Below are 115018 nucleotides of genomic sequence, written 5' to 3'. Positions count from 1 at the left end.
AAAAACGTGCGCGTGATGATGTAGCCCGAAATGCAGAAGAACAGATCCACTCCCGCCCACAGCCCCAAGGACACACGCAGACGCTCCTGCAGGCTGCTCGGCCAAAACACCAGCACCTCGGCGTGCTGCGCAATGGTCATCAAGATCGCTACCGCGCGCAATAACTCCAGGTCGAGGTTTTTGCGGATGTGGTGCATTGACGTGATCATGCCAGCCCAACCAACCGGGCATGCGGCCTCAGCCGCCGGCCAGCGCCCGCAGGCGCGCGTCGCGCTCGTCGCGGGGCAGCTCGCCCAGCGTGCGCACCGCCGCGTAAAAGCGCGGCCAGTCGCCGTCCTCGCGCGCAAACAGCGCCTCGAAGGCGGGCACCCAGCCGTCGTAGGCGGCCTGCAGCGCAAAGGCGGCGTTGTTGGCCTGGACCACCCAGCGGTCGTAGCCGTCGAAGGGCGTGCCGGCCGCGGCCCAACGCGCCTTGAGCGCCTGGTAGCGCGCGCGAAAGCGCTGCATAGCTTCTGATTTCATAGCTAGCAGCGCTTGCTCCGTGCGGGCTGGATCGCTTTTTTGCTCATAAATCGCGCTCAGCTCGGCGCGCGTGGCGTGGGTGAGCTGGCGAAAGTCCCGCTGGCGCTGCTGCGCCAGCTCGTCGGCGCGCCGGGCCGCGGCGTCGGCGTGCCGCGCCAGCCAGCGCGCCGCGCCCAGGCTGGCCACGGCCGTGGCGTAGGACTCGTTGAAGGCGGTGTCGCCGGCCACGTACAGCCTCTGGTGCGCCAGCTCGTGGAACACGATGCGCGCCAGCGCCGCATCCGAATCGTGGATGACGGTGGACAGCAGCGGGTCGCCCCCCAGCCAGTTGAGCCAGCCCAGCGTGGAATACATGGGCACGCCGTACACCGTCACCTCCAGCCCGTCCTGCGCGCGCAGCTGCCGGCCCAGCGCCTGCGCCTCGGCCGGGTCGAAGTAGCCGCGATAGCCCACGCAGCCGACGAAGGCGAAGCACCAGCGCTTGAGCGTGAGCGAGTCCACCGGCGCGGCCGCCACGTTCCACACCACGGCCGGGCGGTGGATGTCGGCGTAGCGCCGGTAGCTGCCGTTGTCGGGCAGGTCCAGCGCGGTCACGGCGTAGTCGCGCAGCTGCTGCGCCAGGGCCAGCCGCGCCTTCAGGGGCGCGGGCGTGGCGGGGTCGCGCAGCCAGTCGTCGATGGGGCGCGCGGCCTGCATCAGCGCCAGCTGCCCGCCGATGGCCTGGGCGTAGTAGCCGGCGGTGCCGCAGCCGGCCAGCAGCGCAGCCGACAGCAGCAGCGGCAACAGGCGCCAGCGGGCAAGCCAGCGAACGAAAGCAGGAGCCGTCATGAGCAGCGCCATTGTCCACAAGCCGCCCTGGCGTGCAAAAGCCTTGGCGGGCCGCTAGACTGCCGCCATGAACCTCATCGAACCCATCCTGGCGCAGGCAGCAAGCATCACCCAACTGCGGCGCGACATCCATGCCCATCCTGAGCTGTGCTTCGAGGAAGTGCGCACGGCCGACCTGGTGGCGGCCAAGCTGGCCGAGTGGGGCCTACCGATCCACCGCGGCCTGGGCACCACCGGCGTGGTCGGCATCGTGCACGGGCGCGACGGCGGCAAGAGCGGCCGCGCCATCGGCCTGCGCGCCGACATGGACGCGCTGCCCATGACCGAGTTCAACACCTTCGCCCACGCCAGCACGCACAAGGGCAAGATGCACGCCTGCGGCCACGACGGCCACACCGCCATGCTGCTGGCCGCGGCGCAGCACCTGGCCCAGCACCGCGACTTCGACGGCACGGTGTACCTGATCTTCCAGCCGGCCGAGGAAGGCGGCGGCGGCGCGCGCGAGATGATCAAGGACGGGCTGTTCCAGCAGTTCCCGATGGAGGCGGTGTTCGGCATGCACAACTGGCCGGGCATGGCGGTCGGCCATTTCGCCGTCTCGCCCGGGCCGGTGATGGCGTCGAGCAACGAGTTCAAGATCACCATCACCGGCAAGGGCGGCCACGCCGCGCTGCCCTACATGGGCGTCGACCCGGTGCCGATCGCCTGCCAGATCGTGCAGGGCTTGCAGACCATCGTCTCGCGCAACAAGAAGCCGGTGGACGCGGCCGTGGTCTCGGTCACCATGATCCACGCCGGCGAGGCCACCAACGTCATCCCCGACGCCTGCGAGATCCAGGGCACGGTGCGCACCTTCACCTACGAGACGCTGGACCTGATCGAGCGGCGCATGCAGGAGGTGGCCGAGGGCGTGGCCGCGGCGTTCGGGGCGCGCTGCGCGTTCGAGTTCGTGCGCAACTACCCGCCCACGGTCAACACCGCCTACGAGGCCGACTTCTGCCGCCAGGTGATGGCCGGCATCGTCGGCACCGACCACGCGCTGGCGCAGGAGCCCACCATGGGCGCCGAGGATTTCGCCTACATGCTGCAGGCCAAGCCCGGCGCCTACTGCTTCATCGCCAACGGCGACGGCGCGCACCGCGGCCGCTACGAGGGCGGCGGCCACGACGCCGGGCCCTGCACGTTGCACAATCCGCACTACGACTTCAACGACGAGCTGATCCCGCTGGGCGCCACCTACTGGGTACGCCTGGCGCAGGCCTGGCTGGCCCACACCCCGCCCGCCGACCGCCCCATGCCGGGAGCAACCAAGTGATCCCCATCCCGGACGCCTTCTCGCCCAGCTACGCCAAGGCGCGGGTCAAGTTCCTCGAAGCGGCGGCCACCGCCGGCACGCGCATCGAGTCCTTCAACCACCCGCTGCCGGGCAAGGACGGCGAGCAGCTCGCGATGGACGTGGCGCTCGACGGCGAGGCCGGCAGCGAACGCCTGCTGATCGTCAGCAGCGCCTGCCACGGCGTGGAGGGCTACTGCGGCAGCGGCGTGCAGGTGTTCGCCCTGCACGACGCCGAGTGGCGCGCCAGGGCCCGCGCCGCCGGCGTGGCGGTGCTGTACGTCCACGCGCTCAACCCCTGGGGCTTCTCGCACGGGCGGCGCGTGACGCAGGAGAATGTGGACCTGAACCGCAACTTCCACGACTTCGGCCAACCCCTGCCCGACAACCCGGCCTACCGCCAGGTGCACCCCCTGCTGCTGCCCGAGACCTGGCCGCCCGACGAGGCCAACCGCCAGGCCGTGCAGGCCTTCATCGCCCGCCACGGCGTGGCCGCCTGGCAGGCCGCGATCTCCGGCGGGCAGCACGAGTTCGCCGACGGCCTGTTCTTCGGCGGGCGCGCGCCCACCTGGAGCAACCAGACCCTGCGCCGGGTGCTGGCGCAGCACGCCGCGCGCGCACGCCGCGTGGCCTGGATCGACCTGCACACCGGCCTGGGCCCCAGCGGCGTGGGCGAGCGCATCTGGGCCGGGCGCGACAGCGCCGCCGACGTGGCCCGCGCGCGCCGCTGGTGGGGCGAGCACATCACCTCGATCTACGACGGCTCGTCCACCAGCCCGCTGCTGACCGGCCTGATGTGGGAGGCGATCCACGACGCCGCGCCGCAGGCCGAGTACACCGGCATCGCGCTGGAGTACGGCACCGAGCCAATCACCGAGGTGCTGGACGCGCTGCGCGGCGACCACTGGCTGGCGCGGCACCCCGAGGCGCCGCCCCTGCTCGCCGCCGAGATCAAAGCCCGCATGCTGCGCGCCTTCTACACCGACACCGACCCATGGAAGGGGCAGATCGTCAGCCAGGCGCGGCAGGCGCTGTTTCAGGCTGCGGACGGGCTTCAATAGCCGCCGTGCAGCGCCTCGCGCTCCTGCGCGATCACCAGCAGGCCGTCGAAGATCAGGTTCTCGACCAGCTCGTAGGGCCGCATCATCGAAGGCATCATCTTCCAGCCCGCGCCGCCCGTCATCAGGCACAGCGGCTCGGCGCCGCAGCGCAGGAACAGGTGGCGGAACATGCGCTCGCAGGCGCCCGCGATGGCGTAGGTGCCGCCGCTGGTCAGGCCGTCGCTGGTGTTGGTCGGAAACTCCACCACCTCGCCCGTGGGCACGTGCAGCCCGGCCGTGCCCGACTCCAGCGCGCGCAGCATGATGCCGTGGCCCGGCAGGATCAGCCCGCCCAGAAAGCGCCCGCTGGCGTCGATGGCCTCCACCGTCACCGCCGTGCCCACCATCACCAGCAGGATCGGCCGCGCCGGCCCGCGCGCCAGCATGTGGTGGCGCGCGCCCACCATGGCCACCCAGCGGTCGGCGCCCAGCCGCGCCGGAAAGTCGTAGCCGTTGACCAGGCCCGCCTCGGCCTCCGAGGCCACCACCCAGCGCGGCTCCACGCTCCAGCGCTCCATCTGCTCCTGCACGCGGTACTTGACGGCCGGGCCGGCCACGATGCAGCCCAGCATGCGCGTGGGCTCGGGCAGGCTCGCCCAGGCCCCGTCGGCCAGGCCGTCGAGCTGCTCCAGGAACTCCACCCCATGCGCCAGCACGCGCGTGCCCACGGCCGGGCGCTCGTACAGCGTCCACTTCAGCCGCGTGTTACCGACGTCGATCGCCAAAAATGTCATGGGCACGCAATATAAGCGCTAAGTTTGCCCCCAAGCCAAGGGTTTGCACCGCCCCTGCAGGCGTTACAGTGGTTGTTTCCGTCCGCACCAACCGTAAGGAGAGTCACCATGGGATTGTTCAGTTTCATCAAGGAAGCCGGCGAGAAGCTGTTCGGCGCCAAGGAAGTCGAGCAGGCCGCGGCCAGCGGCGCGCCCAACGTGGCCGAGCTGAACCAGAAGGCCGCCGACGCCATCAAGGCCTACATCGAGCAGCAGAACCTGGGCGTGATCGGCCTGGACGTGGGTTTCGACGGTGCCAGCGGCAAGGTCACCCTGGCCGGCAGCGCGCCCAGCCAGGAAGCGGCCGAGAAGGCCGGCCTGGCCGCCGGCAACGTGGCCAGCGTGAGCGGGGTCGACAACAACCTGCAGTACCCCGCCGGCACCGCCTCGCAATACCACGACGTGGTGCGCGGCGACACGCTGTCGGCCATCGCCAAGAAGTACTACGGCGACGCCAACAAGTACCCCGTCATCTTCGAGGCCAACAAGCCCATGCTGACGCACCCCGACAAGATCTACCCGGGCCAGAAGCTGCGCATCCCGGCGCTCTGATCGTTGACTCGCCCACGGGCGAGCACGCCCCCCAGGACGGCGCCTTCGGGTGCCGTTTTGCATCCACCAGGCGCTTGGGTGCCGACGGCACGCCGGCGCCGCCTCATCCATGAGAAGCTCCCCCATGGCCTTGCTCTCCGTCTCGATGCCGTCCGCGCCCATCCACCGCCCGCGGCGGTGGGTCCTCATGGCCTGCGCCCTGTCCCTGGCCCTGGTGGCCTGCGGCGGCGATGGCGACCCGGCGCCTGCGCCGGCCCCGAGCCCGACGCCCGCACCGGCACCCTCGCCCGCGCCGGAGCCGGCACCCACGCCAGATCCAACGCCCGCGCCGACGCCCCATGCCGGGCAATGGCTGGACACCGTGCCGGGCATCGAAATCACCGCCTCGGCCATCGACGCGGCCCTGGCCGCCGGGCAGGCGAAGGTGCCCGCGATTCCGGCGCGCTACGCCGTCAGCACCTACCGCGTGCGCTATCTGACCGAAGACGCCGACGGCGCGCTGGTGCAGGCCTCCGGCCTGGTGGCGCTGCCCCGAAAAGGCGGTGGCGAGCCCAGCCCCGTCATCAGCTACCAGCACGCCACCACGTTCGAGAACGCCAATGCGCCTTCGCTCAAGCTGGAGCCGGGCGAGCCGCCCATCGTGCTGGCCTCGCAAGGCTACATCGTGGTGGCGGCGGACTATGTCGGCTTCGGCCAGAGCCAGGGCATGCCGCACCCCTACCTGCTGTCGCGCCCGACGGCACGCGCCGTGATCGACATGATCGGCGCCGCGCAGGCCTGGCGCGCGGCCAGCGGCGTGGCCGACAACGGCCAGCTCTACCTGGTCGGCTACTCCGAGGGCGGCTACGCCACCATGGCCGCCCAGCGCGAGATCGAGCGCACCGGCAGCCCCCTGCGCGCGCAGCTGCAGGCCAGCCTGCCCGCCGCGGGGCCGTACGACGTGCAGGCCACGCTGGACGGCCTGCTCGAACGGGTGCGCGACGAGTACCCGGCCGTGGCCTGGATGCTGCGGCCCGGCACCCTCAAGTACCTGGGCGGCAGCGTGCGCGCCGAGGTGCGCCGCGCGCTGCTGCGCCTGCTCGTGCCGGACGATGCCGACGTGCGCTACGACGCGCGCTTTCTCGACGCCTACCTGGCCGACGACCGCGACACGCTGATGCAGGAAAGCAGCGTGCACTGGGGCTGGACGCCCTCGGCGCCGGTGTACCTGTTTCACGGGCGCGAGGACCAGACCGTGCCGTTCGCCGCCTCGGTGTCGGCGCTGAACACCCTGCGCGCCACCGGCGGCGCGCCGGTCACGCTGCGCGAATGCAGCGGGGTCACGCCCACCGGGCACCTGCCCTGCGTGCCCGAGTACTTCACCTACGCCCTGCAGGTGATGGCCGCCACCGCGCGCGGCCTATAGTCCCGCCATGGCCTGCCCGCCGTCCGACGAAGCCCTCACCGCGCTGGACGCCAGCGCGCTGTCCGAGGCCATCCACGCCCGCCGCGTGTCCTGCCGCGAGGTGATGCAGGCGTATCTGGCGCGCATCCAGCGGCTCAACCCGGGCTGCAACGCCCTGGTGTCGCTGCGGCCGCCCGAAGAACTGCTGGCCGAGGCCGACGCCCGCGACGCCGAACTGGCGCAGGGCCAATCACGCGGCTGGCTGCACGGCGTGCCGCAGGCCATCAAGGACCTGGCCAACGCCGCCGGCCTGCCCACCACGCTGGGCTCGCCGCTGATGCGGCACTTCGTCGCCAAGGAAGACGGCCTGATGACGGCGCGCATGAAGCAGGCGGGCTGCATCGTCATCGGCAAGAGCAACGTGCCCGAATTCGGCCTGGGCTCGCACACCTTCAACACCGTCTTCGGCACCACGCTCAACGCCTTCGACCCCCGCAAGTCCGCCGGCGGCTCCAGCGGCGGCGCGGCCGTGGCGCTGGCGCTGCGCCTGCTGCCGGTGGCCGACGGCTCGGACTTCATGGGCAGCCTGCGCAACCCCGCGGCGTGGGCCAACGTGTTCGGCTTTCGCCCCAGCCAGGGCCGCGTGCCCATGTGGCCGGCGCAGGACGTGTGGATCAGCCAGCTGGGCACCGAAGGCCCCATGGGCCGCAGCGTGCGCGACGTGGCGCGGCTGCTGGCCACGCAGGCCGGATGGTCGCCGGATTCTCCTCTTTCGATAGCTGATGGCGCAAATCTGGCGGTGGCCGGAGCCATTTTTGACCCCAAGAACACTCGCATCGGCTGGCTGGCCGACCTGGACGGCCACCTGCCCATGGAGGGCGGCATCCTGGAGGGCTGCGCCACCGCCCTGCGCCGGCTGGAAGGCCTGGGCTGCGCCATCGAACCCGCGCGCCTGGGCATGGCGCCCGAGCGCGTGTGGGACGCCTGGCTCGTCTGGCGCCGCGTGCTGGTGGCCGCGCGCATCGCGCCCTTTTTGCTGAAGGACGGCAACCGCGCCCACATCAAGCCCGAGGCCCTGTGGGAGCACGAGCAGGCGCAAAATTGCAGCGCCGCGCAGTTCATGGCCGCCAGCGCCACGCGCACGCAGTTCCACCAGCAGATGCTGCGGCTGTTCGAGCGGCACGACGTCCTGGCCCTGCCCACAACCCAGGTCTGGCCCTTCGACGCCGCCGAGCGCTGGCCCCGCAGCATCGCCGGCCGCGCCATGGACACCTACCACCGCTGGATGGAGGTGGTGATCTACGCCACCTTCGCCGGCCTGCCGTGCATCAGCGTGCCCGCGGGCTTCAACGCCGAAGGCTTGCCCCTGGGCCTGCAACTGATCGGCCGGCCACACGACGACGCCGGCGTGCTGCGGCTGGCGGCGGCGTATGAGCAGGTGATTGACGACTGGCTGGCCGTCAAGCCATCGATGGACGGCCTGCTCAGTTCTGCCGCCACGGCAGCCCGGCCCGGCGCCAGCCGTTGAGGTGGCCGCGCTGGGCGTTGTCGTCCGGGTCCCCCTCGAAGCCACCCACGATGTTGTAGGCCACCAGGCCCAGCTCGGTCGCGCGGCGCGCGGCGGCAATCGACCGCACGCCGCTGCGGCACAGCATGGCCAGCGGCTGGCCGTGCTGGGCGGCGGCGCGCACCTGGGCGTCGAAGTCGGGGTTCGGCGCCATGCCGGGCCACTGCTTCCAGGCCACGGCCTGCGCGCCGGGCACGAAGCCCACCCATTCGCGCTCGGCGTCGGTGCGCACGTCCACCAGCACCGCGCGGCCGGCCTGCATCCAGGCCTGTGCCGTTTGCGGCGTGACGTCGCCGGCGTAGCCCTGCGCCGGCCGCACGCCGTCGTCGGCCAGCGGCGCGCCGCCTGCGTCCTGGCGCAGGCCCGAGTGCTGGTTGGCCGGCACCGCCTCGTCGATGCGCCGCGGGCGCGGCAGGTGCAGCTCGGCCATCAGCGCGATGAATTGCTCGCGCGTCTTGCCCGCCAGCCGCGGGTTGCCGGCCTTCTCGGCGCCGATGCTCGATTGCGTGCGCCCGTGGTAGTCGTGCGCCGGCCAGACGACGGTGGCGTCCGGCAGGGTGAACAGCCTTTGCGTGATGCTGTCGTACAGCTGGCCGGCGTCGCCCGACTGGAAATCCGCCCGCCCGCAGCCCTGGATCAGCAGCGTGTCGCCGCTGAACAGCTGCGCCGGCTCGGGCCGGGCGCGCGGCGCCCACACGAAGCACACGCTGCCGGCGGTGTGGCCCGGGGTGTGCAGCACGCGCAGGGTCTCGGCGCCGAAGCCGAGCGTGTCGCCGTCCTGCAGCTGCACGGCAGCCGTGCCCACGTGGCAGCCGGCCGGCGCGGCCATGCGCGCGCCGGTCAGCTCGGCCAGTCTGGCGGCGCTGGTGATGTGGTCGGCGTGGGCGTGGGTTTCCACCGTCCACTTCAGCGTCAGGCCGCGCTGCTGCAGCTCGGCCAGGTCGCGCTCGAGCTGCTCGTCGACCGGATCGATGATCAGCGCCTCGCGCGAGCCCTCGTCGAACAGCAGGTAGGTGTAGGTGCTGGAGGCAGGATCAAACCGTTGGATGGGAGTCATCGCGGCAGTTTAGGACTGAACGGCCGCCCACGCGACGTCTTGCCGAATCCCGGGTCACCGCCCATAATATGACGTTTACGTAAACGTCAATCACGCCCTGGCCCGGCCATCTCCGATGGACGGGCGCGCGCCGACCTGATTCAATCGACGCCATACCACCTTGGAGACCCGCGCATGACCGAACTGTCCGCCGACTACAAAGCCCTGGCCGAGTACCGCCCCAAGAACAAGGTGCGCTTCGTCACCGCCGCCTCGCTGTTCGACGGGCACGACGCGGCGATCAACATCATGCGCCGCATCATCCAGGGCATGGGCGCCGAGGTGATCCACCTGGGCCACAACCGTAGCGTGGACGAGATCGTCACCGCCGCGCTGCAGGAAGACGTGCAGGGCATCGCCGTCAGCAGCTACCAGGGCGGACACGTCGAGTACTTCAAGTACATGATCGACCTGCTGAAAAAGCGCGGCGGCGAGCAGATCCAGGTCTACGGTGGCGGCGGCGGCGTGATCGTCCCCAGCGAGATCCGCGAGCTGCAGGCCTGGGGCGTGGCGCGCATCTTCAGCCCCGAGGACGGCCAGCGCATGGGCCTGAAGGGCATGATCGGCGAGATGGTGATGCGCTGCGACAAGGACTTGTCGGGCCGGGCGCCGAAAAAGATCGACGCCATCCAGGGCCAGGGCGAGGCCGCCTGGCGCGCGCTGGCGCAGCTCATCACCGCGCTGGAAAACAGCCACGCCGATGCGGCCCTGCTCAAGGCCGTGCAGGCCGCCGCGGCCCAGAGCAAGGCGCCCGTGCTGGGCATCACCGGCACTGGCGGCGCCGGCAAGTCCAGCCTGACCGACGAGCTGATCCGCCGCCTGCGGCTGGACCAGGACGACGCGCTGCGCGTGGCGCTGATCTCCATCGACCCCAGCCGGCGCAAGTCGGGCGGCGCGCTGCTGGGCGACCGCATCCGCATGAACGCCATCGGCCCCTGGAGCAGCGGGCCACGGGTGTTCATGCGCAGCCTGGCCACGCGCGAGGCGGGCGGCGAGGTCACGCCCGCCCTGCCCGCCATCGTTGCCGCGTGCAAGGCGGCCGGGTTCGACCTGGTGATCGTCGAGACGCCCGGCATCGGCCAGGGCGACGCCGCCATCGTGCCGCTGGTCGACGTGCCCATGTACGTGATGACGCCCGAATACGGCGCCGCCAGCCAGCTCGAGAAGATCGACATGCTGGACTTCGCCGAGTTCGTGGCCATCAACAAATTCGACCGCAAGGGCGCCATGGACGCGCTGCGCGACGTGGCCAAGCAGATGCAGCGCAACCGCGAGGCCTTCGGCAAGAAGCCCGAGGACATGCCGGTGTTCGGCACCCAGGCCTCGCACTTCAACGACGACGGCGTGACGGCGCTGTACCAGGCGCTCAAGCCCCGGCTGGCCGCGCTGGGCCTGCCCGTGAAGGAAGGCCGCCTGGCGCCCGTGGCCACGCGCCACAGCACCAGCCAGACCCCCATCGTGCCGGGGCCGCGCGTGCGCTACCTGGCCGAGATCGGCGAGACCGTGCGCGGCTACAAGCGGCGCGCACGCGCGCAGGCCCGGCTGGCGCGCGAGGTGCAGCAGCTGCGCGAATCGGCGCGCATGCTGACCGAGGACGACCCCAAGAAAAGCGGCGCGCGCGACACGGTGCTCAAGCTGGCCGAGGCCCGCGCCGAGCGCCTGGATGCAGACGCGCGCAAGCTGCTGGCGCAGTGGCCCACCATGCAACAGGCCTACGCCGGCGACGAATACGTGGTGAAGATCCGCGACAAGGAAATCCGCACCGTGCTCACGCACACCTCGCTGTCGGGCACCACCATCCGCAAGGTGGTACTGCCCACCTTCGAGGACCACGGCGAGATTCTCAAGTGGCTGATGCTGGACAACGTGCCGGGCAGCTACCCCTACACCGCCGGCACCTTCGCCTTCAAGCGCGAGGGCGAGGACCCGACACGCATGTTCGCCGGCGAGGGCGATGCCTTCCGCACCAACCGCCGCTTCAAGCTGGTGAGCGAGGGCATGCCGGCCAAGCGCCTGTCCACCGCCTTCGACTCGGTCACGCTGTACGGCGCCAACCCCGACCCGCGTCCCGACATCTACGGCAAGGTGGGCAACTCGGGCGTGTCGATTGCCACGCTGGACGACATCAAGGTGCTGTACGACGGGTTCGACCTGTGCAGCCCCAGCACCTCGGTGTCGATGACCATCAACGGCCCGGCGCCCACCATCCTGGCGATGTTCATGAACGCCGCCATCGACCAGAACCTGGCCAAGTTCAAAGCCGACAACGGCCGCGAGCCAACCGACACGGAAGGCCAGAAGATCCGCGAATGGGTGCTGGCCAACGTGCGCGGCACGGTGCAGGCCGACATCCTGAAGGAAGACCAGGGGCAGAACACCTGCATCTTCTCGACCGAGTTCAGCCTGAAGGTGATGGGCGACATCGCCCAGTACTTCGTGCACCACAACGTGCGCAACTTCTACAGCGTGTCGATCAGCGGCTACCACATCGCCGAGGCGGGGGCCAACCCGATCAGCCAACTGGCCTTCACGCTGTCCAATGGCTTCACGCTGGTCGAGGCGTACCTGGCCCGCGGCATGCATATCGACGACTTCGCGCCCAACCTGAGCTTTTTCTTCAGCAACGGCATGGACCCCGAATACACCGTGATGGGCCGCGTGGCGCGCCGCATCTGGGCCGTGGCGATGAAGGAGAAATACGGCGCCAACGAGCGTTCGCAAAAGCTCAAGTACCACATCCAGACCAGCGGCCGCAGCCTGCACGCGCAGGAGATCGCCTTCAACGACATCCGCACCACGCTGCAGGCGCTGATCGCCATCTACGACAACTGCAACAGCCTGCACACCAACGCGTACGACGAGGCCATCACCACGCCGACCGAAGAATCGGTGCGCCGCGCGATGGCGATCCAGCTCATCATCAACCGCGAATGGGGCCTGGCCAAGAACGAAAACCCCAACCAGGGCGCCTTCGTCATCGAGGAGCTGACCGAGCTGGTCGAGGAAGCCGTGCTATCGGAATTCGAGCGCATCAGCGAGCGCGGCGGCGTGCTGGGCGCCATGGAGACGGGTTACCAGCGCAGCAGGATCCAGGAAGAAAGCCTGTACTACGAGATGCAGAAGAACTCGGGCGAATACCCGATCATCGGCGTCAACACCTTCCGCAACCCGCACGGCGAGCCCGTGCCCGAGCACATCGAGCTGGCGCGCTCGACCGAGGAAGAAAAACAAAGCCAGCTCACGCGCCTGGCCGACTTCCACCAGCGCCACCAAAACGAAGCGCCCGCCATGCTGGCGCGCCTGCAGCAGGCGGTGATCGATAACGCCAACGTGTTCGAGGTGTTGATGGACGCCGTGCGCGTGTGCTCGCTGGGGCAGATCACGGGCGCCCTGTTCGAGGTGGGCGGGCAGTACCGGCGCAGCATGTGAGGCTGCGCCGCTTGCACCAATACTTCAGGGCATGAGGACGGTCGCGCCCACCGTCTTGCGCGACTCCAGCGCGCGGTGTGCCTGGGCCGCATCGGCCAGCGCGAAGGTCTGCTGCGGCTCGCTGGTGATGCGGCCGGCCAGCACGTGGTCGAACAGCTCGCGTGCCATGTCCAGCATGTGCGCACGCGGCTGGATGTAGTGCATCATGGCCGGGCGCGTCATCCAGATCGAGCCCTTGACGGCCAGCAGCTGCGAGTCGACCACCACCGGGCCCGAGGACGTGCCGTTGCTCACCAGCGCGCCGCGCGGCTGCAGGCAGTCCAGCGAGGCCATCAGCGTGTCCTTGCCGACCGAGTCGTACACCACCGGCACGCCCTTGCCATTGGTGATTTCCTTGACGCGCTCGACGATGTTCTCGCGCGCGGTAACGATGGTGTGCGCGCAGCCGTTGGCCTTGGCGATGGCGGCCTTCTCGTCGGTGCTGACGACGCCGATCATGTTCACGCCCAGCGCGCGCGCCCACTGGCAGACGATCAGGCCCACGCCACCCGCGGCCGCGTGGTAGAGGATGGTTTCGCCGCCCTTGAGCGGATAGACCTGGCGCAGCAGGTACTGCGCCGTCATGCCCTTCATCATCAGCGTGGCGGCGGTGCGGTCGGCAATGCCGTCGGGCAGCGGGATCAGCACCTCAGCCGGCATCACGCGGGCCTGCGAATACGCACCCTGCGGGCCGATCAGGTAACCCACGCGGTCGCCCGGCTTCACATAGTCCACACCCGGCCCCACGGCCTCGACCACGCCCACCGCGTCGGAGCCCAGGCCGTTGGGCAGAGCCAGGGGGTAGCGCCCGGTGCGGAAGTACACGTCGATGAAGTTGAGCGCGATGTAGGTGTGGCGCACGCGAGCCTGCCCGGGGCTGGGCTCGCCCACCTCGACGTCCTCGAACTTCAGCACTTCGGGGCCGCCGGTTTCATAAAAGCGAATCGCCTTGGTCATGGGTTTTCCTTCTCGGTTGTCGTGGTGCGGACGGCCCTGCGGCCGTCCGGTCAGGAATGAGCGTGGCAAGGCCCGCTCGAAAATCGTTCGGCCCGGCCGCCTCCGGGATCAGGCCGCGGCCAGGGCTTGATGGTTCACCTGGCGCATGTCGGTTTCGTAGCTGGTCGAAGCCCGGATGAAGGCCAGCGCCGCCAGCAGCCCGAACGCCGGCATGATGGCCATGGCCATCTGCAGGCCCAGGGCATCGGACAGGACGCCGGAAATGAACGGCCCCGCCGCCAGGCCGAAGAGATTCTGGAACAGCGAGAGGACCGACGAGCCGGTGGAGCGCACGCCCGGATGGACCACGTCGATCACGATGGCCGACACCGGCCCGACCGTGCAGGTGACGATGAACCCGCCCAGCATCAGAACGCCCATCTGGCCCGCCATGGTCGAGGGGGCGCCGAACCACACGCCGGCGCCGAAGCCGAAGCCCAGGACGAGCATGGCCAGCAGGCACAGCACAGCCATGGTGAAAAGCTTGTTGCGCGGGTTGCGCTTGCCCGAGCGATCCACCACGGCCCCCCAGACCACCGAGCCGGCAGCCCCGAACAGGACGATCAGCGCGGCCTTGATCGCGGCCTGGTCGACGGGCAGCTCGTGGAACCGGTTGAGGTAGCTGGGCAGCCAGGACCACAGCGAGGACACCACGATCAGCTGCATCGCGCCGCCCACGCAGGTCCACAGCATGGTGCGCGAGCGCGCCAGGGCCTGGACGATGAAGCGCAGCACCCCGCCGGCCGACTGCATGGCCGCGCCATGCCGGGGCGTGAGCTCGACCGTGCGGTAGTCCCTGACCTTCAAGTACAGCAAGGCCAGCAGCAGGCCCGGAAAGCCGACCACGCCGAAGGCGGTCTTCCAGCCCCAGTGGGTCGCGATCACGCCGCCCAGGATGACCCCCAGCACCGAGCCCACCGAGGCCGTGGCGAAGAACCCGGCCAGCAGCGCGCCGCGCATGCGCGACGGAAAGTGGCTGGCGATCAGGGCCGCGCCCACCGAACCGTAGCCGGCCTCGCCGGAGCCCACGATGGCGCGCGCCGTCAGCAGCTGCCCGTAGTTGCGCGTGAACATGCACGAGACGCAGGCCGCGCTCCACACCAGCGCCATCCAGAAGATGCTCTTGACGCGGCTCATGCGGTCGGCGATCAGCGCCACCGGCAGGGCCCCGAGCGCGACGGTGACCGACACGATGGAGACCAGCGCGCCCAGCTGCTTGTCCGACAGGCCCCATTCGTCCTTGATGTGCGGAAACAGCGAGACGATGACCTGCCGGTCGACGTAGTCGAACAGCATCAGGGCCGCCGTCATGGCGAAGGCGAACCAGGCAGCCCTCGGGCCGTAGAGGTAGTCGTCGGGGGCGCCGGCCACGGCGCGGCCGCAATCCAATGCTTGCATGGATGTCTCCTGTTTTTTTGCGATCGATGGGCGCGCGGCGCGCGCTCAAACGGTTTGGGCTTGTGCCAACTGGGCAATGAACTGCTCGGCCCGCGGCCAAGGGCCGAACCCGGATGCCGGGTTGAGGTGTCCCACGCTGCCCAGGTCGATCAACCGGCTGCCCCAGGCCTGCGCCATGGACTCGACCCGATCGAACGTGGCCAGCGGGTCGTTGCGGCTGGCGGCGACGATGCTGGCAAACGGCAGCGGCGCGCGCGGCACCGGCAGCCAGCCACCGGCGCGCAGGGCGTCGATGGTGGGGTAGCCCTCGGGCATGGGCCGCTCGAAGTCGGGCGGCGCGGCCAGCAGCGCGCCGCGCACCGGGCAGCGCGTGCGCTGCGCCCAGTGCACCGTGGTGACGACGCCGGCGCTGTGCGCCACCACCACCAGCGGGCCGTCGGCCGCGCGCGCCTGCTGCTCCACGGCCGCCACGCGCTCGGCGCAGTCCAGGTTTTCGCGCCCCGCCGGCGCCACCACGCGAACGCGCGGCAGGCGGGCAGCCAGCAGGGTCTGCCAGTGCTGCGGCACGTCGTCGCGCAGCCCGGGGACGATCAGGACGGTGACGGCGGTGGTCATGAGGTCACGGGTTGAGCTTGATGTCGTAGCTCTTGACGATCTGCGCGTTGCGCTCGTACTCGAGCCGCGTGTCCTTGGCCAGCGCCGCGGGGCTGGCGCTCACCGCCGGGATGAAGTCGTGCGCCAGCAGTTTTTCGCGCACCGCCGGTGTCGACGCTGCCTTGGTCACCACCGCGTTGATCTTCTGGATCAGCGCGTCCGGCACCTTGGACGACGCGATGACGCCGACCCAGTTGGAAAAGTCGATGTCGGGGTAGCCCTGCTCGGCCAGGGTGGGCACATCCGGCAGCTGGGCCAGGCGGGTCTTGGCCGCCACCCCCAGCACCTTGATCTTGCCGGCCTTGATCTGCGGCAGCGACGTCGCCAGGCCGTCGAACATGATGGAGACTTGGTTGCCCATCAGGTTCTGCAGCGCCGGCGGGGAACCCGCGAACGGGATGTGCTGCAGGTCCAGCCCGGCCTGCTTGGCGAAGATCATGCAGGCGTAATGGGAGCTGGTGCCGGGCGAGTACGAGGCGCAGCTCTTGGCCTGGCCGGTGGCCGTCTTCAGGTAGGCGACCAGCTCCTTCACGTTGGCGGCCGGCACCCCCGGGGCGGCCACCAGCACCATGGAAGCGCGCGCCGCCATGGTGATCGGCTTGACGTCCTTGGCCGGGTCGAACCGGGTCTTGAGCACCAGCGGCACCTCGGTCAGCACGTTGCTGGCCGTGAACATGAGGGTCTGCCCATCGGGCGCGGCGCTGTTCAGCGCCTGCAGGCCGATCGTGCCGCCCGCGCCCGGCTTGTTGTCGACGATGACGGGCTGGCCGATCTCGGCCGCGATGGCCTCCGACAGGATGCGCGCGACCACGTCCTGGGTGCCGCCCGCAGGAGCGGGCACCACGAGGTGGACCGGCTTGGTGGTCCAGGCCTGGGCCGCCAGGGGGGCGGCGGCCAGCGCGGCGATCAACAGGCTTCTGCGGGAGACGCCGGCAAGAAAATCGATCATCAAGTTGTCCTTGGTTCCGGGCATGCTCACGCCGCCTTGCGCAAAAAGCCCTGGTTGCCGCCGTTGCGGTTGGGCGAAAAGCCGTTGGCCGCCAGCGTTTCTTCCACCGTGTCGTAGAACACGCCGATCTTGCAGATCTTGCGTGCTTCCTTGCCCGTGGCCACCTCGCGGCCGAACTCGCGCGAGATGCGCACCAGCTGCTCGATCTGCTGGACGGTGCTCATCTTCTGGGTGCGTGCCTGGTTCCAGATGTTGTCCTCGATGCCGCAGCGCACGTGCAGGCCCATGGCCATGCCCATCATGTTGATCGGCAGCACGTTGCGCATGCTGCTTTCCACGGTCAGCACCGAGTTGTCAGGGATGGCGCGCAGGAAGTTGCTCAGGTTGTAGACGTTGGGTGCGTCCATGCCGCCGCTGATGGCGACCCAGTTCATCACCAGCGGGCCCTTGTAGACGCCGCGGCGGATCAGGCGTTCGACCGTCTCGTAGCTGTTGAGGTTGTAGAACTGGAACGCGCTCTGGATGCCCCGGGCGCTCAGGCGGCGCACGTGCTCCTCGACGAAGCTGGGCGTGGAGGGCACGATCATCTCGCTGTAGGCGCGGCGGCCATCCGGCGTGGCCATGGAGGTGCCGGCGATGTCGGCCTCCTCCATGTGCTCGGTCACGTTCATCTGCGTGGTGTTCACGGTCACCGTCACCTGGTCGGGCGTGGGCTCCAGCTCGGCCAGCATGTGGCGCGTGTCGTCGGACAGCCACTTGGCCACCTGGCCGTCGGTCTCGGGCGCGAAGCTGATCGAGCCGCCGACCTGGATGATCATGTCGGGCACGGCCTTGCGCACGCCGGCGATCAGCTCGTTGAACTTGGACAGGCGCTTGCTGCCCTTGCCGTCGTCCTCGCGCACGTGCAGGTGCAGCACGGTGGCGCCGGCGTTGTAGCAGTCGACCGCCTTCTGGATCTGCGCCGGCATGGAGACCGCGATGTCCTCGGGGAAGTCCGAGGGAATCCACTCAGGCCCGTAGGGCGCGGCGGTGATGACGAGTTTGTCCTGGTTTTCAGGAAACAGGTGTCCGTCGAGGAAGTTCATGGTGGTTCTCCAGTTGCAGGCAAAAATCAAAAGTTGTGGCGCACGCCCAGCCCATAGTTGTGGGTGCTGTCCAGGTTCAGGTAGGCGGCGTAGATGAAGGTGCGCTTGGACAAGGCGTAGCGGCCTTCCAGCAGCGAATTGGTGTACTTCTTGGCGCCCCACTCGTTCTTGGTGTCGCGGGTCAGATCGAGCGTGACGATGAGCAGGTCGAACGTGCCCTGCCCACCCAGCGAAAACCCGTTGCGGATGTTCTGTCCATTGGCGGCGTGGCTGTAGGAGGTGGCCACGGCAAACTGCTGACCGATCTTGTAGCGGCCACCCAGCGCGGCACTGGTCTTGGCGCCAGCCACCTTGTTGGCCGAGAGCGACGCCACCAGCGGCCCGCTGGCGTAGGTGGCGGCCACGTCCCATTTGCTGCTTTCCACGCCGGCGATCACGTTGTCGGCTTTCATGACGTAGCCCATCTCGACCGTGAAGCCGCCCATGTTCGGCGTGCGGTAGCCGAACATGCTGCTTTGGCGCACGCTGTTGCCGCCCCAGTTGTAGGTGTTGCCCACCACCGAGTAATTGGCCACGCCCGTGAGCTGCCAGCCCGCCAGGGCCAGGAACGAGGGGTTGTACAGACGCCCCATCTGGAACGTACCCCACGACGCGCCCTGCAGCCACACCTTGGCCTGGCGCCCCCAGAAGCCGCCCCCGGCGCCCAGGTTGGCGCCGTCGTTGAGGTCCAGGTTGGATTCGAGGTTGAAGCCGGCCTTCATGCCGCCGCCCAGGTCCTCCCGGCCCGCCACGCCGATGTTGCTGGTGGAGTTGTTCATCAGGCTGCCCGAAATCATCTTGGTCTTGTTGATGACGTCGTTGGGTCCGATGGACATCGACTGGACTTTGCCGATGCCGGCATCGGCCGTGCCGTACAGGGTGACGGACGACTGGGCAAACGCGGCCGTCCCGGACAGGGCCATGGCGGCCGCGATCATCTTGCTGGGGTTCAAGGGCTTGTCTCCTGGATCGATGTTTTGTTCGAGCGCGGCGGCTCGCGTCAGACGGGCTTGGTGCCGATGATCCCGGCGCGCTCCATCTTGCGATGGCAGGGCGGGTAGTCCATGACGGCGTAGTGCTGCGTGGAGCGGTTGTCCCAGATCGCCACGCTGTTGGGCTCCCAGCGCCAGCGCACCTGGTACTCGGGGATGGCGGCCTGGCTGATGAGGTACTGCAGCAGGTCCGAGCCGCCGCGCGTGTAGTCCTGCCCCACCCGCACGTTGGCCGCGTTGTGGAAGTTGGTGAAGTGCGTGGTGAAGGCGTTGACGAACAGCACCTTCTCGCCCGTCTCCGGGTGCGTGCGCACCACCGGGTGCTCGGCGTCCGGAAACTGCGCCTTCAGCGCCAGGCGCTTTTCGATCGGCATGGCGGCGCCGAAGGTGCACTCGATGCCATGGCGCGCACGCAGCGGGGCGATCAGCGTCTTGATATGCTCCGGCAGCTTCTCGTAGGCCAACGCCATGTTGGCCCACATGGTGTCGCCGCCCACGGGCGGGCACTCGACGCAGCGCAGCACGGCGCCCATCTGCGGGATTTCGCGCCAGGTGGCGTCGGCGTGCCAGCTGTTCTCGTAGCGGTCGTTGGGCGAATCGGGCGACTTGTAGATGCGCACCAGGCCGGGGTTGTCGGGGTCGCTGCCGGCCACCGGGTGATCCTCCAGCTCGCCGAAGCGGCGAGCGAAGGCCACGTGCTCGGATCGGTCAAAATCCTGCCCGCGCAGAAACACCACCTTGTACTTGAGCAGGGCCGCCTTGATGTCGGCAAACAGCCCATTGTCGCGGGCCGCATCGGCCAGTTTGACGCCTATCAGCTCAGCGCCAATTGCGCAAGTTAATTCCTTGATCTGCATTGATTTGTCTCCTTTTGTTTTGTGCTAGTCAAAATTCTAGGGAGGGGTATGCACCGGCGCTTTGCAATGCACGCCATGCACTTTCCACTTCGTGCCAAAATGAATTTCGTGCACATCGTGGAGATCTCCCATGGAAGGCTTGGTGCGTGCGGCGGCGCTGACCGATTTCGCCGAGGTGTCCCGCTCGCTGGGCTATGACGCGGCTGCCGCGCTGCGCCGTGCCGGCCTGTCACCGCGCGTGCTCGATGAGCCGGAGATGCGCCTGCCGGCCGGCGTGGTGATGCAACTGCTGGAAACCGCCGCACGGGCGACGAACTGCGACACCTTCGGCCTGCGCATGGCGCAGTCGCGGCAGGTGTCCAACTTCGGCGCCATCAGCCTGCTGCTGACGCACCTGGGCACCCTGCGCGACGTGCTGACCACCACCATCGAGCACCTGCACCTGCTCAACAGCGCGCTGGCCCTGCAGGTGGAGGAAAACGGCCCGCTGGTGATCGTGCGCGAGGAGGTGATGTCGGCCAGCCTGGCGCGGCAGTCGGTGGAGCTGGCCATCGGCGTGATCTATCGTCTGTGCGCCACCCTGATGGGCAAGGGCTGGCATCCGCGCAGCGTCAACTTCAGCCACGGCGCGCCGGCCAGTGGCGCCCTGCACCGCCAGGTCTTTCAATGCCCGGTGATCTTCGACGCCGAGTTCAACGGCCTGGTGTGCCACGCGGCCGACCTGGACGTGCCCAACCCGGCGGCCGACCCGAACCTGGCGCGCTATGCCCGCGCCCTGCTGGAGAGCCTGCCGCAGTCCAGCCCGCACACCCTCAGCCACGACGTGCGCCGCACCATCTACCTGAGCCTGCCCTCGGGCGGCGCCACCTGCGCCTGGGTGGCGCAAAGCCTGGGGCGCAGCCTGCGCACGTTTCAGCGCGAGCTGGACCAGGAGGGCGTCAGCTTCAGCGAGCTGCTGGCCGAGGTGCGCACCAACCTGGCGCGCCGCTACATGGAAAGCCCGAAGTACGAGGTGGGCCAGGTGGCCGCCCTGCTGGGCTACAGCACGCACGGGGCGTTCACGCGCTGGTTCGCGCTGCAGTTCGGCCTGCCGCCGACCGAATGGCGCCGGCGGGCGATGGCGCTGGAGCCCAGCCAGGATGCCCGCACCGGAGCGGCCGTACCGGCGTAGCATCCAGGGCGATGCTGAATGAGCCCGCACTGGCCATGCCGCATGGGTCGCGGCGACAGGAGACATGAGCATGAACAACGACACCCCCCCCAACCCGTCGGCCCAGGCTTTTCGCGCCGCACGCGATCATCTGCTGACGCACCGCACCGGACAGGCGGCGCTGGGCGCCCACTTTCGCTGGCCCCGCTTGACCCAGTTCAACTGGGCGCTCGACCACTTCGAGCGCCTGGCGCGCGAGCAACCCGACGCGCCGGCGCTGTGGATCGTCAACGAGGGCGCGGGCGAGCAGAAGATCAGCTACGCGCAGATGGCGGCGCGCTCCAGCCAGGTGGCCAACTGGCTGCGCGGGCTGGGCGTGCGGCGCGGCGAGCGCATGCTGCTGATGCTGGGCAACGAGGTGGCGCTGTGGGAGACCATGCTGGCCGCCTTCAAGCTCGGGGCGGTGGTCATCCCGGCCTCGGCGCTGCTGACCCCGGCCGACCTGCGCGACCGCATCGAGCGCGGCCACGTGCGCCATGTGGTGGCCGGCGAGGCCCACGTGCCCAAGTTCGAGTCGGTGGCGGGCGACTACACCCGCATCGTCGTCGGCGCCGCGCAGCCGGGCTGGACGGCGTTCGACGACAGCCGCGCCGCCAGCGACGCCTTCACGCCCGACGGCCCCACGCAGGCCACCGACCCGCTGCTGCTGTACTTCACCTCGGGCACCACGTCCAAGCCCAAGCTGGTGCTGCACACGCACCAGAGCTACCCGGTGGGGCACCTGTCCACCATGTTCTGGATCGGCCTGAAGCCGGGCGACATCCACATGAACATCTCCTCGCCGGGCTGGGCCAAGCACGCCTGGAGCTGCTTCTTCGCGCCCTGGAACGCGGGCGCCTGCATCTTCATGCACAACGTGGCGCGCTTTGCCGCGCCGGCCCTGCTGGAGACCCTGGCGCGCTGCCGGGTCGACACGCTGTGCGCCCCGCCCACCGTGTGGCGCATGCTGATCCAGGAAGACCTGGGCGCCTGGCGCGGCAAGCTGGCCCTGCGCGAGGTGATCGGCGCCGGCGAGCCGCTCAACCCCGAGATCATCGAGCAGATCAAGGCCAGCTGGGGATTGAGCCTGCGCGACGGCTACGGCCAGACCGAAACCACCGCCATCGTCGGCAACGCGCCCGGCCTGCCGGTCAAGCCGGGTTCGATGGGCCTGCCCATGCCTGGCTACCGCATCGCGCTGCTCGACGCCGAGGGCCGCGAGGCCGATGAGGGCGAGGTCTGCCTCAAGCTGGACGACGAGCCCGGCAACGCCCCCGGCGGCCACCCCGGCACCGGCCGCCCGCTGGGCCTGATGGCCGGCTACGAGGACAGCCCCGAGCGCACCGCCGAGGTGATGCACGGCGGCTACTACCGCACCGGCGACGTGGCCCAGCGCGATGCCGAAGGCTACTACACCTTCGTGGGCCGCGCCGACGACGTGTTCAAGGCCAGCGACTACCGCATCAGCCCCTTCGAGCTGGAAAGCGCGCTGATCGAGCACGCGGCGGTGGTCGAGGTGGCCGTGGTGCCCAGCCCCGACCCGGTGCGCCTGGCGGTGCCCAAGGCCTTCATCATCCTCACGCAGGGCAGCAGCGCCGACGAAAAAACTGCGCGCGACATCCTGGCCTTTGCGCGCCAGGCGCTGGCGCCCTACAAGCGCGTGCGCCGCATCGAGTTCGTCACCGAGCTGCCCAAGACCATCTCGGGCAAGATCCGCCGCGTCGAGCTGCGCCAGACCGAGGCCGGCCGGCGCGAGCGCGGCGTCCGGGACGCGGGCGAGTACTTTGAAGAAGACTTTCCGGACCTCAAGGGCTGAACCCCGTCGGGTCTGGCGCCATCGCTGGCGATCCAGGCACCAGGCGCCACATTCCGTGACAAATCTCCGCTCGCCAGGGGACGCTCGCGGCTAGCATCGCACTTTTCAACGAGGAGAGAGCGATGGCAAAGCCCACCCCCAAGCTGCTGCTGGCCGGCCTGGCGCTGGCCGTGCTGGCCGCCTGCAGCACCCCCACGGCCACGGCACCACAAGCATCGGCACCGGCGCCAACGCCCGCCGCAGCTGCTCCGGCAGCCGCTGCGGCGCCCACCCCCGCGGCCCAGGCCGCGGCGGCCGCCTACGACTTCGACATGGACGTGTTCCACCCGGTGGTGGGGCACAAGGGCATGGTCGCCACCGAGCAGGAGCTGGCCTCCAAGATCGGCCTGGACGTGCTCAAGTCGGGTGGCAACGCGGTGGATGCGGCGGTGGCCATCGGCTTTGCGCTGGCCGTGGCCCTGCCCAACGCCGGCAACGTGGGCGGTGGCGGCTTCATGATGGTGTATGACGCCAAGACCCACAAGAGCGTGGCGGTCGACTTTCGCGAGATCGCCCCGGCGGCCGCCAGCCGTGACATGTACGTCGGCCCCGACGGCAAGGTCATCGACGGCAAGTCGCTCTACACCCACTACGCCGTGGGCGTGCCCGGCACCGTGGCCGGCATGACGCACGCGCTGCAGCACTGGGGCACCCAGCCGCTGGCCAAGCTGCTGGCGCCCAGCATCGCCCTGGCCGAAAAAGGCTACCCCGTGAGCGAAACCCTGGCCAAGGTGCTGAAGCAGGAAGCCAAGAACATGGGCCGGTGGCCCGCCACCAAGGCCATCTTCTGGAAGAACGGCGCGCCGCTGAAGGCCGGCGACACGCTGGTGCAGAAAGACCTGGGCCACTCGCTGCGCCTGATTGCCCGGCAGGGCGCCAAGGCCTTCTATGAAGGCGAGATCGCCCACAAGATCGCCGCCGACATGGCCAAGAACGGCAACGCTATGACGCTGGCCGACCTGAAGAACTACAAGGTCATCGAGCGCGAGCCGGTGCGCGGCACCTACCGCGGCTACGAAATCGTCACCATGCCGCCGCCCTCGTCCGGCGGCGCCCACCTGGTGCAGATCCTCAACATCATGGAGCGCTGGCCCATCAAGGACTGGGGCCTGAACAGCGCCGCCACCGTGCACCACATGGCCGAGGCCATGAAGCTGGCCTACGCCGACCGCGCCGAATACCTGGGCGACCCGGACTTCGTCAAGATCCCGCTCAAGGGCCTGACCAGCAAGAAATACGCCGCCGAGCTGGCCGCCAGGATCGACCCCGACAAGGCCCGCAGTGCCAAGGACATCCGCGCCGGCAAGCCGCAGCCGTATGAAAGCGACCAGACCACGCACTACTCCGTGGTGGACAAGGCCGGCAACATGGTGGCCGTCACCTACACGCTCAACACCAACTTCGGCAGCGGCATCGTCGCCGCCGGCACCGGCATCACGCTCAACAACGAGATGGACGACTTCTCGGCCAAGCCCGGCGTGCCCAACGCCTACGGCGTGATCGGCGGCGACGCCAACGCGGTGCAGGCCGGCAAGCGCCCGCTGTCGTCCATGACGCCCACCTTCGTGCTGAAGGACGGCAAGCCCTGGCTGGTCACCGGCAGCCCCGGCGGGCCGCGCATCATCACCACCGTGCTGGAGCAGATCGTGAACGGCATCGACTTCGGCATGAACCCGGCCGAGGCGGCGTCGCAGCTGCGCTTTCACCACCAGTGGACGCCCGACGAGCTGCGCGTCGAAAAAGGCTTCTCGCCCGACACGATCAAGCTGCTGAAGGACAAGGGCCAGAACGTCGTCATCAAGCCCAGCATGGGCCGCACCCAGACCATCCAGGTGCAGGGCAGCGAGCTGTGGGGCTACTCCGACCCGCGCAACCCGGACGGCAAGACGCTGGGGTACTGAGCCCCGCGCCAAGCCCTTCCAAGCCCGCCGCCCGGCGGGCTTTTTCATGCGCTGCCTGCAGGCCGCCGCCTGCCGTCGATCAAAGATCGGGCAAATCCGTGACATCCATAACCCCCGCTGGACAGAAATAGGACCTGTCATGCGGGTAGCCGCCCCTAGAATCAAAAAGCAACAAAATTTTCATCTATCGTACCGAGGAGATCGCGCCGTGAAGGCTCACCTTTCATCCATCCTGCCGCGCGCCCTGCAGCGCCTGGCGCGCCGCGCGGCGGCCTGCGCCACCTTGCTGGCCTTGGCGCTGGCGTGCAACCCGGCAGCGGCGCAAAACGTGCTCTTCCTGCATACCAATGAGCCGACACATCCCGACGCAGACCTCGACGCATATACGAATCTGAAGAACGAATTTACGGCAGCGGGCGCAACCATCACGGACGTGGGCGGTTTGCAGACCGCCGGCAGCATCAGCGCGGCAACGTTCACGGCACCCAGCGGTGGCGCATACGACCTGGTCATCATGGCCAGCGCCTATGTGCAAGTGGATGCGAGCAATTGGGGGCCCATCAACACCGCCATCTCCAACCGCAGCGCCAACGCCTTCATCATGTTCAACGATGGCTGCTGCGTGCCAGCCAACATCTCGAACATGGTGGCATCGGTGGCAGCAACCGGCGCATTCACGCCAACGGCAGGCAGCGTGTACAACGGTATGGTAGCAGCGGTGCTCAACAGCAATTCGCCCTACAGCAGCAGCTTCACCGGCCTCAACCCGTTCATCGGGGGGTACATTCAGTACTTCAACAATGTGCCGGCAAACAATGCGCTCTATCTCAGCCCCGGCTCTGTCCCTCCTGCAGCGGGCACCACACCGGTCAACAACGTGTACGGCTTGTTTATTCCCACCGCCCAGTCTTACAACGGCCAAGGGGCCTGCCTGTTTGCCACTGTCGACCTGTCACCATTTGTTTCAAGTCCCGCTCCGAGCCCCTATGACCCGTCGGCCTATGCCCGCAACCAACACAAAATTGGCCCCGCGTTCCTGAACGCCGTCAAAGCCGGCGGCGCCTGCGGCCTGCCCGCGGCCATCAGCAAGACCTTTGCGCCCGCCACGGTTGACGCTGGCGGCGCGTCGACACTGACCATCACCGTCGACAACATCAGCCTCCTCCCCGTGACTGGCCTGAACGTGACGGACAACCTGCCCACCCCCGTGGTGGTGGGCGCCGCTGCCAGCACCACCTGCACCGGCGGCACGCTCATGGCTGCGGTGGGCAGCAGCACCGTGTCGCTTACCGGCGCCACCCTGCCCGTGGGCGGCTGCACCATCACGGTGCCGGTGCAATGGCCCGCAGCCAGCGCTGCCCTGTGCACGGACGCGGGCACCACGGTCACCAACACCATCACCCCGGGCAGTGACTTCACCACCGGCCAGGGCCAGGTCAACACCCCGGCCACGGCCACGCTCAGCTGCCTGGGCGCACCAGAGCTGCACATTGGCAAATCGGCTCCCAGCCCGGGGTTGACGGTGGGGCAGATTTCCACCTACACCATCACGGTCAGCAACCAAGGCGCTGCGGCAGCACCGGGCGCCACGGTACAGGAGGCCTTGCCACCGGGCCTGACACTGGCATCGGCCACGGGCAGCAACTGGTCGTGCAGCGGCACAGCGCCAGTGGTGTGCAGCTACAGCGCAGTCCTGGAACCGGGCGCCTCGGCCGCCCCGCTGCTGGTGAAAGTGCTTACCCAGCCAGGCGCGCTCAACCAGGTGCTGGTCAACTACGCCTCGGTCGATCCGCTGGGCGGCAACACCCCACCAACGGCTGGCCCAGCCTGCGCGCCCAGCCATGCTTGCGCGCAATCGTCGTCCAACCCGGTGAACGCTCCCGTGCCCGTGCCTACGCTGTCGGAACTGGCGCTGGCCACGTTGGCCCTGCTGATGGCTTGGCTGGCCTGGGGACAACGCCACACAGGGACACGCCGCCGCCATTGATGTGGCTGGCTGAAACCTGGCCAACCCCAAGAACAAAACCCCCAGTGGCTGCGGCTGCTGGGGGTTTTGTTTGTGCATCTGCTGGAGAGTAGGGGCCTGCTGCAAGCGCAAAGGGGTTCTGTCGCCCGGGAAATCGGCCAAGCTCGTCGCCTGGCTCGCATCGTGGAGCGCACCGAAACCGTGTTTGACAACAAGGGCGCCGCGCGCCGCCTGAGTAAGCCCCCTACTCCTCCGGCCGCAGCCACAGCCAGATGCCCATGCCCAGCAGGAACAAAGGCACGAAGATGCGCACCCCCAGGGCCACCGAGTCGAACAGCTGCAGCACCCCGGCGCTGGCCGCCATGGTCGCGGTGGCCAGCCACTTGGCGCCGCGGCCGACGGCGCCGTGCTCGCGCCAGCGGGCCACCGGCGGGCCGAAGCGCGGGTGGCGCAGCAGCCAGGCCTCGAACGCCGGCCAGCCCTTGCCCGCCGCCCAGGCCGACAGCAGCAGGAACGGCACCGTGGGCAGCACCGGCAAAAACGCGCCGACGACACCCAGGGCAAAGGCCGCCACGGCCAGCAGCCGCCACAGCGCCATCACCACGCGCTGGCGGTGGCGTGGGCGTGGCGAAGCGGGGGTAGCGGTTTCAGGCATCGAATCGTTGGTTTGCCCGCATCAATCAAGCGCAAGAAGCTATCAAATCAGGATGGATCGGGTGTACCGCCATCATAGCCAGCCGGGCCGCCCGCGCCTTGACCCGTGTCATGAAAATGCCGCCATCCCCGTGGACAATGGGGCATGGAATCGAGCCCACCCTTCATCGCCCCCACGGCCTTTCACAACGCCGCCACCGCGCTGGCACGTGTGCAAGAAATTTATGACGCCGGCCTGGCGCACCTGCGCGCGCAGCTGCAGTCCTTCATGGCGCTGGCCGAGCCGCCTGCCGCCGCGCTGCCGCACGTGCGCGCCTGCTACCCCTTCGTGCGCCTGCGCACCACGCACAGCACGCACCCCGACACGCGGCTGGCCTATGGCTTCGTGGCGCACGCGGGACATTACGAAACCACGCTGACGCGGCCCGACCTGTTTGCCGACTACTACCGCGAGCAGTTCGGCCTGCTGCTGGCCAGCCACGACGCGCCGCTGGAAGTCGGCATCAGCAACCAGCCCATCCCCCTGCCCTTCAGCTTTGCCGACGGCGAGTACTTCGACGGCGGCCTGCAGCCCTGGCAGCGCGCCATGCTGGGCGAGGTGTTCGACCTGCCCGACCTGATGGCCATGGACGACCGCATCGCCAACGGCACCCACCTGCCGCGCACGGGCGAGCCGCTGCCGCTGGCGCTGTTCACCGCGCCGCGCGTAGACTATTCGCTGCAGCGCCTGCGCCACTACACCGGCACCTCGCCCGAGCACTTCCAGAACTTCGTGCTGTTCACCAACTACCAGTTCTACATCGACGAGTTCATTGCCCTGGGCGAGGCCGAAATGAAGAAGGCGGACAGCCCCTACAGCGCCTTCGTGCAGCCCGGCAACGTGCTGCACCGGCGCGCGGGCAGCCCCGCGCAGCCGGGCGACGACAGCGGCAGCGCGCCGCCCCGCCTGCCGCAGATGCCCGCCTACCACCTGATGCGCGAGGACCGCAGCGGCATCACCATGGTCAACATCGGCGTGGGCCCCAGCAACGCCAAGAACATCACCGACCACGTGGCCGTGCTGCGCCCGCACGCCTGGATCATGCTGGGCCACTGCGCCGGCCTGCGCAACCGCCAGCAGCTGGGCGACTACGTGCTGGCCCACGGCTACGTGCGCGAGGACCACGTGCTGGACGAGGAGCTGCCGCTGTGGATCCCGGTGCCGGCGCTGGCCGAGGTGCAGATCGCGCTGCAGGACGCCGTGGCCGAGATCACCCAGCTGCAGGGTGCCGAGCTGAAACGCGTGCTGCGCACCGGCACCGTGGCGACCACCGACAACCGCAACTGGGAACTGCTGGGCGCGGGCGCGCCGCAGCAGCGCTTTTCGCAGTCGCGCGCAGTGGCGCTGGACATGGAAAGCGCCACCATCGCCGCCAACGGTTTTCGCTTTCGGGTGCCCTACGGCACCCTGCTGTGCGTGAGCGACAAGCCGCTGCACGGCGAGATCAAGCTGCCCGGCATGGCCAACCACTTCTACCGCGAGCGCGTAGCCCAGCACCTGAAGATCGGCATCCGCGCGCTGGAGCGCCTGAGCGAAAACGGACTGGACCGCCTGCACAGCCGCAAGCTGCGCAGCTTTGCGGAGGTGGCGTTTCAGTAGAGCGAGTCAATACCGCGGCTGGTGGGCCCGGATTGCCGCCTTCGCCGCCTCATCCAGCGCAAAGCCCTGGCCATGCGCCGCCGCCAGCTCGGCGCAGCGCTGCTCAAAGGCCTCGACGCCCTGCCCGTAGATGAACTGCATGGCCCCGCCCGTCCAGGCTGGAAAGCCGATGCCGAAGATGCTGCCCACGTTGGCGTCGTGCACGTGGGTCAGCACGCCCTCGGCCAGGCAGCGCGCGGTCTCCACCGACTGGCGGTAGAGCAGGCGGTCCTGGATGTCCTTGACGTTCCAGGCCACGCCGGGCTTTTCAAACAGCTTCTTCAGCTCGGGCCACAGGTGCTTTTTGGCGCCCTGCGGATAGTCGTAGAAGCCGCCGCCCGCCGCGCGGCCGCTGCGCCCCAGCTCCTTGACCATGCGCTCGACCAGCCGCTCGCCGGGCGTGGTGTCGTAGGCCTTGCCCTCGGCCGCATGGTCGGCGCGGGTCTGCTCGATGACGTGCACCGACAGCGACAGGGCGGTCTCGTCCAGCACCGCCAGCGGGCCCACCGGCAGGCCAGCCTGCACGGCAGCGTTCTCGATCACGGCGGCGGGGATGCCCTCGCCCAGCATGGCCGCGCCCTCCATCACGTAGGTGCCGAAGGTGCGGCTGGTGTAGAAGCCCCGCGCGTCGTTGACGACGATGGGCAGCTTGCCCAGCGCCAGCACGTAGTCGAAGGCGCGCGCCACGGTTTCGTCGTCGGTCTGCGGGCCGCGGATGATCTCCACCAGCTTCATCTTGTCCACCGGACTGAAGAAGTGGATGCCGACGAACCGGGCCGGATGCTGGCTGGCCTGCGCCAGGCCGCCGATGGGCAGGGTGCTGGTGTTGCTGGCGAAAAAGCCCCCGGCGGCCAGCATGGGCTCGGCCTCCTGCGTGACCTTGGCCTTCAGCGCGCGCTGCTCGAACACCGCTTCGATAATGAGATCGCAACCCTTCAAATCGGCCGCGTCGGCCGTGGGCGTGATGCGGTTCAACAGCGCCTGCTGGTCCACCGGGCTCATGCGGCCCTGGTCCACGCGCTTTTGCGTCAGCCGGGCGCTGTAGGCCTTGCCCTGCTCGGCCTTCTCGACCGACACGTCCTTGAGCACCGTGGCGATACCGCTCCTCGCCTGCGCATACGCAATGCCCGCGCCCATCATGCCGGCGCCCAGGATGCCCACCTTGCCCGGCTTGAAGCGCGGCACGCCCTGCGGGCGCGACTGGCCGCTCTTGATGGCGTTGAGGTTGAAGAAGAAGGTGTTGATCATGTTGCGCGCCACCGGGCCGGCCATCAGGCTGGCCAGATACCGGCTTTCGATGCGCGTGGCGGTGTCGTAGTCCACCTGCGCGCCTTCGACCATGGCGGACAGCGCCGCCTCGGGCGCGGGGTAGCGGCCATGCGTCTTGGCGCTGAGCATGGCGGGCGCCACCACCAGGCCGCCGGCGATCCTGGGATTGGCCGGCGTGCCGCCCGGCATCTTGTAGGCCTTGTCGTCCCAGGGCTGCCGCGCGCTGGGGTTGGCGGCGATCCAGGCCAGCGCCCGCGCGCGCAGCTCACTCGCATCCGCCACCAACTCATGCACCAGGCCCAGCTCGTGCCCTTGGCGCGGGTTGAACAGCTTGCTTTCCATGATGAAAGGCTGCGCGCCCATCAGGCCCAGCAGGCGGGTCATCTTGGTGATGCCGGTGGCGCCGGGGATCAGGCCCAGCGTCAGCTCGGGCAGGCCGAACTGGGTCTTGGCGTCGTCGACGGCGATGCGGTGGTGCGCGCTGAGCGCCACCTCCCAACCGCCGCCCAGGGCGCTGCCGTTCAGGCACGCCACCACCGGAATGCCCAGCGTCTCCAGCGTGCGGAAGGCGCGCTTGAGGCGTTCGATCTCGGCAAACAGCGCGGGCGCATCGGCGTCGGTCAGGCGCATCACGCTCTTGAGGTCGGCGCCGGCAAAGAAGGTCTTCTTGCTTGACGCCAGGATCACGCCCTTGAGCTGGTCCTTGTTCTGCGCGATCTGCTCCACGGCGGCGACGATGTCGGCCTGCCAGGCGGCGCACATGGTGTTGACGGGCGAATTCGGCTCGTCGAAGGTGAGGGTGGCAATGCCGTCCACGGTTTCGATGCGCAGGGTTTGCATGGATGATCCTGAATTGATAGCTGCTTGCGCTTGATTGATACGGGCTAGAGGCCTATTTGTCTTAAATTCGTTCGACAATGGTGGCAATGCCCATGCCCCCGCCCACGCACAGCGTGGCCAGGCCGTAGCGCAGGCCACGGCGGTGCAGTTCGTCGATCAGCGTGCCCAGGATCATCGCGCCCGTGGCGCCCAGCGGGTGGCCCATGGCGATGGCGCCGCCGTTGACGTTGAGCTTTTCGTGCGGCACCTTCAAGTCCTTCATGAACTTCATGGGCACGGCGGCAAAGGCCTCGTTGACCTCGAACAGGTCGATCTGGTCGATCGTGAGGCCCGCCTTGGCCAGCGCCTTTTGCGTGGCGGGCATGGGGCCGGTCAGCATGATGGTCGGGTCAGCCCCCGACAGCGCGGTGGCGACGATGCGCGCGCGGGGTTTGAGCCCATGCGCCTTGGCCGCGGCCTCGCTGCCGATCAGCACAGCTGCCGCGCCGTCGACGATGCCCGAGGAGTTGCCCGCGTGGTGCACGTGGTCGATGCGCTCGACCTGCGGGTAGCGCTGCTGCGCCACCGCGTCGAAGCCCATGGCGCCCAGCTGCTCAAACGAGGGTTTCAGGCCGGCCAGCGCCTCCACCGTGGTGCGCGGCTTGATGAACTCGTCCTCATCCAGGATGGTCTGGCCCAGAAAGTCCTGCACCGGCACCACCGAGCCCTTGAAGTGGCCCGCCGCGCGCGCGGCGGCGGCGCGCTGCTGCGAGGTGACGGCAAAGGCGTCCACATCGGCGCGGCCGAAGCCCTCCAGCGTGGCGATCAGGTCGGCGCCGATGCCCTGCGGCACGAAACCCGTCGCCAGGCTGGTGGCCGGATCCTGCGCCCAGGCGCCGCCGTCGCTGCCGATGGGCACGCGGCTCATGCTCTCCACGCCGCCGGCGACCACCAGGTCCTCCCAGCCCGAGCGCACCTTCTGCGCCGCCAGGTTGACCGCCTCCAGCCCCGAGGCGCAAAAGCGGTTGACCTGCATGCCCGCGCAGCGCCAGTCCCAGCCGGCCTTGAGGGCCGCCACCTTGGGCAGCACCGAGCCCTGCTCGCCGATGGGCGAGACGATGCCCATCACCACGTCGTCGACGGCGGCGGTGTCCAGGTCGTGGCGCGTGCGCAGCGCCTGCAGCGTGCCGGCCAGCAGGTCGATGGGCTTGACTTCGTGCAGGCTGCCGTCCTTCTTGCCCTTGCCGCGCGGCGTGCGGATGGCGTCGAACACAAACGCTTCGGTCATCGGGGTAACTCCTTAGGGGGATATCGGGCAAAAATGGCAGTATAGACATTTAACCAAGCAATCGCTCGATTAAATTGAAACCGACGCTCCCGGCCCGCCGGCCTGCCTCAGCTGGCCTCGAAATCGCCATGCCGCCCGGCGCCGCCGGCAAAGCGCGCGGCACCGGCCAGCGCGGCGCCGATGCAGCGCTTGCCGCCGTCCCACTCGCGCTGCAGGGCCTCGGGCAGCGGCCAGTCCCATTGCGTCAGCGCGCTCAGGCGGTCGGCGCGCAGCGTGTCCGGCGGAAAGGCCGCCAGCTCGCGCGCCAGGGCGATGGCCGCCGCGCGCGCCGTGCCCGCCGGCACCACGCGGTTGGCCAGGCCGATGGCCAGTGCCTCGGCCGCGTCCACCCGGCGCCCGGTCAGGATCAGGTCCAGCGCGCGGCTTTGGCCGATCAGGCGCGGCAGGCGCACCGTGCCGCCGTCGATCAGCGGCACGCCGAAGCGCCGGCAGAAGATGCCGAAGTACGCGTCCTCGGCCATCACGCGCAGGTCGCACCACAGGGCCAGCTCGGTGCCGCCGGCCACGGCCGCGCCTTCGACCGCCGCGATCACCGGCTTGGACAGCAGCAGGCGCGAGGGGCCCATGGGACCCAGCGGCTGCACGTCGGCGGCGGCGAAGTCCAGCTCCTGCCGCAGGCGCTGGGCGGCGCCCGCGTCCTGGCGCGCCAGCCGCGCGCCGGCCTGCAGGTCCCAGCCGGCGCAGAAGTGGCCGTGCGCGCCGTGCAGCACCGCCACGCGGGCGCCGGCGTCGGCCTCGAAGGCCATGAAGGCGGCGTGCAGGGCGCGCGCCGTGCCGGCGTCCACGGCGTTGCGCACGTCGGCGCGCTCCAGCGTGACGACGGTGACGGTGTCGAGCTGCTCGACGCGGACGGCTGCACTGGCTTCGGTCATGGGCTTGGGCCTGCTAGGGCCTGTTAACGCTATGAAAGGGGTCGCGAAGCTCATGACAGCCTGCCCATCAAGGCGCGCGCCGCCGTGCGTGCGTCGGCACGCACAAGAAGCGCAACGCCGAGGGGCGGGCTGTCATGAGCTTCCCTTCGGGTTGTCTCGCCAAGGGGCCGTCTGCGGCGTTGCCCGCGCTTGCAAGGCACGGGCCTTGCTGCGCACGGGCGCCTTGCATCCAGCCCCTTGGCGAGGCAACGCGATCCCCTTTCATAACGTTAACAGGCCCTAAGGGTTTTTCGGGGATGCGGCCAGCGCACCGGGCCCTTAGAGTCTGACGAATTTTGGCAACGCACAGCATTGGGGATAGCGTGGAGTTCATCCAACTGGTGATCAGCGGCGTGGCGCAGGGTTGCATCTACGGCTTGATCGCGCTCGGCTTCGTGCTGATCTACAAGGCCACCGAGACCGTGAGCTTCGTGCAGGGCGACCTGATGATGCTGGGCGCCTTCTGCGGCTACGTCGGCATGACGCTGCTGGGCTTTCCGTTCTGGCTGGCGGTGCTGGCCAGCATCGCCGCCATGGGCCTGTTCGGCGTGGGCATGGAGCGCGCGGTGATCCGCCCCATCCTGGGCCAGCCGGCGTTCACCATCGTCATGCTGACCATCGGCATCGGCTACGTGGCGCGCGGCGCGATCACCATGATCCCCGGCATCGGCACCGAAACCCACGCCCTGCCCGTGCCCTACAAGGACCAGGTCTGGAACCTGGGCGCGCTGGTGCTCAGCGCCGAGCAGATGGTGGTGATCGCCGTCACCGCCGTGCTGTGCGCCGGCCTGTACGCGCTGTTTCGCTTCACGCGCCTTGGCATCGCCATGCAGGCAGCGTCGCAAAACCAGCTGGCCGCGTACTACATGGGCATCCCGGTCAAGCGCCTGAACGGCCTGGTGTGGGGCCTGGCGGCCGCCGTGGCCGCCATCGCCGGCCTGCTGCTGGCGCCCATCACCTTCGTGTACGCCAACATGGGCTTCATCGGCCTGAAGGCTTTTCCCGCCGCGGTGGTGGGCGGCTTCGGCAGCCTGCCGGGCGCCATCGTGGGCGGGCTGGTGATCGGCGTGGTCGAGTCGCTGTCGGGCTTTTACCTGCCCGAGGGCTTCAAGGACATCGCGGCCTACATCGTGGTGCTGCTGATGCTGATGATCAAACCCAATGGCCTGTTCGGTGAACGTTTGTTGAAAAAGGTCTGACCACCGCATGCGCTTCATCTTCAAGACCAGCTACGAGCAGGACATCCGCCTGGCCAAGCACGGCGGGCACGTGTTCTGGTACGGGCTGCTGGTGCTCGCCCTGGTGGCGGCGCCCTGGCTGCTGCCCGAATACTGGCTGGCGCAGCTGACCTTCATCCTCATCTACGGCATCGCCGGCCTGGGGCTGATGCTGCTGTCGGGCTACACCGGGCAGATCTCGCTGGGACACGCGGCCTTCCTGGGCGTGGGCGCCTACACGCAGGCGGTGCTGGCCAACGCCGGCTGGCCGTTTCCGCTGGCCATGGCGGGCGCGGCCGTGCTGGCCGCGGCGGTGGGCGTGGTGGTGGGCCTGCCGGCGCTGCGCGTCAAGGGCATCTACCTGGCCATCGCCACGCTGGCCTTCGGCTTCATCGTGGAGGAAGGCTTTGCCCGCTGGGACAGCGTGACCGGCGGCAACGCCGGCCTGTCGGTGCAGGCGCCGGCCTTCTTCGGCTGGTCGATCGAGTCGACCCACGGCTTCTACGCGCTGTGCCTGGCCACCGCCGCGCTGGCCACGCTGGGCATCGCCAACCTGCTGCGCGCGCCCACCGGCCGCGCCTTCGTGGCGATCCGCGACTCCGAGATCTCGGCGCAGAGCATGGGCATCCACCTGGCGCGCTACAAGACGCTGTCGTTCGCGCTGTCGGCCGCGCTGGCCGGCGTGGCGGGGGCGCTGTACGCGCACAAGATCCAGTTCCTGACGCCCGACCAGTTCAGCATCCTGCAGTCCATCGACCTGCTGCTGCTGGTCGTCATCGGTGGTCTGGGCTCCATCCACGGCGCCTTCCTGGGCGCCATCTTCCTGATCGCGATGCCCCAGCTCATCGCCCTGGGCAAGGACTGGCTGCCCGAGGCCATCGGCCAGGCGCCGGGCCTGCAAGCCGTGGTCTACGGCGTGGTGCTGGTCGCCTTCGTGCTGTTCGAGCCGCTGGGCCTGTACGGCCGCTGGCTGAAGATGCGCACCTGGCTGCAGCTGTTTCCCTTCTACCAGCGCGGCATGTTCAGGCGCCAGAAGTCGTTCCAGAAATCGGACCGCTTGAAATGACGGACGGCATCCTGCTCTCGGCCAAGCACTTGAGCGTGCGCTTCGGCGGCGTGCTGGCCGTCAACGACGTCAGCTTCGACGTGCGCCGCGGCGAGGTGTTCACCCTGATCGGGCCCAACGGCGCCGGCAAGACCACGGTGTTCAACCTCATCAGCCGCTTCTACCAGCCCACCAGCGGCAGCATCGACTACGCCGGCCCGCGGGGCAAGGTCGATCTCACCGCGCGGGCGCCGCACCAGGTGGCCGCGCTGGGCATCGCGCGCACGTTCCAGAACATCGAGCTGTTCGAGCACGCCAGCGTGCTGCACAACCTGCTGGTCGGGCGCCACACGCACCGCCGGACGGGTTTTTGGAGCGAGCTGCTGTTCACCTCCGCCACGCGCCGCGCCGAGCTGGCCGCGCGCGAGCACGTCGAGCGCGTGATCGAGCTGCTGGACCTGCAGCGCTACCGCGACCTGCTGGTGGCCGGCCTGCCCTACGGTGTGCGCAAGGTGGTGGAACTGGCGCGCGCGCTGTGCGCCGAGCCGCGCTTGCTGCTGCTGGACGAGCCCTCGTCGGGTCTGAACGTGGAGGAAACCGACGACATGGCCTTCTGGATCCAGGACATCGTGCACGAGCTGGGCGTGACCGTGCTGATGGTGGAGCACGACATGGGTCTGGTCTCGCGCGTGTCCGACCGCGTGGTGGCGCTCAACCAGGGCGAGGTGCTGGCCATGGGCACGCCCGCCGAGGTGCAGGCCGACGCCCGGGTGGCCGAGGCCTACCTGGGCTCGATCGAGGACGTGTCCTCGCTGCGGAGGCAGGCATGAGCACGGTGATCCTGCAGTTGGCCAACGTCGAAAGCTCCTACGGCCCCATCAAGGCCATCCGCGGCGTCAGCCTGAAGGTGGAACAGGGCCAGATCGCCACCGTGCTGGGCAGCAACGGCGCAGGCAAGACCACCATCCTCAAGACCATCTCGGGCATCATCGACCCGCGCAAGGGCAGCGTGCACTTCAAGGGCCAGGACATCACCGCCCGCGACCCGGCCTTCATCGTGCAGCAGGGGCTCTCGCACGTGCCCGAGGGGCGCGAAGTGTTCCCCCTGCTGTCGGTGCACGACAACCTGCTGATGGGCGCCTACACCCGCCGCGACCGCGACGGCGTGGCGCGCGACATGGAGCAGGTGTACGCGTACTTCCCGATCCTGCGGGAGCGCCGGGCGCAGGACGCCGGCCTGCTGTCGGGCGGCCAGCAGCAGATGCTGGCCATCAGCCGCGCGCTGATGGCCGCGCCCGAGCTGATCCTGCTGGACGAGCCCAGCCTGGGCCTGTCCCCAAAGCTGACCAAGGAGATCTTCGAGATCGTGGTGCGCATCAACCGCGAGCGCGGCACCACCATTTTGCTGGTCGAGCAGAACGCCAACATGGCGCTGAACGCCGCCGACTACGGTTACGTGCTGGAAAACGGCCGCATCGTGATGGAAGACACCTGTGCCCATCTGCGCGAGAAGGAGGACATCAAGGAGTTCTACCTGGGCATGAAGGAGTCCGGCGTACGCGGCGAGCGGCGCTGGAAGAAAAAGAAGACCTGGCGATGAACGATTCCATCACCCAACAACCGAGCCGGCGCGCGCCCCCTCGGGAGGCAGCGCAGCAGGCACAGCCGCGGAGCGTGGGGGCATCATGAGCAATCTTTGGGACCTCTCCCGCATCCAGCCGCGTACCGACATCGTGGTGCCCGGCGACACCATCGCCGCCATGTTCTGGAACGCGGTGGCGCAGCGCGGCGACACCGTCTGGCTGCGCGAGAAGGAGCTGGGCCTCTGGCGCAGCTGGACCTGGACGCAGGTGGGCGAGGCGGTGGCGGAGATCGCCGGCGGCCTGCTGAGCCTGGGCCTGGCCGAGGGCGAGACCGCCTCGATCCTGTCCAACACCGTGCCCGAATGGGTGCTGGCCGACCTGGCGGTGCTGTCGTGCGGCGGCGTGGCCAACGGCATCTACCCCACCGATGCGGCCAGCCAGGTGCACTACCTGTGCGAGGACTCGCGCACGCGCGTGCTGTTCGTCGAGGACGACGAGCAGCTGGACAAGGCGCTGGAGGTGCGCGAGCGCCTGCCCCTGCTGGAGCGGATCGTGGTGTTCGACATGGAGGGCCTGCGCGACATGGACGACCCGCAGGTCATCAGCCTGGGCGCCCTGCGCGAGCTGGGGCGCGCCCACAACCGGCAGCACCCGGACGCGCTGAAGCAGCGCGTGGCGGCCGTGCAGCCCGAGGACCTGGCGATCCTGGTCTACACCTCGGGCACCACCGGCAGGCCCAAGGGCGCCATGCACAGGCATTCGGCGCTGGTCTACACGGCGCACGGCTACAACACGCTGATCGCGCGCAGCGAGCAGGACGAGTGCATGTGCTTTCTGCCGCTGTGCCACATCGCCGAGCGCATGGGCGGCGAGTACTACTCGCTGTACACCGGGGCCAGGCTCAACTTCGTCGAGAACCCCGACACCGTGCCCGAGAACGTGCGCGAGATCGCGCCCACGGTGTTCACCGCCGTGCCGCGCGTGTGGGAGAAGTTCTATTCCGGCGTCACCATCGCGCTGAAGGAAAGCACGCGCCTGCAGCAGGCCGCCTACGCCTGGGCCATCGGCGTGGGCCGGCGGATCGCCGACCGCGTGCTGGCCGGCCAGCCGGTGCCGGCGCTGCTGAAGGCGCGCTTTCGGCTGGCGCGCTGGCTGGTGCTGGACAACGTGCGCAAGATGATCGGCATCCACCGCGCGCGCTATCTGGTGACGGGCGCGGCGCCGATCTCGCCCGAGCTGGTCAAGTGGTATCTGTCGCTGGGCGTGCCCATGCTGGAGGTGTGGGGCATGACCGAGACCTGCGGCGCCTCCACCGGCGTGCCGGCGGCGCGCATCAAGCCCGGCTCGATCGGGCCGGCGGCCGACTTCAACCAGGTGCGGCTGGACGCGGCCACGGGCGAAATCCAGGTCAAGGGCCCCAACGTATTCGCCGGCTACCTGAACCTGCCCGAGAAGACGGCCGAGACCTTCACCGCCGACGGCTGGCTGCGCACCGGCGACGTGGGCACGGTGGACGCGGAGGGCTTCTACCGCATCACCGACCGCATGAAGGACATCATCATCACCGCGGGCGGCAAGAACATCACGCCCAGCGAGCTGGAAAACGAGCTCAAGTTCAGCCCCTACGTGACCGACGCGGTGGTGATCGGCGACGCGCGCGCCTACCTCACGGTGATCATCATGATCGACCAGGAGAACGTCGAGAAGTACGCGCAGGACCACGACGTGCCGTTTTCCAACTACGCCAGCCTCACACGCGCGCCCGAGGTGCAGGCGCTGATCCAGGGCGTGATCGACGAGGTGAACCGCAAGTTCGCCCGCGTCGAGCAGATCAAGAAGTTCTTCCTGCTCGACACGCAGCTCACGGCCGAGGACGAGGAGCTGACCCCGACCATGAAGCTCAAGCGCAAGCTGGTGCAGACCAAGTACGCACCGCAGATCGAGGCCATGTACGGCCACTGAGGCACCCGTATCAGGGTAATCACCGCCGCCCCGCGCGCCCACATCTATCCACAATCCGCCCATCAACCCCAGGAGGTCCGAGCCCATGAAACGCACCCTGTTTTCCCTCGCCTGCGCCCTGGCCCTCGCGGCCGGCCCGGCCCTGGCCCAGAGCCAGGGCGTGAGCAAGACCGAGATCACGGTCGCCACCATCCAGGACTTGTCGGGCCCGCTGGCGGGCTTTGGCAAGCAGGCGCGCAACGGCATGCAGCTGCGCGTGGACGAGATCAACGAGCAGGGCGGCGTCAACGGCCGCAAGCTGGTGTTCAAGTCCGAGGACTCGGGCTACGACCCCAAGCGCGCGGTGCTGGCGGCGCAAAAGCTGGTCAACCAGGACCACATCTTCGCTATGGTCGGCCACATCGGCACGGCGTCCAACATGGCGACCTTTCCGGTGCTGTTTCCCAAGAAGGTGATCAACTTCTACCCGCTCACCGGCGCGCGCGAGATGTTCGAGGAGCCCAACCGCAACCTCAAGTTCGCCTTCAGCGTGCCCTACTACGACCAGACGCGCACCGGCACGCCGCGCCTGGTGAAGGAAAAGGGCGCCAAGAAGGTGTGCTCCATCTACCAGGACGACGAGTTCGGCCTGGAGGTGATGCGCGGCGCCGAAGACGGCCTGAAGACCATCGGCATGCAGCTGGCCGAGAAGACCACCTACAAGCGCGGCGCCACCGATTTCTCCTCGCAGGTGGCCAAGATGAAGTCCGCCGGCTGCGACCTGGTGGTGCTGGGCACCGTGATCCGCGAGACCATCGGCACCATCGGCGAGGCGCGCAAGACGGGCTTTTCTCCCACCTTCCTGGGCACCACCGCCGCCTACACCGACCTGATCCACAAGCTGGGCGGCAAGGCCATGGACGGCCTGTACGCCACCATGGCCATCCAGGTGCCCTACCTGGACGACGCCTCGCAGCCGCTGCGCTTCTGGGCCAACAAGTACAAGACCAAGTTCAACGAGGACCCGGGCGTGTTCTCGGTCTACGGCTACGAGATCATGGACAACTTCATCCAGGGCGTGCAGCGCGCCGGCCCCAACCTGACGACCGAGAGCTTCATCAAGGGCATGGAAAGCGCGCCCATCGAGCCCGACATGTTCGGCAGCGACACGCTCAAGTTCTCCGCCACCAACCGCCTGGGCACCGAGCGCTCGCGCCTGTCGCAGATCCAGGACGGGCGCTGGAAGGTGGTGTCGGACTACTTCAAGTAAGCCGCCATGCAGCCGACAAAAAAACCACCTACGGGCGGTTTTTTTGATCGAATCGGGCTTTAGCCGGCATGCATCAAGCGTGAGCAGCTATCGTTTCAATATCTACTCATCAGCCCAGGCCTGCTGCGCCAGCGCCTCGAATTGCTGGCGCAGCCGGTGCTTCTGCACCTTGCCGGTCGACGTGGCCGGCAGCGCATCGACGAAGCGGATCAGCTTGGGCACCTCGAAGCCGCCCAGGTGCTGGCGGCAGTGCGCCAGCAGCGTGGCCTCGTCCAGCTCGGCGCCGGGCTTGCGCACCACCACCGCGCACACCGCCTCGGCCCAGCGCGGGTGCGGCAGGCCGATCACGCCGCAGCCGGCCACCGCCGGGTGCGCCAGCAGCACCGCCTCGACCTTGACGCTGGCCACGTTCTCGCCGCCGGTCTTGATCATGTCCTTCTTGCGGTCCAGGAACATCATCTGCCCGCCCGGCCCCCACTGGCCCAGGTCGCCCGTGTGGTGCCAGCCGAAGCGCTGCGCGGCCGCCGTCGCCTGCGGGTCCTTGAAGTAGCCCAGCATGGCGTTGGCGCCGCGGTGCACGATCTCGCCGGGCTGGCCCTCGCCCAGCAGGCGGCCCTCGTCGTCCATCACCGCCGTCTCGTTGTGCGGCAGCGAGCTGCCCCAGTAGTTGGCGTCCAGGCCCGGGTGCTCCAGCGGCTTGAAGGTCATGGTGCCGGGATACATCTCGGTCTGGCCGGTGGCCAGCTGCACGTTGGGCGTCAGGCGCTCGGCGATCTGCCGGATGAGCGGCTTGGGAATGGGCGCCATGGCGTAGATGGCCAGGCGCATGCCTTCCATGCGAAAAGCCGGGTCGGCCAGCAGCGCGCCGTACATCATCGGCAGGCCGACGAAGACGGTGTAGCGCTCCTGGCGCATCGACGCGCGCACCTCGTCGGGCACGAAGCCGCGCAGCAGCACCACGCAGCCGCCGGCGATGTGCACGGTGGCCACCAGGCAGTGCTGGGCGCAGTGGTACAGCGGCAGCACGCCCGAGAACACGTCGTGCTCGGTGATGGCAAGGCCCGCCAGGTTGCCCATCAGCGCCGCCGCCACCGAGGCGTGCGAGTGCACCGCGCCCTTGGGGTTGCCGGTGGTGCCGCTGGTGTACATGATGAGCGCGGGCTGGTCGCTGTCGATCGCCACCTCGGGCAGCGTGCTGGCGTGCCCCGCCTCGGCCGCCGCCAGCGTGCGCACGCGCGCATCGCCCGGCCCGCCGGCGGTGCTCATCGTCAGGATCAGCGGCACGGCCAGCTGCTCCAGCACCGCGGCCAGCGCCGGGTCGGCGCGCAGGGCCTCGTCCACCACCACCGCCGACACCTCGGCATGCTTGAGGACGTATGCGATGGCGCCGGCGTCCAGCCGGATGTTGACCGGCACCCACACGTTGCCCGACTTGTGGATGCCGTTGTAGGCCACCACCATGTCGGCCGAGTTCTGGCACAGCATGCCGATCTGTTTGCCGCTGCCCACCGTGCCCAGCAGATGGTGGGCCAAGCGCGAGCTGCGGGCGTCCAGCTCGGCGTAGCTCAGGCGCGTGTCGCCGTCGACGACGGCGGTGCGCTCGGCGAACCGGAGCGCGCTGCGGTGCACGAAGTCGCCCAGCGCGACACGGCGGATGCGGCGTTGGTCCTCGGTGGTGGGTTGGTCGATCATCGGGGTTGTCTCCTGGAGGGTCTGCGTCGGTCGACGCTGTTTTTGAAAGGGAAAAGCGGTGTCGTCGGGGGTCAAAGGCCCCATTGCCGGGCGGCCAGCTCCTTCATGATTTCCTCGGTGCCGCCGCCGATGGTGATGACCTTGACCTCGCGGTAGAGGCGCTCGCACACCGTGCCGCGCATGTAGCCCATGCCGCCCAGGATCTGCACGCCGGCATCGGCGCAGAACTGCATCGTCTGCGTCGCCTGGTTCTTCAGCGTGCAGACCTCGGCCACCCAGTCGGCACCGGTATCGCCAGCATCCGCGCGCGCGGCCAGCTGCTCCAGCCACGCGGCGGTGGCGCGGATGCGCTGCTGCATGTCGACCAGCCTGTGGCGGATCACCTGGTGCTCGGTCAGCCGCTGGCCGAAGGTCTTGCGCTGCCGCGCCCAGGCCAGCGCCTCGTCGTAGCAGGCCTCGGCAAAGCCCAGGGCGCCGGCGGCGATGCCCAGGCGCTCGCCGTTGAAGTTGGCCATGATGGCCTTGAAGCCCGCGCCCTCCTCGCCCAGCAGGTAGCGCGCCGGCACGCGCACGCCGTCGAAGCGCAGCTGCGCGGTGTCGGAGCACAGCCAGCCCATCTTGTCCAGGCGCGTGCGCGACAGACCGCGACTGTCGCCGGGCACCAGCAGCAGGCTGAGGCCGCCCGAACCCTTGGTGCCCGCCTCGCCCGTGCGCACCGCCACCGTGATCCAGTCGGCGCGCATGCCCGACGTGATGAAGATCTTCTCGCCATCGACCACGTACTCGCCGCCCTCGCGCCGCGCCGTGGTGCGCACCGCCGCCACGTCCGAGCCGCCACCGGGCTCGGTGATGGCCAGCGCGGCGATCTGCCGGCCCGCCAGCACCGGCGGCACGGCTTCGCGCCGGACGGCGTCAACGGCCAGCGCCACCACCGGCGGCAGGCCGATGTTGTGCGACAGCAGGCCCGCCTGCACGCCGCCCGAGGTGCCGAAGCGGCACAGCGCGCGCCACATCACCAGGCGCAGCGCGTACGGCGCGGGCGTGCCGCCGAGCTCCTCGGGATAGCCCAGGCCCAGCAGCCCCAGCTCGGCGGCGCGGGCGTACAGCGCGCGCGGAAACTCGCCCGCCGCGTCCCACGCGCCCACGTGCGGCGCGATCTCGCTGCGCGCAAAGCGCTCGACCAGGTCGGCCAGCGCGGTGCGCGCCTCGCGCAGCTCGGTATCCGTCATGACCGGGGTGGTCATTTCGCAGCTTCCTCGACGGCCTGCGGCGCGGCAAAGCGCAGCAGCACCTGGCCCGGGCTGACCTGCTGGCCTTCGGCGACGAGCACCTCGGCCACCGTCGCATCGGCGCGTGGCGACAGGCTGTGCTCCAGCTTCATCGATTCGATCACCACCGCCGCCTCGCCCGCCATCAAGGCTTGGCCCACCTGCGCCGCCACACGCACCACCTTGCCATTCAACGGAGCTCTCAATTCCGTAGCTGCCTGAGCTTGTCCGGCGCCGGCCACAGGGTCAAAAGACTCATCGACGAGCCACCAGTCGACGCCGCCTGCCTGCACATGCCAGCGGCGCGGCGCGTCGGCCGCGGGCGCTCGGGTGGCGCGCACGCGGCGCGTGACGCCGTCTTCCGTGCACCGCACGGCGCCGTCGGCCAGCGCTTGCAAGGCGATCGTGCGCGCGGGCTCGCCCAACACCTGCACGCCGCCGGCGACGGCGCGCACGGACAGCGCGCTCACGTCGCCACGGTGCGACAGGCGCAGCGGCGCGGCGAAGGCGCTGGGCAAATCACCAACCCCTTGCGGGCAAACCGCCGCCAGCGCGCAGTGCCCATGCGCCAGGCGCTCCTTTTTCAGGAGTTTCCCGCGCAAGGCATCGCCGTGCTCGGCCAGAAAGGAGATCAAGGCCTCGCCGCGCCGGAAGCGCGCGTCGTCCAGGCACTCCATCAAGAAGCCGCGGTTGCTGGGCAGGCCCAGCAGCTCGGTTTGCGCCAGCGCGGCGATCAGCTGGTCGATCGCTTCGGCGCGCGTGGGCGCATGCACGATCAGCTTGCCCAGCATCGCGTCGTAATGCGGCGAGACCTCGCCACCAGCCTCGATCGCGTGGTCGAAGCGCAGGGGAGCGCGCTCGAAGGCCCGGGCCGCCGCAGGCGCGGCGAAGTGGCGGATGCGGCCCGCATGCGGCACGTAGCACTCATCCTCGGCGCACAGGCGCACCTCGATCGCGTGGCCGTTCAGCTTCACCTCGTCCTGCGCCAGGGGCAAGGGCTCGCCGCGCGCCACGCGGATCTGCCATTCGACGAGATCCAGGCCGGTGATCGCCTCGGTCACCGGGTGCTCGACCTGCAGCCGCGTGTTCATCTCCATGAGGAAGAACTGTTCGCCCTCAACGAGAAATTCGACCGTGCCCGCGCCGACATAGCCGGCCCCTTGCGCCAGCGCTACCGCGCAACTCCCCATGCGCGCGCGCAACTCGGGCGACACGGCGGGGCTGGGCGCCTCCTCGACGATCTTCTGGTGCCGCCGCTGCACCGAGCAGTCGCGCTCGCCGAGGTGAATCGCGTGGCCGTGCATGTCGGCAAACACCTGCAGCTCGACATGGCGCGGGTGCAGCACGGCGCGCTCGATCAGCAGATCGCCGTTGCCAAAGCCCGCCTGCGCTTCGGAGCGCGCGCTCTTCAAGGCTTGCGGCAACTGCGTCGCGCCGGTAACCAGCCGCATGCCGCGCCCACCGCCGCCCGCCACGGCCTTGACCATCACGGGGTAGCCGACCTTGACGGCCTCGGCCACGAAACGCGCCTCGCTCTGGTCCTCGCCCGCATAGCCCGGCAGGCAGGGCACGCCCTGGCGCGCCGCCAGCGCCTTGGCCGCGGCCTTACTGCCCAGCGCGCGAATGGCCGCGGGCGGCGGGCCGATCCAGCTCAGGCCCGCATCCAGCACCGCCTGCGCGAAACCCGCGTCCTCGCTCAGAAAACCGTAGCCCGGGTGCACCGCATCGGCCTGGCAAGCGCGCGCGGCGGCCAGCAGCTTGTCGATGCGCAGGTAGCTGTCGGCCGACGCGTTGCCGCCCAAGGCATAGGCCACGGTCGCTTCGCGCACGTGCAGCGCACTGGCATCGGCGTCGGAATACACCGCCACGGTTTCGATGCCCATGCGGTGGGCCGTCGCCATCACGCGGCGGGCGATTTCGCCTCTGTTGGCAATCAGGATTCGCTTCATCGGCCGCCTCCCTGCGGCGAGACTCCCTCCCCCTCTGGGGGAGGGCAGGGGTGGGGGCCAGCGGCGCTGGACGAAGGCACGCGGCGCGCCCCCATCCCAACCTTCCCCCAGCGGGGGAAAGAGCAAGACCGGCTAGGCTGGCGCATCATGCCGCGCCGCGCTTGGCCATACCCATGGTCTTGGCGATGATGCCCATCATCACCTCATCGGCCCCACCGCCAATGGACGCCAGGCGCCCGTCGCGGTACATGCGCGAGACGCGGTTTTCCAGCGTGTAGCCCATGCCGCCCCAGAACTGCAGGCAGGTGTCGGTCACCTGCCGCATCAGGCGCCCGGCCTTCAGCTTGGCCATGCTGGCCCATTGCAGCACGTCGTCGCCCGCCACGTAGCGCTCGCCCGCCGCCCAGGTCAGCGCGCGCAGCGACTCGAGCTCGGTCTGCAGCTCCACCAGCTTGAACTGCACCCATTGCTGATCGAGCAAGGTGGCGCCGAACATCCTGCGCTCGCGCGCCCATTCGATCGTCTCGCGGATGCATTCGTCCAGCGCACTCAAGCTGTTGGCCGCCGCCCACAGGCGCTCCTCCTGAAACTGCTGCATCTGGTAGATGAAGCCCTGGCCTTCCTGCCCGATCAGGTTGCGCTGCGGCACGCGCACCCCGTCGAAGTAGATCAGGCCGGTGTCGCTGGAATCCATGCCGATCTTGCGGATCTTGCGCGCCACCTCGATACCCTGGGTCAGCTTGCCGCCCGGGCCGTCGCGCATGGGCACCATGATCAGGCTCTTGTTCTTGTGCACGGGGCCATCACCGGTGTTGACCAGCATGCACATCCAGTCGGCCTGCAGGCTGTTGGTGATCCACATCTTCTGGCCGGTGATGAGGTAGTCGCCACCGTCCTTGCGCGCGTGGCTCTTGATGCCGGCCACGTCGCTGCCCGCGCCCGGCTCGCTCACGCCGATGCAGCCCACCATGTCGCCCGCAATGGCCGGGGCCAGAAATTCGCGCTTGAGCTCGTCGCTGCCAAAGCGCGCCAGCGCCGGCGTGCACATGTCGGTCTGCACGCCGATCGCCATCGGCACGCCGCCGCATGTGATGTGCCCCAGCGTCTCGGCCATCACCATGCTGTAGGAATAGTCCAAGCCCATGCCGCCGTACTCGGGCGGCTTGGTCAAGCCCAGCAGGCCCAGATCGCCCAGGCCCTTGAACACCTGGTGCGCCGGGAAGATCTCGGCCTCTTCCCATGCATCGACGTGCGGGTTGATGTGCTCGTCGATGTAGCGCCTGAGCGTGTCGCGGATCTGCTCGTGTTCGTGGGTCAGTTGCATGATTGGTCTCCTGCTTTCAGTCAATCCAGCTTTTCGCTGCGCATGCGAGGCATGCGCCCCAAGGCCGCGGAGCAGGCCACGCCAGCGAACGCCGTGGCCGGACCTGCGCCGGCCACTGGCGTTGTCCCCCTCCCGCAGGAGAGGGGGAAGGCGCGCAGCGACTCAGGGGGTGCACTTCACATCCTTGCCACGCCGAACTGCATCGGCCGCACCGCGCACGCCGCGCCCTCGGCCAGCGTGTCCAGGCAAAAGGCCAGCACGGCGCGCGTGTCGCGCGGGTCGATCACGCCGTCGTCCAGCAGCAGGCCGCTGGTGGCAAAGGCATCCTGCTGGCGCTCGAACATGGCGACCACGGCATCGAACTGCTTTTGCATCCTGGCCGGGTCGGGTTCGACGCCTTTGCGCTTCAGGCCCGCCTCGGTCACGATGCGCATGGTGCCGGCGGCCTGCTCGCCGCCCATCACCGCCGTCCTGGCGCTGGGCCAGCTGAACAGAAAGCGCGGCGCAAAGCCCCGGCCGCACATGCCGTAGTTGCCGGCGCCGAAGCTGGCGCCGCACTGGATGGTGAGCTGCGGCACGGTGGCGTTGGTGACGGCCTGGATCATCTTGCTGCCGTGCTTGATCATGCCGCCCTGCTCCACCTCCTTGCCCACCATGTAGCCGGTGGTGTTCTGCAGGTAGACGATGGGGTGGCCCAGCTGGCACATCCACTGGATGAAGTGGGTGGCCTTGTTGGCACCGGCAATGTCGATCGGGCCGTTGTTGGTGATGATGCCCACCGCGTGGCCGCGGATGTGGCCCTGTGCGCACACGGTGGCCGATCCGTAGCCGGCCTTGAACTCCAGCAGCTCGCCTCCATCGAGCAGGCGCACCGCCACCTCGCGCATGTCCACCGGCTCGCGGTGGTGGGCAGGCATCAGCGTCAGCAACTCATCGGCCGGCCAGGGCGACTCGAATGCTTCTGAATTGATAGCATCCCGCGCATGTTCGGTGCGGGCCAAAGCCTTGTTTTTCCATTGCAATTGCGCCACCACACGCCGCGCGATGCCCAGCGCCTCGCGGTCGTCGCGCGCCAGGTATTCGCCCAGGCCGGAGACTGTCGTGTGCATCAGCGCACCGCCCAGCTCCTCCTCGGTCGCCACCTCGCCGGTGGCGGCCTTGAGCAAGGGCGGGCCGGCCAGGAAGGCGCGCGAGCGGCCCTCGACCATGATGACGATGTCCGACAAGCCCGGCATGTAGGCACCGCCCGCCGTGCCCGAGCCGTGCTGCACCGTGATGACCGGGATGCCCGCGGCCGACAGGCGCGCCAGGTTGCGGAACAGGCTGCCGCCCAGCACGAAGCCTTCGACGCGGTAGCGCATCAGGTTGGCGCCGGCGCTCTCGACCAGGTGGATGAAGGGCAAGCGCTCGGCCAGCGCGATCTCCTGCACGCGCAGGATCTTGTCCAGGCCCATGGGCTGGATGGCGCCGGCCTCGATGCCCGAATCCGAGGCCACCACCATGCAGCGCGTGTTCTCGATGAAGCCGATGCCGGCAATGACGCCGCCGCCGGGCACGGATTGGTCGGCGTCGGGCACGTCGTGCAGAAAGCCCGCCAGCGTGCACAAAGGCAGCCAGGGCGCGCCGCGGTCCAGCAGCAGCGCCACGCGCTCGCGCGGCAGCAGCTGATGGCGCTTGGCAAAGCGCGCGCCGGCCTTGGCCGATTCGGCCGCGGCGCGATCCTCCAGGGCGCGCAGGCGCTCGATGCGCGCCAGCATCGCCGCGCGGCGCTCGATGGCCTGCGGCGATGCGGCGTTCCAGCTCGATTGAAAAACGGTCATGGCTTGGCGGCGTCCTGCGACGCGAATACCCTGGGTGTGACGGCACGGTGAAAGCCGTCGAACGGCCGCACGGCGGCGCGCTGTTGCGCCTGGGCATCGGGCAGCTTCATGCCCCAGCCCATGCGCGCCTGCGGGCGCGCGCCATCCACGCGCAGCACGCTGCCGCTGATGAAGCTGGCCGCCGGGCTGAGCAGGAACACGATGGCCGCCGACACCTCGGCCTCGGTGCCGAAGCGCCCCGCCGGCACCGTCTGGCGCATGGCGCGCAGCATGTCGCCAGCCTCGGGCGGGTAGTGGTCCATGCCGCTGGAGGCGATGTAGCCGGGCGCCACCGCGTTCACGCGCACGCCGCTGGCGGCCCATTCCACGGCCGCCGTCTCGGTGAAGCTGACCATGCCCGCGCGCGCCGCCCCGCTGTGGCCCATGCCGGGCATGGAGCCCCATATGTCGGCCACGATGTTGACGATGGCCCCGCCGTGCTGCTGCATCGATTGCAAGTAGCACTCGCGCGCCACCAGAAAGCCGCCGGTGAGGTTGGTGTCGATCACCGCCTGCCAGCCCTTGGCGCCGATGTTTTCGAGCGGCGTCATGTACTGCCCGCCCGCGTTGTTGACCAGCGCGTCGATGCCCCCGCGATCAAGAACGATGGCGCGCACCATGGCCTGCACGGCCGCTTCCTGGCGGATGTCGCAGGCCTGCCAGCTGGCCTGCCCGCCATCCTGCGCGATCTCGGCCTGCACGGCTTTCAGTTTGTCGGCCTTGCGCCCCACCAGCACCACGTGCGCGCCCAGCGCCGCCAGCTCGTGCGCGGTGCAGCGCCCGATGCCCGAGCCGCCGCCGGTGACCACCACGGTGCGGCCGGCCAGCAGGCCCGGCGCAAAAACGGATTGGTAGCTCATGCTTTCCCCACGAACAGGCACAGCGCCTGCTCCGTCAGATCGTCCAGCGTGCGTGGGCCGGCCGGGTCGAACCACTGCACCGTCCAGTTCAACGCCCCGAAGATGAACAGCCGCGCCAGCGCCGGCGGCGCATTCAGGTGGCCCGCGCGATGCAGCGCCCGCAAGGCCGGCATCCACGCCGCCTCGTACGCATCCTTTTGCGCCGCCACCGCCTCGCGCTGCGCTGGCGTGAGCGAGCGCCACTCGTACAGCATGACCGGGATGAAGTCGCTGCCCTCGCCCAGCAGCACCTCGTAGTGCTGGCGGATCAGCGCGCGCAGGCGCTCGCGCGCCGGCGCGCGCGCGCCCAGGGCGCGCAGGGCCGCGTCCTGGCTGGCCTGCGCCTGCGCCATGCCGTCCTGCATGACGGCGAACAGCAAGGCGCTCTTGCTCTCGAAATAATAGAAAGGCGAGCCGCTTTGCATGCCGATGGCCGCCGCGATGTCGCGCGTGCTGGTGGCGTCGAACCCCTGGGTGCGGAACAGGCGCGCGGCGGCGCGCACCAGATCGGCCCGGCGCAGGCTCTCGTCGCGCTGCTCGGCGCTCTTGCGGGGGCGCCCGCGCCGGGCGGGCGGCGGCGCTGCAACCATGGCGGCGGAAGATGGCATGGCCGCAGCATAGCCGCTCATTTTATTTTTATCAAGCAAACGCTTGATAAAAATAAATGCGGGTCTTACCCCAGCGCCTTGCCCATCGCCTCGCCCATGCGGATGGCGCCGCCGGGCGCCCAGCCGGGGTTGAAGCGCAACGTGCCGTGCGGCCACAGCAGCACCACGGTGGAGCCCAGCAGAAAGCGCCCCATCTCGGCGCCCCGGGCCAGCTCGACGGACTGGCCGGCGTAGTCCCAGCGCCGCACCTGCCCCGGCCGCGGCGGGTTGACCACGCCGTGCCACACGGTGGCCATGCTGCCGACGATGGTGGCGCCCACCAGCACCAGCACCATGGGGCCGCGCGCGGTGTCGAACCAGCACACCACGCGCTCGTTGCGCGCAAACAGGCCCGGCACGCCGCGCGCGGTGGCGGGGTTGACCGAAAACAGCTCGCCCGGCACGTGCGCCATGCGCTGCAGGCGCGCGGCGCAGGGCATGTGGATGCGGTGGTAGTCGCGCGGGCTCAGGTACAGCGTGGCGAACTGGCCGTTGTCGAACGCCGCCGCCTCGCGCGCGTCGCACGCCAGCAGGGCACGCGTGCTGTAGGCGTGGCCCTTGGCCTGGAAGATCTGGTCGCGCTCGATGGCGCCGAACTGGCTGATGGCGCCGTCGACCGGGCACAGGTAGTCGGCCTGCGTCAGCGGGCGCGCGCCGTCGCGCAGCGCGCGGGTGAAGAAGTCGTTGAAGCTGGCGTAGCGGGCCACGTCCGGCTCGGCCGCCTCGCCCATGTCCACGCCGTAGCGCGCCACGAAGCGGCGGATGGCCGCGTGCGTGAGCGCGCCCAGCTCGGCGCGCGCAAAGGCGCCCGCCGCCTGCGTGATGAGCTTCTTGGGCAGCAGGTACTGCGCCCGCACGGCCCAGCTTTCAGCCATCACTCGGGCTGGCCGATGGTCAGCTGGATTTCGCCCACGCCCTCGATGCGCCCGGCCAGCACGTCGCCCGGCTGCACCGCGCCCACACCTTCGGGCGTGCCGGTGTAGATCAGATCGCCCGGCTGCAGGTGGTAGTACTGCGACAGGTTGGCGACGACCTCGGGCACGCTCCAGATCAGGTCGGCCAGGTCGCCCTGCTGGCGCGTCTGGCCGTTGACGGCCAGCTCGATGCGCCCGCGGGCCAGCGCGCCCGTCTGGCTGGCCGGCACCAGCTCGCCGATGACGGCGGCATGCTCGAAGTCCTTGCCAAAGCTCCAGGGACGCCCGGCCTTCTTGGCCTCGCCCTGCAGGTCGCGCCGCGTCATGTCCAGCCCGCAGGCGTAGCCCCACACGCAGGCCTGGCCCTGCTCGGGCGCGATGCGGAACGCGGGTTGGCCGATGGCCACCACCAGCTCCATCTCATGGTGGTAGTCGCGCGTGCCGGGCGGATAGGGCACCGTGGCGCCGCTGGCCAGCAGGTGCGCCGGCGCCTTGTTGAAGAAGAACGGCGGCTCGCGGTCGGGGTTGCCGCCCATCTCGCGCGCATGCGCGGCGTAGTTGCGGCCGACGCAGAAAATGCGGCCCACGGCATAGCGCTGGCGGCTGCCGCGCACGGCCACGCTGGCCTGAGGAATAGGGGGAAAGACGAAGTCGGTCATGATTGAAAAACGGTTTGCAGATGAAAGTGTAGGCGCAGGCACAATCATCGCCCATGACCGACCTGCCGCCGCTGCTGGACATCCGCGATCTCGTCAAGAGCTACGGCGGCACGCGCGTGGTCGATGGCGTGTCGCTGGCCATCGCGCCGGGCGAGTGCCTGGGCGTGATCGGCCCCAACGGCGCCGGCAAGACCACCACCATCCGCCTGGCCCTGGGCCTGACGGCGCCCGAGGCGGGGCAGATCCACTACTTCGCGCGCCAGGACGGATCGGCCCTGGCCATGCCGCGCGACGCGCTGGCCATCAAGCAGCGCCTGGGCGTGGTGTCGCAGTTCGACTCGCTGGACCCGGACTTCGACTGCGCCGAGAACCTGTTCGTCTTCGGCCGCTACTTCGGCCTGGGCCGCCGGGAGCTGGCCGAGCGCGTGCCCCAGCTGCTGGCGTTTGCCGCGTTGTCGCACAAGGCCAGGGCGCGGCCCGGCGAGCTGTCGGGCGGCATGCGCCGGCGCCTGTCGCTGGCGCGCGCGCTCATCAACAACCCCGACCTGCTGCTGCTGGACGAGCCCACCACGGGGCTGGACCCGCAGGCGCGCCACCTGATGTGGGAGCGCCTGCAGATGCTACTGGCGCAGGGCAAGTCGATTTTGCTGACCACGCACTTCATGGACGAGGCCGAGCGCCTGTGCCACCGCCTGCTGGTGATCGACCACGGCCGCAAGATCGCCGAGGGCGCGCCGCGCGCGCTGATCGCCGAGCACCTGGAGCCCGAGGTGGTCGAGGTGTACGGCAACGGCGCGCTGCAGCTGGCCGCGTCGCCGCTGGCCGCGCACGCCGAGCGGGTGGAGACCAGCGGCGAGACGGTGTTCTTCTACACCCGCCACGCGCGCACCCTGCTGCAGGCGCTGGAGGGCCACCCCGGCCTGCGCACGCTGCACCGGCCGGCCAACCTGGAAGATTTGTTCCTCAAGCTGACGGGACGCCAAATTCGCGATGACGGCTGACTCCAACGCTCCCTCCCTCTGGGCCCCGCCGCGCCCCTCGCTGCGCTGGTGGCCGGTGTTCCTGCGCAACTGGCTGGTGTGGCGCAAGCTGGCCATCCCCAGCCTGCTGGCCAACATCGGCGAGCCGCTGATCTGGCTGGTGGCCTTCGGCTACGGCCTGGGCAGCATGATCGGGCAGGTGTCCACGCACGGCCAGCAGGTGCCCTACATCCTGTACCTGGCCAGCGGCTCGGTGTGCATGAGCGCCATGAACGCGGCCAGCTTCGAGGCGCTGTACTCGGCCTTCTCGCGCATGCACGTGCAAAAGACCTGGGACGGCATCCTCAACACCCCCGTGCAGCTCGACGACGTGGTGCTGGCCGAGATGCTGTGGGCCGGCTTCAAGGCGCTGTTCTCGGTCACCATCATCATGGGCGTGATCTGGGCGCTGGACATCAGCCGCACGCCGCGCATGTGGCTGGCCGTGCCGATCCTGCTGGGCGCCGGCATCACCTTCGCCAGCATGGCCCTGGTGTTCAACGCCAAGGCGCCGGGCTACGACTTCTTCACCTACTACTTCACGCTGGTGCTCTCGCCCATGATGTTCCTGTCGGGCGTGTTCTTTCCGCGCGATCAGCTGCCCGAGGCCGCGCGCGTGGTGACCGACTGGCTGCCGCTGACGGCGGCGGTCGAGCTGGCGCGCCCATTGTTTTTGGGCCAGTGGCCGCAGCAGCCCTGGCGCTGGGCAGCCGTGCTGGCGGCGTACGCGGTGGTGGGGCTGTGGGTGGCGCTGGCGTTCACGCGGCAGCGGTTTCGGCGTTGAATGCTTTGTAATTGATAGCTGCCTGCGCATGCGGCACGCAGGCTGGCGGCTTGAAATCTCTGTTTTTTGTCGAGCGCTCGCCCCTCACGCCCCATCGCGCCCGATCATCCACGCCGCCTTCTCGGCCATCATCACCACCGGCGCGTTGGTGTTGCCCCCCGGCACGCTGGGCATGACGGAGGCGTCGACCACGCGCAGGCGCTCGATGCCGCGCACGCGCAGCCGGTCGTCCACCACGTCCATCGGCCCGCGGCCCATGCGGCAACTGCCCACGGGGTGGTAAATGGTGTCGGCGTGCTGGCGCACAAAGGCCTCGATCTCGGCGTCGCTGCGCGCGCCGGCCGACTGCTCGCGTCCGCCGTGGCGCGCCAGCGCGTTCTGGCCCAGGATCTCACGCATCTGCCGGAAGCCCCTGACCAGCCGCCGCACGTCGTCGCCCTCCTGCAAAAAGGCCGGGTCGATCAGCGGCGCGGCCAGCGGGTCCTTGCCGGCCAGCCTGACGCTGCCGCGGCTTTGCGGCCGCAGCACGCACACGTGGCACGAAAAGCCGTGGCCCAGCACGGTGGCGCGCCCGTGGTCCACCAGCTTGCCGACCACGAAGTGCAGCTGCAGGTCGGGCACGGCCTGCGCCGCGTCGCTCTTGATGAAGCCGCCGGCCTCGGCGAAGTTGGTGGTGAGCGGCCCGCGCCGCTCGCGCCGCCAGCGCTGCACGTCGCCCACGGTGCGCCAGGCGCCGGCCAGCGACAGGCCGAACAGATCGTGCGCGCCGGGCACGTCCCACACCTGCACCACGTCGGGGTGGTCGTGCAGGTGCGCGCCCACGCCGGGCAGGTCCAGCGCCACGGGGATGCGGTGCTGGCGCAGGTGCTCGGCCGGGCCGATGCCCGAGAGCATCAGCAGCTGCGGCGACTGGATGGCCCCCGCGCTCAGGATCACCTCGCGCTCGGCGCGCAGCGTCTTTTCCTGCCCGTCCTGCACATAGGCCACGCCCACGGCGTGCCCCTGCTCCAGCAGCACGCGCGTGACGCGCACGCCGGTCAGCACGTGCAGGTTGGGCCGCCCCAGGTTGGGCGTGAGGTAGCCCTTGGCCACCGAGCAGCGCTCACCCGCCTTGTGCGTGACCTGGTACAGGCCCACGCCTTCCTGCGTGGCGCCGTTGAAGTCGCGGTTGTGCCGCTGCCCGGCCTGCACGCCGGCCTCGACGAAGGCCTGCGCGAAGGGGTTGGGGTCGGACAGGTCCATCACGTTCAGCGGTCCGCCCGTGCCATGCCAGGCGTCGGCGCCGCGCTCGTTGTGCTCGGCGCGCTTGAAGAAGGGCAGCACCTCGTCCCAGCACCAGCCGATGTTGCCCTCGGCCGCCCAGGCGTCGTAGTCCTGCGGCACGCCGCGCATGTAGATCATGGCGTTGATCGAGCTGGAGCCGCCCAGCACCTTGCCGCGCGGCTGGTAGCCCCGGCGGCCGTTCAGCCCCGGCTGCGGCACGGTCTGGAAGGCCCAGTTGGCCTGGCCCAGCTTGGCCAGCAGCGCCAGGCCGGCCGGGCAGTGGATCAGCACGCTGGCGTCGGGCCCGCCGGCCTCCAGCAGCGTGACCTGCACGTCCGGGTCTTCGGTCAGGCGCGCGGCCAGCACGCAGCCGGCCGAGCCGGCGCCGACAATCACATAGTCCATGGGGAGGAACCTCCTTGTCGTGGCCGGCATTTTGCACGGTGCCGGCCCGCTAACATGCATGGTTTTGCGACTCAGCTACTACAGGAGAACCCTATGAACATCACCACCGTCGGCATCGTGGGCGCAGGCACCATGGGCAATGGCATCGCGCAGGCCTGCGCCGTCTCGGGCATCCGGGTCGTCATGGTCGACATCGCCCAGGCGGCGGTCGACAAGGGCCTGGCCACCGTGGGCAAGAGCCTGGATCGCCTGCTGCAAAAGGACAAGATCACCGAGGCCGACAAGGCCGCCGCGCTGGGCCGCATCCAGGGCAGCACCAGCTACGACGACCTGAAGGCCGCGCAACTCGTCATCGAGGCCGCCACCGAGAACCACGCGCTCAAGAACAAGATCCTGGCCCAGCTCGACGGCCTGCTGCCGCCCGAGGTCATCATCGCCACCAACACCTCGTCGATCTCCATCACGCAGCTGGCCGCCGTCACGCAGCGCCCCGACCGCTTCGTCGGCATGCACTTCTTCAACCCGGTGCCCATGATGGCGCTGGTGGAGATCATCCGCGGCCTGCAGACCAGCGACGCCACGCACGACGCCGTCAAGGACCTGGCCGTGCGCCTGGGCAAGTCGCCCATCACGGTCAGGAACGCGCCGGGCTTCGTCGTCAACCGCATCCTGGTGCCCATGATCAACGAGGCCTTCTTCGTGCTGGCCGAGGGCCTGGCCACGCCCGAGGACATCGACACCGGCATGCGCCTGGGCTGCAACCACCCCATCGGCCCGCTGGCCCTGGCCGACATGGTGGGCCTGGACGTGTGCCTGGCGGTGATGGAGGTGTACCTGGAGCAGTTCGGCGACAGCAAGTACCGCCCCTGCCCCCTGCTGCGCGAATACGTCGCCGCCGGCCACCTGGGCCGCAAGACCGGACGCGGCGTGTACCACTACTGAGCTCGCACCCAACACAGGTCCCGTCCATCGTGACCGGTCCATCCGATCGCCCCGCCATCGTGCTGTTCGCCCACGGCTCGCGCGACCCGCAGTGGGCCGCGCCCCTGCAGGCGCTGCAGGCCGCGGTGCAGCGCCACGCAGGCCCCGGCCGCGCGGTGCGCGTCGCCTACCTGGAGCGCATGGCGCCCACGCTGGCCGAGGTGCTGGATGAACTGGCCGCCAGCGGGCACGGGCGCATCGACCTGGTGCCCGTCTTCTGGGCCGCGGGCGGACACGTGCTGCAGGACTTGCCGGCGCTGATCGACAGCGCCCGCGGCAGGTACCCCGGCCTGGACGTGCGCGTGCAGCCGGCCCTGTCGGGCTGGCCGGGCATCATGGACTGGCTGGCCGAGCGGATCGTGGGCGAGGACCCTGCAACTGCGCCGTGCCGCGGATGACCGCCATGCAGCCGCCGACGACATAGGCACAGGGGCGCACCCGCGGCGCCGGGAAGACGCGTCAGGAGGTCGTTTCCTGGCCCGCTGAATCCGGCCAGGGGCCGCGCAGCGCATCCATCCGCGCGTAGAAGTCATGAACCTGCCGCTGCGCGCCGCGCCGCATGGTTTCTCCGCGCGCGGCGATGGCGGCCGCGTCTTCCTGCGCCCCGGCCTCGCCGACCCTGCGCGAGGCCTCCTGCACGAACTGGCACAGGGGCTGGCGCGCCTGGCCGAAGGCGCGCAGCGCGGTCTCCACGTCGGGCCCGCGCGCGAGCCCGTGCGCCAGCAGCACCGCGTCCTCCAGCGCCATCGCGCCGCCCTGCCCCATGAAGGGCGTGGAGGCATGCGCCGCGTCGCCGATCATGACCACGCGGCCGCGGTGCCAGGGCAGCGGGGCGGCGACCTCCTCCACGGCGGTGTAGAGCACCTCGGCGCCGGGCTCCGAGAGCGCACGCAGGAACGGGCGCGCCGGACCCTCGAACTCGGCGAAGCGCGCCTGCATCAGCGCCGGCCAGTCGGCGCGCTCGTACCACTGCCCCGCGAGCTCGGGCACGGTGCCGAACAGGTACAGCTGATCCTGGCTGATCGGCATGATGCCGAGCCGCTTGCCGCGGCCCATCATCATGATCTTGGCCGTGAGGTCCTTCGGCCGCGGGTGCACGCTGCGCCAGACGCCGAACCCGGTGTAGGCCGGCTCCAGCGGGCCGGCGAGCAGGCGGCGGATGGGCGAGCGTATGCCCTCCGCGCCGACCACGAGGTCATGCTGGCCCGTGGTGCCATCGGAGAGCGCGACGGTGACGAGGTCCTCCGCATCCTGCTCGATCCGCACGGCCGTCGTGCCCAGCCGGATGCCGACACCGAGCGCGCCCAGGCGCCCGGCCAGGATGCGGTGCAGCTCGGCGCGGCGGATGCCGACGATGGGCGCGATCTCCGGGCGCCGGGACGGGTAGCGCGTCTCGGTGATCGGCGCGCCGCGCTCGTCCAGGTAGACGTTGCGGCCGTCGGCAATGGCGAAGCCGCTCGCCATGATCTGCGGCAGCACCCCGAGGCGGTCGAGCGCCTCCAGAGCGTTGTGATAGATGAAGATGCCCGAGCTCTGGAATTTCCATTCCCGCTGCTTCTCCAGCAGCGTCACCCGCGCGCCGGCCTGCGCCAGCGCGATCGCCGCCGCGCAGCCGGCGATCCCGCCGCCCACGACCAGCGCCTGTTCCACCTGTTTCATTCGCGAATCCCCCAACGCGCCCGCGCTTGACACTGAACCGCACTTTAAGGCCAAGATGCCACCCTCGAGTCCCGGGAGAACCCATCGCATGCCTCGCCGCATCCTTCACGTCGTCAGCAACGTCGCCCGCTACGGCGATTCGGCCGAGCCGACCGGCCTGTGGCTGTCGGAGCTGACCCACGCCTGGCAGGTCTTCGCCGCGAAAGGCTACGAGCAACGCATCGTGAGCCCGAAGGGTGGCGCCTCGCCGCTGGAGCCGCGCTCGCTCCAATGGCCGAACCTGGACGCGACCGCGAAGGCGTGGCTGGCCGATGCGGCGCGCATGGCGCTGCTGGCGGACACGGCCCGGCCCGACGCCATCGACCCGGCCGGCTTCGACGCGATCTACTTCACCGGCGGGCACGCCGTCATGTGGGACTTCCCCGACGCGCAAGAACTGCAGCGGATCACGCGCGCCATCTACGAACGCGGCGGTGTCGTCTCATCCGTGTGCCACGGCTACTGCGGCCTGCTGAACACGACGCTGTCGGACGGCGCGCTGCTGGTCGCCGGGCGCAGGCTCACCGGCTTTTCGTGGCGCGAGGAGGTGCTGGCCGGCGTTGCCCGCAAGGTGCCCTACAACGCCGAGCAGGAGATGCAGCGGCGCGGCGCGCTCTACGAGAAAGCGCTGCTGCCCTTCGTCTCCAAGGTGGTGGTCGATGGGCGACTGGTGACCGGCCAGAACCCGCAGTCGGCCAGGGCGACGGCTGAGCGAGTGGCCGCGCTGCTGGGCTGAAAGGTCAAGCGCCCCTGGCGGGCGCATCATCCAGCCGCATCTCCGCCAGCACGCGCCGGGCGTTGGCGGCGCAGTCCATGTCGGCGGGCCTGGCCTCGATCTGCGCCACCAGCTCCAGCAGCTGCGCCCTGCTTTGCGCCAGCTGGGCCTGCAGCACCTCGATGTCCTGCACCTTGCGGCGCAGCGTGTCGATCAGGGTGTCGTGCTCCCAGCCGGCCAGCCCGCCCGGCAGCAGCGTGCGCAGCTCGTCCAGGCTGAAGCCCGCGCGCTGCCCGGCAGCGATCAATCGCAGCGTCAGCACCGCATCGGCGGGGTAGCTGCGGTAGCCGTTGGCCTGGCGTTGCACGGTCTTGAGCAGGCCGATGCGCTCGTAGAAGCGGATGCGCGAGGCGGCCAGGCCGGTGTGCCGGGCGAGCTCTCCGATGTTCATGGTCCGCAGTTTGACATTGAACTTTGCTTCAAGGTTAACCTCGCGCCAGCAACATGTGCAAGAGGCCATTCCATGCAGACCATCCTGGGCGCGAACGGACAGATCGCCACGGAACTGGCGCGCGAACTGCGGCGCAGCCACACGGACGGGATACGGCTGGTGAGCCGCACCCCGCGCAAGGTGAACGACACGGACACGCTGGTGTCCGCCAACCTGCTCGACGCGCGGCAGACGGCGCAGGCGGTCCAGGGCAGCCGCGTGGTCTATTTCACCGCCGGGCTGCCGCCGGATACAGCCTTGTGGGAAGCGCAGTTCCCCACGATGCTGAAGAACGCCCTCGATGCGTGCCGCACGGCGGGCGCCAAGTTCGCCTACTTCGACAACACCTACATGTACCCGCAGGACGCCCGGCTGCAGACCGAGGACACGCCCTTCGCGCCCGTGGGCCGCAAGGGCCGGGTGCGCGCGGCGATGGCGTCCATGGTGCTGGAGGAAATGGCGCGCGGCGAAATCCCCGTGCTCATCGGTCGCGCGCCCGAGTTCTATGGGCCGGGCAAGACGCAGAGCTTCACCAACGCGCTGGTCATCGAGCGGCTCCAGGCCGGCCGCAAGCCCCGCGTGCCGATGCGCGACGACACGCGGCGCACGCTCATCTGGACACCCGACGCCAGCCGCGCGCTGGCGGCCCTGGGCAACGCACCCGACGCCTTCGGGCAGACCTGGCACCTGCCCTGCTGCGACGACCGGCCGACCTACAGGCAGTTCGTCGGCATGGCCGCCGAGGTGTTCGGCCGCAAGCCCGCCTACACCGTCATCGGCCCATGGACCCTGGCCGCCGCCGCCCTCTTCTCCAGCCGGGTGCGCGAGATCCAGGAACTGCTGCCCCGCTACGCACACGACAACCTGTTCGACTCCACCCGGTTCAAGCGCCGCTTCCCGGCATTCGGGGTGACCACGTACCGCGAGGGGCTGGAGCGGATTCGGCAAGGGTGGGCGGGCCGATAGCCAGCCAGGGTGCCGGGCGGGCGCTGACTACCACTGCACCGCGCCGCGGATGACCGCCATGCAGTCGCCACCGACCCACACCGTGCCGGCCGCGTCGCGCTCGACGTGCACGCGCCCGGCGCGGCCCAGCGCGGAGCCTTGCGCGGCCAGGTAGCGCACGGGCAGTTCGCCGGCCTCGATCAGCCACTGCGCCAGGCTGGCGTTCAGGCTGCCGGTGACCGGGTCTTCGGGTACGCCGATGGGTGCGGCGAAGGCGCGCACCTCGATCAGCGGCGCCTCGGCGGCGGCGCCGAAGGCGCGCGCCTCGCGGCTCGAGCGTGCTATCAATGGCGCAGCTGCTTGGGCTTGATGCATGCCGGCCACACCCACTTTTTGTCCGATGGCGGCCAGCCTGGCGTGGTCCGGCGCCAGCGCCAGCACGGTGTCGGCGCTGTCCAGCCACAGGGTGAGCCAGCGCGGGCCGTTGTCCAGCCACTGCGCGCGCCGCACCTGGCCGGGCGGCAGACCCAGGGCCTGCACGACAGCGGCCAGCAACTCGGGCGCCACATCGCCCTGGCGGCTGGGCGGCGCGGCAAAGGCCAGGCGCTCGCCGCTGCGCCGCAAGTCGACCAGGCCCTGCGCGCACTGCTGCACGATGCGATCGGCCGCCTTCGGCTGGCCACCCGCGGCCAGCCACGCAAAGCACGAGCCCAGCGTGGGGTGGCCGGCAAAGGGCAGCTCGCCGCCGGGCGTGAAGATGCGCAAGGCGTAGTCGGCGCGTGCATCGGTGGGCGGCAGCACGAAGGTGGTCTCGGACAGATTGGTCCAGCGCGCAAAGCGCTGCATGGCGGCGTCATCCAGGCCGCTGGCGTCCAGCACCACGGCCACCGGGTTGCCCAGGCCGGGCTGGGCGGTGAAGACGTCGATCTGGGCGAAGGGGCGCGGCTGGGTCATGGCATTACTGTTTTGATAGCTGCTCGCGCTTGTCGCATGCGGGCCATAGGCTTGTTTTCTCAAGAAATCGCCGCCCGAACCACGCGCGCCAGCATGGCCATGCCCTGCTCGATCTGCTCGGGCGTCGACGTGACGAAGGACAGGCGCAGCGTGCGTGGGTCGGCGTGGTCGGCGTAAAACGGCGCGCCGGGCACGAAGGCCATGCCGGCCTCCACCGCCTGCGGCAGCAGGGCCTGCGCGTTCAGCCCCTCGGGCAGCGTCACCCACACAAACATGCCGCCCAGCGGCTGCGTCCACTGCACGTCCAGCCCGGCCATGTGCCGCGCCAGCGCGGCCAGCATGGCGCCCTGCTGCGCCTTGTAGCGCGCGCGAATGGTGGGCACGTGGCGGTCGAGAAAACCGTCCTTGATGACTTCGGCCACCACACGCTGGTTGAAGCCGGGCGTGTGCAGATCGGCCGCCTGCTTGGCCTGCAGCAGCTTGGGGTAAAGCTGGGGCGGCGCCACGACGTAGCCCAGGCGCAGGCCGGGCGCCAGGATCTTGCTGAACGACCCCAGGTAAATCACGCCCTCGGGCCAGCGCGCCAGCAGCGGCGCGGGCGGCGGCGTGTCGAACCACAGCTCGCCGTAGGGGTTGTCCTCGACGATGGGCAGGCCGTGCTCGCGGCACAGCGCCACGATCTGCTCGCGCCGCGCCGCGTCCTGCGTGCGGCCGGTGGGGTTCTGGAAGTTGGGCAGCAGGTAGATGAAGCGCGGTCGCTCTTCTTTTTGAAGCACGTCGCGCAAGCCCTGCGCCGACACGCCGCCTTCGTCGCTGGGCACGCTGGCAAAGCGCGGCTGCATGGGCGTGAAGGCCTGCAGCGCGCCCAGGTAGGTGGGCGTCTCCACCAGCACGCGGCTGCCTTCGTCGATCAGCACCTTGGCCACCAGGTCCAGCCCCTGCTGGCTGCCGGTGGTGATCAAGACCTGCTCGGGCGACACGCGCGCGCCCTGCTTGCCCAGCTCGCCGGCCACCCACTGGCGCAGCTCGGGCAGGCCTTCGCTGGACGCGTATTGCAGCGAGGGCTTGGCGACCGGGCTGCCTTCGGCCAGCACCGCCGCGCAGGCTTCGCGCATGGCGGCCACCGGAAAGGTCTCGGGCGCGGGCAGGCCGCCGGCAAAGTTGAGGATGCCCGGGCGCTCGGTGATCTTGAGGATCTCGCGGATGGCCGAGGGGTTCATGGCGGCGGCACGCGCGGCCAGGTGCCAGGGCCCGGGCAGCGGCGGGTCGATGGGGTTCATGTTGGATCTCCTTGAGCAACGGAAGCGGGCGCGGCGGGCCGCGAGATGCGCCGGCCCAGCACCACGGTGGCCACCACCGCCAGCGCAAAGCCGATCGAGCCCGCGTCCAGCCGCTCGCCCAGCAGCGGCAGGGCAAACAGCATGGACAAGAACGGTTGCAGCAACTGAACCTGGCTCACGCGCAGCGCGCCGCCCCAGTCCAGCCCGCGAAACCAGGCAAAGAACCCGGCCCACATCGACACCGAGCCGACGTAGGCAAAACCCAGCCAGGCGCTGGCGCGCACGGGCTGCAGCGCCGTGTCGGGCCACAGGTAGAGCGTGGCCGGCAGGCTGAAAGGCAGGGTCAGCACGCACATCCAGCAGATCACGCGCTCGGCGCCCAGCTCGGGCGTGACCTGGGCGCCGTACACATAGCCCACCGAGGCGGCCACCACGGCGCCCAGCAGCAGCCAGTCGGCCCGCGCCAGGCCAAAGCCGCCGGCCTGGTCGGCGCGCAGCCAGGCAAACACCACCACCAGCACGCTGCCGGCCACGGCGCAGGCCCAGAAGCCCAGCCGCGCGCGCTGCCCCAGAATCAGCGCCGCCGCCACCGCCGTCACCAGCGGCAGCAGCGCGGTGACCACGGCGGCGTGCGTGGCCGTCACGCTGCGCAGCGCCAGCGCCAGCAGCAGCGGGTAGCCGATGACGTTGCCGGACACCGCCCCCAGCAGCGGCCCCCAGTGGCGCCGCGCGGGCCAGGGCGAGCGCGTGACGAGCAGAAAGGCGAGCGACAGCAGGCCCGCCAGCGCCGCCCGCCCCGCGGTGATGAACAGCGGCGCCAGTTGCGGATCTGCCGCGCTGCCGGTGGCCAGGCGCGTGGCCGGCAGCGTGATGGCGAACAGGCCCACCCCCAGCACGCCCAGCCAAAAGCCCAGCAGCTGGCGCCGCTCGGGGGCCATGGCGCTCACGACGCCGCTCCGCCGGCCAGCAGCGCCGACCACGCCATCCACGCCGCCGTCAGCACCAGCGCCAGCGCCATCGCGCGGTTGAACCAAAGCAGGCGCCGGCCCTGCGCCAGCCAGCCGCGCAGCAGCGAGCCCACCAGCGCGTAGGTGAAGTTGCTGGCCAGGCCGAACACCACCATCAGCAGCCCCGTCCAGCCCAGGCGCGCCAGCCAGTCGGGATGGCCCAGCACCCAGCCGGCCAGCGCCGTCAGCGCCAGCAGCCAGACCTTGACGTTGAGAAACTGCAGGCCCACGCCCTCGACAAAGCTCACCTGCAGCTGGCGCGCATCGGCCTGGCCCAGCGTGCCGCTGCGCGCCAGGCGCGCGGCCAGCCACAGCATGTAAAGCACGCCGACGACCAGGATGCCCCAGCGCAGCCACGGCGCCGCCAGCACCAGCGCGCCCAGGCCCGCGCCGCACAGCAGCAGCAGCATGATCCAGCCGGCCGCCACCGCGCAGATGAAGTGCAGCGTGCCGCGCAGACCGCGGTTGGCCGCCAGCGCCGTGGCCAGCGTGGTGTTGGGCCCGGGCGTGAAGGTGGCGGCGGCAAACAGCAGCAGCAGGGCAGAAAACTCGGCCGTGGACATGACGGCACTGTAGCCGCTGGTAGCCATACACCAGCCATACAGTTGACAGGCGCAGATCGACAACTGTATGGTTGGCCCCAGCCATACAGATGAGCCGCCCCATGCTGCTGCGCACCGCCACCCAGCCCCTGGCCGAGCAACTGGCCGCGCGCTTTGCCGGGCGCATCCGCGACCGCCTGCTGGCCGCCGGCGCGCGCCTGCCCAGCGTGCGCCAGTGCGCGGCGCAGCACGGCGTGAGCCCCTCCACCGTGGTGGCCGCCTACGACCAGCTGCTGGCCCAGGGCCTGGTCGAGGCGCGCCGCAACCGCGGCTTTTTCGTGCGCGGCCAGGCCCCCGCGCCGGCCGCCGGCACGGACGGCCCCGCCGCCGTGGCCGACGCCGCCCACGCGCGCCGGCACAACACGCCCCTGAGCGCCGCCACGCTGATGCGCGGCATGTTCCAGCCCATCAGCAGCAAGCCGCAGCCCGGCATGGGCGTGCTGCCCAGCGAGTGGATCGCCACCGACGCGGTCCTCGGCGGCCTGCGCAAGGTCATGGGCACGGCCAGCGTGCGCGAGTCCAGCGTGCGCTACGGCGAGCCCATGGGCGAGCCGGCGCTGCGCCGCGTGCTGGCCGCGCGCCTGCAGGCCATGGGCATCGCCGCGCGCGCCGAGCACATCGTCACCACCATGGGCGCCACGCACGCGCTGGACATCATCAGCCGCACCCTGCTCAAGCCCGGCGACGCGGTGATGGTCGAAGAGCCCGGCTGGGCCGTCGAGTTCGCCCGCCTGTCGGCGCTGGGCATGCGCATCCTGCCCGTGCCGCGCGGCCCCGAGGGGCCCGACCTGGCGGTGATGGCGCGCTACTGCGAGGCGCACGCCGGCACGCCGCTGGCGCCGCGCCTGTTCGTCAGCGTCAGCGTGCTGCACAACCCCACCGGCGCCAGCCTGTCGCCGGCCCACGCCCACCGCGTGCTGCAACTGGCGCAGCAGCACGGCTTCTGGATCGCCGAGGACGACAGCTACTGCCACCTCGCGCCCGAGCACGCCACGCGCCTGGCCATGCTCGACGGCCTGGCGCGCACCATCTACGTCGGCGGCTTCTCCAAGATCCTGGCGCCCAACTGGCGCATCGGCTTCCTGGCCGCGCCGCCCGAGCTGCTGGAGCCGCTGCTGGACACCAAGCTGCTCTCCACCCTGACCACCCCCAGCCTGCTGGAGCGCGCGCTGGCGCAATGCATCGAGCAGGGCCAGCTGCGCCGCCACGCCGAGCGCGTGCGCACCCGCCTGGACGCCGCCCGCAGCCGCAGCGCCAAGCTGGCGCAACAGGCCGGCTGCCGCCTGGCCGCCGAGCCCGCCGGCCTGTTCGGCTGGGTAGACACCGGCGTGGACACCGAACAACTGGCGCTGCGTCTGCTGGACGACGGCTACCTGCTGGCCCCCGGCGCGCTGTTCCACGCGGAGCGGCGGCCCAGTACGCTGATGCGGATCAACTTTGCGACGACGCAGGAGGCGGTGTTCTGGGGGGCGTTTGAGAGGGCGAGGGATGGAGTTTGCAAGTGACCACAGGGCGATCTCAACTCTGAAGTGCAACACCAGTGGTTGAGAATCAATGAATCGTAGCCGAATCTTTCTCGCTGATGGCCGTCATGATGCGCTTGAAAGCTTGGTAGGGACTGTCCCATCCCAGCGTCTGCCTGGGTCGGTTGTTCATCAAGTCGGCAATCGAGTCCAGCGCATCTTGGTCATGCACCGACAGATCGGTGCCCTTGGGCAGGAACTGGCGCAGCAATCCGTTGGTGTTCTCGCAACTGCCCTTTTGCCAAGGACTGTGCGGATCGCAAAAGTACACCTTCACGCCCGTGGCCTCACTGAGCGCCTTGTGCCGCGCCATCTCCCGACCCTGGTCGTAGGTGAGCGTTTTGCGCAGCGGCGCAGCCACCGCATTGAGCTTGGCCGAGAACGCCGCCAGCGCACTTTCTGCCGTGCTGCTCTGCATCTTGCACAGCAGCACAAGACGCGTTGTACGCTCCACCAGCACACCGACCGCAGACTGGTTGCCCGCACCCTTGATCAGATCGCCCTCCCAGTGCCCGGGCATCAGGCGGTCTTCGATCTCGGGCGGGCGCACATGGATGCTCACCATGTCAGGGATCTTCCCTCGTCGATCCTGGCCCGCAGAGCGGGGCCTGCGCGTGCTCTTGCCTTGGCGCAGCAAGGCGATGAGCTGGCGGCGCAGCTCCCCGCGTGGGTAGGCGTAGATGGTGTCGTAGATCGTCTCGTGCGAGACGTGCCAGGCGGGCTCATCGGGATGCATGCGCCTGAGTGTGCTGGCAATTTGCTGTGGCGACCAGCACCAGCTGAGCAGCGTGCAAACCGTCTGCCACAAAGCGCCATCGGCATGCAGCTTGGGCAAGGGTCGGGCATCGATGCGGCGCTTCAGATATGCGTGGTGGGCGCTGCTGCTGGCGTAGCCGCTATCGCTGCTGTTGCGCCGCAGTTCGCGACACAGGGTGCTGGGGCTGCGCCCCATCAGTCGCCCCATGGCCCGAAGGCTCCAGCCTTGCTGGTGCAGCGAGCTCAGCGTCATGCGCTCTTCAGCCTGCAGTTGTTTGTATCGTGTTCCCATCGGTGCAACTTACCTCATGTGAGGGTGTTGCACTTCAAAATTGAGATCGCCCAGGCTTTCGACGACCAGTTCTCCCGGTTGGGCGAGCGGTGGTTGAATGGGGTCGGGTTTTGACCCAGAGCGGACAAGGACGGCTGCACTCGAATGTCCGCTACGGCGCACCTACTCGTCCGATAGGGAATTTTCTGTATTTGGTTGGTTTTACTTTGTCGCACGTACTTATTGCATTTTTGGCCAATCCCTGGTAGTCGGAGGCAAGCTCGAATGGTCGCCCGCCGGTGGCAGTCCTCACGGTGACGGGCTACTACGGTACGACGTGCTTGCGGTGGCATCCCATGACCCTACATCCATGCATGCGCGTCCGTGATTGAATCGAGTTCGACTTGCGACAATTGTCGGCGCATTGTTGGCTTTCGCATCACTATAATTGCCATGAATGGCGATTGGTTTTGCGGTTGTTTCGTTGTGTAGCCAGCGGCATTTCACAGCGCTGCGGACACGGTCAGATAAATTTACTAGTCACGAACCATACTTGAGGGGATCACATGGATGCTATTTCGGGAGCTTTGGATCAAGCGTTCGTTGCATATTCGTCTCGCGATTCTCATTTGGCAGGGCTCATCGCGCTGGGCGTCTCCAAAGCAAACCGTCGCGTCGGAAAAAACATTCAGTACACGCCTTGGGAATTCAACGACATAGCCGGAAACCCCCTCATTTCACCGATTCTCGATGGGATCGAGTCATCCAAATATGTGGTTGCCGACATTACGTATCTCAATCCTAATGTTGTGTACGAGATCGGATTTGCAATAGGCAGGTCGCGTAGATGTTTTCTCGTTCGACATTCAGGAACGGAGGGAGATCAGAAGGTTGCCAGAGAGGTGGGTATCTTCGATACACTGGGGTATGACAACTACGTTGACGACGATGCGTTGGCTAACTCTCTCTCTGCGTATGTCGATCCAACCCCACTTCCACTATCCGTTTCGTTGGACAGATTGGCTCCAGTTTATGTTGTCGAGCCACCTGCAAGGGGTGATATTGCTACGCTGATGACTTCTCGGCTAAAGAAAGCCAAGTACAAGTACAGAAGTTTCAATCCCACCGAGGATTCGCGGCTTTCTGCGACAGACGCGATGCGCCAGGTCGGTGCATCCTCAGGTGTCCTGCTTTCGCTACTGGACGGGGAGCAAGACCAGAATCTTGTTCACGACACGCGAACGCTCTTCGTCGCCGGCCTCGCACATGGGATGGGTAAGCCGACACTGATTCTCGCTCACGCAAATGCAAAGGTTCCGTTGGATGTTCGCGATGCCGTCAAGACGTACTCTCGAGCAGAGGACATAGTTCAGCACATAGCTGCTTTCTCGCTTGAAATCACCGAGCATCTGCAACAGGGAGACCCAACCCCGCTAAAGGGCCTCACGCCGCTGCAATCACTGCAAATAGGCGATCCGACTGCTGAGAACGAAATGACCACTCTCGGTAGTTACTTCCTGGCGACGGACCAGTTCAGAAAGGCATTGAGAGGTGAGGTGAATATCGTCGTTGGGCGAAAGGGCGCAGGGAAGACTGCACTTTTCATTCAGATCCGCGATAAGATTCGATCCGACAAGCGTAACGTTGTTGTGGATTTAAAACCGGAAGGGTATCAGCTACTCAAGCTCAAGGAGGATATTCTTGCCCATGTGACCCAAGGCGCGAGCCACCACTTGGTAACGGCTTTCTGGGAGTATCTGATACTTCTTGAGATTACGTATAAGTTGCTCGAGAAGGATCAGAACACTCACAAATTCAATCATGAAATTCGAGACTTGTACATCGAACTTGAGCACACCTATCGTACCGAGGGATATTCTGTTGAGGGCGACTTCTCTGAGCGGTTGTTGGCGTTATCCCAGCGCATTGCTTTGGATTACGGTCAGCGTTACGGAAATAGTGACGGCACTAAACTGACGACTGATCAGGTGACGCAACTCGTGTACTCCCATGACGTTAAGGCGCTACGTGCCCAAGTAATTAAGTATCTAGAGCACAAGCAGGGAGTTTGGGTACTGTTTGACAACCTAGATAAAGGATGGAGCACGCAAGGCGTTGACGTCGTCGATGCAATGGTTCTCCGTTGCCTTATTGATGCTGGCCGAAAGGTCGAGCGTGACATGCGGAAGGCTGGGCACACGGTACATTGCATCGTGTTCATTCGGAACGATGTCTACGAGCATCTAATGCGCCAGAGCGCTGACTACGGCAAGGAGATGCGTGTAACGCTTGATTGGACTGATGCTGACATGCTCAGAGAACTCCTCCGCTTGCGTCTGGCTGCATCACTCCCAAATGGATCGAGTGAGCTGACCTTTGATCAGCTCTGGCCCAAGCTATGCGTTTCTCACTATAAGGGTGAAGAAACGTCTTCGTACATAATTGAGCGATCTCTGATGAGGCCACGCAATATCATCAAGATATTTGCGCATGCCAAGGGGTTTGCAGCGAATCTCACACACGCGAAAATTGAAGAGACAGACTTGGAGAAAGGTGTTCGTGCCTACTCCCAAGATTTGCTGGTGGAGCTAGACCACGAACTTACCGATGTTTTCCCTGCGACAAAGGATCTTCTGTACCAGTTCATTGATGCTCCGGCGCGCATGTCGGAAGCCAAGCTGGAATCATTCATACGCGGAGCAGAGATTGAGGATGACCAGATTGGCCGAGTCATCGATTTTCTTCTCTACTACGGAATTCTAGGCGTGGCGGTACCGGACGACCAAGTTCATTATATCTTCAATGTGAACTATGACCTGAAAGTTCTTCAGGTCCGCGCAGCAAGAGCATCAGACGAAGACGTGTATGTCATGAATCCCGCGTTTGCCCCTGCTCTGGGGATTCGCAACTCTGATTAGCGCACTAGTTGTCGTCGTTTCGAAGTGGCGTCAACGTTGGTGGGAGGTTTTCGCTCAACGAGGTCTTGGCGAAGGTTAGTAACATTGGGAAATGAAACATCAACGGGCTATGCTGCCGAATATTCATCGAAGCTCAAACGTGTTGTTCGATATTCCGCAGCCGTTCCTTCACGCGGCCAGATTGCTAATTTTCGCCCGTCCACAAGGTCACATCTCGCTTCTTGGCGGACATTGAGGCTGAGGCGCGGTGCGCGCATGTCAGCTTCTGACCGAAAACGGCCTGCCAAGAAGCTCCCTCACCCCACCATCCGCCCTTCCCCACTCAGAAACACCACGCGCACTTCCTGCTCCGGATGCAGCTGCTCGATAGCGGCGCGGCAGCGAGCCCGTTGCGCTTGTGGCGCGGCGTCGTGCTCGGGGTAGGCGGCGCTTTTGTAGTCGAGCACCCACCAGGCCTCGGTGCCGTGGGCGCAGGCGCTGGCTGTCGTGGATGAGTTCGATTTCGCCGAAGGCGTCGAGCACCTCGGCGGCGGACGCAGCGTTCTAGCGCGCCTTCGAGCAGGCGCGATCAGGTTTTTAAATCAAATCCGACCTTAGCCCGCACCCACCAAGCGCCATCAGCTATTGATTATGTAGCTTTCCCAATGCGGCACGCACATCCACCGGCATGTCAATGGCGCGATGGGTGCCCAGGTCGGTGAACACCAGCACCTGGCGCGCGCCCACGCGCAGCTCGTCGCCGTGGCGCACCTCGATGGTCACGGTGAGCGACTTGCCGCCCACGCGCTCGGGCGTGATGCTGAAGGTCAGGTTCTCGCCCATGCGGCTGACGGCGCGAAAGTCGCACTCCAGCCGCACGGTGGGCGTGCCCACGCGGCGCCGGCCGATGAAGTCGGCGTAGTCGATGCCCATGCCCTGCGTGAACCAGTCTTCCACCAGGTGGTTGAACAGCACCAGGTACTGGGGGAAGAACACGATGCCGGCCGGGTCGCACTGCGAGAAGTGGATGGGATAGACCCGCTCGAAGCGGGGGGTGGCGGTGCTCATACGGCCATCAGAAAGCAGCGATGCCCGTGATGGCGCGGCCCAGGATCAGCGCGTGGATGTCGTGCGTGCCCTCGTAGGTGTTGACCACCTCCAGGTTGACCAGGTGGCGCGCCACGCCGAACTCGTCGCTGATGCCGTTGCCGCCCATCATGTCGCGCGCCAGGCGGGCGATGTCCAGTGACTTGCCGCAGCTGTTGCGCTTGACGATGGAGGTCAGCTCGACCGCCGGGCTGCCCTCGTCCTTCATCCTTCCCAGGCGCAGGCAGGCCTGCAGGCCCAGGGTGATCTCGGTCAGCATGTCGGCCAGCTTCTTCTGGATGAGCTGGTTGGCCGCCAGCGGCTTGCCGAACTGCTTGCGGTCGATCACGTACTGGCGCGCGCGGGCGTAGCAGTCCTCGGCCGCACCCAGGGCCCCCCAGGCGATGCCGAAGCGCGCCGAGTTGAGGCAGGTGAACGGGCCCTTGAGGCCACGCACTTCGGGGAAGGCGTTTTCCTCGGGGCAGAAGACCTCGTCCATCACGATCTCGCCGGTGATGCTGGCGCGCAGGCCGACCTTGCCGTGGATGGCGGGCGCCGTCAGGCCCTTCCAGCCCTTTTCGAGCACGAAGCCGCGGATGGAGCCCTCGTCGTCCTTGGCCCAGACGACGAACACGTCGGCGATGGGGCTGTTGCTGATCCACATCTTGCTGCCCGACAGCGAGTAGCCGCCCGGCACCTTCTTGGCGCGGGTGATCATGCTGCCGGGGTCGGAGCCGTGGTTGGGCTCGGTCAGGCCGAAGCAGCCGATCCACTGGCCGCTGGCCAGCTTGGGCAGATATTTCTGCTTGGTGGCCTCGTTGCCGAATTCGTTGATGGGCACCATGACGAGCGAGGACTGCACGCTCATCATCGAGCGGTAGCCCGAGTCGACGCGCTCGACCTCGCGCGCGATCAGGCCGTAGCTGACGTAGCCCAGGCCCGCGCCGCCAAAGCGCTCGGGAATGGTGGGGCCCAGCAGGCCCAGCTCGCCCATCTCGCGGAAGATGGCCGGGTCGGTCTTTTCGTGGCGAAAGGCGTCCTGCACGCGCGGGGCCAGCTTGTCCTGGCAGTAGGCGTGGGCGGCATCCTGGATGGCGCGCTCGTCGTCGGTGAGCTGCTCGCGCAGCGCGAACGGGTCTTCCCAGCTGAAGGGGGTCTTGTGCTTGGACATGGAAACTCCGGTGGATGAATGCGGTAATCGTTCAATCGGGAATGACGGCGGTGACCTCGATCTCGACCTTGGCGCGTTCTTCCATCAGCGCCGCCACCTGCACGCAGGTCATGGCCGGAAAGTTCTTGCCCATCACGTCGCGGTACACGCCGCCCAGCTCCTTCAGGCGGCTGTTGTACTCCACGCGGTCGGTCACGTACCAGGTCATGCGCACCATGTGCTCGGGGCCGGCGCCGGCCTCCTTCAGCACGGCGGCGACGTTGGCCAGCGCCTGGTGCACCTGCGCGATGAAGTCGTCGGTCTCGAACTGCTGCTGGGCGTTCCAGCCGATCTGGCCGCCCACGTAGATTTGCGTGCCGCGCGCGGCGATGCCGTTGGCATAGCCCTTGGCGGGCGCCCACCCGGGGGGCTGGAGGTGCTGAATGCTCATGTCTGCTGTCTCAGTTTGAAGCGCTGCAGCTTGCCGGTCTCGGTGCGCGGCAGCGCGTTGACGAATTCGATCTCGCGCGGGTACTTGTAGGGCGCGATGCTTTTCTTGACGTAGTCCTGCAGCGCCTCGGCCATGGCCTCGTTGCTGGCCTGGCCGGCGCGCAGCACCACGAAGGCCTTGATGATCATGCCACGCACCTCGTCGCTCTTGCCCACCACGCCGCACTCGGCCACTGCCGGGTGCGCGAGCAGGCAGTCCTCCACCTCGGGCGCGCCCACGTTGTAGCCGGCGGTGATGATCATGTCGTCGTCGCGCGCCTGATAGTGGAAGTAGCCGTCCTCGTCCTGCGTGAAGGCGTCGCCGGGGTGGTTCCAGCCGTTGCTGACGTAGGCGGTCTGGCGCGCGTCGTCCATGTAGCGGCAGCCGGTGGGGCCGATGACGGCCAGGCGGCCGACGGTGCCGCGCGGCACCTCGTGGTCGTTCTCGTCCACCACCTTGGCCTGGTAGCCGGGCACCACCTTGCCGATGCTGCCGGCGCGCACGTCGGCGCCGGCGGCCGAGATGTAGATGTGGAACACCTCGGTGCCGCCGATGCCGTCCAGCATCTCGATGCCGGTGGCGTCCTTCCACAGCTGGCGCGTGGCGTCGGGCAGGGCCTCGCCGGCGCTGACGCAGATGCGCAGGCTGGGAATGCCCAGTGCCTTGGCGTAGGGCGCCATCTGGCGGTAAAACGTGGGCGCGGTGTAGCAGATGGTGATGCCGTTGTCGCGCATCTTGCGCACCATGGTCTCGGGGCTGAAGCGCACGTCGGGGTAGTACACCGAGGCGCCCGCGGCCATGGGAAACAGCAGCAGCCCGCCCAGCCCGAAGGTGAAGGCCAGCGGCGGCGAGCCGGTGACCACGTCGTCGGGCGTGGCCTTGAGCACCGAGCGCGGCCAGGCGTTGCAGGCGGCCAGCACGTCGCGGTGCGTGGTGATGACGGCCTTGGGCACGCCGGTGGTGCCGCTGGTGAAGGCCAGCAGGGCCACGTCGTCGGCCGCGGTGGCGCAGCCGGCGTGGTCGGGCGAGCGGCGGGCGGCGCGCGCTTCCATGCCGTCCAGGCGCTTGGCGTCGCCAAACACCAGGATGGGCAGCGCCTGTTTGGCGTCCTGCGCGGCGGGCACCATCTCGCCCAGCAGGGCCACGTCGCAGATGGCCAGCGCGGGGCGCGACTTGTCGATGATCTTGTCCAGCTCCACGGCGCGCAGCAGCGGCATGGTGGCCACCGCGATCAGCCCGGCCTTGACCACGCCCAGCCAGGCCAGCGCCATGCCGATGGAGTTGCCCCCGCGCAGCAGCACGCGGTTGCCGGGTTCGAGCTTGAAGTCCTTGATCAGCATCTCGGCGATGCGATTGACCTGGGCGTTCGCCTCGGCGTAGGTGTAGGTCTCGCCGGGCGAGCGCAGCATCAGGCGGTTGTCCCAGCCATTGCGGTGCGCGGCGTCGAACAGATGCGTGGCCACGTTGGCCTGGTCGGGAATCTGCAGCTCCGGCAGGTCGTAGCGAAACTCGGGCCACTGCTCGCGCGGCGGCAGGCGGTCGCGCACGAAGGAGTCGGTTTGCGCGGATGGTGTGTTCATGCTTGGGCTTCCTGCAGGGCGGCCTTGCCGATGATGAGCTGCTGCACCTCGGTCGCACCTTCGTAGATGCGCAGCGCACGAATGTCGCGGTAGAGCGATTCCACCTTGCTGCCGACCATGACGCCCAGGCCGCCGTGCATCTGCAGCGCCATGTCGATCACGCGCTGGGCGTTCTCGGTGGCGGTCATCTTGGCCATGGCGGCGGCCACGCTGCGCTGGCGCAGGCTGCCCTGGCCGGTGTCGCGCATCCAGGCGGCGCGGTAGGTGAGCAGCGCGCCGGCGTCGACCAGCGCCGCCATCTCGCCCAGCTTGGCCTGCGTGAGCTGGAAGTCGGCCAGCGTCTGGCCGAACATCCTGCGGTGCTGCGCGTGGTGGATGGCCTCGGCCAGCGCCCGGCGCGCCATGCCCAGGGCGGCGGCGGCGACGCTGGCGCGGAAGATGTCCAGCGTCTGCATCGCCAGCTTGAAGCCGCCGTTCACGTCGCCCAGCATCTGCCCGCCGCTCACGCGGCAGCGCGTGAAGGTGAGCGTGGCCAGCGGGTGCGGCGCCATCACGGGGATGTGCGCGGAGTCGTCCAGCCCCTCGGCGTCGCGGTCGACAACGAAGGCGCTGATGCCGCGGCTGCCGCCATCGGGGTCGGTCTTGGCGAACACGCAGTAGAAGTCGGCCATGCCGCCGTTGCTGATCCAGGTCTTCTGGCCGTCGAGGAAATAGCTGTCGTCTTTTTGCCCTGCAACGCAGTCGGGGCGCGCGCCGGCAGCTATCAATTTCATGGCGGCCACGTCCGAGCCCGCCTCGGGCTCGGTGAGCGCGAACGCGGCGATCTTGCGGCCGGCAGCCACCTCGGGCAGGTAGGCACGGCGCGTGGCCACGCTGCCGCCCAGCGAGATGGCGCCGCTGCCCAGGCCCTGCATGGCGAAGGCGAAGTCGGCCAGCGGCGAATAGAACGCCAGCGTCTCGCGCAGCAGCACCAGCGCGCGCGAGTCCAGCTGCGGCAGGGCGCCGCCGAATTCGCCGGGCACGCAGTACTTCAGCCAGCCGCCATCGCCCAGGCGCCGCACCCAGTCGCGGCAGGCGGCGCGGTCGTCGGATTCGTCGACGCGCTGGGCGTTGGCCCAGTCGGGCAGCTCAGCGGCGATGCGCCGGTGCGCCGCGTCGAAGAACGGCAGGTCCAGGTGGGCGCGATCCGGGCGCAGCGCCGTTGCTTGCATGATGCCGGTGCTCATCTCAATCGCCCTGGAAGACCGGCTTCTGCTTGGCCGCGAAGGCCTCGTAGGCGCGGCGGAAGTCCTGCGTCTGCATGCAGATGGCCTGCGCCTGCGCCTCGGCCTCGATCGCCTGGTCGATGGTCATGGACCATTCCTGGCTGAGCATGTTCTTGGTCATGGCGTGGCCGAACATCGGGCCCGCGGCCAGGCTGCGCGCCAGCTCCTGCGCCTTGGCGAGCAGCTCGCCGCTGTCGTGCAGCGCGACGAAGAAGCCCCAGGCCAGCCCCTCCTGCGCACTCATCGCGCGGCCGGTGAAGAGCAGCTCGCTCGCCCGGCCCTGCCCGATCATGCGCGGCAGCAGCGCGCAGGCGCCCATGTCGGCGCCGGCCAGGCCGACGCGGGTGAACAAAAACGCGGTCTTGGCCGCCGCCGTGCCCAGGCGCATGTCGCAGGCCAGCGCCATCATGGCGCCGGCGCCGGCGCAGACGCCGTCGATGGCGCCGATGATGGGCTGCGGGCAGCCGCGCATGGCCTTGACCAGGTCGCCCGTCATGCGCGTGAATTCGAGCAGCTCGGGCATGGTCATCTTGGTCAGCGGCCCGATGATGTCGTGCACGTCGCCGCCGGAGCAGAAGTTGCCGCCCTCGCCCGTCACCACCACCACCTTCACGTCGGTGGCTTGGCGCAGGCCGTTGAACAGGTCGCGCAGCTCGCCGTAGCTGTCGAAGGTGAGCGGGTTCTTGCGCTCGGGGCGGTTGAGCATGACGGTGGCGACGCCATCTGCATCGCAGGACCAGGCGAAGTGCCTGGCCTGGTAGGAGGCCCGTGCGCCGTACTGCGCACGCATCGGGTTGGCCTCGGGAACGTAGTGCTTCATGCGGTCTCCTTGAGTTCGTGAAAGTGGCGCTTGACCCTGCCGAGCAGGTTGCGCAGCGTCTGGATTTCGGCCGAGTCGAGCCCGGCGAAGGCCTCGACGATCCAGGCTTCGTGCGCCTGGGCCATGGCGCGGAAGTCCTTGCGGCCCTTGGCCGTCAGGCGCACGCTGAACGCGCGGCGATCGCCCTCGACCTCGATGCGCTCGACCAGGCCCTCGCCCTCGAGCTGGTCGGTGATGCCGGTCACGTTGCCGCCGGTCACCATCATGCGGCGCGACAGCTCGCTCATGCGCAGCCCCTCGGGCACGCGCTCGAGCTGCGCCATCAGATCGAACCGCGGCAGCGTGGTGTCGAACTGCTCGCGCAGGCGGGTGCGCAGCTCGCGCTCGATGAGCTGGGTGCAGGCCAGCATGCGCAGCCAAAGCCGCAGCTCCTCCGGGTGTTCGGCGTGCGCGCGCGCCTCGAGATCGACCTGTGCCATGGCTACATCACCTCCCCGCCACTGATGGAAATGTCCTGTCCGGTGACCGCCGCGGCATCGCCCTGGCACAGCCAGAGCACCGCGCTCGCCACCTCCTGCGGCTGCACCAGGCGCCTTTGCGGGTTGCCGCTGGCCAGCTGCGCACGCGCCTCGGCCTCGCTGCGGCCCGTCTTGGCGACGATATTCGCAATGCTGTCCTTGAGCAAATCGGTCTCGGTATAGCCTGGGCACACCGCGTTGATGGTAATGCCCTTGGTGGCCAGCTCCAGCGCCAGCGCGCGCGTGAGCCCGAGCACGCCGTGCTTGGCCGCCACGTAGCCGCTGACGTAGGCGTAGCCGCGCTGCGCCGCGGTGCTGGCCACGTTGACGACGCGGCCCCAGCCGGCGGCCAGCATCGCGGGCAGCGCCGCCTGGGTGCAGACCATGGTGCCGGTCAGGTTCACGGCCAGCATCTGCTGCCACAGCGGCATGTCCATCTTCATGAACGGCGCGCTGTGCGCCTGGCCGGCGTTGTTGACCAGGGTGTCGATGCTGCCGAAGCGCTCGCCCGCCTGCGCGAAGGCGCGCGCGACCGCCGCGGGGTCGGCCACGTCGGCCGCCACCGCCTGCAGGTGCGCGGCGGCCTCCTCGCTGCCGGCCAGCGCCCGCAGTTGGTCGGCGGCGACGGCGCTGCGCCCCAGCACGGTGACGCGCGCGCCGGTGGCCAGCAGCGCCTGCGTGACCGCCAGGCCGATGCCGCGCGCACCGCCCGTCACCAGGCAGTGGCGCGCGGCCCACGCGGGAGCGGCTGCCACGCCGCTCATGTCGCCACGTGGATGGCTGCCTGCGCGATCTGCGCCGCCACCTGGGCTTTCTCGCGTTCGAACAACGCCTCCAGCTGGCGCTTGCCCTGGTAGTACTGCTTGGGCCAGACGATGGGCGTGTAGCCGATCCTGGCCGCCTCGGTCAGCGTCCAGGACGGGTTGGCCAGGTGCGGACGGGCAACGGCGCACAAATCGGCCCGGCCGGCGGCGATGATGCTGTTGACGTGGTCGGCCTCGGTGATCGCGCCCACGGCCATGGTGGCGATGCCCGCCTCCTGGCGCACGCGGTCGGCAAACGGGGTCTGCCACATGCGGCCGTAGACCGGCTTTTCCTGCTTGCTCACCTGGCCCGCCGAGCAGTCGATCAGGTCGGCCCCCGCGGCCTTGAAGGCCTTGGCGATCGCCACCGCGTCGGCCGGGGTGATGCCGCCCTCCACCCAGTCGGTGGCCGAGATGCGCACCGACATCGGCTTGTCCTGCGGCCAGACGGCGCGCATGGCCTTGAACACCTCGATGGGGTAGCGCAGGCGGTTTTCCAGGCTGCCGCCGTACTCATCGGTACGCTTGTTGGTCAGCGGCGAGATGAACTCCGACAGCAGGTAGCCGTGCGCGCAGTGCAGCTCCAGCCAGTCGGCGCCGATGTCGATGCAGTCCCGGGTGGCCTCGACGAAGCGCTGCTTGAGCTGCTGCATCTCGTCCTTGCCGATCTCCCGGGAGACCTGGCTCACCCCCGGCAGGTACTGCTGCGCGGACGCGCCGACGATGGGCCAGTTGCCGCTTTCCAGCGGCAGGTCGGTGCCGTCCCAGGCCAGGCGCGTCGACGCCTTGGAGCCGGCGTGGCCGAGCTGCATGGCGAACTTGGCGTCGCTGTGGGCGTGGATCCAGTCGGCGATGCGGCGCCAAGCCGCCTTCTGCTCGGCGTTGTACAGGCCGGGGCAGCCGGGGGTGATGCGGCCCTCGGGCGTGATGCAGGTCATCTCGGCGAACACCATGCCCGCGCCGCCCATGGCGCGCGCACCCAGGTGCACCAGGTGGAAGTCGGCGGGCAGGCCATCGACGCAGGAGTACTGCGCCATGGGCGAGACGACGACGCGGTTCTTCAGCGTCAGGCCGCGCACGGTGAACGGCGTGAACATCGGCGGCGGCGGGGTCTGGCCCGCCGGCACCTTGACGCCATCGCGCTCGGCCAGCCAGCGCTCGTAGCCCTCCAGCCAAGCCTTGTCGCGCAGGCGCAGGTTCTCGTGGCTGATGCGCTGGCTGCGCGTGAGCATGGAGTACATGAACTGCGGCGGCTCGAGCTGGTCGCAGTAGCGCTCGCCGCACACCTCGAACCACTCCATCGCGTTCCAGGCCGCGTTCTGCAGGCGCAGCGCCTCGATGCTGCGGTCGGCCTGGTACTGCGTCAGCACCTGCTCGATCTTGTCGGCGCCGTCGCCCAGCTCGATGAACTTGCGCGTCAGGTCGATCGCGTCCTCCAGCGACAGCTTGGTGCCCGAGCCGATGGCGAAGTGCGCCGTGTGCACCGCGTCGCCCAGCAGCACCACGTGGGCGCCGTTGGCGTTCTTGAACCACCAGTTGTCGCACTTGACGCGGGTAAAGTTGATCCAGGCCGAGCCGCGCAGGTGGCGCGCGTTGGAGAGCAGCTTTTCGCCCCGCAGGTTGTCGGCAAACAGCTTCTCGCAGAAGGCGATGGACTCGTCCGGCCCGGCCTTGTCCAGGCCGTGCGCCAGCCAGACGTGCTCGGGGCACTCGACGATGAAGGTGGAGGTTTCGTCGTCGAACTTGTAGATGTGCGCCTGGAACCAGCCGTGCTCGGTCTTGCGGAAATCGAAGGTGAAGGCGTCGTACTGGCGCTTGGTGCCCAGCCAGATGAAGCGGTTGGGGCGCAGCACCAGCTCGGGCTGGAACCGGTCGGCATGCAGCGTGCGGATCTTGGAGTTGATGCCGTCGCTGGCGATGATCAGGTCGGCGTCCGGGAAGTCCAGGTCCGAATCGACCTCGGTCTCGAACACCAGCTTGACGCCCAGCTCCTCGCAGCGCTCCTGCAGGATGTTGAGCAGCTTCTTGCGCCCGATGCCGACGAAGCCGTGGCCGCCCGAGCGGATCACCTCGCCCTTGAACAGCAGCTCGATGTCGTCCCAGTGGTTGAAGGCCTGCTGGATGGTGTCGGCCGTGGGCTTGTCCCACTGGCGCATGTTGTCCATGGTGGCGTCGGAGAACACCACGCCCCAGCCGAAGGTATCGTAGGGCTTGTTGCGCTCGACGACCGTGATGTCGTGCGACGGATTGCGCTGCTTCATCAGCAGGGCGAAGTACAGGCCACCGGGGCCGCCGCCAATGCAAACGATCTTCATGGGATCTCCTTGATCCTGGGTCTTAAATTTAGATGTAGATAATTTACATCTAAATTAAATGGAGTCAAGGGTTCGGGCACCCGGCACCGGCTAGGGAATTACCCGAACAAAACCGCTTTCAGAATGTGCATACTGGATGCCCTTGCACCCTTTTCGTCGCTTGATCATGCTGTACAAATTCAAATCCAAGGCCACGGCCGACCTCGTCATGCTGCAGCCCAATGCCGAGGAGCTGCTCAAGATCATCGGCAAGGCCGCCGGGCCGACCGGCATCATCACGGTGGCGCAGGCCAGCGCCGCCATCGCGGCCATCCAGGCCGAGATCCAGCGGCGCGAGGCGCTGCGCGAAGCCCCCCCGCCATCCACCGACGACGACGCCAACGACGCGGCCAAGGAAGAAGCGGTCTCGCTGCGCCACCGCGCCGCGCCCTTTCTCGACATGCTCAGGCAGAGCAGCGCCGAGGGCAAGGACGTCGTCTGGGGTGTGTAGGGCAGCGCCGGTTGCTATTGACTTGATAGCTTCTTGCGCAAGACGGACGCCGGCCACAAGCTGATTTGACTTGAAACGGGGCGCCCGTCAGAGGCCCCCGCCCATCAGCCGCTCGATCAAGGCCGCGCAGGCCTGCCCCGGCGCCGCCCCCAGCGCGAGGGCCCGCGCGTTGCAGTGGCTGACGACCCCCTCGCGCAGCGTGCTGCGCGCCTCGCCGATGCGCGCGCTCTGGTGGCCGACGGTGCAGGCGGCGATGCCATGGCCCTGCAAAAAGGGCAAGGCCGCCAGGCCCGCCCGGTCCTTGCCCACCCCGGCGTCGTTGAAAACCGCCAGCAGCGGTTGCGCCGCCCAGGCGTACTGCGCCGAGCTGATGCCGCCGTGCGAACCGCTGACCGCCAGGCAGCCCGCGTCGGCGCCGGGCACGAGCTCGGTGATGGAGTCGACGACGCGCAGCCGCGGCACGCCGGCAGCCGCCACGGCGCGTGGGGCCGTCAATCCGCGTACTGGCCCGCCGCCTTGATGACCGGGCCCCACTTGGCGACCTCGGCGGCGACGAACTTCTTGTGCCCTTCGGGCGTCACGCGCTCGTCGTGCGCGACGATCGCGCCCAGGCTTTCTTCCTTCTTGATGAAGTCCGGGTCCTTCACCGCCGCCTGCAGCGCGGTGTTGAGGGTCTTGAGCACCGCCGCCGGCGTGCCCTTGGGGGCGTACAGGCCGTGCCAGATCGACACGTCGAAGCCCTTCAGGCCCACCTCCTGCAGCGTGGGCAGGTCCTTGTAGACGGCGGGAATGGCCAGGCGCTTGGCCGTGGTGACGGCGTAGGCCTTGATCTTCTTGCCCTCGATCTGGCTGGTGGTGTTGGTGGTCTGGTCGCACATGACGTCGACCTGCCCGCCCATCAGGTCGGCCATGGCGGGGGCGGTGCCTTTGTAAGGCACGGTGGTCACCTCGGTCTGCAGCGCCTGCTGCAGCATCAGGCCGCACAGGTGCGAGGCGGCGCCCAGGCCGGCGTTGGCCAGGTTGACCTTGGTCTTGTTGTCCTGGATCCAGCTCTTGAGCTCGGCCCAGTTGTTGGCCGCCAGGGTCGACTTGCCGACCACCACCATCGGCACCTCGTTGACCAGGCCCAGGTACTCGAACTCGCTGTACTTGTAGGGCAGCTTGCGGTAGAGCGCGGCCGTGGTGGCCATGCCGATGTGGGTCAGCAGCAGCGTGTAGCCGTCGGGGTTGGCGCGCGCCACCTTGGCCGAGCCGATGGTGCTGCCGGCGCCGGCGGCGTTGTCGATCACGATGGTGGCGCCGCCCAGCGGCTTGCGCAGCGCCTCGCCCAAATCGCGCGCCACCTTGTCGGTGGGACCGCCCGCGGCAAAGGGCACGACGATGGTGATGGTCCGGCCCGCGGCCGGAAAGTCGGCGGCCTGGGCGCCGAAGGCCAGCACGGCGGCGCCGACGGCCAGGCCGAAGGGGTGCAAACGGGTCATGGGAGGCTCCCTGGTCGATGGGTGGTAAGGCATTCAATTAAACCGTGAAACCAGGCCGGATCGCCCTGGCCGCGTTCAGGGATTTCCCGCGCAACGGGCGCTTGCGCTGCGACGGGCCGGCTACTGATAGCTGCGCGCGTCCTCGATCACCTTGCCATCGTTGGGCAGGCTGCCGGGCGCCACCAGCTCGACCTCGCCGCGCAGCTTGGTGACGTCGCGCACCGCCTCGGCAAAGCGCTCGGCCAGGCCGGGCGCGGGCGCGGCCTCGACGCGCCAGGTCATCCGGTCGTTGGCCATGGCGCCGCTGACCACCAGGCGCGCCCGCGCCACCTCGGGAAAGCGCTTGAGCACCTCGGCCACCTGGCCGGGGTGCACGAACATGCCGCGCACCTTGGCGGTCTGGTCGGCGCGCCCCAGCCAGCCCCGGATGCGGGTGTTGGTGCGCCCCGTGGGGCAGGCACCGGGCAGCACCGCCGACAGATCGCCCGTGCCGAAGCGCACCAGCGGGTAGTCAGGGTTGAGCACGGTCACCACCACCTCGCCCACCTCGCCCTCGGCCACCGGATCGCCCGTGCCGGGGCGCACGATCTCGACGATCACGCCCTCGTCCAGCACCAGGCCTTCGCGCGCCGCCGTCTCGTAGGCGATGAGGCCGCAGTCGGCCGTGGCGTAGGTCTGGTAGGCCTGGATGCCGCGCTCACCCAGCCAGTCGCGCAGCGACGGCGGGCAGGCCTCGCCGCTGACCAATGCCTTGCGCAGGCTGCGCACGTCGGCGCCGGCCTCCTGCGCCTTCTCCACCAGGATGCGCAGGAAGCTGGGCGTGCCCAGGTAGCCGTCGGGGCGCAGCTCGGCGATGGCCTGCAGCTGCTGCTCGGTCTGGCCGGTGCCGGCCGGAAACACGGTGCAGCCCAGCGCCAGCGCGCCGGCCTCGACGATGAAGGCGCCGGGCGTCATGTGGTAGCTGAAGGCGTTGTGCACCAGATCGCCAGCGCGAAAGCCGGCCGCGTGCAGCGCGCGCGCGGTGCGCCAGTAGTTCGCCGCCGTGCCTTCGGGCTCGTAGATCGGCCCCGGGCTGGCGTAGGCACGCCGCATGGCCTTGCCACGCACGATGGCGGCGAAGCCGCCAAAGACGTCGCCCCCCGCCGCGCGCGCCGCCTGCTGGCGCGCCAGCAGCTCGCTCTTGCGCGTGACGGGCAGGCGCGCCAGGGCGGCGCGCGAGGCGATGGTGCCGGCGTCCACCCCCGCCAGGATGCCGGCCATGGCCGGGCTGGCGGCCTGCGCATGCGCCACGTGGCGCGCCAGCGCGGCCATCAGCGCGGCCTCGCGCTCGGCCGGCGCACACGTTTCCAGGGCGTCGAAGAATTCCTTCATTGCATCATCCTCGGCTGGCGACGATCGCTCATAACTTGATAGCTTCTCGGGCTTGATCCACGCGGGCTACAAGCCCATTTGATTGAAATTTTGCAAAGCGCGCCTCACGCCAGCCAGCGCTTGCGCCGCTTGTAGCTCTTGACGTCGCGAAAGCTCCTGCGCTCGGCGCCGCCCACGCCCAGGTAGAACTCCTTGACGTCCTCGTTGCTGGCCAGGTCGGAGGCCCGGCCGTCCATCACCACGCGGCCGCTCTCCATGATGTAGCCGTAGTCGGCGTACTTGAGGGCCATGTTGGTGTTCTGCTCGGCCACCAGGAAGGTGACTTTTTCCTTGCCGTTGAGGTCGCGCACGATGTAGAACACCTCCTCCACCAGCTGCGGCGCCAGGCCCATCGAGGGCTCGTCCAGCAGCACCAGCTTGGGGTTGGTCATGAGCGCGCGGCCAATGGCGCACATCTGCTGCTCGCCGCCCGAGGTGTAGGCCGCCTGGCTCCTGCGCCGCTCCTTCAGGCGCGGGAAGTAGGCGTAAACCTTCTCCAGGTTGGCCGCGATCTCGCTCTTGCTGGTGCGCGTGTAGGCGCCGGTGAGCAGGTTTTCCTCGATGGTCAGGTGGGCGAAGCAGTGGCGCCCCTCCATCACCTGCACCACGCCGCGCTTGACCAGATCGGACGGGGTGAGGTTTTCGATGCGCTCACCCTGGTATTCGATGCTGCCCTTGGTGACCTCGCCGCGCTCGCCCTTGAGCAGGTTGGAGATGGCGCGCAGCGTGGTGGTCTTGCCCGCGCCGTTGCCGCCCAGGATGGCAACGATGCCGCCCTCGGGCACGCTGAGCGAGACGCCCTTGAGCACCAGGATCACGTGGTGGTAGATGACCTCGATGCCGTTGACGTTGAGCAGCGTGGCGGGGGCTTCTTCGGGCATGGTTCGCTCTCGTGACGGGCGGGACGCGACCCGCCGCGGCACACGGGTGCCGCGGACGGGCGGCGGCCGCTTACTGGCAGGTGCGGGGCGTGATCTTGTGCTCGGCCGCGTACTTGGCCGAGGACTCGTTGTCCACGCCATCGACGATGCCGCGGTCGGCGTCGAACCAGTCGCTGGTGATCTTCCATTCCTTGCCGTCCCAGGTGGAGATGCGCGCCTTGTACGAGCCCATATGGTCGGCGCAGCTGGTCTTGATCGGCAGCAGGATGCCGTTGAAGCCCAGCTCGTCGATGCGCGCCTGCGTGATGTCCAGGTTCTCCAGCGCCCAGCGCATTTCCTCGCCCGTGATGCGCTGGCCCTTCTTGTTGAAGTGCTCCTGCCCGGTGCGGATGGCCTCGGAGGAGAACAGCGCCGCCAGCAGCCCGCGGATGTAGAGCACGTCGCCCACCTCGCTCTTGTTGCTGGCCGTGCCCTGGCCCTTGGCGTAGAGCTCGGAGAGGATGTCCTTGACCACCTTGGCGTCGCGGTTGGCGGTGCTTTGCAGCACCACGGCGTTGTAGCCCTTGGCGCCGTCGGCGACGTCCTTCACGTCGGTCTCGGCGCCGGCCCACCACGAGCCGTACATGCGGTCGCGCGCGAAGCCCACGCCCTGCGCCTCCTTGAGCGCCGTGGGCGTCATCACGCCGTAGCCGCGCAGGATGATGTAGTCGGGCTTGTCGCGGCGCACCTGCAGCCAGGTGGCCTTCTGCTCCAGGCCCGGCGGCGTGACGGGCAGCTCGATCAGCGTGAAGCCGTGCTTTTGCGCGCGCACCTTCAGCAGCGGAATGGTTTCCTTGCCGTAGGGGCTGTCGTGGTAGACCAAGGCGATCTTCTTGCCCTTGAGCTTGTCCATGCCGCCTTCGCGCTTGCCGATAGCCTGCACGATCACGTCGTCGCCCACCTCGTAGTTGCCGCCCACCGGGAAGACCCAGTTGAACACCTTGCCGTTGGCCGAGTCGCCGCGCCCGTAGCCCAGGATGAGCAGCGGGATCTTGTCGGTGTCGGCCTTCTCGGTGATGGCGAAGGTGGCGCCGGTGGACCAGGGCTGGAACACCACCGCGCCGCCGTTCTTGGTCTTCATGCGCTCGTAGCACTCCACCGTGCGCGCGGTGTCGTAGCCGGTCTCGCACTCCTCGTAGTCGAGCTTGACGCCGTTGATGCCGCCGCGCGCATTGACCAGCTTGTAGTAGTCGTCCAGGCCGTTGGCCGCGGGCGTGCCGCTCGGGCCGTAGGGGCCGGTGCGGTAGGTCACCAGCGGCATGTACTGCGACACGCCCTGCGCCAGCACCGGCGCGCCGGTGAGCGCGATGCCCGCCGCCGCGAGCAGCGTGCCCAGCAGCTTGGTCAGATGCCTCGAATGTTGCATGTCAGTCTCCTTGGATGAACGAGGGTGGAGGAAAAGGCTCGATCCGGAGCCGCGGTTGGAAACGTCATTCAATGCGGGAAGGGCCACAGCCGCAGCTTCTGCTTGCCGGTGGACCACAGGCGCGCCAGGCCGTGCGGCTCGACGATGAGGAACCAGACGATCAGCATGCCGAAGATGATGAACTCGGCGTGCGTGGCGGCCGTGGTGGTGATCGGCACGTGCACGAGCGAGGCGAGCCAGGGCAGCACGCGGTTGAGCACGATGGGCAGCACGATGATGAAGGCCGCGCCGAACAGGCTGCCCATGATGGAACCCAGCCCGCCGATGATGATCATGAACAGCAGCTTGAGCGAGATGTCGAGCGAGAACGCCGCCGGCTCCCACGAGCCCAGGTAGAAGAAGCCCCACAGCACGCCCGCCACGCCCAGGATGAAGCTGCTGATGGCGAACGCCGTGAGCTTGGCGTACATCGGGCGGATACCGATCACCGCGGCGGCCACGTCCATGTCGCGGATCGCCATCCACTCGCGCCCGATGGCGCCGCGCACCAGATTCTTGCTGGCCAGCGCCAGCAGCGCCAGCACCGTCAGGCAGAAGAGGTATTTGGCCGGGCTCGACTCCAGCGGGATGCCCAGCACCGAGAGGTTGGAGACCGCGACCGCGCCCGAGGCGCTGTCCAGCGTGAACCACTTGATGCGCAGGAACAGCCAGTCGGCGAAGAACTGCGCGGCCAGCGTGGCCACCGCCAGGTACAGCCCCTTGATGCGCAGGCTGGGCAGGCCGAACACCACGCCGAACAGCGCCGCGCACACGCCGCCCAGCAGCATCGCCAGCACCAGCGGAATGCCGGGCACGCGCATGACGAAGTTGTACGCACCGTACGCCCCCACCGCCATGAAGGCCGCGCCGCCGAGCGAAATCTGGCCGCAGTAGCCCACCAGCAGGTTCAGCCCCAGCGCCGCCAGCGACATGATGACGAAGGGAATCAGGATGGCGGCGAACAGGTATTCGCTGGCGACGAAGGGCACGACGGCGAACGCGAACACCACGAGCGCGAGCACCGCGACGCGGTCCTGCGCGATGGGGAAGATCTGCTGATCAGCCCGGTAGCTGGTCTTGAACTGGCCGTTTTCGCGGTAGAACATGCTTGTCGTCCCGTTGCTCCGTCAGACGCGGTCGATGATCTTCTCGCCGAACAGCCCTTGCGGCCGAAACAGCAGGAACACCAGCGCCAGCACGTAGGCGAACCAGATCTCGATGCCACCGCCGACGAAGGGGCCGAGGAAGACTTCCGAGAGCTTCTCGCTCGCGCCGATGATCAGCCCACCGACGATCGCGCCGGGCACCGAGGTGAGCCCGCCCAGGATCACGACGGGCAGCGCGCGCAGCGCGAGCGTCGAGAGCGAGAACTGCACCCCCAGCTTGCTGCCCCAGACCATGCCCGCCACCAGCGCGGCCACGCCCGCCACGCACCAGACGATGACCCAGATGCGCGACAGCGGAATGCCCACCGACTGCGCCGCCTGGTGGTCGTCCGCCACCGCGCGCAGCGCGCGCCCGGTGGTGGTCTTCTGGAAAAACAGCGCCAGCAGCGCCACCAGCGCCGCCGCGATGCCCGCGGCCACCAGATCCTCGGGGTCGACCAGCAGGCCGCCGTCGAACAGGCTGCCGAGCACGAAGATCGGGTCCTTGGGCATGCCGATGTCGATCTTGTAGATGTCGCCGCCGAACACCGTCTGGCCCACGCCCTCCAGCAGGTAGGCGATGCCCAGCGTGGCCATCAGCAGCGTGGTTTCCGACTGGTTCACCAGGTGGCGCAGCGCCAGGCGCTCGATCAGCCAGGCGACAAGGAACATCAGCAGCGCCGCACCGATGAAGGCCAGCACGTTGGCCAGCACCTTGCTTTCAATGCCCGTCCACTGCGGAATCCATTCGGCCAGCCGCGCCATCGCCAGCGCCGCGAACAACACCATCACGCCCTGCGCGAAGTTGAACACGCTGGAGGCCTTGAAGATCAGCACGAAGCCGAGCGCCACCAGCGCGTAGAGCATGCCGGTCATCAGGCCGCTGATCAGGGTTTCGAGGAAAAAGCCCATCGCCCGTGCCCCCGTCAATGCTCAGCGCCCAGGTAGGCGCGGATCACGTCTTCGTTGGCGCGCACTTCGTGCGGCGCGCCGTCGCCGATCTTCTTGCCGTAGTCCAGTACCACCACGCGGTCGCTGATGTCCATCACCACGCCCATGTCGTGCTCGATCAGCACGATGGTGGTGCCGAACTCGTCGTTGACGTCGAGGATGAAGCGGCTCATGTCCTGCTTTTCCTCCACGTTCATGCCGGCCATGGGCTCGTCCAGCAGCAGAACCTGCGGCTCCATCGCCAGCGCCCGGCCCAGGTCCACGCGCTTTTGCAGGCCGTAGGGCAGCTGGCCCACGGGGGTCTTGCGGTGCGCCTGGATTTCGAGGAAGTCGATGATGTGCTCGACGAACTCGCGGTGGCGGATTTCCTCGCGCTCGGCCGGGCCGATGCGCAGCGCCTGCAGCAGCAGGTTGCTCCTGATCTTGAGGTTGCGCCCGCTCATGATGTTGTCCAGCACGCTCATGCCCTTGAACAGGGCCAGGTTCTGGAAGGTGCGCGCCACGCCCATCTCGGCCACCTGGCGCGAGTTCATGTGGCTGAAGGTATGGCCGCGGAAGGTGATCGAGCCTTCGCTTGGCGTGTACACGCCGTTGATGCAGTTGAGCATCGAGCTCTTGCCCGCGCCGTTGGGGCCGATGATGGCGCGGATCTCGTGCTCGCGCACGTCGAAGCTGATGTCGGTCAGCGCCTTCACGCCGCCAAAGCGCAGGCTGATGTTCTTCACGTCGAGGACAACGTCGCCGATGGCGCGCGTCGCCGTGGGTTCCGGTGCCATGGCGGGCTGGTTCATGCGGCCACCTTCACGGGCGCGAAGCGCTTGGCGTCCAGGATCTTGAGCGTGGCCGACACCGTGCCGCTGCGCCCATCCTCGAACTTGACCGCGGTCTCGATGAACTGCTCGGCGCGCCCGCCGTACAGGGCGTCCAGCAGCACGCCGTATTTCTCGGCCACGAAGCCGCGGCGCACCTTGCGCGTGCGCGTGAGCTCGTCGTCGTCCGGGTCCAGCTCCTTGTGCAGCACCAGAAAGCGCGCGATCTGCGTGGCTTCCATGCCCTCCTCGCCGGCCAGCTCGGCGTTCACCTTCTCGACGCACTCCTTCATCATCGCCAGCACGTCCGGCTTGCCGGCCAGGTCGACGTAGCCCGCGTAGGGCAGGCCCTTGCGCTCGGCCCAGTTGCCCACGGCGTCGAAATCGATGTTGAGAAAGGCGCAGACCCGGTCGCGCGCATCGCCAAAGCACACCGCTTCCTTGATCTGCGGGAAGAACTTGAGCTTGTTCTCGATGTAGTTGGGCGCGAACATGGCGCCCGAGGTCAGGCGGCCCACGTCCTTGGCGCGGTCGATGATGCGCAGATGGCCGTCGGAGTCGATCACGCCGGCGTCGCCGGTGTGGAAGTAACCCTCGGCGTCCAGCACCTCGGCGGTGGCCTCGGGGCGCTTGTAGTACTCGGTCAGCAGCGAGCGGCTGCGCACCAGCACCTCGCCGCTCTCGGCGATCTTCAGCTCCACGCCCGGCGCGGCCTGGCCCACGGTGTCGAGCTTGACGTCGCCGTCCTTCTGGATGCACACGTAGGCGCAGGTCTCGGTCTGGCCGTAGAGCTGCTTGAGGTTGACGCCGATGGAGCGGAAGAACCGGAACAGGTCGGGCCCGATGGCGGCGCCCGCGGTGTAGGCCACGCGGATGCGCGACAGGCCCATGGCGTTCTTCAGCGGCCCGTACACCAGCACATGGCCCAGGCCGTACAGCAGGCGATCGCCGAACGCCACCGGCTTGCCCACCAGGATGTCGGCGCCCACGCGGCGCGCCACGCGCATGAAGGTTTCATGCATCCATTGCTTGACGCGGGCCGCGTCCTCCATGCGGATCGACACCGAGGTCAGCATGCCCTCGAACACGCGCGGCGGCGCGAAGTAGTAGCTGGGGCCGATCTCACGCATGTCGATGGCCACGGTCTCGGCGCTTTCGGGGCAGTTGATGGTGAAGCCCGCCACCAGCCACTGCGCCACCGAAAACAAAAAGTCGCCCGCCCAGGCCGGCGGCAGGTAGGACAGCACGTTGTCCTGACCGTTCAGCCGGTCGATGGCGACGCCACCCTCGGCGGCGGCGATGTAGGCGCGGTGCGTCTGGCACACGCCCTTGGGCCGGCTGGTGGTGCCCGAGGTGTAGAGGATGATGGCCGTGTCCTCGGGCTTGATGCGCGCGATCGCCTGCTCGAAGTAGTCCGGGTGCTGCTGCTCGAAGCGGCGGCCCGCCGCCATCAGGTCCTGCACGCTGATCAGGCCGGCGTCGCGGTAGTGGCGCAGGCCGCGCGGATCGTCGTAGATGATGTGCGACAGGCCCGGCACGGCGGCCTCACCCTCGCCCGCGCGCAGCTCCAGCAGCTTGTCGACCTGCTCCTGGTCCTCGGCAAAGGCGAACTGCGCGCCCGTCTCGCGCAGCACGAAGGCCATCTCGGCGGCCACCGCGTCCTGGTACATGGGCACCGGCACGCCGCCCATCGACTGCACCGACAGGAACATCAGGTACAGCAGCGGGCGGTTGTCACCCACGAGCGCCAGGTTCTGCCCCTTGGCGAAGCCCAGCGAGGCCAGGCCCAGCGCCATGTGGCGCGTGTCGTCCAGCGCGCGCTGCCAGCTCCAGGTCTGCCAGATGCCGTATTCCTTCTCACGCAGCGCCGGCGCCTGCGGGCGCTGGCGCGCATGCTGCAGCAACAACTGGGGAAAGGTGGCCGTCATGGACGGTGGGTCTCCTTCAACCTGGGGCGGATTCCGGCTTCGACGGGCCTGCACGGGTTGCACAAGCCACGGTCGATGCGCAATGCTAAGCACGGCTTTGACGCCATGTTGTCATTCGGACGACGTTTGAGACTGAATCGGATCAGGTCTTTCCCTAAATGGCACGACGACCGCGAGTCGGCCGCGTCACGCCAGCCAGCGCTTGCGCCGGCGGTAGTGCTTGACGTTGTGGTAGTCCACGCGCTCGCCGCCGCCGAGGTAGAACTCCTGGATGTCGGGGTTCTGCTTGAGCACCGCCGCCTCGCCGCTCATCACGATGTTGCCGTTCTCGATCAGGTAGGCGTGGTCGGCCACGTCCAGCGCCGCGGTGGCGTTCTGCTCGACCAGCAGCACGCTGGTCTTCTGCTCGCGGTTGATCTTGCGGATGATGGCGAAGATCTCCTTGACCAGCACCGGCGCCAGGCCAAGCGAGGGCTCGTCGAGCATGATCAGCGTGGGCTCGGTCATGAGCGCGCGGGCGATCGCCAGCATCTGCTGCTCGCCGCCCGACAGGTAGCCGGCCTTGCTGCGCATGCGCTCGGCCAGGCGCGGGAAGTAGGTGTAGGCCTGCTCGCGCAGCTCGGCGTAGCTGCGCCGGGCGGCCCGGCCGCGGTAGGCGGCCAGCAGGTTGTCGTCGGGCGTCAGGTGCTCGAAGATGCGCCGGCCCTCCATCACGTGCACCAGGCCCATGCGCACGCGCTCGGGCGGGGACAGGTGCACGATGTCCTGCCCGCGAAAGCGCACCTCGCCGCGGCGCACCTCGCCGCGTTCGGGCGCGAGCAGGCCGCTGATGGTCTTGAGCGTGGTGGACTTGCCCGCGCCGTTGGCGCCGAGCAGGGCGACCATCGCGCCCTCCTCGACTTCGAGCGAGACCCCTTTGATGGCGAGGAACACCCGGTCGTAGGCGACCTCGACATTGTTCAGGGTCAGCAGGCTCATTTCTTTTCCTTGGCCCGGGCTTCGTCTTCCTTGATGAGGTCCCAGACCACGTCCTGGTAGGCGCTGGCCCAGTCGGACTTGGGCGCCCACTGCTTGCCGTCCCATTCGGAGACGATGCCCTGGCCGCCGCCCTGGTGGTCCTTGGCGGTGATGGTCAGCGGCGGCATCAGGCCCTCGGCGTTGAAGTCCTTGAGCATCTCGAAGCCGGCCTTGAGCTTCTCGCCGGTCAGCGGCGCGCCGAGCTTCTGCACCGCCAGGCGCGCGGCCTGCACGCCGATCGCCATGCTGGCCACGCCGATGTTGTAGCCGCTCCAGCCGACGCGCTTCTTGTCGCCGCTGCCGTTGCCCGGGTTCACCACTTTTTCGACGATGCGCTTGAGGATGGGCGAGTTGGTGCCGGTGTTGACCAGGGTGACGCGCTTGACGCCCACCACCTCGTTGCCCTTGAAGGCGGACATGTCGCTTTCGGACAGCCAGAGCACCGAGTGGATGTCCTTGGGCGCGATGCCGTTGGTCACCGCGCCGCGGATCGACACCGCCTGGCCCGGGCCCGCGCCCCAGATGATGACCTTGTCCGGACGGTTCTTGCGCACCTCGCTCCAGGTGGCGGCCTGCTCGGTGCCGGGCACCGGGTAGGGGTAGAGCTTGACCTCGAAGCCCTTGGTCTTGGCCATGCGCTCGAGCAGCTCGATCGGCTCCTTGCCGAAGGCCGAGTCGATGTGCACGAAGGCGATCTTCTTGCCCTTCAGGCCGCCTTCCTTCTCGTCGATGTACTTGAGCAGGATGGCCGCCTGCGAGCGGTAGATCGCCGCCGACGGAAAGACGTAGGGAAAGGCCGTGCCGTCGGCCGCGTCGGCGCGGCCGTGGGCGAAGGCGATCATCGGCAGGTGGTCCTCGTTGGCGCGCGGCATCAGCGCGTTGGCCACCGGCGAGCTGAGGAAGTCGAAGAACACCGCGCCCGCGGCCTTGGCCTCGTTGTACTGGGCGATGCCGCGCTCGGGGTAGCTGGCGTGGTCCTTGATGATCAGCTTGACGGGCGAGCCCTCGATGCCGCCCTCCAGGTTGACCAGCTTGATGTAGTCCTGCTGGCCCTGGCTGTACTCGTCGGTCAGGAAGGTGTAGACGCGGGTGAAGTCCAGCAGCGTGGCGAACTGGATCGGCGCCTTGTCCTGCGCCCAGGCGGGGATGCCCGCCAGACTGGCCGCGGCGGCGGCCCCCAGCACGGTGCGGCGGCTGAGCGCCAGGTCATGATGTTTCATCGCGATGTCTCCTTGGGGTGGTTGACGTGAAGGGTCTCAACTCTGCGTGTGGCGGAAGGGCCAGACCAGCAGGTATTTGCGCGCGTTGTCGTAGATTTTGGCCAGGCCCAGCGGCTCGAACAAGAGGAAGCCGATGATCATGGCGCCGTAGAGCATCATCGGGATGTGCGCCATCAGCGAGGTCGAGATGTTGAGCCAGCCGCTGCCGGCCAGCCAGGCGATCAGGTTGAGCAGCACGATGGGCACCAGCAGCACGAAGCCGGCGCCCAGAAAACCCCCGATCACGCTGCCCAGGCCACCCACCAGCGCCATGGCCACCAGCTGGATGGTGACGTCGAAGTTGAACTGCGAGGGCGTGACCGCCTTGTAGAAGCAGAACGCCAGGATGGCGCCCGTCACCCCGCCGAGGAACGAGCTGATGAAGAACGCCAGCAGCTTGTAGCGGAAGATGTTGACGCCGATCACCGCGGCGGCGAAGTCCTTGTCGCGCACCGCCACCAGCGCGCGGCCGAAGCTGGTGCGCTTGATGTTGAGGATCAGCAGCGTGACCACGACCGCCCAGGTCAGCGCCAGGTAGTAGCGCGCCGTCAGGCTCTCCAGCGGGACGAAGAGAAAGCTCACCCGGGGCGTCTGCAGCGTGGCCACCGCGCCGCCCGAGATGGCGTTGACGTTGATGATGACCCAGTCCACCAGGAACTGCATCGCCAGCGTCGCCATCACCAGGTACAGGCCCTTGACGCGCAGCGCCGCCGCGCCGAACAGGCAGCCGATGACGGCCGACATCAGGCCCGCGCCCAGCAGCGCCAGCTCCAGCGGTACACCGGCGCGGGTGAGGTGGATGCTGGTGTAGGCGCCGATCGCCATCACCGCGGCGAAGCCGAAGTGCAGTTGCCCGGCCAGGCCCATCAGCAGCGTGAGCGAGAGCGTGGCGGTGCTGAAGATCAGCCACGGCAGCAGGTAGCTCGACAGGTACAGCTGGGACATGTACAGCGGCGCCAGCAGGGCCAGCGCGGCCAGGATGCCAACCTGCCAGCGGTCGGCCGGGATCGGCCAGAGCTGGCGCGTCTGGCTGTAGCGCGTGTGGTAGACGCCGGAGAGGCGGTAGAACATGGCGGTGCCTCGGTCTAGATGCGTTCGATGTCTTCGCGGCCGAACATGCCGTAGGGCCGGATCAGGATGGTCAGCAGGATGACGAGCGAGGTCACCACGTCGCGCGTGCTGCCGCCCACCATGGAGTCGACGTAGCCCGGGATCACGCTGCCCAGGATGCCGATGATCAGCCCGCCCAGCAGCGCGCCGACGATGCTGTCGATGCCGCCCAGGATGACCACCGCCACGGCCGGGAACAGCAGCGCGGTGAGCGACCAGTCCACGCCCTGCGCCGCGCCCCACAGCGTGCCGGCGGCCACGGCGCAGATGCCGGCCAGGCCCCAGGAGATGGCCACCGCGTGCTCCACCGAGATGCCCACCGACCAGCTCGCGACGTGGTCGTCCGACACCGCGCGCAGCTTGGTGCCCAGGCGCGTGCGGAAGAAGGCCAGCGCCAGGGCGACCAGCACCAGCGCGATCGCGCCGCCCACCACGTAGGTGCGGTTGGCCAGGATGTCGCCCATGATCAGCGGCGCCAGGCCCAGGCCGATGTCGAGCTGCTTGGGCTCGGTGCCCAGCAGCCCCGGGCCGAAGCCGCGCAGGAACACGTCCAGGCCCAGCGTCAGCATCACCACCATGATGATGGGCTGGCCCACCATGGTGCGCAGCAGCAGGCGCTCGGTCACCAGGCCGAAGACGAACATCACCACGACCGCCGCCAGCGCCGCCAGCCAGATCGGCAGGCCCCAGGCGTTGAGCAGCCAGACGGCGTAGCCGCCGATCATCACCAGCGCGCCCTGCGCGAAGTTGAGCACGCCGGAGGACTTGTAGATCAGCACGATCCCGAGCGCCACCATGCTGTACATCAGCCCGGTGAGCGCGCCGTTGATCAGCAGTTCGAGAAAGTAGCTCATGGGTTCACCTTGGCGGCGGCCGGGACGTCGCGGATCGCGAGATGGCGCTTGAGCACGCCCGATTCGCCCGTCTCGTAGGTGATCTGTGCCACCGATTCGATGGCGCTGTGGCCGGCGTAGATCGCCTCGATGATGTCGGCGTAGTGCTCGGCGATCACGTTGCGGCGCAGCTTGCGCGTGCGCGTGACCTCGCCGTCGTCCGGGTCGAACTCCTTGTGCAGGTTGACGAAGCGGCGGATGCGCGTGCCCTCGGGCAGCTTGGCGTTGACTGAGGCGAACAGCTCGGCCAACAGGTCGTACACGCCGGCCTGCTGCGACAGGTCGGAGAACGAGGTGTAGGCCACGCCGTGCTCCTGCGCCCAGTGGCCCACGGCGTCCCAGTCGATGGCCACCAGCGCGGCCAGCCAGTCGCGCCCGTCGCCCAGCACGCACACGTCCTTGACGTAGGGGCTGAACTTGAGCTGGTTCTCGATGAAGGTGGGGATGAAGCGCTGGCGCGCGGTGGTGTAGACCACCTCCGAGACGCGCCCCAGCACCACCAGCTGGCCGTCGTCCTCCAGGTAGCCCGCGTCGCCGGTGTGCAGCCAGCCGTCCTGCAGGGACTGGGCGGAGGCGGCGGCATCGTCGAAATAGCCGTCGAACACGTTGCCGCCGCGCACCAGGATCTCGCCCGTGTCGCTGATCCGCAGCTCCATGCCGGGGAAGGGCTTGCCGACGGTGTGCAGCTTGACGGTGTCGGCGTCCTGCGCGGCGCACAGCGCCGAGTTCTCCGTCTGGCCGTAGAACTGGCGCAGCGGCAGGCCGAGCGCGCGGAAGAACAGGAAGATCTCCTCGCCGATGGCCTCGCCCGCGGTGTAGGCGTGGTGCGCGCGCGAGAGGCCGAGCTGGTCCTTGACCGGCCCGTAGACCAGCAGCTCGCCCAGCGCGCGCATCAGGCGCCGGCCGGCGCCGGGCGCCTTGCCCTTCAGGCGCTCGCGCTCGATGTCGATGGCCAGCGGCATGAAGCGCTCGTACAGCCAGCGCTTGAGCGGGGTCGATTCGGCAATGCCGACCTGCACCCGCGTGAGCATGGTGGACCAGGCGCGCGGCGAGGTGAAGTACACCGTGGGCGCGACCTCGCGCAGGTCGCGCTGCACCGTCTCCTGCTTCTCGGGGATGTTGACCGAGAACTGCAGCGCCAGTGCCGCCGCGACGGTGAAGATGAAGTCCCCCACCCAGGCGATCGGCATGTAGGCCATGTGCGTCTCGCCGCGGTCGAAATACCCGGCCTGGGCCGCGCTGCGCACCGCGGACAGCACGTGGCGGTGCTTGAGCGGGATGCCCTTGGGCGCGCCGGTGGTGCCCGAGGAGTGCAGCAGGATGGCCACGTCGTCGGCGCGCGGGCGCTGCAGCAGATCGTCGCGCAGGCCCGGCTGCGCCTGCAGGCGCTCGCGGCCCCGGCGCGCCAGCTCGGTGAAGGCCAGCACGCCCTCGGGCTCGTGGCCCGCCAGGCCGCGCGGGTCGTCGTAGACGATCCACTGCAGGCCCGGGTGCTGCGCGCGCAGCGCGATGAGCTTGTCCACCTGCTCCTGGTCCTCGGCGATGGCCAAGCGCACGCCCTCGCGCTGCAGCTGGCCCAGCAGCTGCTCGGGCGTGAAGTCGGGGTAGGCGGGCGAGGGCACGGCGCGCAGCGCGATCGCGCCCAGCATGCCGAAGTAAAGCGCCGGCCGGTTGTCGCCCACCACCAGCACCTTCTCGTGCGGCGCGACGCCCAGCTGCTCCAGCCCCGCGGCGGTGGCCAGCACCTGCTCCAGGTAGTCCTGCCAGCTCGTTTCCTGCCAGATGCCGCGGTCGCGCTCGCGCATGGCGACCTCGCGGCCGTGCGTGCGCGCATTGGCCGCCAGCGTGGCGATCAGGTGGTCGTGCGCGGCCGCGTCGCCGCCGGCCCGCGCCATGGTGGCGGCGTCTTCACGCAGCATGGTCCACCCCCCCGATGTAGGCGGCGATCACGTCGGGGTGGTTCACCGCCTCGCGCACCGGCCCCTCGGCAATCATGCGGCCGTTGTTCAGCACCAGCGCCCGGTCGCAGATGGCGGTGATCACGTCCATGTGGTGCTCGATGATGAGGATGGTCAGGTTCAGCGCCTCCTTGGCGTCGAGGATGAAGCGCACGATGTACTCTTTCTCCTCCTGGTTCATGCCCGCCATGGGCTCGTCCAGGATCAGCATGCGCGGCTCGGCCGCCAGCGCGCGCGCCAGCTCCACGCGCTTTTGCAGGCCCAGCGGAATCACCTCGACGTGCTCGTCGCGCACGCTCTCGAGCTGCAGCAGGTCGATGATCTCCTCGACCTTGTCGCGGTGGCGCATTTCCTCCTTCTCGGCCCACCACCAGTAGAACAGCGAGGCCAGCGCGCTCGGGCGCATGAAGATGTGGCGCCCGAGCAGGATGTTGTCGAGCACGCTCATGCCCTTGAACAGGGCCACGTTCTGGAAGGTGCGCGCGATGCCGAGCGAGGCGATGCGGTGCGGGCGCACGCCGTTGATCTGCCGCCCCTCGAAGAAGATGCTGCCCTGCTGCGGCGGATAAAAACCGGTGATGGAGTTGACCAGCGTGGTCTTGCCCGAGCCGTTGGGGCCGACCAGCCCGAAGATTTCGCCCTGCTGGATGTCCAGCGACACGTCGGCCACCGCGCGCACGCCGCCGAACCATCGGTTCACGCCGGAGCACGACAGGATCGCGTCCGAAGAAGGCTTGAAGCCGGTGGCCTGCATCTCACGCCACCCCGGCTCGCCCGCTCACGGGCGCCTGGCTGCGCGGCAAGGCCGCGCAAAGCGCTTCGGCTGGCGACATCGACATTGAATCAAGCACCCGTTCCTCGCTTTGTCTTGGGGCCGCATGGGCCGGTTGGTGCGCTGCCTCGCGCGCTGCAAGCCCATCCGCCGGATGGGCCGCCGCCATCGGTGCAGTGCCGGCAAGCTGGCTCCCGGTCATGGGGAGCCCGATCGATGAAGGGGATATTAGGTGTGGACTTTGACGTCATGTTGTCATTAGGACGACAATTGATGGGTATTCCGATCAGGTCTTTCCCTTACACATGACCATGGGCTCCACCCTGCTCGACCGACGCCGCCTGCTGACCGACAGCGAGTTGCAGGGCGTGCCCTGGCTGCCGCACCTGCTGCCCGACGAGCGCGAGCGCATCGTGCCCGAGCTGCGCGTGAGCAACGCCGCGCCGGGCGAGCTGGTGTGCCGCATCGGCCGGCCGGCCACGTACTGGTTCGGCGTCATCGACGGGCTGCTGAAGATGAACACCGTGACCGGCGATGGCCGCGCCATCACCTACTCGGGCGTGGCCGCCGGCGGCTGGTTCGGCGAGGGCACGGTGCTCAAGCGCGAGCCCTACCGCTACAACATCCAGGCGCTGCGCAACAGCCGCGTGGCGGGCCTGCCGGTGGACACCTTCCACTGGCTGCTGGACCACTCCATCGGCTTCAACCGCTTCGTGATGAACCAGCTGAACGAACGCCTGAGCCAGTTCATCGGCGTGGTCAGCGCGGGCCGCTCGGCCAGCCCGGAACAGCGCGTGGCGCGCAACCTGGCGGAGCTGGTCAACCCGGTGCTGTTTCCGGGCGTGGGCGAGGTGCTGCGCATCACCCAGCAGGAGCTGGCCTACCTGGTGGGCCTGTCGCGCCAGCGCGTGAACGAGGCGCTGGCCGCGCTGGAAGCGCGCGGCGTGCTGCGCATCGAGTACGGCGGCCTGCGCATCCTGCAGCTCGATGCCCTGCACCGCGAGGACTTCTGACAGCCCAGGTTTTTCATAAAATCGGGTTCCAGCCCCCACCAAACAAGCCCAGCAAGCTATATTTAAAATAGCAATCGACTCATGCCCGATTCCCCATCCACCACCCCCCGCTGGCGGCGCGCGCCGGCTCCCGCGGGTGGCAGCCCCGCACCGCAAGGCGGCGCCGGCACCGTGCGGCTGAACAAGCGCCTGGCCGAGCTGGGCCTGTGCTCGCGCCGCGAGGCCGACGAATGGATCGAGCGCGGCTGGGTGCGCGTGAACGGCCAGGTGGCCGTGATGGGGCTGAAGGTGTCGGCGCAGGACCAGGTCGCCGTGGACCGCCGCGCCGACGCCGCGCAGGCCGAGCGCGTCACCATCCTGCTGCACAAGCCCATGGGCTACGTCAGCGGCCAGGCCGAGGACGGGCACCAGCCGGCGGTCACGCTGGTCAACGCACGCAGCCATTGGCGCGGCGACGCGTCACGCCAGCGCTTCACGCCCACCCAGCTGCGCGGCCTGGCGCCCGCCGGGCGGCTGGACATCGACTCGGTGGGCCTGCTGGTGCTGACGCAGGACGGCCGCGTGGCGCGCCAGTTGATCGGCGAGGACTCCAGCGTGGACAAGGAATACCTGGTGCGCGTGAGCCTGGGCGAGGTGGCCACCAACGTGCAGGCCGTCTTCCCGCCCGCTCAGCTGGCGCGCCTGCGCCACGGCCTGGCGCTGGACGGCCAGCCCCTCAAGCCCGCGCAGGTGGACTGGCAAAACCCCGAGCAGCTGCGCTTCGTGCTGCGCGAGGGCAAGAAGCGCCAGATCCGCCGCATGTGCGAGCAGGTCGGCCTGCACGTCACCGGCCTCAAGCGCATCCGCATCGGGCGCGTGCAGCTGGGGCAGCTGCCGGTGGGGCAGTGGCGCTATCTGGGGCCGGACGAGACGTTCTGAAGGACGTTGGCCCGTCGCTGCGCCGACGCGCCGGTTCACTTCTTGGCCGCCAGTTCCTTTTCCAGCGTGTCGATGCGCTTTTGCATGGCCGCGATGCGCCCGTTGAGCGCGCCCACGTTGAAGGTCGTCTCGTTCTCGGCCGGCGCGTCCAGCTTGTTGCCATAGCCCAGCCAGGACGAGTCGTACACCTTCACGTTCCTGAAGCCCAGCTGCTCCAGCACGCCCGCCGTCTCGCTGGCGCGCGCGCCGGACTGGCAATACACCACGGTCTCCTTGTCCGGGTCGAGCCTGGCGTACAGCGCCTGCAGCTCGGGCGGCGCCTTCAACGACATGCCGCGGTTGTCGCCCACGCTCTTTTGCGCCAGCTTTTGCAGCGTCTCGGGGTCGCTCCAGTTCATCTCGTAGGGGATGTTGACCGCGCCCGGGATGTGCCCGCCGCGCAGCGCGCGGATGTCGGCGCCGGCAAACTCCTTGGGCGTGCGCGCGTCGACGATCTGCATGTCCGGCTTGCCCAGGCGCGCCAGCACCTCCTGCGTGCTGACGGCCACCGCCGGGTTGGGCGCCAGTGTCAGCGCGATGGGCGTGGGCTTGGCCGCGCCGGCCTCGACCGGCCCGCCCGCCGCCTGCCAGCCTTCGATGCCCTCGTGGTAGACACTGACCTTGGTGCCGCCGAAATAGCGCAGCGCGTAACGGCCGAAGTACGGGTTCCAGGTGCCGCGGCTGCCATACACCACGGTCTCCTTCGCCGGGTCAATGCCGGCGGCGCCCAGAATCCTGGCGATCTGCGCCGTGGCGATGAAATCCTCGGTGTTGGCGTCGCGCAGCACCGCCGCCGCGTCGCCCACCGACAGCGCGCCGGGCAGATGGCCCTTGGCAAAGTCCTTGTCGCCGCGCACGTCCCACACCTGCACGGGCCGCTTGAGGGCCTCCTGCACCTGCGCCGTGTCCACGATGACCTGCGCCGCGGCCTGGTTGCCCAGGCCCGCCAGGCCCCACAGCGCCAGGGCCACACCAGCCGCCCGCCAAGATTGCTTGAACATATCAACTCCTGTGTGTGTTGGGCGCCCACGCGCCCAGGGTCTTGCCCAGCCGGCGCCAGAAACGCCAAGCCGGCAAGTTATGCTGCCAGAATCGGCCGCGGGCCACCTCAGGAGACTCCACCGATGCCAACCATGTCTATCAAAACCATAGCTGACTGCGCTGCACTGACCTGCGCAAGCGCCTGATCGAGCGCTGAACCCGGGAGGTCGAGCCGCAGCCGCGCTGAAACGGCCCCGCGCCCCCTTGCATAAGCCCGGCTCGCCGGGTTTTTTTGCGTCAAGCGCGCAAGGCACAATCACCGCACCATGCCAGCGCCACGCGCGCGAGGCCGTACCGCTGCTGCAGGCGCAGCTGGCCCATGAAACTATGCATTTGATAGCTTGTCGCGCACAGTTGTTGCCAGCTACAGCCATTTTTCATATCAACCCACACTGAAGCCAACCTTCGCCTCGTCCCCTTTTGCTTGATCGCCACAAGCCATGCTGCGTCTGTCCGAACTGCGCCTGCCCCTGGCCGCGCTGCCCCTGGAGCCCGAACAACACCCCGAAGCCGCCCTGCGCGCCCTGGCCGCACAGGCGCTGGGCATCGCGCCGCAGGCCATCGCCACGCTGCACGTGCACAAGCGCAGCTTCGACGCGCGCAAGGCCGAGCTGCTGGCCGTGTACATCGTGGACGTGGCGCTGGCCGCTGGCGTGCCGCAGCAGGATGTGCTGGCGCGCCACGCCGGCCACCCGCACATCCAGCCCACGCCCGACATGGCCTGGCGCCCCGTGGGCCAGGCGCCGGGCACGGGCGCCGAGCGCCCCGTGGTGGTGGGCTTCGGCCCGTGCGGCATCTTTGCCGCGCTGGTGCTGGCGCAGATGGGCTTTCGGCCCATCGTGCTGGAGCGCGGCAAGGCGGTGCGCGAGCGCACGCAGGACACCTGGGGCCTGTGGCGCCGGCGCGTGCTTGATCCCGAGAGCAACGTGCAGTTCGGCGAGGGCGGCGCGGGCACGTTCTCCGACGGCAAGCTCTACAGCCAGATCAAGGACCCGCGCCACCTGGGGCGCAAGGTGCTGCAGGAGTTCGTGGACGCCGGCGCGCCGCCCGAGATTTTGTATGCCGCGCACCCGCACATCGGCACCTTCCGGCTGGTGAAGATGGTGCAGGCACTGCGCGCGCAGATCATCGCCCTGGGCGGCGAGGTGCGCTTCGAGCAGCGCGTGGACGACGTGCTGCTGCAGGGCCGCCACCTTCGTGCCCTGCGCGTGCACGACCTGCGCACCGGGCAGGACTACGAGCTGGCCACGTCCCACGCCGTCATCGCCCTGGGCCACAGCGCGCGCGACAGCTTTGCCATGCTGCATGCGCGCGGCGTCGCCATGCAGGCCAAGCCGTTCTCCATCGGCGTGCGCATCGAGCACCCGCAAAGCGTGATCGACCGCGCGCGCTGGGGCCAGGACGCGGGCCACCCGCTGCTGGGCGCGGCGGACTACAAGCTGGTGCACCATGCCGGCGGCGGCCGCACCGTGTACAGCTTCTGCATGTGCCCCGGCGGCACCGTGGTGGCCGCCACCAGCGAGCCCGGGCGCGTGGTGACCAACGGCATGAGCCAGTATTCGCGCGCCGAGCGCAACGCCAACGCCGGCCTGGTGGTGGGCGTGGAGCCGGCCGACTACCCGCGCGAGCCCGCCGCGTTCGAGGCCCTGCTGGGCGCCACCCATGGCGTGGAGGCGCTGCCCGCGGGCCAGACGCACCCTCTCGCCGGCATCGTGCTGCAGCGCCAGCTCGAATCGCGCGCCTTCGAGCTGGGCGGCGGCAACTACAACGCCCCGGCGCAGCGCGTGGGCGACTTCCTGGCGCGCCGCGCATCCACGGCGCTGGGCACCGTGCAGCCGTCCTACCAGCCCGGCGTGACCCCGGCCAGCATGGACGAGGCCCTGCCCGCCTACGCCACCGCCGCCATGCGCGAGGCCCTGCCCGCGTTCGCCCGCAAGATCCGCGGCTACGACATGGCCGACGCCGTGCTCACCGGCGTGGAGACGCGCACCTCGGCCCCGCTGCGCATCGACCGCGGCGAAGACTTCCAGAGCCTGAACACCCCCGGCCTGTTCCCCGCCGGCGAAGGCGCGGGCTACGCCGGCGGCATCCTGTCGGCGGGCGTGGACGGCATCAAGGTCGGCGAGGCCGTGGCCTGCGCCCTGCTGGGCCTGCCGCTGCCCTCATCGGGCGCGCGCGGCTCGGGCGGCGCGGCTTGATTCGTCCGCGGCGGCCTTGAAATCGCGCCGCCGCGATCCATTTGCTTTTCTTTGGCAACTCTCTTTCAATTCCATAAGCCCATGTCCACCACCTCCAGCACCAAACACGCCTTTCAAGCCGAAGTGGCCCAGCTGCTGCACCTGGTCACGCATTCGCTGTATTCCAACAAAGAGATTTTTCTGCGCGAGCTGGTCTCCAACGCCTCCGACGCCTGCGACAAGCTGCGCTTCGAGGCCCTGGCCGACGCCAGCCTGTATGGCGACCAGCCCGAGCTGCGCGTGCGCATCGCCTTCGACAAGGCCACCAAGACCCTGACGGTGACCGACACCGGCATCGGCATGAGCCAGGACGAAGCCGTCGCGCACCTGGGCACCATCGCCAAGAGCGGCACGCGCGAGTTCATGAGCCGGCTGTCGGGCGACCAAAAAGCAGACGCGCAGCTGATCGGCCAGTTCGGCGTGGGCTTTTACTCAGGCTTCATCGTGGCCGACCGCATCACCGTCGAATCGCGCCGCGCCGGCCTGCCGCCCGAGCAGGGCGTGCGCTGGACGAGCGAGGGCAGCGGCGACTTCCAGGTCGAGGCCATCACGCGTGCCGAGCGCGGCACCAGCGTCACGCTGCACCTGCGCGAGGACGCGCTGGAGTACGCCGACGGCTGGCGCCTGAAGGAGCTGATCAACAAATACTCCGACCACATCGCCCTGCCCATCCAGATGGAGGGCGAGACGTGGGAGGACGGCAAGGAGGAAGGCCAGCCCGGCCAGATGGTCAAGACCGGCGAGTGGGAAACCATCAACCAGGCTACCGCGCTGTGGACGCGGCCCAAGAAGGACATCAGTGACGAGCAGTACACCCAGTTCTACGAGCAGATCGCGCACGACTGGCAGCCGCCCCTGGCCTGGACGCACAACCGCGTGGAAGGCAGCACCGAATACACCCAGCTGCTGTACGTGCCCAGCCACGCGCCGTTCGACCTGTGGGACCGCGAGAAGAAGGCCGGCGTCAAGCTGTACGTCAAGCGCGTGTTCATCATGGACGAGGCCGAGCAACTGCTGCCGCGCTACCTGCGCTTCGTCAAGGGCGTGATCGACTCGGCTGATTTGCCGCTCAACGTCAGCCGCGAGCTGCTGCAGGAAAGCCGCGACGTGCGCGCCATCCGCGAGGGCAACACGCGCCGCGTGCTGGGCCTGCTGGAAGACCTGGCCAAGGCGCCCGCAGCTGCCGCCGCCGCGCCTGCGGCCGACGACGCCGAAGTGACCGACGTGCAGGATAAGAACGAAGGCAAGGCCGAAGACAAATACGCCACCTTCTGGCGCGAGTTCGGCGCCGTGCTGAAGGAAGGCCTGGGCGAAGACGCCGGCAACCGCGAGCGCATCGCCAAGCTGCTGCGCTACGCCAGCACCACCAGCGACAGCGCCAGCGTGACGCTGGGCGACTACAAGGCGCGCATGAAGGAAGGCCAAAAGGCCATCTACTACATCACCGCCGATTCGCTGGCGGCGGCCAAGGGCAGCCCGCAGCTGGAGCTGTTCAAGAAAAAGGGCATCGAGGTGCTCCTGATGACCGGCCGCGTGGACGAGTGGTCGCTGTCCTTCCTGCGCGAGTTCGACGGCACGCCGCTGCAGTCGGTGGCCAAGGGCGCGGTCGACCTGGGCGAGCTGCAGGACGAGGCCGAGAAGAAGGCCGCCGAGGAAGCCGCCGAAGCCGTCAAGCCGCTGATCGAGCGCCTGAAGGCGGCGCTGAAGGACAGCGTGGAAGACGTGCGCGTCACCACGCGCCTGGTCGACTCGCCCGCCTGCCTGGTGGTCAAGGACAGCGGCATGAGCCTGCAGCTCGAGCGCCTGATGCGCCAGGCCGGCCAGGCCGTGCCCGCCACCAAGCCGGTGCTGGAGATCAACCCCGAGCACCCGCTGGTGAAAAAACTGGAGGGCAACCCGCATTTCGACGACCTGGCCCACATCCTGCTTGACCAGGCGCTGCTGGCCGAGGGTGGCCTGCCACAGGACCCCGCCGCCTACGTGCGGCGCGTGAACGCGCTGCTGGTCTGACTGAGCGAACCCCACGCAGCAAAAGGCCCGCGCATGCGCGGGCCTTTTGCTGCGAGCCTGCCGTGCAGGTCAATCCGTCGCGTAGATGTCCACGTCCTTGGTCTCGCGGAAGAACAGCAGGCCGACCACCAGGGTGGCCGCCGCGATCACGATCGGATACCACAGGCCGTGGTACATGTTGCCGTTGGCGGCCACCATGGCAAACGAGATGGTGGGCAGCATGCCGCCGAACCAGCCGTTGCCGATGTGGTAGGGCAGGCTCATCGAGGTGTAGCGGATGCGGGTGGGGAACAGCTCCACCAGCGCGGCGGCGATCGGCCCGTAGACCATGGCCACGTAGACCATCAGCACCGCCAGGATGGCCACGATCAGCGGCTTGTTCATCTTGGCCGGGTCGGCCTTCGCGGGGTAGCCGGCAGCCTTCAGCGCCGCGCTCACCTGCTTCTTGAAGTCGGCGATGGCGGCCTCGCTCTCGGCGTCGAACGCCTGGCCCACCACCCGGCCCGAGGGCGCGGTGATGACCGTGTCGCCGATGCGCACCGTGGCGTGCCCGCCCATGGCCGACGCGTTCTTGTAGCTCACCGAGTTCTGGGCCAGAAAGCGCTTGGCGATGTCGCACGAGGTGCGGAAGTCGATCGCCCGCGCCACCGGCTTGCCGCCGAACGAGCAGTCGCGCCGCGCGGCCGTGACCACCACCTCGGCCTTGGCCTGCGCCAGGGCCAGGTCGGGGTTGGCCGCCTGCGTCAGGGCGTGGAACAGCGGGAAATAGGTCAGCACCGCCAGCAGCAGGCCGGCCATGATGATGGGCTTGCGGCCCACGCGGTCGGACAGTGCGCCGAAGACGACGAAAAACGGCGTGCCGATGAGCAGCGCCACGGCGATCAGGATGTCGGCCGTCGTCAGGTCCACCTGCAGCACCTTGGTCAGGAAGAACAGCGTGTAGAACTGCCCGGTGTACCAGACCACCGCCTGCCCGGCCACCAGGCCGAACAGGGCAAGCAGCACCAGGCGCAGGTTCTTCCAGTGCGTGAACGACTCGGTCAGGGGCGCCCGCGACACCTTGCCCTGCGCCTTGATGCGCTGGAAGGCCGGCGACTCGGCCAGCGACAGCCGGATCCACACCGACACCACCAGCAGGCCGATGGAGGCCAGGAAGGGAATGCGCCAGCCCCAGTCGGCAAAGGCCTCCTCGCTCATCAGGTTGCGCACGCCCAGGATCACCAGCAGCGACATCATCAGGCCCACCGTGGCCGTGGTCTGGATCCAGGACGTGTACAGGCCGCGCTTGCCCGGCGGCGCGTGCTCGGCCACGTAGGTGGCCGCGCCGCCGTATTCGCCGCCCAGCGCCAGGCCCTGCAGCATGCGCAGGGCAATCAGCACGATGGGCGCGAACACGCCCAGGGTGCCGTAGGTGGGCAGGATGCCGACCAGGAAGGTCGTCAGGCCCATGATGACGATGGTGACCAGGAAGGTGTACTTGCGCCCGATCATGTCGCCCAGGCGGCCGAACACCAGCGCGCCGAACGGCCGCACGATGAAGCCGGCGGCAAAGCCCAGCAGCGCGAAGATGAAGGCCGAGGTGGGATCGAGCCCGGTGAAGAACTGCTTGGCGATGATGCCGGCCAGCGCGCCGTAGAGGTAGAAGTCGTACCACTCGAACATCGTGCCCAGCGAGGAGGCGAAGATGATCTTGCGGTCGGTTCTCCGGTCGGCCCGGGCGGCCCGCGCCGGCGGCGCCATGATGCCAGCGGCCTCCGGGGCCGACTTCGATGCCTGTGCTGCGGTCATGCTGGGTGGTTCTCCTCGATCGATCCTGGGTACCGACGTCCTCCCCCATCGGATGCGGCAGGCGCACGCGCCATTATTTCGGCACATGAGGACTTGGTTATTACATTTCTTGACGACCGAGCGCGCGCACCAGCCGGCATCGCATGCCTCGCCAGCGCCGGCAAAGTGAAGGTTTGTTCTTTTCAGACAAGGGTTTGGCGCCGTACGCCGAGTGATTCGTTCGGCCTACAACGCGCGGGGAAACCCCTAGAACCGGCACCGTGAAAAAAACCACAGACGGCACGCGCCACGGCATTTTTCAATCCGCCACCGAATCCGCGCGCTTGTTAGGTTTGCGTCAGCCTCCGTCCCCACAATCCGCCCCGGCCGTGTGGCCACCCCACCCACCCAGGGCCCAAGGCCCGGAGGAGACAAGCATGCAAGACCCCCTGGTCGAGCGGATCGAGCGCAACCCCAAATACCAGCAGCTCAAGGCCACGCGCACGCGCCTGGGCTGGTGGCTCACGATCCTGATGCTGATCGTGTACTACGGCTACATCGGCCTGATCGCCTTCGACAAGGCCCTGCTGGCCAAGCCCATCGGCGCCGGCGTCACCACTCTGGGCATTCCGCTGGGCATGGCGGTGATCGTGTTCACCGTCGCCATCACCGGCATCTACGTGCGCCGCGCGAACAAAGAGTTCGACGCCCTCACCCGCGACATCCTGAAGGACGCCACCCAATGAACCGCGCACGCACTCTCCTCATGCCTGCCGCCCTGCTGGCAGCCAGCGGCGCTGCATGGGCCGCCGGCGGCGACGTCGGCCAGGCCGCCAAACAGGCCACCAACTGGATCGCCATCATCATGTTCACGGTGTTCGTGGCCGGCACGCTGTGGATCACCAAGTGGGCTGCCAGCCGCACCAAGTCAGCGGCCGACTTCTACACCGCCGGCGGCGGCATCACGGGCTTCCAGAACGGCCTGGCCATTGCCGGCGACTACATGTCGGCGGCGTCGTTCCTGGGCATTTCGGCGGCCGTGATGGCCACCGGCTACGACGGGCTGATCTACTCCATCGGCTTCCTGGTGGGCTGGCCGATCCTGACCTTCCTGCTGGCCGAGCGCCTGCGCAACCTGGGCAAGTTCACCTTTGCCGACGTCGCCGGCTACCGCTTTTCGCAAACGCCGTTTCGCACCTTCGCCGCCTGCGGCACATTGGTGGTGGTGGCCTTCTACCTGATCGCGCAGATGGTCGGTGCCGGGCAACTCATCAAGCTGCTGTTCGGCCTGGACTACTGGATCGCCGTGGTGCTGGTGGGCGTGCTGATGATGATCTACGTGCTGTTCGGCGGCATGACGGCCACCACCTGGGTGCAGATCATCAAGGCCTGCCTGCTGCTGGCCGGCGTGACCTTCATGGGCTTCATGGTGCTGGCCCGCTACGGCTTCAGCCCCGAGGCGCTGTTTGCCGACGGCGTGCGCGTGCGCACCCAGATCGCCGCCAACGGCGGCGCCGCGCCCGACGTGGCGGCCAAGCTGGGCCTGTCCATCATGGGCCCGGGCGGCTTCATCAAGGACCCGGTCTCGGCCATCAGCTTCGGCATGGCGCTGATGTTCGGCACGCTGGGCCTGCCCCACATCCTGATGCGCTTCTTCACCGTGCCCGACGCCAAGGAGGCGCGCAAGAGCGTGCTGTGGGCCACCACCTGGATCGGCTACTTCTACGTCATCATCTTCGTCATCGGCTTCGGCGCCATCACCATGGTGCTGACCAACCCCGACATGGCCGACACCGCCAAGGGCGTGATCAAGGGCGGCGCGGGCACGGCCAACATGGCGGCGGTGCTGGTGGCCAAGAGCGTGGGCGGCGACGTGTTCTACGGCTTCATCTCGGCCGTGGCCTTCGCCACCATCCTGGCCGTGGTCGCGGGCCTGACGCTGTCGGGCGCCTCGGCCGTGTCGCACGACCTGTACGCCACCGTGTTCAAGAACGGCAAGGCCGACAGCGCGGCCGAGCTGCGCGTCTCGCGCATCACCACGGTGGCGCTGGGCATCATCGCCGTGCTGCTGGGCATCGTGTTCGAGAAGCAGAACATCGCCTTCATGGTGTCGCTGGCCTTTGCCGTGGCCGCCTCGGCCAACCTGCCGCCGCTGATGCTGTCGGTGCTGTGGAAGGACTGCACCACCCGGGGCGCGGTGATCGGCGGCTTCCTGGGCCTGATCTCCTCGGTGGCGCTCACCGTGGTGTCGCCCTCGGTGTGGGAAGCCACGCTGGGCTACCCCAAGGGCAGCGCCTGGTTCCCCTACACCTCGCCGGCGCTGTTCTCGATGACCATCGGCTTCGTCGGCGTGTGGCTGTTCTCCATCCTGGACCGCAGCGCGCAGGCGGCCAAGGAGCGCGCGGCCTTCCCGGCGCAGCAGGTGCGCTCGGAGACAGGCCTGGGGGCGTCGAAGGCGTCGGGGCACTGATTGCCAGCGCCACCCACAAGAGGGCCTGCGGGCCCTCTTTTTCATGGATCAGTCGACGTCGTCTGCACAGCCTGTGCGTGCTTCACAACTCACGCAGGCGGATAAAGGCCAGCGCCGCCATCACCGCGTCGTTCAGCGCGTCATGCGCGTCGCGCGTGGGCAGGCCCAGGTCGGCCATGATGGTGGCAAAGCGCAGGTCGATGTCGGCCTGGTCGTGCTGCTGGTAGGGCGGCAGCTGGCGAAACTTGTGGTCGTAGTACAGGCGCGAGACCTCGATCTGCGGCTGCGGCAGGCCCATGCCCAGCAGCGGGCGCGCCACGCGGTTGATCATGGCGACGTCGAATTCGAGGAAGTAGCCCACCAGCGGGCGCGCGCCGATGAAGTGCAGCAGGCGGCGCACCGCCTCGGGCGCGGGCAGGCCGCCGGCCACGTCCTGCTCGCGCAGGCGGTGCACGCGGATGCTGTCGGCCGAGACGGCCTTCTCGGGCCGGATCAGCAGCTCCAGCCGCTGGCTGGTGAGGATGCGCCGGCCCTTGATGCGCACCGCGCCGATCGCGATGATCTCGTCGGTGCGGGTGTTCAGGCCGGTGGTTTCGCAGTCCAGCGCCACCCATTCGTCGGGCGGCGGCGCGTCGAGCAGAAAAGCCCATTCGCCGCCCTGCAGGCGCTGGCGCGCGCGGCGCGTCTTGAGGGCGTCGAGCCAGCTCACAGCGCGTTCAACCGAAAGCGCTGGCGCAGCAGCGTCTTGAAGCGCTTGACCACGCCCAGCGCGTCCTTCAGCAGGTCACGCTCCAGCGGCGACAGCGCGCTCGGGTCGACCGCGCCGGACACCGCGTCGCCCCGATCCATCTCGTCCAGCCCGGCCTTGAGCTTGAGCGCCATCAGCAGTTGCAGGGCATCGGTCAGGTCGCGCGCCAGGTCGGGGTCGAGCACCTGCGCCTCGACCAGCCGGGCAAGCCGCTCGGTGGTGGAGGTCTCGGCCACGCGGTGCGCCAGCGCCAGGCTGCGCACGCCGTGCACGGTGGGAAAAATGCCTTCCTTCTTGAGGTTGATGCGGTCCACCCCGTCGCCCAGCAGGCGGTGCCACCAGCGCCCGCTGCCCGAGAACAGATCAATGGCGGCGGCAAAGCGCGCCAGCATCACGTCGTTGTCGATGGCCAGCGACCACAGCGCGTCGCGCACGCCGGCCAGCAGCGCGGCGTCGCCGGCCACGGCGTGCGCGTCCAGAAAGATCGCCAGGTTCATCAGGCTGTCGGGGCTGGGCATGACCAGCCACTCGCGCACGGTGCGGGCAAAGTCGGCCGCGGGCATGCGCCAGGCCGGGTTGCTGAGCATGATGCGGCCCGGGCAGGGCGGGTAGCCGAAGCGCTCCAGCGCTGCCGAGAAGCGCTCGCAGATGGCGGCCAGGTCGGCCGGCGGTGCGTAGCCGTCGCGCAGGATCAGCGCGTTGTCCTGGTCGGTCTTCAAAAGCTGCTCGCCGCGGCCTTCGCTGCCCATCACCAGCAGGCAGCTGGCGGCCACCAGCTCGGGCGGGGCGATGAGCTGCCAGGCGCGCTCGAACAGGCGGGCGTTCAGGTCCTGCACCATGCGGGCGATCAGCATCACCTGCGTACCGCCGCGGAACTGGCGGCCGATCATGCCGGTGATCTGCTTGGCCGCCTCGGCCAGCTCGTCGATGCTGGCGGCGGCGTTGATGCGCAGGCCGATCAGCATGGAGTGGTTGGACAGGAAGCTGAACACGTCCAGCGCCTCCAGCACGCCCTGCACCTGCTCGCCCTCGCGCACCACCACGCGGTGGATGTGGTGGCGCAGCATGATGGCCAGCGCGTCGCCCACCTGGGCCGAGGGCCGCACGCTGATCAGCGACCAGTTGGCCAGCTCGCCCACCGCGATCTGCTCCAGCGCGCGCCCGGACAGGATGGCGCGCTGCAGCGCGTTGGTGGTGAACATGCCGAGCAGCGGCGGGCTCTGGCGCGCGTCGCGCACCAGCACGTTGGTGGTGTGCTCGCGCTGGAACAGCCGAACGACGGAGACGATGTCGGTGTCCCACTCGACGATGTGCGCGGGGCGCACGAAGGCCTCGTCCACGCGGGAGAGGTTGAGCGCCTGGAACTCGTTGCTGCTGCGCCGCTGGCCGGCCGCGCTGAGCTTGGCGCCCAGGTCGGAGAACAGCAGCGCGCCGAAGTCGGCGTTGGCGGCGATCAGGTCGTTGACGGTCTGGTGCGCCAGTTCATAAGCCACCACCTCCTCGTCGGCCACGAAGCGGCTGCTGGACTTGCCGGCCACCAGGCCGCGGCCGTCGAAGCTGTCGTCCGGCCCGTAGCGGGCCACGCACTCGTCGCCGTCGAACTGGCTCACGCGGCCCTTGATCAGGACGAACAGATGCGTCGGCGCCGAGCCCACGTCCAGGATGACCTCGCCCGCGCGAAAGTAGGCCACGTCCACGTTGTCGCGCACCAGGCGCTGCTGGGGCTGCGTCAGGCAGTCGAAGGGCGAGGCGGCGAAGTTGAAGGCGTTGGGCATGGCGGTGTGGGTGTGGCGCGGCGTGCAGGCAGCACGCACCCATGATGGCGATGCGGGCTGACCGCTGTCTGACAATCCAGGCTCACGCGTACCATGGCCTCCATCATGAGCACCACCGACCACACCCCCGCATCATCAGCCGCCGACTACACCCAGGGCGCCGCCTACGTGGGCGGGCGCTACGTGCCGATCGGCGAGGCCAGCATTCCCATCACCGACTGGGGCTTTCTGCGCTCGGACGCCACCTATGACGTGGTGACCGTGTGGGACGGCGCCTTCTTCCGGCTGGCCGAGCACCTGCAGCGCTTTCGCGCCAGTTGCGCGCGCTTTCGCCTCGACCCGGGGCTGACGGACGCGCAGATCAGCGGCATCCTGGCGCGGTGCGTGCGCCTGTCGGGCCTGCGCGCGGCGTATGTGGAGATGATCGTAACGCGCGGGCAGCCGCCCTGGGGCTCGCGCGATCCGCGCCAGGCGGTCAATCGGTTTTATGCCTTTGCCGTGCCCTATGTGTGGATTGCCAACGAGGCGCAGCGCACGCACGGGCTGGACCTGCGCATCAGCAGCGTGCAGCGCATTCCGCCCGGCAGCGTGGACGCGCGCGCCAAGAACTACCACTGGAACGACCTGACCATGGGCCTGCTGGGCGCGCTGGATGCCGGCGCCGACACCGTGGTGCTGACGGACGGCGCGGGCCACGTGGTGGAGGGGCCGGGCTTCAACGTGTTTTGCGTCAACGCCGAAGGGGTGATCGTGACGCCGGCGGCCGGAGTGCTGGAGGGCGTGACGCGGCGCACGGTGATCGAGATGGCACAGGCGCTGGGCCTGCCGCTGCAGGCGCGGGCCTTGCCGGCGGCCGAGCTGCGCGGCGCGCGCGAGGCGTTTTTGTCCAGCTCGGGCGGCGGGGTGCTGCCGGTGACGCGGGTGGACGGCGTGCCGCTGGGCGACGGGCGCGTGGGGCCGATCACCCAGCGCCTGGTGCAGACGTATTGGGACTGGCATCGCGACCCGCGCCTGAGCACGGCGGTGGATGACGTCCTTCAGGCCAGCCCATAAAAGCCATCCGCGCCGCCCTGCACCAGGCCCTGGGCCTGCAGCTGCGCCAGGTGCTGCGTGATGGTACGGCGCTCGGCGCATTCCACGTAGGGCAGATCGACACCCACCGGATACAGCAGGCGGCGTGCCACCAGCTCATCCAGCGTGTGCGGGCGCTCGCGCAGATAGGCCAGCAGGCGCTCGCTGCGCTCGTCGATCCTGGCGGCAAAGCGCTCCAGGTGATGCAGGAAGTCAACCCGCTCGGTCAGCACGCCGCGGTGGTGCGAGGTGACCCAGACGCGGGCGTCGATGTCGCGCACGCGCTGCAGGCTGCGGCGAAACTGCGTCAGGTCCGAGCTCGCGTCGCCGTAGTAGGGGCCGAAGCCCGTCAGGTCGATGTCGCCGATGAAGGCCAGGCCCTCGCTCTCCACCACCAGCGCGCAGTGGCCCGCCGTGTGGCCGGGCAGGTGGTGCGCGCGCACGCGCACGCCGCCGCCCAGCTCCCACAGCGCGCCGTCGGCGTAGCCGGTGGCGTCGGGCCGGGGGTGGTAGTCGAAGTCGCGCTCGATCAGCGGGCGCAGCCGCGCCAGCACGTCATCGGGATAGCCGTAGTGGCGCGCCAAGCCGGGCCACGATTGCGCGGCAGCCAGGTCGGCCTCGTGCACCTGCACGCGGGCCTGCGGCAGGCGGCCCAGCGCCACCATGTGGTCCTCGTGCACGTGGCCGAGGATGACCAGGTCCACCCCGTCCAGGTCGGCGCCAATGTGGCGCGCGACCTGCGGCGTGTCGAAGGCCACGCGCATGTCGGCGCCCTGCACGATGACCTGGTTGCCGTCGGGGTACTTGCCGGACTTGTCGCCCAGGTAGACGCGCGCGGCGCCGAAGTGCAGGGCCTGCATGGGTGCCTGCTACCGCTTGATGCCCACGGTGACGCCGTCGGGCGCCGCCCAGGCGGCGTCCAGCACTGCACCCTCCGCGCCGCCCGCCAGCTGGGCGCGCAGCATGGGCAGGGCGTCGAGCCCCCAGAACACGCGGCCGTCGACCACGAAGCTGGGCACGCCGAACACGCCCGCCGCCAGGGCCTGCTCGGTGGCCTCGCGCAGGGCGTGCTTCACGTCGTCGCTGGCCAAGTCGAGCGCCGGCGCCAGCGTGGCGCTGAGCGCGGCCAGGCGCGCGCCATCGTCGGCCGCCTGGCCACCGCGCCACACGTGGCGAAAAATCGTCTCCACCACGTAGCGGTTGGGCGCGCCCTGGCTGGCACAGGCCCAGGCCAGGCGCAGCAGGCCCAGGGGATTAAAGGGGTGCGCGGCGGGCAGTTGCAGTTCGACGCCCTGCTGCGCGGCCAGCCAGGCCACCTGGCGATAGGTCCAGTCGCGCTTGGGCGCGATCTCGGCCGGGCCCAGCTGGCCGTGGTGCTTGAGCAGGCCGGCAAACAGGATGGGCCGATACCGCACCTGGTAACTCAATCCCTGCAGCGCCTGCGGCAGCTGCTCGAAGGCCAGGTAGGCGTAGGGCGAGATGAAGTCGAGGTAGAAGTCGATACGCTTCATGGCTTGGTTTGCTCCTGCGCGCGCCGTGCATGGATGCGCCGCCACACGGCGCGCTTGTCGTCTTCGCCCAGGCTGCCCCACGCGCCGATTTCTTCCAGCCGGCGCTGGCAGCCTTCGCACCAGCCTGTCACGGGGCTGATGCGGCAGACCTGGATGCAGGGCGAAGGCACGGGCGCCGCCCCAGAATCAGGGTCAAAATCGACCCTGGCCAGCGCGGAATCTGCCCAATCAGCTATTTTATGAATAGCATTCGACATCAGCTTGCAGGCTGCACCACGTCGGCCACGGGCGCGTTGCCGGTCAGCCCTGCCAGGTCTTGCGGGCGCAGCCGGAACACCGCGTGCGGGTGGCCGGCTGCCGCCCATATCTCGTCGAAGCGAAACAGCTCGCGGTCGATCAGCACCACCGGCGGCGTGGCGTGCGCCACGGGCGAGACGCCGCCGATGGAAAAGCCCGTCTTGGCCTTGACGAAGTCGGCGTCGGCGCGGCCCGTCTTGCCGACCAGGGCATCGACTTTCTTCTCGTCCACCCGCCGGTCGCCCGAGGTGACGACCAGCACCGCCGCGTCGTCGCTCTTGCGCCGGAAGATGATGCTCTTGGCGATCTGCCCCACGGCGATGCCCAGCGCGTCGGCCGCCTGCTGGGCGGTGCGCGCGGCATCGTCCAGCAACTGCGGCGCGTGCGGGTGGCCGGCCGCGCGCAGGGCCGCGGCCACGCGTTGCATGCCTTCGGGTTGAGGCTTGGCGTCTTGCATCGTCGTCATCCAGCGCGGACCGCGCGGTCCACCATCAACAGGCCGGCGCCCATGGCCATCAGCACGCCGCCGAACACACGGTTTTGCGCGCGCCGCGCCCGCACCGAGCGCATCCAGGCGCTCAGGCGCGCGGCCAGTGCCGCATAGCCATGCATGACGATCAGATCGACCCCGACCGAAGTCGCCATCAGGATCGCCAATTGCAGCGCCAGCGGGCCTTGCGGATCGATGAACTGCGGCAGCACCGCCACATTGAACACGATGCTTTTGGGATTGGTGGCATTGGTGAGGGCGCCCAGCGCCACCCGCTGACGCACCGACAGGCGCGGCTGCCCGGCGCCCGCGGCGCCCGTGGCCAGCACCGGCGCCCGCCACTGCCGCCAGCCCAGCCACAGCAGATAGGCCGCGCCCAGCCCCTTGACGATCGTGAACGCCGTGGCTGAGGCCAGCAGCAGCGCGCCCACGCCCGCGCCGGCGATCAGCTGCACCAACAGCAGCCCCAGCTCCAGGCCCGCGATGGTGGCCGAAGTCTGGCGCACGCCATAGGCCAGGCCATGACTCATGGACAGCACCGCGCCCGAGCCCGGAGACAAGGCGATCAGCCAGGTCGCCACAAAAAAAGCCAGCCAGATGTGCCACGCCATGGCGCTCACCCCGCGCGCTTGTTGAGGATGGCCGTCGCCACGCGCGAGTTGGGCTTGCGCCCGAGCTGGGCGCTGATGAAGGCCCCGGCGTCGACCAGCCTGTCCAGGTCGATCCCCGTATCGATGCCCATGCCGTGCAGCAGGTAGACCAGGTCTTCGCTGGCCACGTTGCCGGTGGCGCCCTTGGCGTAGGGGCAGCCGCCCAGGCCGGCCACAGAGGACTGGAAGTTCCACACCCCCAGTTCCAGCGCCGCCAGCGTGTTGGCCAGCGCCTGGCCGTAGGTGTCGTGGAAGTGGCCGCTGACGTGGTCGATGTCGTAGTGCTGCAAGGCCGCCTCGATCGCGCCCCGGATCTTGCGCGGCGTGCCCACGCCGATGGTGTCGGCCACGTCCACGCGGTCGACG

Annotated in this window: 100 protein-coding genes (2 of these 100 cut by a window edge); 33 read left to right on the top strand and 67 right to left on the bottom strand. The window is 68.8% G+C overall.

What is annotated here, in order from left to right:
* Positions 1-197, bottom strand: partial view of an acyltransferase gene (locus H6927_06245; GenBank protein MCP5217699.1) — the 5' portion only. 1042 nt of this gene lie to the left of the window's left edge; 197 of the gene's 1239 nt are visible here — the first part of the coding sequence; the start codon lies at positions 195-197; its stop codon lies off the left edge, out of view.
* 40 nt (positions 198-237) lie between these two features.
* On the bottom strand, positions 238-1350 hold the full coding sequence (locus H6927_06240) for an aminopeptidase (protein MCP5217698.1): 1113 nt from the start codon (positions 1348-1350) through the stop codon (positions 238-240).
* Between the two features lie 67 nt (positions 1351-1417).
* Between H6927_06240 and H6927_06235 the strand changes: the two genes are divergently transcribed.
* Positions 1418-2665 (top strand): amidohydrolase, encoded by a 1248-nt coding sequence (locus tag H6927_06235; GenBank protein MCP5217697.1) that lies wholly within the window; start codon positions 1418-1420, stop codon positions 2663-2665.
* Positions 2662-3744 (top strand): DUF2817 domain-containing protein, encoded by a 1083-nt coding sequence (locus H6927_06230; protein ID MCP5217696.1) that lies wholly within the window; start codon positions 2662-2664, stop codon positions 3742-3744. The genes H6927_06235 and H6927_06230 overlap by 4 nt, the downstream gene beginning before the upstream one ends.
* Here H6927_06230 and H6927_06225 read toward each other — a convergent pair.
* Positions 3738-4517 carry a type III pantothenate kinase gene (locus H6927_06225; GenBank protein ID MCP5217695.1) on the bottom strand — a complete coding sequence of 260 codons (780 nt, stop codon included), beginning with the start codon at positions 4515-4517 and terminating at the stop codon, positions 3738-3740. The genes H6927_06230 and H6927_06225 overlap by 7 nt on opposite strands.
* Positions 4518-4625: 108 nt before the next feature.
* Between H6927_06225 and lysM the strand changes: the two genes are divergently transcribed.
* From lysM to H6927_06210, 3 genes are all read left to right on the top strand, one after another.
* Positions 4626-5108, top strand: coding sequence for a peptidoglycan-binding protein LysM (lysM, locus tag H6927_06220; GenBank protein ID MCP5217694.1), 483 nt, complete (start codon positions 4626-4628; stop codon positions 5106-5108).
* 187 nt (positions 5109-5295) lie between these two features.
* A complete protein-coding gene (locus tag H6927_06215) occupies positions 5296-6513 on the top strand; it encodes a prolyl oligopeptidase family serine peptidase (protein ID MCP5217693.1) in 1218 nt (405 codons plus the stop codon).
* A 7-nt stretch (positions 6514-6520) separates the two neighbouring features.
* Positions 6521-8020: an amidase gene (locus H6927_06210; protein ID MCP5217692.1), complete on the top strand. Its 1500-nt coding sequence runs from the start codon at positions 6521-6523 to the stop codon at positions 8018-8020.
* Here H6927_06210 and H6927_06205 read toward each other — a convergent pair.
* Positions 7977-9116 carry an MBL fold metallo-hydrolase gene (locus tag H6927_06205; GenBank protein MCP5217691.1) on the bottom strand — a complete coding sequence of 380 codons (1140 nt, stop codon included), beginning with the start codon at positions 9114-9116 and terminating at the stop codon, positions 7977-7979. The genes H6927_06210 and H6927_06205 overlap by 44 nt on opposite strands.
* Before the next feature lie 174 nt (positions 9117-9290).
* Here H6927_06205 and H6927_06200 point away from each other — a divergent pair, with 174 nt between their 5' ends.
* Positions 9291-12584 carry a cobalamin B12-binding domain-containing protein gene (locus tag H6927_06200; protein MCP5217690.1) on the top strand — a complete coding sequence of 1098 codons (3294 nt, stop codon included), beginning with the start codon at positions 9291-9293 and terminating at the stop codon, positions 12582-12584.
* A gap of 24 nt (positions 12585-12608) precedes the next feature.
* On the opposite strand, the gene H6927_06195 is transcribed toward H6927_06200, so the two are convergent.
* The 7 genes from H6927_06195 to H6927_06165 form a co-directional block, all read right to left on the bottom strand.
* Complete coding sequence (locus H6927_06195) at positions 12609-13580, bottom strand: quinone oxidoreductase (GenBank protein MCP5217689.1); 972 nt, start codon at positions 13578-13580, stop codon at positions 12609-12611.
* Positions 13581-13688: 108 nt separating this feature from the next.
* Positions 13689-15017: an MFS transporter gene (locus H6927_06190; protein ID MCP5217688.1), complete on the bottom strand. Its 1329-nt coding sequence runs from the start codon at positions 15015-15017 to the stop codon at positions 13689-13691.
* 45 nt (positions 15018-15062) lie between these two features.
* The gene (locus H6927_06185) at positions 15063-15632 is read right to left on the bottom strand and encodes a serine hydrolase family protein (GenBank protein MCP5217687.1); all 570 of its coding nucleotides are present in this window, start codon (positions 15630-15632) and stop codon (positions 15063-15065) included.
* A 4-nt stretch (positions 15633-15636) separates the two neighbouring features.
* On the bottom strand, positions 15637-16620 hold the full coding sequence (locus H6927_06180) for a tripartite tricarboxylate transporter substrate binding protein (GenBank protein ID MCP5217686.1): 984 nt from the start codon (positions 16618-16620) through the stop codon (positions 15637-15639).
* Between the two features lie 26 nt (positions 16621-16646).
* A complete protein-coding gene (locus H6927_06175) occupies positions 16647-17705 on the bottom strand; it encodes a 3-keto-5-aminohexanoate cleavage protein (GenBank protein MCP5217685.1) in 1059 nt (352 codons plus the stop codon).
* Between the two features lie 26 nt (positions 17706-17731).
* Complete coding sequence (locus tag H6927_06170) at positions 17732-18697, bottom strand: porin (protein ID MCP5217684.1); 966 nt, start codon at positions 18695-18697, stop codon at positions 17732-17734.
* 47 nt (positions 18698-18744) lie between these two features.
* Complete coding sequence (locus tag H6927_06165) at positions 18745-19593, bottom strand: TauD/TfdA family dioxygenase (protein MCP5217683.1); 849 nt, start codon at positions 19591-19593, stop codon at positions 18745-18747.
* A gap of 130 nt (positions 19594-19723) precedes the next feature.
* Between H6927_06165 and H6927_06160 the strand changes: the two genes are divergently transcribed.
* The 4 genes from H6927_06160 (at position 19724) to H6927_06145 (ending at position 26525) form a co-directional block, all read left to right on the top strand.
* Positions 19724-20764 carry an AraC family transcriptional regulator gene (locus H6927_06160; GenBank protein ID MCP5217682.1) on the top strand — a complete coding sequence of 347 codons (1041 nt, stop codon included), beginning with the start codon at positions 19724-19726 and terminating at the stop codon, positions 20762-20764.
* Positions 20765-20834: 70 nt separating this feature from the next.
* Positions 20835-22598: an AMP-binding protein gene (locus tag H6927_06155; GenBank protein MCP5217681.1), complete on the top strand. Its 1764-nt coding sequence runs from the start codon at positions 20835-20837 to the stop codon at positions 22596-22598.
* A 122-nt stretch (positions 22599-22720) separates the two neighbouring features.
* Positions 22721-24538, top strand: coding sequence for a gamma-glutamyltransferase (ggt, locus tag H6927_06150; protein ID MCP5217680.1), 1818 nt, complete (start codon positions 22721-22723; stop codon positions 24536-24538).
* A 208-nt stretch (positions 24539-24746) separates the two neighbouring features.
* Positions 24747-26525 carry a DUF11 domain-containing protein gene (locus H6927_06145; GenBank protein MCP5217679.1) on the top strand — a complete coding sequence of 593 codons (1779 nt, stop codon included), beginning with the start codon at positions 24747-24749 and terminating at the stop codon, positions 26523-26525.
* A gap of 223 nt (positions 26526-26748) precedes the next feature.
* Here the strand turns inward: H6927_06145 and H6927_06140 are convergent, their stop codons facing one another.
* Complete coding sequence (locus tag H6927_06140) at positions 26749-27102, bottom strand: YbaN family protein (protein ID MCP5217678.1); 354 nt, start codon at positions 27100-27102, stop codon at positions 26749-26751.
* 201 nt (positions 27103-27303) lie between these two features.
* Between H6927_06140 and H6927_06135 the strand changes: the two genes are divergently transcribed.
* Entirely contained in the window at positions 27304-28797 is a 1494-nt protein-coding gene (locus tag H6927_06135) for an AMP nucleosidase (protein MCP5217677.1), read from the top strand.
* 6 nt (positions 28798-28803) lie between these two features.
* Here the strand turns inward: H6927_06135 and H6927_06130 are convergent, their stop codons facing one another.
* The 3 genes from H6927_06130 to H6927_06120 form a co-directional block, all read right to left on the bottom strand.
* Positions 28804-30945, bottom strand: a complete 2142-nt coding sequence (locus tag H6927_06130; protein MCP5217676.1) for an enoyl-CoA hydratase/isomerase family protein — start codon at positions 30943-30945, stop codon at positions 28804-28806.
* 61 nt (positions 30946-31006) lie between these two features.
* Positions 31007-32212, bottom strand: a complete 1206-nt coding sequence (locus H6927_06125; GenBank protein MCP5217675.1) for an acetyl-CoA C-acetyltransferase — start codon at positions 32210-32212, stop codon at positions 31007-31009.
* Positions 32213-32319: 107 nt separating this feature from the next.
* Complete coding sequence (locus H6927_06120; protein ID MCP5217674.1) at positions 32320-33144, bottom strand: crotonase/enoyl-CoA hydratase family protein; 825 nt, start codon at positions 33142-33144, stop codon at positions 32320-32322.
* Positions 33145-33506: 362 nt separating this feature from the next.
* Between H6927_06120 and H6927_06115 the strand changes: the two genes are divergently transcribed.
* The 6 genes from H6927_06115 to H6927_06090 all read left to right on the top strand — a co-directional run bounded on the left by H6927_06115 (position 33507) and on the right by H6927_06090 (position 40239).
* The gene (locus tag H6927_06115) at positions 33507-34382 is read left to right on the top strand and encodes a branched-chain amino acid ABC transporter permease (protein ID MCP5217673.1); all 876 of its coding nucleotides are present in this window, start codon (positions 33507-33509) and stop codon (positions 34380-34382) included.
* A 7-nt stretch (positions 34383-34389) separates the two neighbouring features.
* Complete coding sequence (locus H6927_06110; GenBank protein MCP5217672.1) at positions 34390-35466, top strand: branched-chain amino acid ABC transporter permease; 1077 nt, start codon at positions 34390-34392, stop codon at positions 35464-35466.
* A complete protein-coding gene (locus tag H6927_06105) occupies positions 35463-36275 on the top strand; it encodes an ABC transporter ATP-binding protein (protein MCP5217671.1) in 813 nt (270 codons plus the stop codon). Before H6927_06110 ends, H6927_06105 begins: the two co-directional genes overlap by 4 nt.
* On the top strand, positions 36272-37045 hold the full coding sequence (locus tag H6927_06100) for an ABC transporter ATP-binding protein (GenBank protein ID MCP5217670.1): 774 nt from the start codon (positions 36272-36274) through the stop codon (positions 37043-37045). The genes H6927_06105 and H6927_06100 overlap by 4 nt, the downstream gene beginning before the upstream one ends.
* Positions 37046-37130: 85 nt before the next feature.
* On the top strand, positions 37131-38990 hold the full coding sequence (locus H6927_06095; protein MCP5217669.1) for a long-chain fatty acid--CoA ligase: 1860 nt from the start codon (positions 37131-37133) through the stop codon (positions 38988-38990).
* Positions 38991-39075: 85 nt separating this feature from the next.
* Positions 39076-40239, top strand: a complete 1164-nt coding sequence (locus H6927_06090) for an ABC transporter substrate-binding protein (protein MCP5217668.1) — start codon at positions 39076-39078, stop codon at positions 40237-40239.
* A gap of 102 nt (positions 40240-40341) precedes the next feature.
* Here the strand turns inward: H6927_06090 and H6927_06085 are convergent, their stop codons facing one another.
* The 9 genes from H6927_06085 to H6927_06045 all read right to left on the bottom strand — a co-directional run bounded on the left by H6927_06085 (position 40342) and on the right by H6927_06045 (position 51450).
* Complete coding sequence (locus H6927_06085; protein ID MCP5217667.1) at positions 40342-41931, bottom strand: AMP-binding protein; 1590 nt, start codon at positions 41929-41931, stop codon at positions 40342-40344.
* Positions 41932-42002: 71 nt separating this feature from the next.
* A complete protein-coding gene (locus H6927_06080; GenBank protein ID MCP5217666.1) occupies positions 42003-43160 on the bottom strand; it encodes an acyl-CoA dehydrogenase family protein in 1158 nt (385 codons plus the stop codon).
* Positions 43161-43171: 11 nt separating this feature from the next.
* Positions 43172-45148, bottom strand: a complete 1977-nt coding sequence (locus H6927_06075; protein MCP5217665.1) for a biotin/lipoyl-binding protein — start codon at positions 45146-45148, stop codon at positions 43172-43174.
* Between the two features lie 145 nt (positions 45149-45293).
* Complete coding sequence (locus tag H6927_06070; GenBank protein MCP5217664.1) at positions 45294-46472, bottom strand: acyl-CoA dehydrogenase family protein; 1179 nt, start codon at positions 46470-46472, stop codon at positions 45294-45296.
* 176 nt (positions 46473-46648) lie between these two features.
* Complete coding sequence (locus H6927_06065) at positions 46649-48292, bottom strand: acyl-CoA carboxylase subunit beta (GenBank protein MCP5217663.1); 1644 nt, start codon at positions 48290-48292, stop codon at positions 46649-46651.
* Positions 48289-49191 (bottom strand): SDR family oxidoreductase, encoded by a 903-nt coding sequence (locus H6927_06060; protein MCP5217662.1) that lies wholly within the window; start codon positions 49189-49191, stop codon positions 48289-48291. Before H6927_06060 ends, H6927_06065 begins: the two co-directional genes overlap by 4 nt.
* Entirely contained in the window at positions 49188-49838 is a 651-nt protein-coding gene (locus H6927_06055; GenBank protein ID MCP5217661.1) for a TetR/AcrR family transcriptional regulator, read from the bottom strand. Before H6927_06055 ends, H6927_06060 begins: the two co-directional genes overlap by 4 nt.
* Positions 49839-49903: 65 nt before the next feature.
* Positions 49904-50752: a phosphatidylserine decarboxylase gene (psd, locus tag H6927_06050; GenBank protein MCP5217660.1), complete on the bottom strand. Its 849-nt coding sequence runs from the start codon at positions 50750-50752 to the stop codon at positions 49904-49906.
* Positions 50752-51450: a fumarylacetoacetate hydrolase family protein gene (locus H6927_06045; GenBank protein MCP5217659.1), complete on the bottom strand. Its 699-nt coding sequence runs from the start codon at positions 51448-51450 to the stop codon at positions 50752-50754. Before H6927_06045 ends, psd begins: the two co-directional genes overlap by 1 nt.
* 53 nt (positions 51451-51503) lie before the next feature.
* Here H6927_06045 and H6927_06040 point away from each other — a divergent pair, with 53 nt between their 5' ends.
* Both H6927_06040 and H6927_06035 read left to right on the top strand, forming a co-directional pair.
* Positions 51504-52451, top strand: coding sequence for an ATP-binding cassette domain-containing protein (locus H6927_06040; GenBank protein ID MCP5217658.1), 948 nt, complete (start codon positions 51504-51506; stop codon positions 52449-52451).
* Complete coding sequence (locus H6927_06035) at positions 52441-53253, top strand: ABC transporter permease (GenBank protein MCP5217657.1); 813 nt, start codon at positions 52441-52443, stop codon at positions 53251-53253. The genes H6927_06040 and H6927_06035 overlap by 11 nt, the downstream gene beginning before the upstream one ends.
* An 84-nt stretch (positions 53254-53337) precedes the next feature.
* On the opposite strand, the gene H6927_06030 is transcribed toward H6927_06035, so the two are convergent.
* The gene (locus tag H6927_06030) at positions 53338-54921 is read right to left on the bottom strand and encodes a choline dehydrogenase (protein ID MCP5217656.1); all 1584 of its coding nucleotides are present in this window, start codon (positions 54919-54921) and stop codon (positions 53338-53340) included.
* 93 nt (positions 54922-55014) lie between these two features.
* On the opposite strand from H6927_06030, the gene H6927_06025 reads away from it, so the two are divergent.
* Both H6927_06025 and H6927_06020 read left to right on the top strand, forming a co-directional pair.
* Positions 55015-55863, top strand: coding sequence for a 3-hydroxybutyryl-CoA dehydrogenase (locus H6927_06025; GenBank protein ID MCP5217655.1), 849 nt, complete (start codon positions 55015-55017; stop codon positions 55861-55863).
* Between the two features lie 29 nt (positions 55864-55892).
* Positions 55893-56300, top strand: coding sequence for a CbiX/SirB N-terminal domain-containing protein (locus H6927_06020; protein ID MCP5217654.1), 408 nt, complete (start codon positions 55893-55895; stop codon positions 56298-56300).
* Between the two features lie 61 nt (positions 56301-56361).
* Here H6927_06020 and H6927_06015 read toward each other — a convergent pair whose 3' ends face one another.
* Positions 56362-57561, bottom strand: coding sequence for an FAD-dependent oxidoreductase (locus H6927_06015; GenBank protein ID MCP5217653.1), 1200 nt, complete (start codon positions 57559-57561; stop codon positions 56362-56364).
* Positions 57562-57649: 88 nt separating this feature from the next.
* Between H6927_06015 and H6927_06010 the strand changes: the two genes are divergently transcribed.
* Positions 57650-58336: a type 1 glutamine amidotransferase domain-containing protein gene (locus H6927_06010; protein MCP5217652.1), complete on the top strand. Its 687-nt coding sequence runs from the start codon at positions 57650-57652 to the stop codon at positions 58334-58336.
* A 4-nt stretch (positions 58337-58340) separates the two neighbouring features.
* On the opposite strand, the gene H6927_06005 is transcribed toward H6927_06010, so the two are convergent.
* On the bottom strand, positions 58341-58766 hold the full coding sequence (locus H6927_06005) for a MerR family transcriptional regulator (GenBank protein MCP5217651.1): 426 nt from the start codon (positions 58764-58766) through the stop codon (positions 58341-58343).
* A 72-nt stretch (positions 58767-58838) separates the two neighbouring features.
* Here H6927_06005 and H6927_06000 point away from each other — a divergent pair, with 72 nt between their 5' ends.
* On the top strand, positions 58839-59771 hold the full coding sequence (locus H6927_06000; GenBank protein MCP5217650.1) for an NAD-dependent epimerase/dehydratase family protein: 933 nt from the start codon (positions 58839-58841) through the stop codon (positions 59769-59771).
* Positions 59772-59798: 27 nt separating this feature from the next.
* Here the strand turns inward: H6927_06000 and H6927_05995 are convergent, their stop codons facing one another.
* Genes H6927_05995 through H6927_05980 form a run of 4 tightly spaced genes read right to left on the bottom strand, consistent with a single transcriptional unit; the run spans position 59799 to position 63554 of the window.
* The gene (locus H6927_05995) at positions 59799-60704 is read right to left on the bottom strand and encodes a PhzF family phenazine biosynthesis protein (GenBank protein ID MCP5217649.1); all 906 of its coding nucleotides are present in this window, start codon (positions 60702-60704) and stop codon (positions 59799-59801) included.
* Between the two features lie 59 nt (positions 60705-60763).
* Positions 60764-61984, bottom strand: a complete 1221-nt coding sequence (locus tag H6927_05990) for a PLP-dependent aminotransferase family protein (protein MCP5217648.1) — start codon at positions 61982-61984, stop codon at positions 60764-60766.
* Positions 61981-62922 carry a DMT family transporter gene (locus H6927_05985; GenBank protein MCP5217647.1) on the bottom strand — a complete coding sequence of 314 codons (942 nt, stop codon included), beginning with the start codon at positions 62920-62922 and terminating at the stop codon, positions 61981-61983. Before H6927_05985 ends, H6927_05990 begins: the two co-directional genes overlap by 4 nt.
* Positions 62923-62927: 5 nt before the next feature.
* Positions 62928-63554 (bottom strand): LysE family transporter, encoded by a 627-nt coding sequence (locus H6927_05980; protein ID MCP5217646.1) that lies wholly within the window; start codon positions 63552-63554, stop codon positions 62928-62930.
* Between the two features lie 101 nt (positions 63555-63655).
* On the opposite strand from H6927_05980, the gene H6927_05975 reads away from it, so the two are divergent.
* Entirely contained in the window at positions 63656-65098 is a 1443-nt protein-coding gene (locus H6927_05975; GenBank protein ID MCP5217645.1) for a PLP-dependent aminotransferase family protein, read from the top strand.
* Between the two features lie 46 nt (positions 65099-65144).
* On the opposite strand, the gene H6927_05970 is transcribed toward H6927_05975, so the two are convergent.
* Complete coding sequence (locus H6927_05970; protein ID MCP5217644.1) at positions 65145-66164, bottom strand: IS30 family transposase; 1020 nt, start codon at positions 66162-66164, stop codon at positions 65145-65147.
* Between the two features lie 545 nt (positions 66165-66709).
* Between H6927_05970 and H6927_05965 the strand changes: the two genes are divergently transcribed.
* Positions 66710-69061: a hypothetical protein gene (locus H6927_05965; GenBank protein ID MCP5217643.1), complete on the top strand. Its 2352-nt coding sequence runs from the start codon at positions 66710-66712 to the stop codon at positions 69059-69061.
* A gap of 296 nt (positions 69062-69357) precedes the next feature.
* Here H6927_05965 and H6927_05960 read toward each other — a convergent pair whose 3' ends face one another.
* The 10 genes from H6927_05960 to H6927_05915 form a co-directional block, all read right to left on the bottom strand.
* Positions 69358-69507, bottom strand: a complete 150-nt coding sequence (locus H6927_05960; GenBank protein ID MCP5217642.1) for a hypothetical protein — start codon at positions 69505-69507, stop codon at positions 69358-69360.
* A gap of 175 nt (positions 69508-69682) precedes the next feature.
* Positions 69683-70108 carry an acyl-CoA thioesterase gene (locus tag H6927_05955; protein MCP5217641.1) on the bottom strand — a complete coding sequence of 142 codons (426 nt, stop codon included), beginning with the start codon at positions 70106-70108 and terminating at the stop codon, positions 69683-69685.
* 7 nt (positions 70109-70115) lie between these two features.
* Complete coding sequence (locus H6927_05950) at positions 70116-71297, bottom strand: acyl-CoA dehydrogenase (GenBank protein ID MCP5217640.1); 1182 nt, start codon at positions 71295-71297, stop codon at positions 70116-70118.
* 31 nt (positions 71298-71328) lie between these two features.
* Entirely contained in the window at positions 71329-71727 is a 399-nt protein-coding gene (locus H6927_05945) for a RidA family protein (protein ID MCP5217639.1), read from the bottom strand.
* Positions 71724-73346 carry an AMP-binding protein gene (locus H6927_05940; GenBank protein ID MCP5217638.1) on the bottom strand — a complete coding sequence of 541 codons (1623 nt, stop codon included), beginning with the start codon at positions 73344-73346 and terminating at the stop codon, positions 71724-71726. Before H6927_05940 ends, H6927_05945 begins: the two co-directional genes overlap by 4 nt.
* Complete coding sequence (locus tag H6927_05935; GenBank protein ID MCP5217637.1) at positions 73343-74557, bottom strand: acyl-CoA dehydrogenase family protein; 1215 nt, start codon at positions 74555-74557, stop codon at positions 73343-73345. The genes H6927_05940 and H6927_05935 overlap by 4 nt, the downstream gene beginning before the upstream one ends.
* A 16-nt stretch (positions 74558-74573) precedes the next feature.
* A complete protein-coding gene (locus H6927_05930) occupies positions 74574-75431 on the bottom strand; it encodes an enoyl-CoA hydratase family protein (GenBank protein MCP5217636.1) in 858 nt (285 codons plus the stop codon).
* Positions 75428-75910, bottom strand: coding sequence for a MarR family transcriptional regulator (locus tag H6927_05925; GenBank protein ID MCP5217635.1), 483 nt, complete (start codon positions 75908-75910; stop codon positions 75428-75430). The genes H6927_05930 and H6927_05925 overlap by 4 nt, the downstream gene beginning before the upstream one ends.
* A 2-nt stretch (positions 75911-75912) precedes the next feature.
* Positions 75913-76713, bottom strand: a complete 801-nt coding sequence (locus H6927_05920; GenBank protein MCP5217634.1) for an SDR family oxidoreductase — start codon at positions 76711-76713, stop codon at positions 75913-75915.
* The gene (locus H6927_05915) at positions 76710-79067 is read right to left on the bottom strand and encodes a bifunctional salicylyl-CoA 5-hydroxylase/oxidoreductase (protein ID MCP5217633.1); all 2358 of its coding nucleotides are present in this window, start codon (positions 79065-79067) and stop codon (positions 76710-76712) included. Before H6927_05915 ends, H6927_05920 begins: the two co-directional genes overlap by 4 nt.
* Positions 79068-79233: 166 nt before the next feature.
* Between H6927_05915 and H6927_05910 the strand changes: the two genes are divergently transcribed.
* A complete protein-coding gene (locus H6927_05910) occupies positions 79234-79557 on the top strand; it encodes a DUF1840 domain-containing protein (GenBank protein MCP5217632.1) in 324 nt (107 codons plus the stop codon).
* A gap of 87 nt (positions 79558-79644) precedes the next feature.
* On the opposite strand, the gene H6927_05905 is transcribed toward H6927_05910, so the two are convergent.
* The 15 genes from H6927_05905 to H6927_05835 form a co-directional block, all read right to left on the bottom strand.
* A complete protein-coding gene (locus H6927_05905) occupies positions 79645-80052 on the bottom strand; it encodes a hypothetical protein (GenBank protein ID MCP5217631.1) in 408 nt (135 codons plus the stop codon).
* Entirely contained in the window at positions 80049-81038 is a 990-nt protein-coding gene (locus H6927_05900) for a tripartite tricarboxylate transporter substrate binding protein BugD (protein MCP5217630.1), read from the bottom strand. The genes H6927_05905 and H6927_05900 overlap by 4 nt, the downstream gene beginning before the upstream one ends.
* A gap of 120 nt (positions 81039-81158) precedes the next feature.
* On the bottom strand, positions 81159-82409 hold the full coding sequence (locus H6927_05895) for an AMP-binding protein (GenBank protein ID MCP5217629.1): 1251 nt from the start codon (positions 82407-82409) through the stop codon (positions 81159-81161).
* Positions 82410-82513: 104 nt separating this feature from the next.
* Positions 82514-83329 (bottom strand): ABC transporter ATP-binding protein, encoded by an 816-nt coding sequence (locus H6927_05890; protein MCP5217628.1) that lies wholly within the window; start codon positions 83327-83329, stop codon positions 82514-82516.
* A 70-nt stretch (positions 83330-83399) separates the two neighbouring features.
* Positions 83400-84734 carry an ABC transporter substrate-binding protein gene (locus H6927_05885; GenBank protein ID MCP5217627.1) on the bottom strand — a complete coding sequence of 445 codons (1335 nt, stop codon included), beginning with the start codon at positions 84732-84734 and terminating at the stop codon, positions 83400-83402.
* 68 nt (positions 84735-84802) lie between these two features.
* On the bottom strand, positions 84803-85879 hold the full coding sequence (locus H6927_05880) for a branched-chain amino acid ABC transporter permease (GenBank protein ID MCP5217626.1): 1077 nt from the start codon (positions 85877-85879) through the stop codon (positions 84803-84805).
* A gap of 21 nt (positions 85880-85900) precedes the next feature.
* The gene (locus H6927_05875) at positions 85901-86830 is read right to left on the bottom strand and encodes a branched-chain amino acid ABC transporter permease (protein MCP5217625.1); all 930 of its coding nucleotides are present in this window, start codon (positions 86828-86830) and stop codon (positions 85901-85903) included.
* A gap of 14 nt (positions 86831-86844) precedes the next feature.
* Entirely contained in the window at positions 86845-87645 is an 801-nt protein-coding gene (locus tag H6927_05870) for an ABC transporter ATP-binding protein (protein MCP5217624.1), read from the bottom strand.
* A gap of 11 nt (positions 87646-87656) precedes the next feature.
* The gene (locus H6927_05865) at positions 87657-89606 is read right to left on the bottom strand and encodes an AMP-binding protein (protein ID MCP5217623.1); all 1950 of its coding nucleotides are present in this window, start codon (positions 89604-89606) and stop codon (positions 87657-87659) included.
* 186 nt (positions 89607-89792) lie between these two features.
* A complete protein-coding gene (locus H6927_05860) occupies positions 89793-90584 on the bottom strand; it encodes an ABC transporter ATP-binding protein (GenBank protein ID MCP5217622.1) in 792 nt (263 codons plus the stop codon).
* Positions 90581-91843: an ABC transporter substrate-binding protein gene (locus tag H6927_05855; protein ID MCP5217621.1), complete on the bottom strand. Its 1263-nt coding sequence runs from the start codon at positions 91841-91843 to the stop codon at positions 90581-90583. Before H6927_05855 ends, H6927_05860 begins: the two co-directional genes overlap by 4 nt.
* Before the next feature lie 36 nt (positions 91844-91879).
* Positions 91880-92953, bottom strand: a complete 1074-nt coding sequence (locus tag H6927_05850) for a branched-chain amino acid ABC transporter permease (GenBank protein ID MCP5217620.1) — start codon at positions 92951-92953, stop codon at positions 91880-91882.
* A gap of 14 nt (positions 92954-92967) precedes the next feature.
* The gene (locus H6927_05845; GenBank protein ID MCP5217619.1) at positions 92968-93846 is read right to left on the bottom strand and encodes a branched-chain amino acid ABC transporter permease; all 879 of its coding nucleotides are present in this window, start codon (positions 93844-93846) and stop codon (positions 92968-92970) included.
* Positions 93843-95780 carry an AMP-binding protein gene (locus H6927_05840; GenBank protein MCP5217618.1) on the bottom strand — a complete coding sequence of 646 codons (1938 nt, stop codon included), beginning with the start codon at positions 95778-95780 and terminating at the stop codon, positions 93843-93845. Before H6927_05840 ends, H6927_05845 begins: the two co-directional genes overlap by 4 nt.
* Positions 95781-95793: 13 nt before the next feature.
* Entirely contained in the window at positions 95794-96597 is an 804-nt protein-coding gene (locus H6927_05835) for an ABC transporter ATP-binding protein (protein MCP5217617.1), read from the bottom strand.
* A gap of 323 nt (positions 96598-96920) precedes the next feature.
* Between H6927_05835 and H6927_05830 the strand changes: the two genes are divergently transcribed.
* On the top strand, positions 96921-97628 hold the full coding sequence (locus tag H6927_05830; protein ID MCP5217616.1) for a Crp/Fnr family transcriptional regulator: 708 nt from the start codon (positions 96921-96923) through the stop codon (positions 97626-97628).
* Positions 97629-97709: 81 nt separating this feature from the next.
* Positions 97710-98546, top strand: coding sequence for an rRNA pseudouridine synthase (locus H6927_05825; GenBank protein MCP5217615.1), 837 nt, complete (start codon positions 97710-97712; stop codon positions 98544-98546).
* Positions 98547-98581: 35 nt separating this feature from the next.
* On the opposite strand, the gene H6927_05820 is transcribed toward H6927_05825, so the two are convergent.
* The gene (locus H6927_05820; protein MCP5217614.1) at positions 98582-99586 is read right to left on the bottom strand and encodes a sulfurtransferase; all 1005 of its coding nucleotides are present in this window, start codon (positions 99584-99586) and stop codon (positions 98582-98584) included.
* 480 nt (positions 99587-100066) lie between these two features.
* Here H6927_05820 and H6927_05815 point away from each other — a divergent pair, with 480 nt between their 5' ends.
* Both H6927_05815 and htpG read left to right on the top strand, forming a co-directional pair.
* Positions 100067-101824: an FAD-dependent oxidoreductase gene (locus tag H6927_05815; GenBank protein MCP5217613.1), complete on the top strand. Its 1758-nt coding sequence runs from the start codon at positions 100067-100069 to the stop codon at positions 101822-101824.
* A gap of 81 nt (positions 101825-101905) precedes the next feature.
* Complete coding sequence (gene htpG, locus H6927_05810; GenBank protein MCP5217612.1) at positions 101906-103873, top strand: molecular chaperone HtpG; 1968 nt, start codon at positions 101906-101908, stop codon at positions 103871-103873.
* Between the two features lie 69 nt (positions 103874-103942).
* Here the strand turns inward: htpG and H6927_05805 are convergent, their stop codons facing one another.
* Positions 103943-105661 (bottom strand): MHS family MFS transporter, encoded by a 1719-nt coding sequence (locus H6927_05805; GenBank protein ID MCP5217611.1) that lies wholly within the window; start codon positions 105659-105661, stop codon positions 103943-103945.
* 416 nt (positions 105662-106077) lie between these two features.
* On the opposite strand from H6927_05805, the gene H6927_05800 reads away from it, so the two are divergent.
* Positions 106078-106386, top strand: coding sequence for a DUF485 domain-containing protein (locus tag H6927_05800; protein ID MCP5217610.1), 309 nt, complete (start codon positions 106078-106080; stop codon positions 106384-106386).
* Positions 106383-108110: a cation acetate symporter gene (locus H6927_05795; GenBank protein ID MCP5217609.1), complete on the top strand. Its 1728-nt coding sequence runs from the start codon at positions 106383-106385 to the stop codon at positions 108108-108110. The genes H6927_05800 and H6927_05795 overlap by 4 nt, the downstream gene beginning before the upstream one ends.
* 82 nt (positions 108111-108192) lie before the next feature.
* On the opposite strand, the gene H6927_05790 is transcribed toward H6927_05795, so the two are convergent.
* Together H6927_05790 and H6927_05785 are read right to left on the bottom strand one after the other, a co-directional pair.
* On the bottom strand, positions 108193-108819 hold the full coding sequence (locus tag H6927_05790) for a 3'-5' exonuclease (protein MCP5217608.1): 627 nt from the start codon (positions 108817-108819) through the stop codon (positions 108193-108195).
* Positions 108816-110633: a cyclic nucleotide-binding domain-containing protein gene (locus H6927_05785; protein MCP5217607.1), complete on the bottom strand. Its 1818-nt coding sequence runs from the start codon at positions 110631-110633 to the stop codon at positions 108816-108818. The genes H6927_05790 and H6927_05785 overlap by 4 nt, the downstream gene beginning before the upstream one ends.
* 105 nt (positions 110634-110738) lie before the next feature.
* Here H6927_05785 and H6927_05780 point away from each other — a divergent pair, with 105 nt between their 5' ends.
* Complete coding sequence (locus H6927_05780; protein ID MCP5217606.1) at positions 110739-111686, top strand: aminotransferase class IV; 948 nt, start codon at positions 110739-110741, stop codon at positions 111684-111686.
* On the opposite strand, the gene H6927_05775 is transcribed toward H6927_05780, so the two are convergent.
* The 6 genes in view from H6927_05775 to H6927_05750 are tightly spaced (at most 9 nt apart) and all read right to left on the bottom strand, a layout consistent with a single transcriptional unit that may run on beyond the window.
* Positions 111671-112564, bottom strand: a complete 894-nt coding sequence (locus tag H6927_05775; protein MCP5217605.1) for an MBL fold metallo-hydrolase — start codon at positions 112562-112564, stop codon at positions 111671-111673. The genes H6927_05780 and H6927_05775 overlap by 16 nt on opposite strands.
* Positions 112565-112573: 9 nt before the next feature.
* On the bottom strand, positions 112574-113215 hold the full coding sequence (locus H6927_05770) for a 2-hydroxychromene-2-carboxylate isomerase (protein ID MCP5217604.1): 642 nt from the start codon (positions 113213-113215) through the stop codon (positions 112574-112576).
* Positions 113212-113472 carry a DUF1289 domain-containing protein gene (locus H6927_05765; protein ID MCP5217603.1) on the bottom strand — a complete coding sequence of 87 codons (261 nt, stop codon included), beginning with the start codon at positions 113470-113472 and terminating at the stop codon, positions 113212-113214. Before H6927_05765 ends, H6927_05770 begins: the two co-directional genes overlap by 4 nt.
* Positions 113472-113969, bottom strand: coding sequence for a YbaK/EbsC family protein (locus H6927_05760; GenBank protein MCP5217602.1), 498 nt, complete (start codon positions 113967-113969; stop codon positions 113472-113474). The genes H6927_05765 and H6927_05760 overlap by 1 nt, the downstream gene beginning before the upstream one ends.
* A gap of 5 nt (positions 113970-113974) precedes the next feature.
* Complete coding sequence (locus H6927_05755; GenBank protein MCP5217601.1) at positions 113975-114613, bottom strand: LysE family transporter; 639 nt, start codon at positions 114611-114613, stop codon at positions 113975-113977.
* 5 nt (positions 114614-114618) lie between these two features.
* Positions 114619-115018 carry the final stretch of a hydroxymethylglutaryl-CoA lyase gene (locus H6927_05750; GenBank protein MCP5217600.1) on the bottom strand. 509 nt of this gene lie beyond the right edge of the window, so 400 of the gene's 909 nt are visible here — the last part of the coding sequence; its start codon lies off the right edge, out of view; it ends in the stop codon at positions 114619-114621.

This window comes from Burkholderiaceae bacterium, from assembly GCA_024235995.1.
GTDB lineage: Bacteria > Pseudomonadota > Gammaproteobacteria > Burkholderiales > Burkholderiaceae_C > Ottowia.
Note: the sequence above shows the minus strand (reverse complement) of the source record. Positions and strands in the feature narration are given on the sequence as shown.

Coding starts and splice junctions, on each gene's coding strand:
- H6927_05855 (MCP5217621.1), bottom strand. CDS start 91,843: ATGAAACATCATGACCTGGCGCTCAGCCGCCGCACCGTGCTGGGGGCC.
- H6927_06135 (MCP5217677.1), top strand. CDS start 27,304: ATGGAATCGAGCCCACCCTTCATCGCCCCCACGGCCTTTCACAACGCC.
- H6927_06055 (MCP5217661.1), bottom strand. CDS start 49,838: ATGCCATCTTCCGCCGCCATGGTTGCAGCGCCGCCGCCCGCCCGGCGC.
- H6927_06130 (MCP5217676.1), bottom strand. CDS start 30,945: ATGCAAACCCTGCGCATCGAAACCGTGGACGGCATTGCCACCCTCACC.
- H6927_05835 (MCP5217617.1), bottom strand. CDS start 96,597: ATGCAGGCCACCGGCTTCAAGCCTTCTTCGGACGCGATCCTGTCGTGC.
- psd (MCP5217660.1), bottom strand. CDS start 50,752: ATGGCTGAAAGCTGGGCCGTGCGGGCGCAGTACCTGCTGCCCAAGAAG.
- H6927_06205 (MCP5217691.1), bottom strand. CDS start 9,116: ATGACTCCCATCCAACGGTTTGATCCTGCCTCCAGCACCTACACCTAC.
- H6927_05800 (MCP5217610.1), top strand. CDS start 106,078: ATGCAAGACCCCCTGGTCGAGCGGATCGAGCGCAACCCCAAATACCAG.
- H6927_06090 (MCP5217668.1), top strand. CDS start 39,076: ATGAAACGCACCCTGTTTTCCCTCGCCTGCGCCCTGGCCCTCGCGGCC.
- H6927_05780 (MCP5217606.1), top strand. CDS start 110,739: ATGAGCACCACCGACCACACCCCCGCATCATCAGCCGCCGACTACACC.
- H6927_05980 (MCP5217646.1), bottom strand. CDS start 63,554: ATGTCCACGGCCGAGTTTTCTGCCCTGCTGCTGCTGTTTGCCGCCGCC.
- H6927_06235 (MCP5217697.1), top strand. CDS start 1,418: ATGAACCTCATCGAACCCATCCTGGCGCAGGCAGCAAGCATCACCCAA.
- H6927_06080 (MCP5217666.1), bottom strand. CDS start 43,160: ATGACGGATACCGAGCTGCGCGAGGCGCGCACCGCGCTGGCCGACCTG.
- H6927_05900 (MCP5217630.1), bottom strand. CDS start 81,038: ATGACCCGTTTGCACCCCTTCGGCCTGGCCGTCGGCGCCGCCGTGCTG.
- H6927_06195 (MCP5217689.1), bottom strand. CDS start 13,580: ATGACCAAGGCGATTCGCTTTTATGAAACCGGCGGCCCCGAAGTGCTG.
- H6927_05985 (MCP5217647.1), bottom strand. CDS start 62,922: ATGGCCCCCGAGCGGCGCCAGCTGCTGGGCTTTTGGCTGGGCGTGCTG.
- H6927_06140 (MCP5217678.1), bottom strand. CDS start 27,102: ATGGCGCTGTGGCGGCTGCTGGCCGTGGCGGCCTTTGCCCTGGGTGTC.
- H6927_05995 (MCP5217649.1), bottom strand. CDS start 60,704: ATGACCCAGCCGCGCCCCTTCGCCCAGATCGACGTCTTCACCGCCCAG.
- ggt (MCP5217680.1), top strand. CDS start 22,721: ATGGCAAAGCCCACCCCCAAGCTGCTGCTGGCCGGCCTGGCGCTGGCC.
- H6927_05820 (MCP5217614.1), bottom strand. CDS start 99,586: ATGTTCAAGCAATCTTGGCGGGCGGCTGGTGTGGCCCTGGCGCTGTGG.
- H6927_05945 (MCP5217639.1), bottom strand. CDS start 71,727: ATGAGCATTCAGCACCTCCAGCCCCCCGGGTGGGCGCCCGCCAAGGGC.
- H6927_05930 (MCP5217636.1), bottom strand. CDS start 75,431: ATGAAGCACTACGTTCCCGAGGCCAACCCGATGCGTGCGCAGTACGGC.
- H6927_06015 (MCP5217653.1), bottom strand. CDS start 57,561: ATGAAACAGGTGGAACAGGCGCTGGTCGTGGGCGGCGGGATCGCCGGC.
- H6927_05955 (MCP5217641.1), bottom strand. CDS start 70,108: ATGAGCACCGCCACCCCCCGCTTCGAGCGGGTCTATCCCATCCACTTC.
- H6927_05785 (MCP5217607.1), bottom strand. CDS start 110,633: ATGCCCAACGCCTTCAACTTCGCCGCCTCGCCCTTCGACTGCCTGACG.
- H6927_06045 (MCP5217659.1), bottom strand. CDS start 51,450: ATGACCGACTTCGTCTTTCCCCCTATTCCTCAGGCCAGCGTGGCCGTG.
- H6927_06005 (MCP5217651.1), bottom strand. CDS start 58,766: ATGAACATCGGAGAGCTCGCCCGGCACACCGGCCTGGCCGCCTCGCGC.
- H6927_05990 (MCP5217648.1), bottom strand. CDS start 61,984: ATGAACCCCATCGACCCGCCGCTGCCCGGGCCCTGGCACCTGGCCGCG.
- H6927_05860 (MCP5217622.1), bottom strand. CDS start 90,584: ATGAGCCTGCTGACCCTGAACAATGTCGAGGTCGCCTACGACCGGGTG.
- H6927_05840 (MCP5217618.1), bottom strand. CDS start 95,780: ATGGCGCGGGCCGGCGGCGACGCGGCCGCGCACGACCACCTGATCGCC.
- H6927_06075 (MCP5217665.1), bottom strand. CDS start 45,148: ATGAAGCGAATCCTGATTGCCAACAGAGGCGAAATCGCCCGCCGCGTG.
- H6927_06215 (MCP5217693.1), top strand. CDS start 5,296: ATGGCCTGCGCCCTGTCCCTGGCCCTGGTGGCCTGCGGCGGCGATGGC.
- H6927_05850 (MCP5217620.1), bottom strand. CDS start 92,953: ATGTTCTACCGCCTCTCCGGCGTCTACCACACGCGCTACAGCCAGACG.
- H6927_05865 (MCP5217623.1), bottom strand. CDS start 89,606: ATGACGGCCACCTTTCCCCAGTTGTTGCTGCAGCATGCGCGCCAGCGC.
- H6927_05795 (MCP5217609.1), top strand. CDS start 106,383: ATGAACCGCGCACGCACTCTCCTCATGCCTGCCGCCCTGCTGGCAGCC.
- H6927_06165 (MCP5217683.1), bottom strand. CDS start 19,593: ATGCAGATCAAGGAATTAACTTGCGCAATTGGCGCTGAGCTGATAGGC.
- H6927_05765 (MCP5217603.1), bottom strand. CDS start 113,472: ATGTCGAATGCTATTCATAAAATAGCTGATTGGGCAGATTCCGCGCTG.
- H6927_05805 (MCP5217611.1), bottom strand. CDS start 105,661: ATGACCGCAGCACAGGCATCGAAGTCGGCCCCGGAGGCCGCTGGCATC.
- H6927_06025 (MCP5217655.1), top strand. CDS start 55,015: ATGAACATCACCACCGTCGGCATCGTGGGCGCAGGCACCATGGGCAAT.
- H6927_05940 (MCP5217638.1), bottom strand. CDS start 73,346: ATGAACACACCATCCGCGCAAACCGACTCCTTCGTGCGCGACCGCCTG.
- H6927_05760 (MCP5217602.1), bottom strand. CDS start 113,969: ATGCAAGACGCCAAGCCTCAACCCGAAGGCATGCAACGCGTGGCCGCG.
- H6927_05830 (MCP5217616.1), top strand. CDS start 96,921: ATGACCATGGGCTCCACCCTGCTCGACCGACGCCGCCTGCTGACCGAC.
- H6927_06120 (MCP5217674.1), bottom strand. CDS start 33,144: ATGACCGAAGCCAGTGCAGCCGTCCGCGTCGAGCAGCTCGACACCGTC.
- H6927_06070 (MCP5217664.1), bottom strand. CDS start 46,472: ATGCAACTGACCCACGAACACGAGCAGATCCGCGACACGCTCAGGCGC.
- H6927_05875 (MCP5217625.1), bottom strand. CDS start 86,830: ATGGGCTTTTTCCTCGAAACCCTGATCAGCGGCCTGATGACCGGCATG.
- H6927_05890 (MCP5217628.1), bottom strand. CDS start 83,329: ATGCCCGAAGAAGCCCCCGCCACGCTGCTCAACGTCAACGGCATCGAG.
- H6927_05920 (MCP5217634.1), bottom strand. CDS start 76,713: ATGAGCGGCGTGGCAGCCGCTCCCGCGTGGGCCGCGCGCCACTGCCTG.
- H6927_05975 (MCP5217645.1), top strand. CDS start 63,656: ATGCTGCTGCGCACCGCCACCCAGCCCCTGGCCGAGCAACTGGCCGCG.
- H6927_06185 (MCP5217687.1), bottom strand. CDS start 15,632: ATGACCACCGCCGTCACCGTCCTGATCGTCCCCGGGCTGCGCGACGAC.
- H6927_06065 (MCP5217663.1), bottom strand. CDS start 48,292: ATGACCGTTTTTCAATCGAGCTGGAACGCCGCATCGCCGCAGGCCATC.
- H6927_05825 (MCP5217615.1), top strand. CDS start 97,710: ATGCCCGATTCCCCATCCACCACCCCCCGCTGGCGGCGCGCGCCGGCT.
- H6927_05910 (MCP5217632.1), top strand. CDS start 79,234: ATGCTGTACAAATTCAAATCCAAGGCCACGGCCGACCTCGTCATGCTG.
- htpG (MCP5217612.1), top strand. CDS start 101,906: ATGTCCACCACCTCCAGCACCAAACACGCCTTTCAAGCCGAAGTGGCC.
- H6927_06180 (MCP5217686.1), bottom strand. CDS start 16,620: ATGATCGATTTTCTTGCCGGCGTCTCCCGCAGAAGCCTGTTGATCGCC.
- H6927_06240 (MCP5217698.1), bottom strand. CDS start 1,350: ATGACGGCTCCTGCTTTCGTTCGCTGGCTTGCCCGCTGGCGCCTGTTG.
- H6927_05880 (MCP5217626.1), bottom strand. CDS start 85,879: ATGTTCTACCGCGAAAACGGCCAGTTCAAGACCAGCTACCGGGCTGAT.
- H6927_05870 (MCP5217624.1), bottom strand. CDS start 87,645: ATGGCACCGGAACCCACGGCGACGCGCGCCATCGGCGACGTTGTCCTC.
- H6927_05915 (MCP5217633.1), bottom strand. CDS start 79,067: ATGAAGATCGTTTGCATTGGCGGCGGCCCCGGTGGCCTGTACTTCGCC.
- H6927_06060 (MCP5217662.1), bottom strand. CDS start 49,191: ATGAGCTACCAATCCGTTTTTGCGCCGGGCCTGCTGGCCGGCCGCACC.
- lysM (MCP5217694.1), top strand. CDS start 4,626: ATGGGATTGTTCAGTTTCATCAAGGAAGCCGGCGAGAAGCTGTTCGGC.
- H6927_06125 (MCP5217675.1), bottom strand. CDS start 32,212: ATGACCGAAGCGTTTGTGTTCGACGCCATCCGCACGCCGCGCGGCAAG.
- H6927_06100 (MCP5217670.1), top strand. CDS start 36,272: ATGAGCACGGTGATCCTGCAGTTGGCCAACGTCGAAAGCTCCTACGGC.
- H6927_06085 (MCP5217667.1), bottom strand. CDS start 41,931: ATGATCGACCAACCCACCACCGAGGACCAACGCCGCATCCGCCGTGTC.
- H6927_05775 (MCP5217605.1), bottom strand. CDS start 112,564: ATGCAGGCCCTGCACTTCGGCGCCGCGCGCGTCTACCTGGGCGACAAG.
- H6927_06210 (MCP5217692.1), top strand. CDS start 6,521: ATGGCCTGCCCGCCGTCCGACGAAGCCCTCACCGCGCTGGACGCCAGC.
- H6927_05950 (MCP5217640.1), bottom strand. CDS start 71,297: ATGTCCAAGCACAAGACCCCCTTCAGCTGGGAAGACCCGTTCGCGCTG.
- H6927_06175 (MCP5217685.1), bottom strand. CDS start 17,705: ATGAACTTCCTCGACGGACACCTGTTTCCTGAAAACCAGGACAAACTC.
- H6927_06155 (MCP5217681.1), top strand. CDS start 20,835: ATGAACAACGACACCCCCCCCAACCCGTCGGCCCAGGCTTTTCGCGCC.
- H6927_06040 (MCP5217658.1), top strand. CDS start 51,504: ATGACCGACCTGCCGCCGCTGCTGGACATCCGCGATCTCGTCAAGAGC.
- H6927_06000 (MCP5217650.1), top strand. CDS start 58,839: ATGCAGACCATCCTGGGCGCGAACGGACAGATCGCCACGGAACTGGCG.
- H6927_06095 (MCP5217669.1), top strand. CDS start 37,131: ATGAGCAATCTTTGGGACCTCTCCCGCATCCAGCCGCGTACCGACATC.
- H6927_05895 (MCP5217629.1), bottom strand. CDS start 82,409: ATGAAGGAATTCTTCGACGCCCTGGAAACGTGTGCGCCGGCCGAGCGC.
- H6927_06200 (MCP5217690.1), top strand. CDS start 9,291: ATGACCGAACTGTCCGCCGACTACAAAGCCCTGGCCGAGTACCGCCCC.
- H6927_06160 (MCP5217682.1), top strand. CDS start 19,724: ATGGAAGGCTTGGTGCGTGCGGCGGCGCTGACCGATTTCGCCGAGGTG.
- H6927_06030 (MCP5217656.1), bottom strand. CDS start 54,921: ATGGACTATGTGATTGTCGGCGCCGGCTCGGCCGGCTGCGTGCTGGCC.
- H6927_06110 (MCP5217672.1), top strand. CDS start 34,390: ATGCGCTTCATCTTCAAGACCAGCTACGAGCAGGACATCCGCCTGGCC.
- H6927_05885 (MCP5217627.1), bottom strand. CDS start 84,734: ATGCAACATTCGAGGCATCTGACCAAGCTGCTGGGCACGCTGCTCGCG.
- H6927_05845 (MCP5217619.1), bottom strand. CDS start 93,846: ATGAGCTACTTTCTCGAACTGCTGATCAACGGCGCGCTCACCGGGCTG.
- H6927_05770 (MCP5217604.1), bottom strand. CDS start 113,215: ATGAAGCGTATCGACTTCTACCTCGACTTCATCTCGCCCTACGCCTAC.
- H6927_06035 (MCP5217657.1), top strand. CDS start 52,441: ATGACGGCTGACTCCAACGCTCCCTCCCTCTGGGCCCCGCCGCGCCCC.
- H6927_05970 (MCP5217644.1), bottom strand. CDS start 66,164: ATGGGAACACGATACAAACAACTGCAGGCTGAAGAGCGCATGACGCTG.
- H6927_06225 (MCP5217695.1), bottom strand. CDS start 4,517: ATGACATTTTTGGCGATCGACGTCGGTAACACGCGGCTGAAGTGGACG.
- H6927_05965 (MCP5217643.1), top strand. CDS start 66,710: ATGGATGCTATTTCGGGAGCTTTGGATCAAGCGTTCGTTGCATATTCG.
- H6927_06010 (MCP5217652.1), top strand. CDS start 57,650: ATGCCTCGCCGCATCCTTCACGTCGTCAGCAACGTCGCCCGCTACGGC.
- H6927_06190 (MCP5217688.1), bottom strand. CDS start 15,017: ATGCAAGCATTGGATTGCGGCCGCGCCGTGGCCGGCGCCCCCGACGAC.
- H6927_05935 (MCP5217637.1), bottom strand. CDS start 74,557: ATGCAAGCAACGGCGCTGCGCCCGGATCGCGCCCACCTGGACCTGCCG.
- H6927_05815 (MCP5217613.1), top strand. CDS start 100,067: ATGCTGCGTCTGTCCGAACTGCGCCTGCCCCTGGCCGCGCTGCCCCTG.
- H6927_05755 (MCP5217601.1), bottom strand. CDS start 114,613: ATGGCGTGGCACATCTGGCTGGCTTTTTTTGTGGCGACCTGGCTGATC.
- H6927_05925 (MCP5217635.1), bottom strand. CDS start 75,910: ATGGCACAGGTCGATCTCGAGGCGCGCGCGCACGCCGAACACCCGGAG.
- H6927_06105 (MCP5217671.1), top strand. CDS start 35,463: ATGACGGACGGCATCCTGCTCTCGGCCAAGCACTTGAGCGTGCGCTTC.